The following is a 115,343-nucleotide window of genomic DNA, read 5'->3' as shown; positions in this document are numbered from 1 at the left end:
CTACGATCCAGACAGCCAATCCAGAGCTGAAATTTGGTTATTTCCCGATTCCGGGCAGTAACGATCCAGCCAAAAATAAAAACCTTGCAGGCAAGTACGATATGACCTGGATGGTATTAGAAAAATCGCCAAACAAGGATTATGCGATCAAATGGCTTGAAATGCTCTCCGAGAAGCAGAACTATACCGATTTCGTGAACGCTGCTGGATTTTTGCCAACACAGTCTGATGTGAAGATAAGCAGCGACTTTGTTAATGAAATCCAGCCTTCACTGGAAAACTTCAAGCTCTCTTGGGATCAGCTGTTTATCAATCGTAAGAATGTTGGACAGTACATTAAGGAAGCCAGCGTACATGCAGAATTTTTGGCGCCTGCCGGTCCGTTAAAGACGCCTTTGGAGCTTGCCCAGAAATCTCAGGCAGACTGGGATGCGGCAGCCCCTAAATAAATCTATAGATTTTACAGGAAAACAAATGGGCAACTGCAAAGCTCCCATAATAATGTAAAAAGGTGTGAGACCCATGTATCCCTTCGGAAAGGGTGCGGCCCGGATAATGCCCTATCTTTTGCTGAGTATTCCGGTGCTGCTCTATTTGCTTCTTGGTTTTGGACCCTCTATGGTAACCGTGCTTTTTTCCTTTACAGATGCTACCGGGGTTCCGGGGCAGACGTGGCATTTTATCGGATTCGAGAATTACACGACCTTTTTCACCTCCTCCGATTCTGGAGATCGCATCGCTTCCATTGGCCGTTCCCTATACTTTGCCGTAGCGGTGGTTGTGATTCAAAATGCAGTGGGGCTGTTCATGGCCATCCTTATTAATAAGAAGCTCAAAGGGGATGTGTTATATCGCTCTGTATTTTTCCTACCCGTTGTGCTCGGGGTAACGGTATCCGGCCTGATCTGGCAGCTGCTTGCCAATCCGCTTGGGGGCCCTGCGCAAGCCTTGATGAACTTTTTTGGAACCAGCTCCAACTTCTTCGGGGATTACGATATTGCATTTGAGTTGATTATTTTTGTGCAAATTTGGATGTACATGGGTTACTCGATGACTATTTTCTTAGCCGGACTCCAATCTATCCCCAGTGACTTATATGAAGCAGGGTATATGGACGGTGCCTCTGGATGGAAAGCGTTCAAAAATATTACCTTTCCGATGATTGCACCGTCCTTTACCGTCAATATGCTGCTGTCCATTATCGGCGCATTGCAGACCTTTGACATTATTTATGTGCTGACAGGTGGTAAATTCAACACGACGACACTTGCGTTTGATGTATATGCCACAGCCTTTGGCTCTGGGACATCAGATTACGGCCTTGCTTCCGCAGTTGCTATGATCCAGTTCGTGTTCGTGTTTACGGTATCGATGATTGCCCTGTATTACTTACGTAGAAGAGAGGTGGAAATGTAATGAGCAGTACCAAAGGAGCCAAAATACTGAGCTACATTATCGTACTGCTCATGCTTTCGTTGTATGTGTTCCCTCTTTTCTACCTTTTTAATGTATCGATGAAGACTCAAAGTGAGTATCTGATGGACCCTGTAGCTCTAGCCAAGAGTATACGCTTGGAGAATTTCATGGATGCTTGGGAAAAAGGAAACTTCTCTCAATACATGTGGAACAGCATTTTGTATACAGGCGTATCTACGTTATTAACGCTGATTATATCCGTGTTTGCAGCTTTTCCACTGGCGCGGGGATATGTTAAGTTCAGCACCTTCTTTTATGTGTTTTTTCTGATATCCATGTATCTCCCGAATCCGCTGATTCCGCAATTTGCTCTCATTAATAGCCTGGGACTTTACAATACCCAGCTTGGTTTCATTTTGCTGAAAACAACAGGTACTGGCATCGCTTTCCTGATGTTTGTGGGATATACCAAGTCTGTCTCCCGAGAGCTGGATGAAGCGGCTGCAATGGACGGGTGCGGATATTCACGATATTTGTTTACAATTCTTGTCCCGCTGATGAAGCCGGTGTTGGCGACAGGCATTATTTTGACAGCTATTGGGGCGTGGAACGACATTATAGGTCCTACTATTTATTTGTCTGATCCTGCTTATCAGCCAGTGACCAAGGGATTGTTCTCCTTCTACGGACAATACATGAACAACTGGCCGCTGCTCGCTTGCGGCATTCTGATTGTTACACTACCGCTCGTTATTTTGTATATTTTCCTCCAACGCTTTATTGTCGGCGGTGCAATGGCCGGAGCTGTGAAGTCTTGATTCCTGAAAGGATGATACCGAGTATGAGTGAGAATACCTATACATTCCCCACCACGTTTATGTGGGGAACTTCGACCTCTTCTTATCAAATTGAAGGTGGCGTGGATGAGGAAGGGAGAACGCCTTCTATTTGGGATACTTTCTGTCGAGCACCCGGGAAGGTGATAGGAGGGGACTGCGGAGATGTGGCTTGTGACCATTTTCACCGCTTTAAGGAAGACGTGCAATTAATGAAGCAACTTGGCTTTTTACATTACCGTTTTTCCGTGGCCTGGCCGCGCATTATTCCCGCACCCGGCGTGGTTAACGAACAGGGGCTACTTTTCTATGAGCGTCTGCTGGATGAGATTGAGTCGGCCGGGCTAATTCCAATGCTGACGCTGTATCATTGGGATTTACCGCAGTGGATTGAGGACGAGGGCGGTTGGACGCAGCGAGAGATTATCCAACATTTTAAAACGTATGCCTCTGTAATCATGGATCGATTTGGACAGCGTATAAGCTGGTGGAATACGATAAATGAGCCCTATTGCGCCTCTATTTTGGGCTATGGCACAGGCGAGCATGCCCCCGGCCATGAGAACTGGAGGGAAGCCTTTACTGCCGCTCACCATATTCTGATGTGTCACGGGATAGCCATGAATTTACACAAGGAAAAGGGCCTGACGGGCAACATCGGTATTACGCTGAACATGGAGCATGTCGATGCAGCCTCTGCACACCCCGAAGATGTAGCCGCTGCTGTCCGGCGGGATGGCTTTATTAATCGTTGGTTTGCCGAACCATTGTTTAACGGGAAATACCCTGAGGATATGGTGGAATGGTACGGGGCGCGCTTGAACGGATTGGATTTTGTACAGCCTGGTGATATGGAGCTGATTCAGCAGCCAGGGGATTTTTTGGGCATCAACTACTACGCCCGCAGCATCATTCGAGCGATTACAGACGCTTCGTTGCTTCAGGTCGAGCAGGTTTCCATAGAGGAACCGGTAACGGATATGGGATGGGAGATTCACCCTGAATCCTTTTATAAGCTGCTAACGCGGATTGAGAAGGATTTTACCAAGGGATTACCTATCCTGATTACGGAAAACGGAGCAGCGATGAAGGACGAACTGGTGAATGGAAAGATTGAGGACATTGAGCGTCAGCATTACATTGAGGAACATTTAAAGGCATGCCATCGCTTTATTGGGGAGGGAGGTCAGCTTAAGGGCTATTTTGTCTGGTCGTTCCTCGATAACTTTGAATGGGCCTGGGGATACAGCAAACGTTTCGGTATTATACACATCAATTACGACACACAGGAACGGACTCCCAAACAAAGTGCGCTGTGGTTCAAACAAGTGATGGCGAATAACGGGTTTTAAATAGAAAAGGGGGATACGATGCAGCAGTATTATTTTGACGATCAAGGACGTTTTGTGATTGAGAATTATGCGCAGGTCAAGCCCTTTTCCAGTTTTCTACCCGGTATTGCTGGGGTTCATGGGATTCCTCTGTGGGCATATTATGTTAATCGTGGACAAGGAATTGCGAGCTTTGGTGTGGAGGATAAGAATGGAGCAATCATGGAGTTTTTCCCGGCCAACCGCAGCTATAGTCTCGTGCCGATACATGGCTTTCGAACGTTTTTAAAGGTGAAGATGCAGGGGGAGTGGAACTATGTGGAGCCATTTTCGGCTGTGCATCCTATGAAGCGTGAACAGCAAAAAATGCTGATATCCCGCCACATGCTGGAAATACATAGCTCCAATCCAGACGCAGGTCTTGAGGTACGTGTGCAATATTTCACGCTTCCTCATGAAAGTTACGCTGCTTTGGTGCGCAAGGTGGAGATTGTCAATCATTCCGCTCAAGAGCTTGAACTGGAGGTGCTGGACGGCATGCCTGCCGTGTTGCCCTTCGGTATTGATAATGGGGCATACAAGGAGCTTGGACATACACTGAAAAGCTGGATGGATGTGTATAATCTCAACAACAGCATTCCTTACTATAAGGTACGTGGAAGTACAGCGGATACAAGTGAGATTCATCAAATTGAAGCGGGACATTTTATGTACAGCTTTGTGGAGGAGGAGGGCAAGACCAGGCTATTGAGTCCAATTGTCGATCCGTCCGTAATATTTGGTGAAAATACGGCACTGACCTTCCCGGATCGCTTTATCCATTCACGCGTCGAAGACTTGGTTTCACAGCAGCCTGTGACGACGAATAAAGTGCCTTGTGGGTTTAGCGGCTACACAGCACGACTAGCGGCAGGTACTGCCGTCAATCACTGTACGATCATCGGGCATGTGAATGATATTCACTCTATTAATGAACGGATTACGGAAATTGCAACCATGTCTTATATTGAGCGGAAGGCGGAGGAAGCCAAAGCGTTGATCGAAGAGTTGACGGATGAAATGGCAACGCGGACATCCATTCCGTTATTTGACGAATACTGCCGTCAGAACTATCTGGATAACCTGTTACGCGGTGGTTATCCATTGCTGCTGGATAACGGCACCGAGCAACCATTTGTATATCATGTATTTTCGCGCAAGCATGGGGATCTGGAACGGGACTATAATTTCTTTAAGCTCCAGGCGGGATATTATTCTCAAGGAAATGGTAATTTTCGCGATGCAAACCAGAACCGGAGAAATGATGTGTGGTTTAACCCCGGCGTAGGAGATTTCAATATCCGTTTGTTTATGAGCCTGATTCAGCCAGACGGCTATAATCCGCTTGTTGTAAAGGGGTGTAGCTTTCAAATACGAGAGCTGGAACCGTTGCTAGGACAGGTGGAGGTGGCAGATCATTCGTCTTTGCGTGCTTTTTTCCAATCGTCGTTCACCCCGGGTGAGCTGATTCAACATATCATTCATGACAACATCGCGCTAAAGCAAACGGTTGAGACGTTTGTAACCGAAGCTCTCAAGCATTCCGAACAATGCTATGAGGCTGATTTTGGTGAAGGTTTCTGGATCGACCATTGGACTTATAACATGGATCTCATCGAAAGTTATCTAAGTATCTATCCAGACAAACAAGAGGAACTCTTGCTCGCGACCCGAGAGTACATGTATTACGACAGTCCTGCATGGGTACAGCCACGTCGAAACAAATACGTGCAGATGAAGGACGGACGTATCCGTCAGTACGGGGCGGTCGTAGAGAGCAAGGAGAAAGAAGCTCAGCTGCACGCCCGGGATCGCGATGTTCATTGGGTTCGAACCGAACATGGAAGCGGAGAGATTTATAAGTCCAATTTATATGAAAAGCTGCTGTCATTGGCAGCCATCAAGCTGTCCACGCTGGACCCGGAGGGCTTGGGAATTGAGATGGAGGCGGGCAAGCCGGGATGGAATGATTCCATGAACGGACTTCCGGGGCTGTTTGCTTCTGGATTCAGTGAACTGTGTGAATTACAGCGACTCGTAAGATTTTTAATAAATGCACAGGTGAAGCTTTCGGGCGATTCTGTGCTACGGTTGCCGCGAGAAGTTGCTAAGTTAATCCAACAGCTGAGGCTCACAATGGAGGAATACTACCACGCTTCTGATGAGGCTGATTACAGGAATGAAAGCAAGGATTACAGCTTCTGGTCACGAATTTCGGATGCTAGAGAAGCGTATCGAGAAACAGTTCGTTTTGGATTTGAAGGGGTAGAAACACCACTAGCGTTTGATGATGTGCTGGTGTTTTTGCGCCAGGCTGAACGTAAGCTCCAACAGGGGATGGATAAGGCTCTGCTTATCGGTGAGGGGATATACCCAACCTTCTTTTATTATGAAGCCAGAGAATTCGAGGTACAGGAGGATGACTGCGAAGACAAGCTCGTAAACATACATTCCTTCGAACGTAAGGATACACCATATTTTCTGGAGGGACCGACCCGGGCTATGAAAGTGGTTGGTGACATTGTAAATGGGCAGAAGCTGTATCGGCAAATCAGGCAGAGTGGACTTTACGACGGGAAGCTGGGCATGTATAAGGTGAATGAAAGTCTGGCGGGGCAGCCATTCGAACTCGGTCGTTCCAGAGCTTTTACACCGGGTTGGCTGGAAAATGAATCTATATTTATGCATATGGAATATAAATATTTACTTGAATGCTTAAGGGCGGGTCTATACACTGAATTTTTTTCAGACATTAAAAAAGCGTTACCGCCTTTTATGGACCCAGAGGTCTACGGAAGAAGCACGCTGGAGAACAGCTCCTTTATTGCTAGTATTGCTAATCCTGATGCAAGTTTGCATGGAACGGGATATATTGCGAGGCTGAGCGGATCTACGGCAGAATTTATTCATATGTGGATATGGATGATGACCGGCGGGCAACCGTTTGGCTATGATCATAGGGGCCTATCCTTGAGACTGGAGCCCAAGCTGCCAGGCTGGCTGTTCACAGCTACAGGTGAGCTATCTTTCTGTTTTCTCGGAAGCTGCCAGGTGACTTATTTAAATAAGGATCGCAAGGATACTTATGCACCGGAATGCATAGTGACCCAGTATGTACTGCATTACGCCAGTGGCGAAAAGAAGACGATAAGCCAGGCTGTATTAGATCAAAAAGAGGCGCAAGATGTGAGAGAGCGGTTGATTTCCCGTATCGAGGTATATTTGGGGAAATAGCTCCATTAATTAAAGCCGTCATGCTGTAATAACAGAGCATGACGGCTTTTTAAGACTTCATAAATCCTTGTGCCAGGCAGGGGGGGCCTATGCTGAAATATCTTGCAATTCCAATATCACAGGGCAGTGGTCACTGCCTGTAATATGACAATCAATGCTCGCATCCATCAATAGCGGACGAAGTCTCTCCGAGACGAGGAAGTAATCAATCCGCCAGCCGATATTCCTTTCTCTCACCTTTGGCATGTAGGACCACCAGGAATAAACATCCGTCCGGTCAGGATAAAAGTATCTAAAGGTATCTATAAATCCGGCGTCTAGTAGCTGTGACATGCGTTCCCGTTCCTCAGGCGTAAATCCGGCATTTCCGTAGTTAGCTTTGGCATTTTTGAGGTCGATCTCCTGATGAGCTACGTTCAAGTCTCCACAAACGATGACAGGCTTCAAAGCATCCAGTTGTTGCAGGTAGCTGCGAAAACGGTCTTCCCATTCCAGTCTGTAGGGCAGTCGGGATAAGTCCCGTTTGGTATTTGGTGTGTACACATTGACGAGATAAAATTTTTCGAATTCCAGAGTAATGGTTCGGCCCTCCGGTTCTTCATTTTCTTCAAGTCCATAATGCACAGAGAGCGGCTTGATTTTGGTGAAAATAGCCGTGCCGGAATATCCTTTTTTCTCAGCATAATTCCAGTATTGTGTATATTCCTCCATGTTCTCCATGAGGATTTGACCTTCTTGAAGCTTCGTTTCCTGTACGCAAAAAATATCGGCATTTGTTTCTTTTAGATAAGTATAAAACCCTTTGGTCACACAGGCTCTTAAGCCATTTACATTCCAAGATATTAATTTCATTTGATTAATCTCCTTGCTAATTCACGCGGTCAAGCGATGTGATTTGTATATCCTTTGTTGACATAAGTTTATAAATGTCTTCTATCTGGACTTCATAGGTCTTTTCATCAAAATGGTCCTGACCAAACATATAATCGTTTATTTCTATTGCCTTAAGGTTTCGTTTGGTATTCATAGTCGAAGGGAAGTATTCGATATCTAATGAGGCTTTATTTCCGGCCAACACTGTCTCGAGAACTTTCGCGGTTTGTAATACTCGTTCTTTTTCCAAGGGCAATCCTGAGTCAGTTAGATCCTCGAATACAATTATACGAATATACTGATCGCCGAACGCTTTGGGATTCAGTTTAAAATCGTCGTATTCTTTGATCATTTTATCCGTGTTACCTCTCCCAAAGGGCGTTAAGATAATTTTCTCTAAATGGGACATCATCATAAGGACGCTTGGTCATGTTAAAGAGGACGGAAGGATGACGATTAGAGATCGCCTCCATGGTATATTCAGTGAAGGGAATACTATGATAGCTAATATTTTGAATTTGAAAGTCCTCTCCGTATTTCTGCTCCAGATATTGCTCTGATTCTGCGGCTCCGTTGCGTTTATTTTCACCTGTTTGTGTAAAAGGCTCGATAATATCTACGTATTTCATTGTGACTGCAAGAAGTAGAAGTGTAGCTCCCAAAGCGAGACTGAGTAAAGCGCGCCATTTGGATGGCAAGGATACACCTGTCGGTGCTCTCTCCGCATGGTGTGGAATTTGAAAAGATCGTACTGTAAAAACAATGCCTAAAATGTGAAAAAAAATGGCCAACGGTCCCGAGATAATAAGCAGGTATCCGAGTGAAAACATTGTAAAATAGATCAGAATTACCTGTGTGATGATAAGAGCCGCTCCTCCAATCATATAGGAAGGAATGGCGAGATAAAACATACCCAATCCAGTACCTAATATAGAAAGCAAAGTGGCAAGAAAACGATGAATTTCCCGCGACTTTTGGAGGTTATTCGTAGTCAAGGGAGTCAGTCTACCTCCTTTACTTAAAAATGGTGCAACATGATAGATGATAGCAATTTCTGCGTTTTTTTGAAAGAGTAGAGACTTGAAACTAGCGCCTAAAGTAGCGTTGGGCAGACTACTCTTTCTACATTATTTATAATGAAAAAAAGCTCCCTTGCGGAAGCTTTTTTTTGTGTAATATATCAGGAGAGAACTCTCCTATGGTCGACTGCGAAGTATAGGCTAACGATGCCGATGGCCCGACGTTCCCCCGTGGTTTATCTCATGAGAACAAAAAAAAGCCTCCATTATGGAAGCTTCTTGTTATGACGTCCCAGGAGGGATTCGAACCCCCGACCGACGGCTTAGAAGGCCGTTGCTCTATCCAGCTGAGCTACTGGGACATAAAATTCAAGCGAATATTAATATATCATATGGATAAAAGAAATTCAAGTCTTATTTTGCATATATCGCTTATTTAAGCTTTATACAGCATAAATTCTGAGTAGACGTAGTTTTTTTTGCCTTATAAAAGGGTATGTTAGAATACAGGTGAATATGTGTAAGACGAGTGGTTGGACTTCGGCTACTGTTTCTCATATAATCTACAAATACTTGAGCTTGCGAAGGAGAGGGGGTGCCTTGAATAAAGGACTCCAAGGTGACGACAAAAGAAAATAATATTGTATTGTTTCCGAAGACACTGGACTATTATCAAATTCAACTTACTGTGATGCTTGAAAACGAACGTTACGGAGAGGCGATGGCGATGCTGCGTTTTTTAATGCAGTGTCAGGGACAGGAGCAGAAGCAGTACGATGAATGGAACGCTCTATTACAATGGCTGGAAGCTGCATTTCCACAGTACGCTGACAGTGGGGCGGTAACGGACGCTGTGGAAGAAGAAGTCAGTGAAGTAGAGTTAGCTCGCCGTCATGCACGCTTTAAGCAGGAGCAGGATGCAGGCTACGGCAACAAGCTGTTGCGGATGGCTATGGATGAACCCTTATCCGAACAGACGATTTTAGCATTGGAGCAGTTGTCCTATCTGGAACTCCCAGAAATCGACGATGCCTTGCTTCGCTGGATTACGGAACGGGAAATCCATCCTTTACTTCAATTCCGTGTTCTACAGACAATGCGACGACGCGGAACGGAAGGGACGATAGAAATCAGACGGGGTGATGAACAAGCGGAAATCGACATTGAAACGGTTCCGTTACAGCCAGGTGATTTTCCAGAGTCGATTATGCGTATTTTGGAACGGGTGGCCGATCAGACTGAGGTGCACGAGCCTACACTATTCTATTTTGCACAGGAGCTGTGGTCACAGTTTGTGATGGCAGTATACGGTACGAAAGATTATAGATCAATGTTGGTGGAAGAGGACGGAATGCCGGATATTTGGGCTGCAGCACTCCACCAGACAGTTTCGGAAAGTTTGAACGGAAATAATAATGAGGAAGAAACCCGTGCTATATATGGCATTACAGATGCGTTGCGTTTCCGTTTTGAGCAGGCGTATCGCTCGATGCGACTATTCGTAGCGGCGGGAATGAACACTCCTTAATGACCGGAAACGTTTACCTGTGAAGCATTCAAAGGGCTGCTCTTGAAAAAGACAGTAATGTTAGATATACTATAGTGGTTATTTTGTGTGCGTTGATTGTAATGAAAACTAAGTGAAGATTTTGTTGGAGGGGAAAGCATAAAATGAAAGCAACTTGGGAGAAAATAGAGAAGAACCTTGGGGTTCTTGAAGTTGAGGTTGACGCGGATCGTGTAGCCGCTGCACTCGACAAAGCTTTTAATAAAGTGGCAAAACAAGTAAGTGTACCAGGATTCCGTAAAGGTAAAGTACCACGTCCTATCTTTGAAAAACGCTATGGTATTGAAAGTCTGTACCAGGATGCAATTGACATCCTGTTGCCAGAAGCTTACAGCCAAGCTGTAGAGCAAACGGACATCTTCCCGGTTGACAGCCCTGACGTTGAAATTGATCAATTTGCTAAAGGCGAATCTTTCAAGTTCAAAGCGAAAGTTACTGTTAAACCTGAAGTGACTTTGGGCGATTACAAAGGCGTAGAAGTGCCTGTAAGCAAACTCGAAGTAAGCGACGAAGAATTGGCTCAAGAACTGGAGCGCCTGCAACAACGTCATGCTGAATTGGTTGTCGTTGATGAAGATGCTGCTCAATCCGGTGATACAGCTATTATTGACTTCGACGGTTCCGTGGACGGTGTGCCGTTCGAAGGCGGACAAGCTGAGAAGTATTCTTTGGAACTGGGCTCTAACACATTTATCCCTGGTTTTGAAGAGCAAGTGGTTGGTTTGCACACTGGCGATTCCAAGGACGTTGAAGTAACGTTCCCTGAGAACTACCATTCTGCTGACCTCGCTGGCAAACAAGCGGTATTCAAAGTGAAAGTTCACGAACTGAAACGCAAAGTTCTTCCTGAACTGGACGATGAATTTGCTAAAGATGTAAGCGAATTTGACACACTGGCTGAATTCAAGGAAGACTTGAAAAAGCAATTGTTGGATCGTAAGGAAAACGAAGCTAAAGCAGCCCGTGAGGGTGCTGTAGTGGAGAAAGTTGCTGAGAATGCAACAATCGACATTCCTGAAGCAATGGTGAAGAGCGAAGTGCAAAACATGGTTCGCGATTTCGACAACCGTTTGCGTAGCCAAGGTATGAACCTTGAAATGTTCCTCGGATTCTCTGGTCAAAGCAAGGAAGACCTGGAAGAGCAAATGAAAGCTGATGCTGAGAAGCGCGTACGTAACAACCTCGTGCTGGAGCAAGTGGCTAAAGCAGAAAACATCGAAGTTTCCGAAGCGGAAATTGATGAAGAACTGAAAAACATGGCTGAAGCTTACAAACGTTCAGTTGAGGAAATCCGCAGCATTCTGGAAGGTAACGGCTCGTTCGCTAACCTGAAAGAAGAAATTTCACTGCGCAAAACAATTGCTTTGTTGGTGGAAAACAGCAAAGAAGTAGAAGCGCCAGTTGAAGTTGCTGAATAATTCAGACGATAAATATACGGAGTATGCTGTAACAAGCTGCAACGTAGCAATTAGATAGGGATAAGGCACGTAGTGAAAGTTACGTGCCTTATTTTTACCTTTGGTAACCCAAATTTTAGTCGTTTATGGAAAGTGCTGTGAGTCGTGTTTTCTTGTTTTACATAAGTCACTACCGTATATTTGCACATACATACGAAACATGGTTAAATATGAGAAGGTCTCGGCAGAGTGTACTTTAAACAGCCCGCACTGCATATATGAGCGCATGCAAATATGACACGAGACTCTGAACATGTTAAAATATTTTGTAAGGTGTTCACGTTTCATGCTTGCTGCTTCCGTTTTAATGGGACATAAGGAAGCGGATGAATACAGGTGTTCATTTTAATAAAGAAAAGAGGTTGGTCGTGATGAGTCTCGTCCCTATGGTTGTGGAACAAACGAATCGAGGAGAACGATCTTACGATATTTACTCGCGGTTGCTTAAGGATCGTATTATTTTCCTAAGTGGCCCGATTGATGACGATGTCGCCAATCTCGTCATTGCACAGCTATTGTTCCTTTCTGCGGAAGATCCAGAGAAGGATATTAATTTGTACATTAACTCGCCAGGCGGTTCTGTAACTGCGGGCATGGGTATATATGATACAATGCAATTCATTAAGCCGGACGTATCGACGATCTGTGTAGGCATGGCTGCAAGTATGGGTTCGTTGCTGCTAACAGCGGGTGCACCAGGCAAGAGATACGCACTTACCAACAGTGAAGTCATGATCCATCAGCCGCTCGGTGGCATTCAGGGGCAAGCCTCCGATATGCTGATTCATGCGGACTGGATTATCAAAACACGTGCTAAGCTGAATCAAATCTATGTAGAGCGTACGGGTCAGCCCCTCGAAAAAATCGAACGTGATACTGACCGGGATTTCTTCATGGAAGCGGAAGAGGCAAAAGCATACGGTATCATTGACCAGGTGCTGTCTAAACCGATTAATCTGTAAAGGGGTGGCTCTATGTTTAAATTTAATGATGAAAAAGGACAATTGAAATGTTCTTTCTGCGGTAAATCTCAGGATCAGGTTCGCAAGCTTGTTGCTGGACCGGGCGTATATATATGTGACGAATGCATTGAGTTATGCACGGAGATTGTAGAAGAGGAATTGGGTCATGAAGAAGAAGTAGATCTGAAAGACATTCCGAAACCAATGCAAATCCGTGACATTCTGGACCAATATGTCATTGGTCAGGATCAAGCGAAAAAATCGTTGTCTGTAGCGGTATATAATCACTACAAACGTATTAATACTCAAAACAAAATTGATGATGTGGAACTGCAAAAAAGTAACATTTTGATGCTTGGACCTACAGGTTCGGGTAAAACGTTGCTTGCGCAAACCATGGCTAAAATTTTGAACGTTCCTTTTGCTATCGCAGATGCCACTTCCCTTACGGAAGCAGGTTATGTGGGTGAAGACGTTGAAAATATTTTGCTGAAACTGATTCAAGCTGCCGATTATGATGTGGAAAAAGCCGAACGCGGCATTATCTACATTGACGAAATTGATAAAGTAGCCCGCAAATCCGAAAACCCGTCCATTACGCGTGACGTATCGGGTGAAGGTGTACAGCAGGCGTTGCTTAAAATTTTGGAAGGCACGGTTGCTTCTGTACCTCCGCAAGGCGGTCGCAAGCATCCACATCAAGAGTTCATTCAAATTGACACCACGAATATCCTGTTCATTTGCGGTGGTGCCTTTGATGGTTTGGAGCAAATGATTAAACGCCGTATCGGTAAAAAGGTCATCGGCTTTAACGCTACTAGCGAACAAAAAGATCTGAAACCAGGCGAATATACTTCAATGGTATTGCCTGAGGATCTTTTGAAATTCGGTCTGATTCCGGAGTTTGTAGGACGTTTGCCGGTTATTTCTACGCTGGAGCCGCTTGATGAGAACACATTGGTTCGTATTTTGTCTGAGCCGAAAAATGCGTTAGTCAAGCAGTATCAGAAGATGCTTGAACTGGATAATGTTACTTTGGAGTTTAAGCAAGATGCTCTGGAAGCCATTGCCCGTGAAGCCATCAAGCGTAACACGGGTGCCCGTGGTCTTCGTGCGATCATTGAAGGCATTATGCTGGATGTGATGTATGAGGTTCCTTCCCGTGATGATATCACTACTTGCGTCATCAATGAGCAGGTTGTAAAAGATAAAATCGCACCGGAACTCGGTGGTACAGATAAGGATAAAAAACAAGAAGAGAGCGCCTAAGGATTGATACTTCGCGATCTCTAAAACATGAGAAGCCGGATCTCCACTTCACTAAACCTGTATGAGGTTTTAAGGGGTGGAGGTTTGGCGTTAATGGGAGAGAAAAGTACATGTTCTTAAGACAAGACACACGTCCCGTTAAAGTCGGGAATCTGACGATTGGCGGCAGCAATGAAGTCATCATCCAAAGCATGTGTACAACCAAAACAGCAGATGTGGAAGCAACTGTAGCCGAGATTCTTCGCTTGGAAGAAGCCGGATGTCAACTGGTGCGGGTTACCGTCAACAATGAGGAAGCTGCCGCAGCCATTAAGGAAATTAAAAAACGGATTCATATTCCGCTGGTTGCAGATATTCACTTTAATCACAAGCTGGCTCTACTGGCAATTGAAAATGGAATTGATAAGGTTCGCATTAATCCAGGTAACATTGGACGACGTGAAAAAGTGGAAGCTGTCGTTAAGGCATGTAAGGAAAAAGGGATTCCAATTCGGATTGGTGTGAACGCCGGGTCGTTGGAACAGCATTTACTTGATAAGTATGGCTACCCTACGCCAGAAGCGATGGTAGAAAGCGCACTGTATCATATCGGGATACTGGAAGAGCTTGATTTCCATGACATTATCGTGTCATTGAAGGCGTCTGATGTTCCTATGGCGATTGCCGCTTACACGAAGGCAGCTGAAATTATTAAATATCCGCTCCATCTGGGTATTACCGAAGCTGGGACGCTCTTTACGGGTACGGTTAAAAGCGCGGCAGGTATGGGCGCTTTGCTGGCATCAGGCATCGGCTCCACAATGCGTATTTCGCTCAGCGCCGATCCGGTGGAAGAAGTGAAGGTAGCACGTGAGTTGCTCAAGACGTTTGGATTGATCACAAACGCAGCTACACTGATTTCTTGTCCGACTTGCGGACGTCTGGATATTGATCTGTTCTCTATTGCTAACGAGGTAGAAGACTACATTGCAAAACTCAAGGTACCGATTAAAGTATCAGTACTGGGTTGTGCAGTGAATGGCCCGGGTGAAGCGAAGGAAGCTGATATCGGAATTGCCGGAGCGCGCGGTGAAGGCCTTTTGTTCCGTTATGGAAAAATGATTCGCAAAGTACCTGAGGCTGATATGGTCGAGGAATTGAAAAAAGAAATTGATATCATCGTCAAGGCATATGAGGAAACAGGGAAAATCCCTGGACGTGAAGAACGTCATACCGCCGAGAAGGTGTAGGCAAAAGCAGTTATTATAAAGAGGCATAGTCATAATCTATTGTCATCATTTATACGCCGTGGAGAGCAGCTCTGCTACAGAACTGTTCTTCGCGGTGTTTTTGTATTTCTCTCTGATCTTTTGAAAGACCGCCGTTTAGCTATCGCGGAAAAGGAAATACTGTTTTTCATAGAGCGGCATTTTTCAAATTGCTGAGATGAGAAACGGAGGAAATACGATGGACTTGACTATGATTTTGTTATTGGTGCAAATGTTTTTCGGGATTGTTATTGGTCTGTATTTCTGGAACCTCCTGCGGAGCCAGAAAACGAACCGTAGTGCGGTGGATCGAGAATCCCGGAAGGAATTAGATAAGCTACGCAAATTGCGTTCAATTTCACTTACCAAACCATTGGCTGAACGCACACGTCCTGCCACATTACAGGATATCGTGGGTCAGAAGGACGGATTGCGCGCGCTCAAGGCGGCGTTATGTAGTGCGAATCCGCAGCATGTCATTATTTATGGCCCGCCGGGTGTAGGGAAGACGGCTGCTGCACGCGTGGTGTTGGAAGAGGCGAAGAAGAATCTGTCATCCCCGTTCAAGGGAGATGCCAAATTCACGGAGATTGATGCCACGACGGCCCGCTTTGACGAGCGCGGTATTGCGGACCCGCTGATAGGTTCAGTACATGATCCAATCTATCAAGGGGCAGGAGCGATGGGGGTGGCGGGTATCCCGCAGCCTAAGCCTGGAGCTGTAACGAAGGCACATGGGGGTATGCTGTTCATTGATGAGATTGGTGAGCTGCATCCAACGCAGATGAATAAACTGTTGAAAGTGCTGGAGGATCGCAAGGTATTTTTGGAAAGTGCGTATTACAACTCGGAAGATTCGCATACTCCTGCTTATATCCACGATATATTCCAAAACGGTTTGCCAGCGGATTTTCGTTTGGTAGGTGCGACGACCCGTTCGCCGCATGAGTTGCCACCTGCGATTCGCTCCCGGTGCATGGAAATTTATTTCCGTGCCTTGCAGCCACAGGAGATTGCCCGTATTGCTGAGGATGCTGTCCACAAGCTAGGCTTTGGTCCTTGTCCTGAGGCGGTAGAAGTTGTACAGCGTTACGCAACGAACGGTCGGGAGGCGGTCAATATGATCCAGCTTGCTGCTGGTTTGGCACTTACCGAGAAAAGGGAACGTCTCAATGCTTCCGACGTGGAATGGGTAGCGGGCAGCAGTCAAATTCAGCCGCGTCCTGACCGAAAAATACCGGGCTTGCCGCAAATCGGATTTGTTAATGGTTTAGCTGTATACGGTCCGAACATGGGAATGCTGCTGGAAATTGAAGTTACCGCGGTTCCGGTTCCTGAGGGAAAGGGAAACTATAATATTACAGGAGTCGTGGATGAGGAAGAAATCGGAGGTGGGTCCCGCACACTGCGCCGTAAGAGCATGGCTAAAGGTTCTGTGGAAAATGTTCTGACCGTTTTGCGTACGCTCGGATTGGCTCCGTCGAATTACGACCTGCATATCAATTTCCCCGGGGGTACGCCGGTAGATGGCCCGTCCGCAGGAATTGCGATGGCAACAGCTATTGCTTCCGCGATGCGGGGAATTCCGGTGGATCATGAAATTGCTATGACCGGCGAAGTTAGCATCCATGGTCGTGTCAAACCGATTGGTGGTGTATTAGCCAAAGTTGAAGCCGCTTTTCAGGCGGGAGCCAAAAAAGTGATCATTCCGCAGGATAACTGGCAAGCTCTTTTTGACAGCATTGAGGGTCTAAAAGTCATCCCCGTACAGTCGGTTACAGAAGTGTTCCGACATGTGTTTGGGGAAGAGATGACGTCGGATTTGCCTGTACATGCGCCAATTGAGACTTTTCGCCCATCCCAATCTTCCTTGTTACAGGCTGATGGAACGCATAACGGGACGATATCAGATACAGGATCTTGCTGATAAACCACCCTTTCATTGGTTTTTTCATAAAACATTTGATAAAATATGAAAGATAGCAACGTGAGGATTGTAAAATCCGGAACCTGAGAATCACTGGAGGTGCGAAAGCGATGGGACCCACCAAGACAAAAGGTCGTCGTTTTCCTTTGTTGCCTTTAAGAGGGCTTCTGGTCTACCCGAGCATGGTTCTGCATCTCGATGTGGGCCGGGAAAAATCGGTCAAGGCTTTGGAAAAAGCGATGGTTGAAGACAATTTGATTCTCCTGTGTTCTCAATCAGAAGTAAATATTGAAGAACCCACACAAGAGGACATCTTTCGAGTCGGCACGGTAGCCAAGGTACGTCAGATGCTCAAGCTTCCTAATGGAACCATTCGAGTATTGGTGGAAGGGCTGGAACGCGCCGAGATTATTCAATATACGGACAATGAAGAATATTACGAGGTAATGGCGAAGGAGCTGCACGAGGCAGAAAACGTACAGCCTGAGACGGATGCGCTTATGCGCACTGTATTAACTCAGTTCGAGCATTATATCAACTTGTCCAAAAAGGTAACACCGGAGACTCTCGCTGCGGTATCCGATATTGAGGAGCCAGGACGGCTTGCAGACGTGATCACAAGTCACCTGACGCTCAAAATTAAGGAAAAGCAGGATATACTGGAGACGATCGACGTTACTCAGCGTCTGGAGAAGCTTCTGGATATTTTGAACAATGAGCGTGAAGTACTGGAGCTGGAACGTAAAATCAACCAGCGTGTGAAGAAGCAGATGGAAAAGACGCAGAAGGAGTATTATCTGCGTGAACAAATGAAGGCAATTCAGAAGGAACTTGGTGAGAAGGAAGGTCGCGCAGGAGAAGTTGAAGAACTACGCAACCAGCTAAGTGAACTGGAGTTGCCTGTTCCGGTGAAGGAGAAGGTTGAAAAGGAAATCGACCGTCTGGAAAAAATGCCAGCAAGCTCTGCCGAGGGTGGCGTCATCCGTAATTATGTTGATTGGTTGTTAAGCTTGCCATGGAACAAGTTTACCGATGATGATCTGGATATCGTCAAAGCTGAAGAGGTACTCAATAACGACCACTACGGACTGGATAAACCCAAGGAGCGTGTATTGGAGTATTTGGCTGTACGTAAGCTGGTGAAGACCATTAAGGGACCGATTCTGTGTCTTGTAGGTCCGCCAGGGGTCGGCAAGACCTCGTTGGCTCGTTCGATTGCCAAATCCATGGGTCGGGAATTTGTCCGCATCTCTCTCGGAGGTGTGCGGGATGAAGCGGAAATCCGTGGTCACCGCCGGACTTATGTTGGCGCGATGCCAGGGCGGATCATTCAAGGGATGAAGACCGCAGGAACGTCTAATCCGGTATTTTTGCTGGATGAGATTGATAAAATGGCTTCCGATTTTCGAGGGGATCCATCGGCGGCATTGCTTGAAGTGCTTGATCCTGAACAAAACAATACGTTCAGTGACCATTTTGTCGAGCTGCCGTTTGATCTGTCCAATGTGATGTTTGTAACGACAGCCAATGCTGCACACAACATCCCGCGTCCGCTAATGGACCGCATGGAGACACTCTATATTCCTGGCTACACCGAACTGGAGAAGCTGGAAATTGCCAATCGGTACCTATTGCCCAAGCAGAAGAGAGAGCATGGCTTGGACGAGGAACAACTGGTTATAGGGGAGGATACGTTATTGCGTGTCATTCGCGAATATACCCGTGAATCTGGTGTACGGAATCTTGAGCAGCAAATGGCTTCTCTGTGCCGCAAGGCGGCGAAGTCCGTTGTATCTGGTGGCGAAGGCCCGATTCAAATCACACCGGATAATCTGAAGGATTATCTAGGTATCGCTAAATTCCGTTACGGTGTTGCAGAACTGGAGGATCAGATCGGTACGGTTACAGGTTTGGCATGGACAGAAGTCGGTGGTGAAACATTGATGATTGAAGTGACGGTCGTACCTGGTAGCGGTAAACTGATTCTTACGGGTAAACTGGGAGACGTTATGAAGGAATCTGCACAGGCGGCATTCAGCTACACTCGTTCGAAAGCAGTTGATCTGGGCATTGAACTGGACTTTTATGAGAAAAATGATATCCACATTCATATTCCTGAGGGTGCGATTCCGAAGGATGGCCCATCTGCAGGAATTACTATTGCTACCGCATTAATTTCAGCTTTGACCAACCGTCATGTATCCAAAGATGTGGCTATGACGGGCGAAATTACTCTGCGTGGTCGTGTATTGCCGATTGGTGGTTTGAAAGAGAAGTCGCTGGCTGCCCATCGGGCAGGCTACAAAAAAATTCTGCTTCCCAAAGATAATGAACGGGATTTGAAGGATATTCCCGACAGTATCCGGCAGGATGTTGAATTTGTCCCCGTTGCCCATATGGATCAGGTGCTAAAGCATGCTTTGGTTGAGCAGGCAAGGGTACATTAGAGAGGAATTAAGGACACAATGAAAGTAACAAAAGCAGAATTTATAATAAGTGCGGTTGGTCCCGATCAGTTTCCTGTGGACGCTTTGCCAGAGATTGCTCTGGCGGGGCGCTCCAATGTAGGAAAGTCTTCACTGATTAATCGGTTGATTAACCGTAAAAATTTGGCGCGTACCAGTTCTACGCCAGGTAAAACCCAGCAACTCAATTATTACCGGATTAATGATGATCTCTATTTTGTCGATTTTCCCGGTTACGGTTACGCCAAAGTATCCAAAACGTCCCGCAAGGCTTGGGGGCAGATGATTGAGTCTTATTTGCTGGAGCGTGAGCCACTCAAACTGGTGCTTCAAATGGTAGATTTACGCCATCCGCCCTCCAAGGATGATATCATGATGTATGATTGGCTGCGTCATAATGGGCTTCCCGTATGTGTTGTAGGCACGAAGGCAGATAAGATCCCTAAAACGCGACGAGAAAAGCATTATAAAGTAATCAAGCAGGAACTCGGAATACTTCCCGGGGGATTGTTTATCCCCTTTTCATCCGAAGAAGGTATGGGCAAGGAAGAGCTGTGGTCTGTCATCTCCAGCTATATAGAGAATGACGACGAAGAGCAGGCGGAATTGTAAGGCTAGGGACGTCCTTAAGGGCGTCCTTTTTTCATGATTCGGGCTTCGGGAAAATAAACTTACTAAAACGGTAGGAATAATATATAATAACTAAAGGAACTCGTGGACTTTAAGCAGAAAAGTGAGTGTATATGGAGGATAATGCAGTCTCAACCTCATTATTTTCTGTTTTTTTCGATGTATGGCGGAAATTTATGATTGATGTGCAAGAAAAGCACTGTAGGTCTGATGTATAATAAAGCATAAAGCTTAAACTTATAGGTTCAGGAAAGAATTGAGGAGATTGGTATGGCTCAGCGGTTAGCCACAGAGTATGTTAAAACCACATTGACCTTGTCGGAAACTCAAATGGACGAATTTTTGCGGGCAGTGGATGATCCGCAGGTGCATTACCACATTAAAGTTCTGGATAACGGAAGTCAGGAAATCGTTCTGGAGCATAGTGCGGGTGAGGAAGTTCATTTGTTTTTTGAAGCCAAAGAGGGAGCATTAGTGTGTGAATTGACTTGCCGCTTAATTCATCCGCAACTAACCCTATTTATACGCAAACTTTTTGTTCGTTTTAAGGGTGAAGGCATCGTTTACCGAATGTATCAAGGATTCACTATGGTGTATTTTTATAATGAAGGTACGGTTCGTAAAATTATGGAGAAGAATGCCGCAGGCTCTAAGCTGGTATTTGAATATAAAAATACGGTACAGGAACTGCAACAGCTTTTTCAGCATCAGAACGTCGAAAATGAAATATCAGACGTATATCATCTCATTAATTCGTTGCTTGACCAGCGGAATTTGGCGCGCACTTTCTCGGAGTTGGAACAGATTGACCACAAGCTTCGAATGAGTTGCTCGAAATTATTTGCACTTGAAGCTTAATAAGGCATGAATATATGGAATGAATCGTTATGCAGTGTAGTCCCTTTCTTTACCGAAAGGGGCTTTTTTATTCCAAAAAAATGATTGCATTTGCTGCACATAGATGTTATTTTTAATCTCGTTGAAAATGAATATAGGAACCAGGATTCACTCAGGACATTGAATGTTGCGAGAGGTTATTCCCTCGGGAAGTGAATGACGTAGGTCCTAGCGGATGAAATTTTTTCAAACATTTTATTCCTAGGAAGGGGGAACCGAAAGATGGAATTGGAGTACTCAACTTTCGGAAGACACGTTGCCGTAGATACTTGGGGTGTTGAGTTTGAATTGCTGAATGATGCGCAGCTTTTGGAGGCTCAATTAGTTGAAGCAGCTGAAGCTTGCGGAGCAACGGTGATGTCCGTTCAATCCAAGCAATTCGAACCACAGGGAGCTACCGTGCTTGTACTGTTGTCGGAGAGTCATCTCTCTATTCATACGTATCCTGAGAGAGGATTTGCCGCTATTGATTGTTATACTTGCGGTGAGACTGTCGATCCGCAGCTGGCTATTGATTACCTGGTATCCGTTCTAAAACCGAAAAAAACATATGCGAAGAAGCTGATTCGCGGCTTGGGAGAACTTCAGGTGGAATCACCGGAGTGCAAGCTGGCCGAGTTAGTGTAAATCGTTCTTTATGGAGCCATTTGTGCGTCCTATATTATAACCATGGAACATTTCCATGGTTATTTGTTTTAAAAGTGGTTTACACTAAATCAAATCATACAGAACGTGCTAGATGTTCATGAAAGCCATCCAATTTTCATAAACAATTCATAAAACAGCCGGAGGAGATTCGGACTTCTGTGATATAATTAACATAGTTTATGATAACAGTGGTTATTCTTATTACAGTTTAGGCAGGTGAATTTGCAATGCACATCGTCGTTGTTGGGTTGAATTATCGTACGGCGCCTGTGGAAGTCAGAGAGCGTTTTACATTTGCAGAACAAGATTTGCCAAAAGCGCTGGAACAACTCAAACTTACCAAAAGTGTGTTGGAAGGCGTAGTTGTCGCAACCTGCAATCGGACTGAAATATATGTTGTGGTGGACCGCCTTCACATGTGCGGTTATTTTATACGCAGTTTTATGGAGCAATGGTTTGGCATTCCGCGTGATCAATTTACACAACATTTATATATATATGAGGACGAGCAGGCGATTCGGCATTTGTTCCGTGTGACTTGTGGTCTTGATTCTATGGTAATCGGAGAAACACAAATTTTGGGACAGGTAAAGAACGCTTTTCTTCAGGCTCAATCCCAGAAAATTACGGCAACGTGGTTTAATATGTTGTTTAAGCAGGCCGTCACATTGGGCAAGCGTGCCCATTCGGAGACGTCTATTGGAGAAAGTGCCGTATCTGTCAGCTATGCAGCAGTTGAGCTGGGCAAACGGATTTTCGGGATGTTTACCGATAAAAAGGTACTGATTCTCGGTGCTGGTAAAATGAGCGAGCTTACTGTTAAGCATTTGTACAGCGGCGGAGCAGCCGAGGTTATTGTAGCAAACCGAACCTTGTCCCGTGCGGAAGACCTTGCCTCCAAGTTTCATGGAACGCCGGTTACGATGGAGGAAGGCATGAATCGGTTGGCGGATGTGGATATTGTTATTAGCTCGACAGGTGCCCAGGGTTATATTCTGGATCGGACTCGGGTTGAAGCAAGTATGAAACGTCGACAGTCCCGTCCTTTGTTTATGATTGATATTGCGGTTCCGCGTGATCTCGACCCGGCTATTGGTGAATTACAGAATGTTTTCCTGTACGATATTGATGATCTGGAAGGGATCGTGGAGAGCAATTTGGAAATGCGCCGTACCGAAGCTACAAAAATCGAGCATATGATCGAAGATGAGCTTAGCGAGTTTTATCAATGGTTGAAAACGATGGGAGTGCGTCCGGTGATTCGTGCATTACAGGAAAAAGCGGAGTCTGTACATCAGGATACGTTGGAAAGCTTGTTCAATAAGCTTCCCGAGCTGGATGAACGGCAACGCAAAGTGATTAGCCGCTTGACGAAGAGTATGCTGAATCAGATGATGCATGATCCGATCAATCGGGTAAAGGAACTGGCTGTCCAAAAGCAGGGAAATGAGGCCCTAGACATGTTTAGCCACATTTTTGCTCTGGAGGATCGTTTGGATGACGCCGCTCAGAAAGTAGATAAAAGCGATGCATCTGCGTTAATGAAACCGGAAGCCGGTGTTCATGAAAAGACCGTTCAGGCTCAGGCTTTGCCAGCGTCGTTTGCGCCGGCCAGCCTGTAAAGGTGGGTGAACAGACGTGGCTTCAGGCATGCTTATATATGATTCAATGATTTATGTTTTTGCCCTGAGCCTTCTGTTTGTATTCTCGGATGGGATTCGTCGCAATGCGAATGCTAAACGGACAGGTACAGGGCTTCTTGTTGTCGTTCTGGTGCTCCAGCTTGCTTATATGGGGATAAGAACCTGGAATGAAGGGCATCTTCCTATTTTCGTGACCTATGATTTTCTATTTCTGTTCTCAGTTATTTTGGTACTGATTTCTTTGATTCTGACACGTTATCAGCGATCCGAATTTGCGGTATTGCTGCTTAATATTATTAGTTTTGCAGTGCTAGTGCTCAACAATATATGGATGAAGCCTCTCGACAACCCGCTTGGAAATTGGCATACAGTGCATGGGCTGCTCCTGATTCATATTGCGCTGGCTAATCTTGGTTTTGTAGCAATGACGGTAGCGGCTGTATTTTCGGGGTTATATCTGTTTTTGCATCGTAAATTGAAAGTAAAGAAATGGAATGACACGATCAGGCGCCTGCCGAGTCTGGAAATGATGGATCGGTATACGCATATGGCGCTGTTGATTGGTACTCCTTTGCTGGGAGTCTCTATTGTAGTTGCCGTTATTTCTATTATTGCCGAGGAACGCTGGCGTCTCTTGCTCGATACCAAGGTGCTGATGACAGCGATTGCCTTGTGCGTGTATATTGTATTTTTAGTGAGCAAAAGATTGAATCAGCGTTCAGGGCTTGTGATGGCAAAGTGGGCATTGGTGGGCTACACGCTATTGATTCTTAATTTTTTGCTGAATTCCTGGTCTGTATTTCATCAGTGGACGGGAGAGTGAAAAGCCTTTTGCAGCATTTTGTCCCGATTTCGTTGAATTGTAAGAATAGGATCTGTTGTGTTGTAGGTGGCGGTAGGATTGCGGAACGAAAGGTAAAGGGGATGATGGAAAGTGGGGCATTCATTACCGTCATTAGCCCGAATATAACGCCGGATTTACAGGTTCTGGCGGATCACAAGCAGCTCCACTGGGTAAATCGCGTATATCGCGAGGGTGACCTCCAGGGAGCCTTTCTTGTATATGCGGCGACGAACCAGAGAGAAGTGAATTATGAGGTTGCGCATGAGGCCAGACAAAGGGGTATACTGGTAAATGTGGCGGATCGATCGGAAGATGGAGACTTTATAACGCCGGGTATCATTCGACGAGGAAGATTGACGATTAGTATTTCCACAGAAGGGGCTGGCCCTGCTGTGACCGCTGATATTACATCAGCTTTGGATACGTTGTTTGGTAGCGAATACGAGCCATATCTGGATTTCATGCACGATATGCGACAGATCATCAAACATAAGATAAGTTCTCCACAGCAAAGGACCAAACTACTGAGGCGCTTGGCGAGTAGCGGAATTTTGGATCAAATACGCCGTCATGAATTTATGGCTTGGACCGAAAAAGAAATAGACCTATGGATTGCGCAAAATCAGGAGGAATAACATGCGAACAATTGTGGTAGGCAGCAGACAGAGTGCGCTGGCGTTAACTCAGACCGGGCATGTCATTGAAGATTTGAACGCGCTGTGCGCGGAGCATGGAATGGATTTGCAATTTGTCGTGAAGAAAATCCTGACCAAGGGTGATCGAATATTGGATGTAACCTTGTCCAAAGTGGGTGGCAAAGGGCTTTTTGTCAAAGAAATTGAACAGGCCATGCTGGCTGGTGAGATTGATATGGCAGTACATAGTATGAAGGATATGCCTTCCGAATTACCGGAAGGGCTTGTCAACGGCGCTGTGCCGCGCCGTGAGGATCCACGTGATTGCCTGATCACATTGGGCGCCAAGAGCCTGGAGGATTTGCCTCAAGGGGCAAAGGTGGGCACGAGCAGCCTGCGCAGAGCCAGTCAAATCAAGTCCATGCGACCTGATCTACAATTGGAGCCTGTGCGTGGTAATATTGATTCCCGTCTGAAAAAGCTGGAGACGGAAGGTTTTGACGCTATCATTTTGGCGGCAGCAGGCTTGCATCGGATGGGCTGGAAAGAGCGAATTACGTCCTATATACCGGAAGAAGACTGTTTGCCGGCGGTTGGGCAGGGAGCGCTGGGTATTGAATGTCGTGCGAGCGACGAAGAGCTATTGGCCTTGCTGCGCCTTTACAACGACCGGGATACCTCGGCTACCGTTGCGGCAGAACGAACCTTTCTGGGCGTGTTAAATGGGGGATGTCAAGTGCCGATCGGGGCTCATGCGGTCTGGGCTGGTCAAGAAATCAGCCTCACGGGCATGGTAGGATCGCCAGATGGCGAGTTTATTTTGAAGGAAACGCTCCAGGGAAATGATCCGCAAAAGCTGGGAGAAGCGGTGGCGGCCAGTTTGATAGCCAAAGGAGCGGAACAGATTCTGGCGCAGGTGAGGGGATGATAGCATGGCAGGAAAAGTATATTTGGTAGGTGCAGGACCCGGAGACGCAAGATTAATTACGGTCAAGGGTTGGGAATGCATTCAATTGGGCGATGTCATTGTGTACGACAGGCTGGCAAGCCCACGCCTCTTGGGACTGATGAAGCCAGGTGCCCAAAAAATATATGTCGGCAAGTTGCCAGATCGTCACACCATGAAGCAAGAGGAAATTAATCAGCTGCTGGTGGATTTGGCCTTGGAGGGCAAAACAGTTGTTCGTCTTAAAGGGGGAGACCCCACTATATTTGGACGAGTCGGCGAGGAAGCCGGGCTATTGCGTAAACACGGTATTTCCTATGAAATTATACCCGGCATCACATCAGCGATCAGTGTGCCCGCCTATGCGGGCATTCCAGTCACACACCGAGATATGGCCTCATCGCTTTCTATCATTACAGGTCATGAAAGTCCGGATAAACTCGACAAAAGTATTCATTGGGATAAAGTGACGAACGCAACGGGCACACTGATCTTTATGATGGGTGTAGCAAAGATCGGCTATATCAGTGAACAGCTCATAAAACACGGCAAGCCGTCAGATACTCCTGTTGCCTTGATCCGTTGGGGGACCCGCGCCGAGCAGGATACGCTGGTGGGTACGCTGGCGGATATTGAAGCTAAGGTGAAAGCCGCGAATTTTCAGCCTCCCGCCGTCATCGTTGTCGGAGAAGTGGTCAATCAACGTGAACAGTTAAAATGGGCTGAGGACATGCCTTTGTTTGGCAAGCGGATTTTAGTTACTCGCGCGCGTGCGCAGGCCAGCAGTCTGGTTCACCGGATTGAAGAGCTTGGTGGCGAGCCTTATGAATTTCCAGTTATTCAGACTGTCGCCCCTTCGGACGAGCCAACCAAACAGGAAATTAAAGAGGCATTTGCACGACTGCCTGAATATGATTGGGTGTTTTTTACCAGCGTTAATGGAGTGGAATACTTTTTCACGCACTTAAAGGAACAGGGCAAGGACGTACGCGCGTTGTTCAAAGCGCGTATTGCCGCAGTCGGACCGGCTACAGCAGCCGCGCTTCGGACGCACGGAATTGCGGCAGAACAGATCGAAGGCCCTTTTCAGGCAGAGGGCTTGCTCGAAGGGTTTGAGCAGGATTTGCAGGCAGGGCAGAATGTATTTCTCCCAAGGGGTGATCTAGCTCGGTCGTGGCTGCCAGAAAAGCTGAGGGAGATGGGCCTTCATGTGACCGAGGCTGATTTGTATCAAACGGTGCTGGCAGCCAAAACACAGGATGACGAGCTCCTCAAGCTGCTTGAGGAACGTGCCATTCACGCGATTACGTTTACGAGTTCCTCAACTGTCACCTTTTTTCTGGAAGCGCTCAGGCAAATGGGGATCCATGATCCGTTGTCGCTGCTGGAGGGAGTTACGATTGCTGTGATCGGTCCTTTGACCGGTGAGACAGCTACCCAAGCCGGTTTGACTGTGAGTTTTATGTCAGAGAAGGCAACCATTGAAAGTCTGATTCAATCGTTATGTGACTGGAAACGATCAAGTACTCTTATGACATTATAATTTTTTGTTTTTGCTAATGAATGTATAAAAAATGGAGGTTTGTATTCATGAGTGTTCCTTTTACTAGACATCGTCGTTTGCGCCAGTCAGCTGCAATCCGCAGTATGGTGCGTGAGACGGTATTGAATCCCGCTGATTTTATCCAACCGATTTACGTAACATTTGGCACTGGGGTGAAACAGGAAATTAGCTCTATGCCAGGTGTATACCGTTTTTCTCTGGATCGGCTGGAGGAAGAACTGAAAGAGATTAGTGAGCTAGGCATTCCCGCCGTGCTCCTGTTTGGCATACCGGAAACAAAAGACAGTGTAGGGACTTCGGCTTTTGTGGACGATGGTATTGTTCAGGAAGCAACTCGTTTGATCAAGTCTCGTTATCCCGAACTGCTGGTTGTGGCTGATACTTGTTTGTGTGAGTTTACGGACCATGGACACTGCGGTATGGTACACATGCATGAGCATGATGGTGAGGTATGCGGTGAAGTATTGAATGATGAATCTCTGGAGGTGCTGGTACGTACAGCCGTTTCTCAGGCCAGAGCTGGTGCGGATATTATCGCGCCATCTAATATGATGGACGGTTTTGTACAGGCGATTCGGCAGGGGCTGGATCTAGAAGGCTTTTCACATATTCCGATTATGTCGTATTCCGTCAAATATGCGTCTGCTTTTTATGGTCCTTTCCGGGAAGCTGCTGATTCTGCACCGCAGTTTGGTGACCGTAAATCCTATCAGATGGATCCTGCTAATGCACGTGAAGCATTGCGAGAAGCGGAATCTGATGTGCTGGAGGGTGCGGATATGCTGATGGTGAAGCCTTCTCTTTCTTACCTGGACGTGATGCGCACGATTAAGGATCAATTTGATCTGCCTATGGTGGCTTACAACGTTAGTGGTGAATATGCCATGGTCAAGGCAGCAGCTCTTCAAGGCTGGATTGATGAAAAAGCAATGGTGCTAGAGATTTTGACAAGCATGAAGCGTGCGGGTGCAGATATGATTATTACCTATTCGGCCAAGGATGCGGCAAGATGGTTGAAGCAATAAGTCTATTTTCAGAAGATAGGAGTGGTCAGATTGATCGATGAACAACGAACAGTGCGCAAGGATACGAACTCCAAAGTAGCCTTCGATGAGGCAAAACAATACATTCCGGGTGGCGTAAACAGCCCGGTACGGGCTTTTAAATCTGTTGGGATTACACCTGTATATATCGACCATGGCGAAGGATCGCACGTATATGATATTGATGGTCAATCCTATTTAGACTATGTATGTTCATGGGGACCGCTTATTATGGGGCATGCACATCCCGAAGTGGTTAAAGCTTTACAGGCTGCTGTTGTAAAAGGAACCAGCTTCGGCGCACCAACGTTGGCAGAAACTGAAATGGCCAAGCTCGTTTGTGAACGTGTTCCTTCCATGGATATTGTACGTATGGTTAACTCCGGAACTGAGGCGACTATGAGTGCGATTCGACTCGCACGCGGATTTACGAGCCGTAGTAAAATTCTTAAATTTGAGGGATCATATCACGGTCATGCGGACAGCTTGCTGATTAAAGCAGGCTCTGGTGTTGCGACCTTAGGCTTGCCCGATAGTCCGGGTGTACCTGAAGTCGTGGCCACCCATACAATCACCGTCCCTTATAATGATTTGGCTTCGGTGAAGCTAGCTTTTGAGAAATTTGGCGAAGAGATTGCCGCAATTATTGTCGAGCCAGTAGCAGGCAATATGGGCGTTGTACCGCCACAGCCTGGATTTTTGGAAGGTTTGCGTGAGGTAACCCAGCAGTACGGAAGTCTGCTGATTTTTGATGAAGTAATGACTGGATTCCGGGTTGGACTTCATTCGGCTCAAGGTCGCTTTGGTGTGACGCCGGATCTTACCTGTCTGGGTAAAGTGATTGGTGGTGGACTCCCTGTAGGTGCTTACGGCGGACGTCGCGATATTCTGGAGCAGATTGCTCCATCGGGACCAATATATCAAGCGGGTACGCTTAGCGGAAATCCGCTGGCTATGGCAGCAGGTTATTCGACACTTAAATTGCTGACGCCAGAAGTATACGATCGTCTGGAAGAGCGGGCAGCAAGGCTTCAAGCCGGATTCGAACGTAATGCGAGCGAGCTGGGTATCCCTGTCACGATCAATCGCGTGGGTTCTATGGTTTGTCCATTTTTTACAGAAGAAAAGGTTGTCAATTTTGACACAGCTAAAACGAGTAATCAGGACCACTTCCGCCGTTACTTTACTGAAATGGTGAATGAGGGAGTTAGTGTGGCACCATCTCAATTTGAGGGTATGTTTGTGTCGGGCGTGCATACGGTAGAGGATATTGATGCTACCATTGAGGCGAACTATCGCGCGCTCAAACGTCTATGAGCTGGCAAGGTGGCTGGAAAAGAAGAGGACCGTGGCTGGAAGTCACGCCAGGACGGGAAGTCACAGACGGGGAAAAAAACAGCGCTGATGCTGTAGAGCAGTGGTTGCTGAATCGTTTGGAATTACCGGAAAAGCTGTGGCGCAGACTGCGTCATGAAAAAGAGATTGAACTTACAGGGGACCGGCTGCGGCTGGCCCTTTTTCCTGTAATGAACTTTGGCATCACCCCTCGTTGGTATGATTTGAAGGTACTGTATGAAGATGATTTTTGCCTGGTAGTGCATAAACCAGCAGGTATGGCAGTACATCCGGACGGCGCTGTGCAGGATGGTCCGCTGACGTTGGATCATGCTGTCGCATCCTACTATGAGATGAATGGCATACATGCGGCGGTACGGCATGTACATCGTCTGGATGTGGATACGACGGGCCCAGTGCTGTATGCCAAAAATGAATTTGCATTGCTCAAGCTGGACGAGCAAATGAGAGCTAAGGATATCGGCCGCAGGTATGTAGCTTTGGTACGAGGGAAAGTACCTCCATCGCTGCGAACGTTGGATTGGCCTATTGGCAAGGACAGGCATCATAAGCAGCGCCGCCGTGTATCTCCGACTGGGCAGAAGGCGGTTACCCATATTGAACTTGGGGAAGTATGGGGAAGCGGTTCAAGTGCAGTGAGTCTCGTATATCTGACGCTGGAGACAGGCCGGACGCACCAGATTCGCGTACATCTTAGTCATGCTGGCTACCCGTTGCTTGGGGATGTATTATACGGGGGGCGGGCTACTGATTTTGGCAGGCAGGCGCTGCACGGAGAGCGTCTTATCTTCTGTCATCCGCTGAGTGGCGAAACGATTACCGTGGAGGATGCTTGGCCGGATGATTTTCAAAAGCTGCACAAACAGCTATAAAAGATGGCATGCCTTCTATTTTGGCGCATATACTTGAACCTAGAAACGGTTTGCAATATGGAGTTTCCGTGCGCCTGACCAGAAGTCAGAGGATGTGCGGAGACTGCCCAAAGGAGGATGCCATCCTTGAACAAACAACAGAATGATCAGCCGCAAGGCTTGCGTTTTGATATTTATGAACGCATTCATTTGACGGAGGAAGCTGCCGGGATTGCTGAGTTGGAGGAAATTGAGCTTCTGCCACGCATTCAGGTTGTAACCCACGGCGACCATGCCGCTTTGCGAGGGCATTTGCTGCTGGAGGGCGTGTACCGCACACCTGAACAGATCACGAGCGAGCTTCATCATTTGATCCCTGTGGAAATTACCATTCCGCTAAACCGCGTAGGGAGATTGGAAGATATCTCTGTCGAGATTGAAAATTTTGATGTGGACCTGCTCTCTTTACGTAGTCTAAACATTACAGGTGTTCTTTCTTTGCATGGCGTGGAAAGCTCGCACGCGGAGGAGACGGCGGTCTGGCTGGATGAGGAATTTACCGTAGTGCATGCACCTGAGCATCCGGTTCAATCCCTTCCCGCCGATGGAGAGCATCGCCATGCAGAGGCCTATTCTACCAATGACTCGACCTCCAATTTTACAGACCCTGAAACTTCCTACAGAGTGCCAGCACAACAGGAGTCCGTTTCATGGGAACAGCTGTCTGAGGGCCATGGAGAACAGAAGGCATCGTCGGAACAGCAAGCTTATGAGTCGGCAGTAGATTCTAACCGGTTCTATGAGCCTTGGACGGGTAAAGCAGTTGAAGACAGCTCTCCCGAGGTCAAGCATGAGCATGGGTCTCCGGAAGTGTGGGGATTTCAGCAAGAGGAAGCATGGACAAGGGGGAATGAACCTAAAGTATCTTCCGCATCTCCCAATGTAGTATATGACCCTTTGTTGAATGAACCGCATCCTGCCACGGAGTCCGAGGTCTATCTGGAGCCACAGTTGGAGGCGAGTCAAGTAGATAACTCCGACTTCAGGCCTGAAGCGTCAGAACAGGTGAACCACGAGGCCCATGACACCTTTACTGAGGATAAGCCAGAGATGCGTGTGGCGCTTAACAGTAAAAAGGATGAAGGGGCAGACGAGCCAGACCCGGTTGTCTACTCATCATTGCTCCAATCCAGCCGTTCGGTGAAGGAAGCCGAATACCAGCAGCAATTGGAGCAGGAGCCGCAGGATCAGGATCAGAAAGCCGAAGAAGAGCGGGAGAATGCCAAGTGGAAGAACCTTTTTTTTCATACACAAGATGAAACACCTTTTCGCAAGGTGCGCTTATGCATTGTACAGCGCGAGGATACACTGGAAACCATAGCTGACCGTTATCAGCTCAGCACACGTGAGCTTCAACTGTATAACAGATTGGCGGAGCATCATGTGGAAGAAGGACAGGTATTGTACATCCCTTGATCCGGTTGCTGAAAAATGCACAGCGGGTGTTGACTATAGTCAATGGGAAATGTATGATGTGGTATAGTTATTGAAAGACTGAGATCGGGAAGAGTAGGCAGCAAGCCCTTCAGAGAGTGGAATTGCAGCGCTGTGAGGTTCCGCAGGAAGCTACTGGCCGAAGTCACCCGGGAGTCGCCTGTTTGAACGGTTCCTCATTTAATTCCTACGGAAGATAAGAGGTTCACGGTAGAATAAGGCCGGTCCGCAACCGTTATCTGCATAAAGTGTCACACCATGTGTAATGGATCAGTGGATACATACACTAGGGGTGAAACAAAGGTGGTACCGCGAGAGAACAGCCTTTCGTCCTTTGAGGATGAAGGGCTTTTTTTATTTGCCAATTGAAAAATCATGGAGGTATCCTGATATGTCAGAACAAGACAACAAGACAACCTTGGAAATGCCAACAACGTACGATCCAAAATCAGCAGAACAAAAATGGTACAAAACGTGGATGGAGAAGGGCTATTTCCGCGCCGGGCAACATCCAGAGGCAGAGCCTTTTACAATCGTTATTCCACCACCGAATGTTACAGGTATGTTGCATATTGGACATGCTCTTGACTTTACTTTGCAGGATATTATTATTCGCGCCAAGCGGATGCAGGGTTATGATGCCTTGTGGCTGCCAGGGGCAGACCATGCGGGTATTGCTACCCAAACAAAGGTAGAGCAAAAGCTGCGTGAAGAAGGCCTGACACGTTATGATTTGGGCCGCGAGAAGTTTTTGGAGAAAGTGTGGGAGTGGAAGGAACTTTATCTGGATAATATCCATAATCAATGGGAAAAGATGGGTTTCTCTCTCGATTATTCTCGTGAGCGTTTTACGTTGGATGAGGGACTGTCCCAAGCGGTACGCGAGGTATTCGTTACACTGTACAAGAAGGGTCTGATTTATCGCGGTAAACGCATCATTAACTGGGACCCCGCTGCACGTACTGCATTATCGGACATTGAGGTGGAATACAAAGAGGTGAACGGAAATCTGTATCACCTGCAATATCCACTGAAAGACGGTAGCGGATTTATTACGGTAGCTACTACACGTCCTGAAACGATGCTGGGCGATACAGCAGTAGCTGTACACCCGGAAGATGAACGCTACAAGCAAATGATTGGCAAAACGCTTGTGCTCCCAATCATCGGACGGGAAATTCCGGTCATTGCGGATGACTACGTTGATAAAGATTTCGGTAGCGGCGCGGTTAAAATTACACCGGCTCACGACCCGAATGACTTTGAAATGGGACAACGTCACCAGCTGCCACAAATTACGGTGATGGACGAAACGGGAACGATGAATGCCGAAGCAGGCAAATATCAGGGCCTTGATCGTAGCGATTGCCGTAAGCAAATCGTCGCTGATCTGAAAGAGCAAGGCGTACTGATTCGTATTGAAGAGCACGTACACCAAGTAGGCCACAGTGAGCGTACAGGTGTAGTTGTAGAACCTTATCTGTCCACACAATGGTTTGTGGAAATGAAGCCTCTGGCAGCTAAAGCGATTGAAGTGCAGAAGGCTGGCAACGGGGTAAACTTTGTACCGGATCGCTTTGAACGTACTTATCTGCATTGGATTGAAAATGTGCGTGACTGGTGTATTTCCCGTCAATTATGGTGGGGGCACCGTATTCCGGCTTGGTACGATGAGGAAACCGGAGAAGTTATTGTATCGGCGGAGGACCCTACAACTTTGCCTGAGTACGCTGGCAGAAAGCTAAAACAGGATGAGGATGTGCTGGATACTTGGTTCAGCTCGGCTTTGTGGCCGTTTTCGACACTGGGCTGGCCTGAGCAGACAGAGGACCTCAAACGCTACTATCCGACTAATGTCTTGGTTACAGGCTATGACATTATTTATTTCTGGGTATCGCGTATGATTTTTACCGCGTTGGAGTTTACGGAAGAGATTCCGTTCAAGGACGTACTTATGCACGGGTTGGTTCGTGATGCGGACGGTAGAAAAATGTCCAAATCCCTCGGCAACGGTGTTGATCCGCTCGATGTGATTGACCAATATGGTACCGATGCCATGCGTTATATGATTTCCACCAGTAGCACGCCTGGGCAAGACCTTCGTTTCCGCTGGGAGCGGGTGGAGCAGGCCCGTAACTTTGCCAATAAAATCTGGAATGCGTCACGCTTTGCGCTGATGAATCTGGAAGGCGTCACTTCGGCAGATATAGACATTACTGGTGACTTGAGCACCGCTGATCGTTGGATCCTGCATCGTCTAAACGAAACTTCACGCGACATCACGCGTCTAATAGATGCTTATGAATTTGGCGAGACAGGCCGCCTTCTGTATAACTTTATTTGGGATGATTTGTGCGACTGGTACATTGAGTTTGCGAAGCTTTCCCTATATGGCGACAATGCAGAGGCGAAAAAGAAAACGCAATCCGTACTTGCATATGTATTGGATCGGACGCTGCGCATGATTCATCCGTTCATGCCGTTTATCTCTGAGGAAATATGGCAGCATCTCCCGCATGAGGGAGAAACGATTACACTGGCCGCTTGGCCTGTTTATGATCCGGCTTTTGAGGATAAGGATGCAGTCGCTGAAATGAATTTGCTGATCGACGTAATTCGCGCTGTACGCAATATCCGCGCTGAAGTCAACGTGCCGATGAGTAAGAAAATTGAATTACTCATAAAACCCGGCGATCAAGCCGTTCTCGATATCATTAACCGCAATGGGGAATATGTACGTAGATTCTGTAATACGTCTGAATTCGACGCAGGATTAGAATTCACCGTTCCAGATAAAGCGATGACATCTATAGTTAGCGGCGCAGAGCTATACCTGCCGCTGGCCGGACTGCTTGATATTGCCCAGGAAATTAGCAGACTGGAAAAAGAACTTCAGCATTTGAACAGTGAAGTGGAGCGCGTGGAGAAAAAGTTATCTAACCAAGGCTTTGTGGCGAAGGCACCAGCTAAAGTCATCGAGGAAGAAAAGGCCAAGCAAGCCGATTACTCAGATAAGCGCGCTAAAGTTATCGCACGTATTGAAGAACTCAAGGGATAATTTCACTCACAATAAAATGACCTGAAGGTGAAGAGGATGTCAGATACGATCAGGGGCGGAGATACGGCTCCTTTACAAAGCTATGATGAAGCAGTGGAATGGATTAACGGCTTGATTCCGTTTGGCATCAGACCCGGATTGGAACGAATTGAACAGCTAATGAGTAAGTTGGGTGATCCGCAACGACATCTGAAGTTTGTGCATATTGCGGGAACCAACGGTAAAGGCTCGACTTGTGCCTTTCTGACCTCTGTGCTACTGAAATGTGGGTACGATGTCGGAACTTTTACATCTCCGTACATCACCCGATTTACGAACCGTTTTCAATTCAATGGGACCGATATTCCCGATGAAACGCTGGTTTTGCTTGCCAATCGCTTGTATCCGTTGGTGAAAGAAATCGCAGATAGTGAATTGGGATCACCTACGATGTTTGAGGTATCGACAGCGTTGGCTATTTTATACTATGCTACGGTATCTTTCCCAGATGTTGTGGTATGGGAGACAGGTCTCGGGGGAAGGATGGATGTAACTAATATCGTGAGTCCAATCGTCTCGGTTATTACGAATGTCGGCTATGATCATACGGATATTTTGGGAGATACGCTCGAACAGATTGCAAGGGAAAAGGCTGGTATCATCAAACCAGGTGTACCTGTCGTCAGCTGTGTTTCCCAACCCGAGGCTATTCAGGTCATACGTGAAACGGCGGCAAAGCAAGGAGCTACCTTGTACCTGGCAGGAGAACAGTTTACGTATGAACGGCTAAATGGGGATGAAACAGCTCAGACCTTTTCATTCGCGGGGCCCTTCCGACATATGGAAATTGACATCACGTTGTTAGGCGAGCACCAATGTTCTAATGCGGCAGGAGCTATGATGGCACTTGAGGTCCTACGTCAGTATATGGCTTTTGTGTTGGATGATGCAGAACTGCTGGAGGGCTTTAGGCAAACTGCCTGGGCAGGGCGTCTCGAACAAGTCAGTACCTCGCCGAGGATTGTCCTTGATGGAGCTCATAATCCAGAAGGAGCACAGACGCTGGCCAAGAGTCTTCCTCAAGTGTATTCGTACAAAAAATTGGTTTTAATGATGGGGATGCTGTCAAACAAGCATCATGAAGCATACTTGCAGCATATACTGCCACTAGTGGATACGCTTATCCTGACCGAGCCCGATTTTCGCCGCAAAATGAATGCCGCTGAATTGGCTCATCTCGTGGAGAAGCTGCGGCCGTCTTATGCCAAAACGGATTTAAAAATAATTGTAGAAGGTGACTGGAAAAAGGCTCTTGGCCTGCTTCAGTCACATACGGAAGCGGAAGATCTGGGGGTGGTGTCCGGCACGCTGTACCTTATTGCGGATGTACGGGCTACCCTTATGTATCAAACCGATTCGGAAAAAGGTTGGTGAAATTTGTTGATTACTTCGGAACATGTTCATTTTATCGGTATCGGCGGCTACGGGATGAGCGCGATTGCTCGGGTCATGCTGGAGATGGGTTATACCGTGACTGGCTCAGATGTGGCATCACAAGAGCTGACAGAAAAACTGGCGGCAAAAGGCGCAAAAATATATATTGGACACACGCCTGAGCATATTGCAGGCGCGGATATCGTCGTCTATTCAACAGCATTGTCACGTGACAATGTGGAGCGGGTGGCAGCGGAGGAATTGAATATTCCAACTCTGCACCGTTCGCAGATGCTGGCTCGCTTGCTTAACGAACGTAAGGGAATAGCTGTTGCGGGTGCGCACGGTAAAACGACAACCTCTTCCATGATCGCTCTGGTTATGGAGAGATGTAACGTTGATCCAACGTATATTATTGGCGGCGAAATCACGAATTTGGGAACGAATGCCAAAGCAGGTAAAAGCGAGTTTGTCGTTGCTGAGGCGGATGAGAGTGATGGTTCTTTCCTGCAATATCATCCTTGGCAAGGCATCGTAACCAATATTGAAGCGGATCATTTGGAAAATTACGATGGCGACTTTAATCGTCTGAAAAGTGCCTATGTACAGTTTTTGAGTCAAATTCGACCGGATGGGGCGGCTATTGTATGCGCAGATGATCAGAACATCCGGGAAATGCTGCCTCAACTCCAGACTCGGGTCATTACTTATGGAGTGGAGCATGAAGCGGATTATATGGCGACAGATATCCAATTAGGTGACCGTCGATTAAGCTTCACTATGAGCCGCAAGGGAACAGCACTCGGAACGATCGAACTATCAGTGCCGGGTAAACATAACATGTATAATGCGATGGCGACTGTGATTTCATGTTTGGAAGCAGGGATTCCATTCGATCAAATCGCTGCGACAATTGTGGAATTTCACGGCGCGAAGCGTCGTTTTCAAGTACTAGGTGAAAGCAATGACATACTGATTATTGATGACTATGCGCATCACCCAACAGAGATTGAGGCTACGATTAGCGCAGCGAGAGCGACTGGCAAACGTATTATTGCTGTATTCCAGCCGCAACGCTATAGCCGCACCTTTTTCCTGCTCGATGCGTTCAGCCGCGCGTTTAGCGAGGCTAGTGAAGTCATAATTACCGATATTTATTCACCAGCGGGAGAAAAACAGATTGAAGGCGTGCATTCTTCCAAGCTCGTGGATTTAATCGTCCAAAACAGCAATGCGAATGCAATCTATTTGCCGACCAAAGAAGCTGTGATCGAAGAGTTGAAAGATCGCTTACAGCCGGGTGATCTTGTGCTGACGATGGGAGCGGGAGATATCTGGAAAGCAGGTGACGCGTTAGCGCGCCATCTTCGCGGACAGCAAGTGTAATACGTATAAAAATGAGCTGTTACGCCAATGAATTACATTTATTCGAGGGTATTCCGAACACGACTGTGTTTCGGGATACCCTTTTTTTGTAATGCTGGGGCATATATTCTTAGCTTGACTCATACAACAGACTATGAGGAAGTATGGGACAAGGAGGGAGTGCATCCATGAACAAGACCAAGATGACATTCCGGTTCGACCAACAGTTGCCGGAGACAAGCCGGGAGGATAAGCTACAGGTGCTTCCGTACAAAAATGAGTCGATTACGAACGAACAGCGTGAAACTGATAACTCGCATAAAGGAACGGAACGGAACAGAGGAATGAAGAAAAATACTGTAGCTACGCAAGAATCAGAGATCAACGAGCCTGAGGATCTGAACAAACGCATTTCAAGTCGGCGTTTTGCTCCAACATTAAGAGTACAAGAGGGATGGGATGACCCCTTTGGTCGTTCGGCGGCTTCCTGGTCAGATGCGGAAGTTCTACCAGATAGCCTGGAAGAGGATGAGGAAGCTTATCATTCTGTCCAAGAGTACAGAAAGCGTCCGCCCCACCCTTCAAGATGGAAACTGGTTGGCTCTGTAGCCAGCGCGCTGGTGACCGGAGGCATGTTTGGATATATTATGTTGTTACTGTTTAACGGAGGAGGCATGGTCCCGGGATCAGATCCTTCAGTAGAGGAGGCAGTACCGGTCTTTAAAGAATCTGTTGGTGTGGATGCAATATCTGCAAAAGAGAATTCTGTCCCTGTCACTGTCATAGAGGCTCAGGTACCTCCACAAATCTACTATTTGCTGCAATATGGGGTTTTCAGCACTCCAGAACGGGCCTTACAAGCAAAAGAAGAACTGTTGAAGGCAGGCATTGCAGCAGGAGGGGATACCGAGGACCAAAACCGGGTATATGCAGGAATATCGCCGGATAGGGAGCAAGCCAAGTTGCTCAGCAATCAGTTGAAAACACAAGGAGTCGATTTGTATGTTCGTGAGCTTGAATTACCTGGATTCGAAAAAGCAGCTTACGGAGGCGAAGGTGATAAACTCACTAGCTTTTTTCAGTTAAGCAGTTCATTGGTGGGTAAGTTGAGCGGACTTTCCTCAACCTTGCTCGGAGAAGGAGGTCCGAATACGGTGCCAGCCTCCGACATGAAGGAGCTGAACGACCTGCATCAGCAGTGGACACAAAATATCACTGCACTTCCCACTGGGCTTTCGAAGGAAGCGGCTGTCTCCGCAACCTCACTTGAAAAGGCGATGAACAGTGCGATCTCTGCAATTGGGGAATATAACAAGAACACAGCCAAGGAACACATTTGGGAGATTCAATCCTCCATGATGGAATATGTTTTGCGTGAGAGGGAATTTATCCAATTCATAAAACAATAAGCTAACCATATTTTCCGGCAAGGAACTGGAAATAGTTCCCCATGCCGGATTTCTGTTTGTATTGCAGTACAAATCACCGTATAATAATGAAGGTGTCAAAAAATGGCGAGGGAAGATCAGGATGAAAAAAAATGTAGGAATGCTTATACTGTTTTTGTTGCTCGGTTGGCTCTTGGGTGCATGGATTGCCAAAGCCCTTCAATCGATCAAGTTCCTTTCCTTTCTGACCCACCCCACTAGGATATCTTGGTCGCCGAGAGCGGACCTGGATATTATCAGCTACAACATAACGATAAATTTTGAATTGAGCCTGCTTAGTCTGATCGGCATCATTGCCGCGTTCTGGCTGTACCGCAGGCTCTAACTGATGAAAAGGAGCTTCCCTTATGGACGGGAAAATTACGCCCCGCATTATTCTGGCATCGACTTCACCAAGAAGGAAGGAATTGCTCGCATTTTTGAGATTCCCCTTTGAGGTGGTGCCGAGTCATGCGGATGAGAGCACGCCTGAGAGCTGGACGCCTCAGCAAATCGTGGAGACCCTTGCGGCACGCAAAGCCGAAGCGGTCGTGAACACTGCCGCTCAGTCGAAGGAAGCCGGACTGGTGATTGGCAGTGATACCATTGTCGTGCTGGATGGTTCGGTATTGGGCAAGCCTGCCGACCATGCGGACGCGGTTCGCATGCTGACTGCATTGCAGGGAAGGACACACCGTGTGTACACCGGGGTAGCCTGCATACATACCGGAACCGGCGAAATGCTTGTCAGACATCGCCAAACGGAGGTTACAATGAAGCCTCTGAGTCAAGAGCAAATTGTGGCATACGTGAATACTGGTGAACCGTCTGACAAAGCAGGAGCGTATGGCATTCAAGGCATGGGTGCTACGCTGGTGGAATCTATTCAGGGTTGTTATTTTAACGTCGTAGGATTGCCGCTTTCCTTGCTGTCGGACATGCTGTCCGATTTTGGAGTGAATGTGTTGCGTCCATAAAGGGGATAAACATATGCTGGAGTCGCCAATACTGATGCTTCGCGACCTCCCCCATGAAGAACGACCAAGAGAGCGCATGATGACATATGGGGCGGATGCCTTAAGCAACGCGGAGTTGCTGGCAATATTGCTGCGTACAGGAACGCAAAATGAGTCTTCGGTGCATTTAGCGCAGCGTATTTTGCAGCAGGCAGGAAATTTGCGTCAACTGGTGGATATGAGCTTGAGCGAGTTGACCCAGATTAAGGGCATTGGGGATGCTAAAGCGATACAGCTAAAAGCGGGTATCGAACTGGGGCGTCGATTAGCATTGTCTCGCCATTTGGAGACCCCGGTGATTAGTTGCCCGCGGGATGTGGCTGATCTGCTGTTTGAGCAGCTTCGTTATTTGCAGAAAGAGCATTTTGTATGCTTGTTCCTTAACACTAAAAATCATGTCATTGCTCAGGAAACACTATCTATGGGTAGCCTGAATTCTGCCATCGTGCATCCTCGTGAAGTATTTCGGGCAGCAATCAAATGCAGCAGTGCTTCAATCATTTGCGCTCATAACCATCCGAGCGGTGATCCGAAGCCAAGCCCGGAGGATGTTCAGTTGACTCGCCGCCTGATGGAAGCGGGCAACATCGTGGGTATCGACGTGCTTGATCATATTGTGATCGGGGACGGGACCTTTGTAAGTTTGAAGGAACAAGGTCTAATATAATATAATATTTAAATCAAACATTTAAACACGACCGGATAATCCGGCCTGAATAAACCGTTTATACATGGATAACAGATTTCAGGGAAGAGAAAAGGAGATTACATCATGCTGGGTGGCTTTACAAAAGATTTGGGAATAGACTTGGGGACGGCAAACACGCTTGTATACGTAAGAGGTAAAGGAATTGTGGTTCGTGAACCATCTGTAGTCGCTTTGCGTACAGATACAAAAACCATTGAGGCTGTTGGTGAATCTGCGAAAAAAATGATCGGTCGCACACCGGGAAATATACGTGCGATTCGTCCGATGAAGGACGGTGTCATTGCTGATTTTGATACGACAGCAACGATGATCAAATATTTTATCCGTCAGGCGCAAGCACAACGCTCTTTGTTTCCGCGCCATCCGAACGTGATGGTTTGTGTGCCTTCAGGCATTACTGCGGTGGAGCAGCGTGCTGTTGAAGATGCGACGAAGCAAGCAGGCGCAAGAGAGGCATATACGATAGAGGAGCCGTTTGCAGCAGCAATTGGCGCTGATCTTCCTGTATGGGAGCCTACAGGCAGTATGGTTGTCGATATCGGTGGAGGTACAACCGAAGTGGCAGTCATTTCCCTGGGCGGGATTGTAACAAGCCGCTCCGTGCGTGTGGCTGGCGATGAAATGGACGAGTCCATCATCCAATACGTGAAGCGCCAATACAATCTGATGATTGGTGAACGGACTTCAGAGCAACTGAAAATGGAAGTTGGTTCAGCTATGCCATTAGAGCAAGTGGAAACCTCAGAAATCCGCGGACGTGATCTGGTAACAGGTTTGCCGAAGACGATCACGATTACTTCTGATGAAATTAGCGAAGCGTTATCGGATACAGTCAATGCAATCGTGGATGCGGTCAAAGTAACACTGGAAAAATGCCCTCCCGAGTTGGCAGCGGACATCATGGATAGAGGAATCGTACTTACTGGTGGTGGAGCACTTCTGCGTAATCTGGACAAGCTGTTGGCAGGTGAAACCGGAATGCCGGTGATCGTAGCGGAAAATCCTCTGGATTGTGTGGCAATCGGTACAGGCAGAGCGCTGGAAAATATTCATTTGTTCAAATCGCGCAGCAGTTCTGCCGTCCGTTCCAAACGTTGAATCGGGGGTGTAGGAACTGTTTAAGCTGTTTGGCAATAAAAGACTATTTGTTCTATTGATCGGAATCGTTCTGTTTATTGCCCTTATGGGGATTACACTTGGACAGAGAAATTCCTTAACCTGGCCCGAGAAGTTCGCCAGAGATTCAATTGGCTTTGTGCAAGGTATCTTTTACAGGCCCGCTTCAGCAATAGCGGGCTTCTTTGAAGATATCGGAAATATGCGCAGCATCTACGAAGAAAATGAACGGTTAAAAATTGCTGTAGCAAAGCTGACTCGTGACCAGATTCAGACCCATAATTATGTTGAAACAAATGCCAGACTGCAGAATGAACTGAAGTTCACCCAAACGCAAAAGGCGAAGAATAATTATGATTATCGTGTTGCTCAAGTGAACAGTGTCAGCAATGATTCCAAAACGCTTGTGATCGATATTGGTGAGAAGGACGGAGCGAAGGTTGGTCAGGAAGTCAGTTCGCTTGAAGGATTTGTAGGAGTCATTAGTCAAACGGGGAATTTTACGTCCACCGTTACACTGTTGACTACATTGGATCCTAAAAATCCGAATTCTTATGCCATTGCAGCGACAGTCTTGGGCAAGGAAAATCAATCGTTTGGTATGATTGAAAGCTATGATCCGGGTACGAACAGATTTCAAATGACTCGCATTGAGGAAAAAGATCCAATCGCAAAGGGTGATCAGATTATTACGTCTGGCGCAGGCGGGAAATTCCGCAAAAACCTAATGATTGGAACGGTAGAGAAGATTCAGGTTGGAGAGTTTGGCAAAACACGGACAGCGATTATTAAACCGGCAGCCAGCTTTGTGGATTGGAAAGAATTGCTCATCCTCTACACTCCTGAGGTACCGGAATAATGAAGATGCGCGGTCAGGTTCTAATACTGCTGCTGTTTGTACTGTTTATAGCTGAAGGGACGATTCTTCCATGGCTTCTTCCGGATAGTTGGCATTCAAGAATGGTTCCGAATTTTGTGTATGTCGTGATCTTGTTTGTGTCTGTGTATTACAGCCGTCATACAGCATTGGTGCTAGGTATTGTTTTTGGACTTATTCATGATGTAGTGTTCTACGGGTTTATCATTGGACCTTATTCTTTTGCAATGGGGTTGTCTGCATACTTATTGGGGCTTGTTTTTACAGCTCGACGTGCGCAGATGCCCATTATGATGGCAGCCGTGTTGATTGGTAGTTTCCTGCTGGATTCTATGCTATTTGCTATTGATCAGTTGTTCCAGCTGAATCATCAGACTTTCAATTGGGCACTTGCTCAGTATATGATTCCTGATTTATTTATCCATTTTCTGTTCGCCCTCATCATTTATGTCCCAGTTCGCAAGCAATTGCAGCGTTTGGGTACCCGTGTGAAAAAGGAAGAGGCTGTCTAGGTCTTTTTACACACATTTTGTCCGGGTTAGCAGGGATTTGACGTCCCGGGGACGAAATGATTGAGATAGGAGGGACAGGCTAATGGCGGTGAAATCGAATCATGTCACGATTAAAGGCATCAAAGATGGCCTGGTATTCCTGCTGGACGATCAATGCGAGTTTGAGGATTTGCTGGGTGAGCTGCGTTTTAAGCTGGAGCACAGTCATCAAAATATTTTAACAGGCCCGATCATTCATGTGGATATTAAGCTGGGAAGCCGAGAAGTGACAGAGGAACAGAAGGAAAGTATTCTGGAGATTTTGAAGCAGAAGGGGAATCTGCTCATCAGGTCTGTAGAATCACCTGGACTGCCTGTGGAAGTGCAGGGAAAGCCCCCTATTCACACGGTGACAGGGATTATCCGTTCTGGTCAAGTGCTTCATCACAATGGGAACCTACTCTTTTTGGGAGATGTAAACCCGGGTGGAATTATAACATGTACTGGTGATATTTATGTCCTCGGCGCTTTGCGAGGCATGGCGCATGCAGGGATGGAGGGAAATAGTGAAGCGATTATTGCGGCTTCCTATTTTGCACCGACACAGCTGCGAATTTCCGAAATGATCAGCCGTCCACCAGACGAATGGGAGACACGTGAATCCGGTATGGAATTTGCGTATCTCAAGGATGGCGCTATGCAAATAGATAAAATGAGCAATATTGTGCGTCTGGGCCGCGATTTTAACGTGTTCAAAGGGGTGTAGCACATGGGAGAGGCTATCGTCGTCACTTCAGGAAAAGGCGGCGTCGGCAAAACGACGACGTCAGCCAATATAGGAACAGCGCTTGCACTGCTCGGCAAAAAGGTATGTTTGGTGGATACGGATATCGGTTTGCGTAATCTAGACGTTGTGATGGGTCTGGAAAACCGGATTATTTACGACCTTGTTGATGTAGCGGAAGGTCGTTGCCGTTTAAATCAGGCACTGGTTAAGGACAAGCGTTTTGAGGAGCTGTATATGCTGCCAGCCGCTCAAACCAAGGACAAGAGTGCTGTTACGCCGGAGCAGGTTAAGGATATTATTTTGGAGCTTAAAAAGGATTTTGAATATATATTGATCGACTGCCCTGCGGGTATTGAACAAGGCTTTAAAAATGCCATTGCCGGAGCGGATCAGGCCATTGTTGTGACCACTCCGGAAAATGCAGCCGTACGCGATGCAGACCGGGTAATTGGTTTACTGGAAAGCTCACATGTGATATCACCCAAGTTGGTGGTTAACCGCATTCGCAATAGCATGGTTAAATCCGGAGATATGCTGGATATTGACGGGATTTTACAAGTGCTTAGCATAGACCTTATTGGGATTGTGCCGGATGATGAAATGGTAATTAAAGCAGCTAATACAGGGGAGCCTACCGTTATGAATCCAGATTCACAGGCCGCGATTGCTTACCGTAACATTGCGAGACGGATTTTGGGCGATACAGTGCCCCTCATGCAGCTAGACCAGAAGAAAAGCGTGATGACACGCTTTAAGAAGTTTTTTGGTATGGGTGGATGAGGAAAACAGGAAGTTATGGCTGGTAAATTGCTTCCACACTTCCTACGTGATTTTCCATTGGTTCTAAGGTAGGCGCTGTAGTAGTATTCATTTGTAATACTAGACACTTAAATAAGTAGTAATCTTATTTAAGTGTTTTTGGTTTGTTTTTTAAATTTCCATAATACAGTTTCTCAAAATTTAGGGTCACTACATAAATATCATAAATACAAAACATAACCGGTGCGCTAGCGCCGGTTTTTTTTGATTTTTAGGTGCGTATTCCCGAACCAGACAACATAAGTTGAAGCCCGTCCTCATAAGATGTATCAAACATACCTCGCTGAGGGAGCTGAACAGGATGAATAAAAATTCCGGAATCAAGCAGCGCAGAGAAGAACGTATACAGCAGCTAATCGCGGGAAGCAAAGCGGAGACGTATCCCTCTGGCATATATCAGAACAGGCACGGGGATAAAGATATGAAGTCGATGCCTATAGTCAGTGCCAACTCGCCCAGAGACCCAGAAACTGAGTGGAAAAATGAGCGGCAACGCTGGCAGCAATCTTTTGGGACGAATCGTGGTCCGTCTTTTTGGACTTCCTTTTGGCGAAGATCAGTCATAGCAACGGTGTTATTTGGAATGGTATGGGGAATGTTTCGTTGGGATATTCCCTATGCAGTGAATTTGAGAATGTTTATTGCGGATGCCTTGAATAAGGATATGGATTTTGCAGCCGTCGGACAATGGTATGAAACTTATTTTGACGGAGCTCCTTCCTTTTTGCCGATTTTTGGCGAGGAGCATGAAACGCACAAGGTTGATGCAAGTCGAAAGGGATCTCCACCGATCGAAGGCAACATAACACAGCCTTTTGTACTGAGCCTTAAAGGAGTAGAAATTACGCCGAATGTTACCGACAACGGGGCAATCGCTGTTAAAAGTATAGATGCAGGACGAGTATTAGACATATTAAATCATCCCAAAAGCGGGATTTCGGTTACAGTTCGACACACTGGCGGTATCACAGCAACTTACGGAAGGCTTTCCCGCTCTACCTTAAAAGTGAACGACTGGGTTCAGGAGGGAGATGAGATCGGTGTACTGCCAGCAAGTCACAGTGGCAGCGAGGCGGCAACTTTGTTTTTGGCAGTTCAGAGAGGGGATCAATACATTGACCCGTCGGAAGTGGTAGCCCTTGATTAATGTCCGAGGGGTGACCTTATCATTACATCCACTGTTTGTATTGGTTATGCTGACCTCTATATTAACTGGACATTTTATCGAGATCATAACTTTATTTACATTGGTGTTTATTCATGAGCTAGGTCATGCGACAGCTGCTTCGTTGTTGGGCGCGCGGGTGCTTTCCATACAGATGTTACCCTTTGGAGGAGTGGCGGTCATTGAGGATCAGGGGAAGCTCAATGCGTGGAAGGAGATTGTCATTGCGCTAGCGGGGCCCCTGCAAAACGGAATCATGATCATCATCCTTTTGTGGTTCAGAAATGTGAGTGGGCTGGAGTATGATTATGTAAATTATATAATTCAGGGGAATGCAGTTATTGCACTGTTTAATTTGCTGCCCATTTTACCACTTGATGGTGGAAAAATATTACAGTCATTGATTAGCTTATCTTGTTCTTATCACCGCACATTAGTGTGGACTTTTAGAGCCAGTATCGTAACGAGTCTGCTATTTTGTATGTATGGTATTTCACCGTTGTTAAGGCAAAATGGACCTATGCATTTAAATCTGCTGGCGGTAGGGATTTTTTTGCTTTATTCTAATATTGTGGATTATCGGAATATCCCTTACCGTTTTATACGGTTTTTGCTGGGGAGGGACGAGCTTTTTTACCGCGAAGTAGCTAAGGGGAGTATTGCCTTACCTATTGTATCCCTGCCAGTGAAACATTTGGAGCCTATTTTGCGTCTTTTCAGAAGAGATCGGTATCATATGGTTTATGTTATGAATGAACAGGGACGGATTGTAGCCGTACTGCCGGAGCAACGTCTTATTCGCTCTTATTTTGCGACACGCCCGCCAGATGGTGGAGAACCCAAGCCCAAATAATGTTTTATGAGTTAAGGAAGAGGCTGTATCCAGAGAGGTTGAAAAACCATGAAGCAAATGATTGTACAATGCCAGCAGCAGATGACCCAAATGGCGCTGTTGGAAGAGGGACGATTGGTTGAATATGCGGCTGAATTACCGCGAAAACGGGGAATTCTAGGTTCTTTTTTCAAAGCGAGGGTGGTCAATGTGCTACCAGGTATGCAAGCCGCCTTTGTTGACATTGGACAGCGAAAGAATGCCTTTTTGTATGTAGATGACGTACTTCATGCTCATTTGGACAAGCAGCCGGAGGTAAAGCCATCCATTTCAGAAGTGTTAAAGGTGGGGCAGGAAATTGTAGTGCAGGTATTAAAAGAGGCTGTTGGTAGCAAGGGAGCCAGGGTCACCACTCATTTTTCACTTCCGGGTCGCTGGATCGTATATATGCCCCGTGCTGATTATGTGGCCGTATCCAAGAAGATCGAACGTGAGGGCGAACGTACCCGTTTGAAAGCAATGGGAGAGCAGCTACGCACAAGTGAGGAAGGACTCATAATCCGTACCGTTTCGGAAGACATGAGTATAGAGGCGATTGAAAATGATTTAAATCAACTGCGTAAGCAGTGGGCGGCTATTCAGCGTAAAGCTGGTGAACACTCGGCTCCGTGCGAATTACATCGGGATTTAAGTATCGTTCAGCGATTGATTAGGGATGTGTTTACACCTGAACAGGATGAACTGGTTATTGACAGTGAAGAGCAAGCAAAGGACGCAGAAATAATGCTGCAACAGATTGGTCCTGCGAAAGCTCATGTAAGTATATTTCGTGGTGCAGAAGAAACAATTTTTAAAGCTTATGGCATTCATGAGCAGCTGGAACGCGATTTTGCGCGAAAGATATGGTTGCAGGGCGGCGGTTATATTGTCATTGATCATACGGAGGCATTAACCGTCATTGATGTGAATACGGGGAAGTTTACGGGAGGCAGTAATCTGGAAGAGACGGTGACCCAGACTAACATTGAAGCAGCCGAAGAGATTGCCCGCCTGGTACGTGTGCGTGATATTGGTGGTATCATCATCATTGATTTTATTGACATGGAACAAGAGGAGAATCGTCGGGAAGTATCCTCTGTGCTGGAAGCAAGATTGAAGAAGGATCGGACCAAATCTTATGTTGTCGGTTGGACGCGGTTAGGTTTGCTGGAAATGACCCGTAAAAAAGTGCGTGAGGAAAAGACGCTCGTGTAGAGCGGTGCGAAACCAAAAATCATTTTAAAACTAAAGGTTGAATGTGTACAAAGCTTGTGCTACAATCATTTAGTATGTGTGATGCGTAAGATTGGCTGCACATGCTGTAACCGCTCCAATCAGGTACTGAAGTACAGTATCCTAAGGGAATCTGTCACCTGCTATTAGGCGAGTCTGAGACATAAGGAGGTGCAAGCAAATGTACGCAATTATCGAAACAGGTGGTAAGCAATACAAAGTTCAAGAGGGCGACGTATTGTTCATCGAGAAGTTGGAAGCTAATGATGGTGAAACTGTAACGTTCGATCGTGTTCTGGCAGTGTCCGGCGACAATGGCTTGACAGCAGGTACACCGCTTCTTTCTGGAGCTTCTGTAACAGCTAAAGTTGAGAAGCATGGTCAAGGTCAAAAGGTCATCGTATACAAATACAAACCTAAAAAGAACTACCATGTGAAGCAAGGTCATCGTCAACCGTACACGAAAGTGACGATTGAAAAAATCCAAGCGTAAGAGGGTGCGATAAGTGATTATCGTGCGTATTACACGACTGGAGGATGGCAGCATACAGGGGTTTTCCGTTAAAGGGCATGCGAATTTCGCTAAATCTGGCGAGGATATCGTATGTGCTGGCGTTTCAGCGGTAACGGTAGGAACTGTCAATTCGATTGGAGCTCTTACGGACGTTGAGATGGAAACGGAAATGGAAAACGGCTTTTTAAGCGCGTATCTTTCTCCTGAAAGTTATCATGATGCGAACGCACAGGTTCAACTGTTGCTGGAGTCCATGGTGATTATGCTGACAAGTATTGCTGAATCATACGGTAAGTATATTCAAATAGAAAATAATCAAAGAAGGAGGTAGACATCATGTTGAAATTGACATTGGATCTTCAATTATTCGCATCGAAAAAAGGTGTAGGTTCCACAAAAAACGGACGTGACAGTAGATCGAAACGTCTTGGAGTGAAACGTGCTGACGGTCAAGCAGTTACCGGCGGTAGCATCCTGGTTCGTCAACGCGGAACGAAAATTCACCCGGGCACGAACGTGGGCATCGGTAAGGACGACACTCTGTTCGCGAAAGTGGACGGCGTTGTGAAGTTCGAACGTTGGGGCCGTGATCGCAAAAAGGTGAGCATCTACCCGATCGACGTTGCTCCAGTAGCAGCTACTGTAGAAGCTTAATAGCGGCTTAGACACGCTGAAAAGCCTCCGGCACTTTTGTCGGAGGCTTTTTTGCATGATGGTAATGAACTGGAAAGTTAGTCTGTGCTATACTGGATTAAGGTTCTTTAATAATCCATTTAATTTCGCAGAACGGAGAGAAGCCATGTTCCAGCGGATAAGAGCGCCTTATCTGGCGTTGGGTTCCATTCTGATTCCTTTGGTTTTTTCACTGCTCTATCCTGAAGTATTAACGATTATCTTATTAGCAGTATGGTCTGTAGTTGCTGCATGCTTTGGTATGTGGTATACGCAAAGACAGGTCGAGTATGAGCGGAAAGCTGCTTTGCGTTCTTTTGAGCGTACAGCGATTTCAATGCTTAACCATCATCGGCATGACTGGATGAATGACTTGCAAGTGCTTTATGGATATATTCGTATGAATAAGCATGATAAATCTGTTGCTTATGTGGAAACAATAAAAGGGCGCGTGGCGGAAGACAGTAAAATATCTAAGTTGGGTATTCCCTCACTGGTGTTTTATTTGCAGTCTTTTCGCGTGAACGCCGGTAATTTACAGTTGTCGGTACAGGTTGAGGAGCAGTTAAAGTTAGACGCTGTCATGTCTCCCGAAGACGGCGAGTCGCTTGCCTCGGCCGTCATAGAAACGGTGCGTGCGTATCAATATGGCGGGGGCCGGTCGTCCTGGGGAGAAGTGCGCAGATTGACACTTTTTTTCGGTATGGATCAGAATGATGTTATCGTCCGTTTTGAAGGAAGTGACATACCTGCGGATTTGAATATCCTGAAGCGGGTCAGATCCGTACTCGGAAGTGAACGCATTCGAACAGAGAAGCTCCCTACGGGCGAAATGTTTCAAATTCGGATGCAGTGCCAGACATAAGGAAGGTGTAACCATGTTTGTAGATAAAGCGAAGATTTTTGTTAAAGGCGGTGACGGTGGGGACGGATTAATTGCGTTTCGCCGTGAGAAATACGTTCCTGAAGGTGGCCCAGGTGGTGGTGACGGAGGGAACGGTGGAGACGTAATTTTCCGTGTAGATGAGGGTTTGCGTACCTTGATGGATTTTCGGTACCAACGTCATTTTAAAGCCCAACGTGGAGTGAAAGGTCGTAACAAAAGCCAACACGGAGCCAATGCGGAGCACATGATCGTACGTATACCACCGGGAACGGTCATCATAGATGATGATACTGGTGAAGTAGTAGCAGATATGACACGTCATGGTCAACAAGTCGTCGTAGCTAAAGGAGGACGCGGAGGACGCGGGAACATCCGTTTTGCTACACCGAATAATCCAGCGCCTGAGTTGGCTGAGAACGGCGCAGAGGGACAAGAACGTTATATCACGCTTGAGTTAAAAGTAATGGCTGACGTAGGTTTGGTCGGGTTCCCTAGTGTAGGGAAGTCTACCTTGTTGTCGGTTGTATCTTCCGCAAAACCGAAAATTGGGGCATACCACTTTACAACGATTACTCCGAATTTGGGCGTTGTGGATGTGGGGGATCATCGTAACTTTGTGATGGCGGATTTGCCTGGTTTGATTGAAGGAGCTCATGAAGGTATTGGGCTGGGACATGAATTTCTGCGGCACATTGAGCGGACGCGTATTATTATCCATGTCGTGGATATGGCGGGCTCCGAAGGACGTGATCCGTTTGAAGATTGGACTAAAATTAACGACGAATTGAAGCAATATAATGCAACATTGGCTGAGCGTCCACAAATTGTGGCGGCCAATAAAATGGATATGCCGGAGGCGGAAGAAAACCTGACTCACTTTAAAGAGCAGATTGCTTCTATACGTCCTGATCTTGAAATCATGCCTATTTCCTCACTGACACGTCAAGGTGTGAAGGAACTGCTCTACCGGGCTGCTGATTTGCTGGATCAAATACCGGACGAGCCGGTTGTTGAGGAAGTAGCAGAAGTCAATGAACGTAAGGTATTTAAGCTGGATACAGCAGAAGACGATGGCTTTACAATTGTGCGTGAAAACGACACATTCGTGGTGCAGAGCCCTAAAATTGAGCGCATGATGAAGCGCATGCAGTTGAACTCGCATGATGCCATTTTGAAATTAGCAAGAACGTTACGCCATATGGGTGTGGATGCTGAGTTACGCAAGCGCGGCGCCAAAGATGGTACATCTGTACGCATTGCTGATTTCGAGTTCGAATTTGTTGAAGGCAGCAGCTACTACTAAATTTCAAATAAAGGTCTAAAACCTGAACGGTTACTGTACTATAGGAAACTCTATAGAAGGCAGTAGCCGTTTTTTGCATTGTTTGCTTGCCGATTTTCAAGAGTTTCGATATAATGTCCTCTATACAAAAACATAAGTCTTTGAGGAGAGGACGTTCTTGAAAGAGCGCTATTACTTGGTACGGGAAGATATTTTGCCTGAAGCTATTGTTAAGACCATACAGGTGAAACTGCTGCTGGCTTCAGGAGATGTTAAAACCGTGCATGATGCCGTGGAGCAAGTTGGGCTAAGCCGGAGCGCCTTTTATAAATATAAGGATGGCATACATTTGGTTAACCAGCTGGAGCGTGAGCGAATTGTCAATATCTCTATTGATTTAGAGCATCAATCCGGAATGTTGTCCAGGGTGCTTGGCAGAGTGGCTGATTTCGGAGGCAATGTGTTGACGATCCAGCAAAGTATTCCACTGCAAGGCAGAGCCAACGTAGTCATCTCGGTAGAAATGTCCAGACTCAGTGAAGAGTTGGGTGTTCTACTTGAGGGCTTGGAAGATATCTCTGGAGTTAAACGTGTTCGCCTGATTGGGCAGGGTTAAGGCAGTACAGTTCATTAGACATAAGTTCGCGGGAGGGGAATGGATGAAACCGGTCAAAGTAGGATTGTTAGGTTTGGGGACGGTTGGAACGGGAGTCGTTCGAATCGTAGAAGGCAATCAGGAAGACTTGAGCAGACAAGTCGGTTCACCGATCATCATTGAAAAAATAGCTGTAAAAAACATAGAAAAATATCGTTCTATTGAAGTGGAGACAGCCAAGCTTACTGAGGACCCATGGGAAGTTATTCGGGACCCTGAAATTGATGTAATTATTGAAGTCATGGGCGGCGTTGATCAGACGAAGGAGTACATTCTTGAAGCGCTGGAGCGGGGGAAACACATCGTAACAGCAAATAAGGACTTAATGGCTTTGCACGGTTCTGAAGTATTAGCAAAGGCGCAGGAAAAGCAGTGTGATATTTTTTATGAAGCTAGTGTAGCAGGTGGTATCCCGATCATTCGTACATTAATTGAAGGCTTCTCCTCCGATCGCATTACCCGCATTATGGGGATTGTGAACGGTACGACAAACTTTATTTTAACAAAAATGAGTCAGGAAGGGGCCTCGTACGAGGAAGTTCTCAAGGAAGCGCAGGAGCTTGGGTATGCTGAATCGGATCCGACCTCAGACGTGGAAGGACTGGATGCAGCTCGTAAAATGGCAATTCTCGGCACGCTTGGTTTCCGCTCTAATGTAGAGCTCAAGGATGTAAGTGTCAGCGGCATTTCAAAGGTAACCAGTGAAGATATTGCTTTTGCTAAAAAACTAGGATATGAAATGAAATTGCTCGGGATTGCAGAGCGCCAAGGTGATGAATTTACGATTAACGTTCAGCCGACTATGGTACGCAAGCAGCATCCATTGGCTTCGGTGAACGGGGTATTCAATGCGGTGTATGTGCATGGTGAAGCAGTGGGTGAAACCATGTTTTATGGTGCGGGTGCAGGTGAAATGCCGACGGCAACATCGGTTGTAGCCGATTTAGTAGCTGTAGTGAAAAATCTCAAACTTGGTGTCAATGGGCTTAAAGCCATCGTTCCTTACAATCCCAAAAAAATTAGTAACGATGAAGATGTGTATTTCAAAAACTTCGTGCTTCTGCATGTGGATGATAAAGCAGGGGTGTTGGCACGGATTACGCAAGTATTTGCTGAATTTGATGTCAGTCTGGCATCTGTTGTGCAGCAACCGAATGAGGTTAACCCCGATGCTGAAATTATTATCGTGACTCATTTAGCCAGTAAAGCGAGTATGAAAAAGGTTTTGGAGCATTTTGAAACTTTGGACGTCATCCGTCGCATCAAGAGCGTATATCGAGTAGAGGGATAGTCAATAAAAGCAGGAGGAATTGTCTGTATGACCGTTTTAAAAACAGCAAGAGTGCGTGTGCCTGCGAGTACGGCCAACTTGGGTCCCGGCTTTGATACATTGGGCATGGCATTGTCCTTATATGCATGGATTGAAATGAAGGAGGCCGAACAGACGGCTTTTCATTTATACGGAAATGAAATGAATGGTGTTCCCCAAGATAAAACTAATCTGATTTTCAAGGTAGCACAAATGGTTTTTCGGGAAGCAGGTGTATCTGTTCCTGAGCTCGATATTTCGATGTACTCGGATATTCCACTTACTCGTGGTTTGGGCAGTAGTGCTTCTGCCATTGTGGGCGCCTTGGTCGCTGCCAATACGTTGATTGGCTCACCTCTGCCGGATTCCAAACTGTTCGATATGGCAAGCGCCATTGAAAAACATCCGGATAATGTTGGAGCTTCCCTGTTTGGTGGTATTATTACAGCGATGTGGGATGGCGAGAATGCTAGGCATTTACGACTTGAACCGGATGCTAATCTGGAGGTTATGGTAGTTATTCCAGATTTTCAGCTATCCACGTCGAAAGCCAGAGAGGTTCTACCCGCGCATGTATCATTGAAGGATGCCGTATATAATATAAGTCATGCTTCCATGCTAGTAGCAGCATTGGCGTCGGGAAGAACCGATTTAATTGCCGAAGCGATGCGTGATCAGCTTCATCAGCCTTACCGTGCGGCGCTTGTGCCGGGTATGACAGAGATCCTGCAGGATGCGCACCATTATGGTGCCTTGGGTGTGGCTCTCAGTGGGGCTGGACCGACGCTGCTGGCATTGACGGATCAACGGGTGAATCGGAAAGCGGAGCTGGAGCAGTATTTAACGGATACCATGAACAAAGAGGGGATCACTGCTTCTGTTTTAAAATTGCGCCCTGAGAGTGAAGGAGTTAAAGTATATACAGAAGGGAATACACTCCCTTTTATGGATATGATTAAAGGGGAACTTATGATATGAAACGAATTGCACTTCTTCCTGAGGGGACCGTTTCTCATGAAGCGATTAAGTATTTGTTAGGAGATACGCCCCATGAATTACTGTTTTACAAGCATATTGCGGACGTATTTCAGGCAGTAGACAAGGGACAGGCAGACTATAGTGTAATTCCCATTGAAAATACGATTGATGGCTCTGTAAGTCTGCATATGGACTGGCTTGTACATGAAGTAGACATTCAAATGCAGGCGGAATGGGTATATCCTTCAATTCAAAATCTTATTGGACATCGTAGTGAGTTTACGAAGGATTTGGACAAGCTGGATTTGAGCAAAGTGGTCAAAATTATGTCTCATCCTGTAGCGCTTCCCCAGTGTAAAGAATTCATACAGGCTTCCGCTCCTCAGGCCGAGCTGGAGGGTGCAGGAAGTACGGCAGAAGCCGTCGAAATTGTTAAACATAACCCCGGTAAAGGCTGGACCGCTCTCGGAACCAAGCTCGCGGCTGCCAAACACGGATTGGATATTTTGGCCAGCAAAGTAACGGATCACGATAACAACTTTACCCGCTTTGTCTTGATCGGCCATCAACCTATAAGTCTCCCGGGTACACCTGAAGGTCAGCGAACCAGTATTTTGGTCACGCCACCGCAGGATTTCCCGGGAGCGCTGCATCAGGTTTTATCCGCATTTGCATGGCGCAGGTTAAATCTGTCCCGTATTGAATCGCGTCCGACCAAAAAGCAATTGGGGAATTATTATTTTTACATTGAAGTTTTGGAATCTCTGCATTCCGTTCTGCTTCCGGCAGCCTTTGCAGAGATTGAGGCTTTGGGATGCCATGTACGTATTCTTGGCTCTTATCCAAGTTACAAGTATGTTGAAGCAGCGATCGAACCTATTTTAAAGGAACATTAATCGGAGGTGTGGTTTTAATGGCAGAACAATGGATCTATCTGGATGGGCAGCATGTGACTAAGGAAAACGCAAAGGTTTCCGTATATGATCATGGATTCTTGTACGGAGACGGTATATTTGAGGGCATTCGTATCTATAACGGGAATATTTTTAAATGTAAGGAGCACTTGGAGCGTCTGTATGATTCTGCGAAATCCATTCAGTTAAACATTCCGTTGTCTCCTGATGAGTTGTTGGAAGCAATGGCTGAAACGATTCGTCTTAACGAAATGCGTAACGGATATATCCGTCTGATTGTATCCCGAGGTGCAGGAAATCTAGGTTTAGATCCTCTTCGTTGTGCGAAGGCGAGTGTCATCATTATCGTGGAACAGCTCGCCATTTACCCGGAAGAAGCTTACTTGACTGGCCTGAAGACAATTTCTGTCTCTCAGCGTCGCAACATCCCAGATGCTTTGAATCCGAAGATTAAATCATTGAACTATCTCAACAATATCCTCGTGAAGATCCAGTCTAACTATGCTGGTGTAGGTGAGGCTATTATGCTCAATTCCCAAGGGTATGTGACAGAAGGCTCTGCGGACAACATTTTCATTGTCAAAAATGGAGTGTTATATACACCTCCTTGCTATTTGGGAGCGCTTGAAGGGATTACTCGTAATGCTATTATCGATTTGTGTACTAAGCTTGGATACCCCCTTAAGGAACAACCTTTTACACTGCATGATGTATATGTTGCGGACGAGGTGTTTTTTACAGGAACTGCGGCAGAAGTTATTGCAGCTTATGAAGTGGATGGTCGTACGATCGGCTCCGGTGTTGCTGGCCCAGTGACTTTGGAGCTCCTGGCTGAGTTCCGGAAGATCGTGGATAAGGATGGCTACAAAGTGTGGCAGGACTAAAATAAAACCGAATCCTTTTAGCTGAATGCTCGTGAGAGTATTCGGTTGAGAGGATTTTTTTGTTTGTATGGGGTCATTCGCCCGGGAGGTGCATAGGATGTAATAACAGAAGCCGGGCGTTTATCCCGCCCGAACGAAAGTCTAGGAGGTTTGTGACCTGTGAAAATACACATCGTCAAAAAAGGTGACACTCTGTACTTGCTGGCACAGAAGTATAATGTGACGCTGGAGAAAGTTATTGCCGCCAATCCCCAATTGGCAGACCCTAATCAGTTGAGCATCGGCGAGAAAATTAAAATTCCAACAGACCCTGTTACGATGGAAACACAGCCGTCAACGGTATATCAACACAAGGTTAAGCAAGGAGATTCATTGTGGAAGTTGTCCAAGGCGTGGAATGTACCGCTTAAGCTAATTATTGATGCCAATTCCCAGCTTAAAAACCCGAACGCACTTCTGGTTGGAGAAACAGTTAATATTCCACACTACAAAGAAGAGGCGTCTGATTTTACTGAGAATAAAAAAAATACCGCAGTCAAAGAAGAGATGACACAGCCTAAACCTGAATCCCCAACCAAGCAAGAAATTACCCAGCCCAAGGCGGAGTTGACGCAGCCTAAGCAGGAGAATATGCCTAGCCCTAAAGAAGAGATGACACAGCCAAAAGAAACAGTGAATCCTCCTAAGCTTCCTGAATTAAAACTGCCTGAAGTTCCTATGGCACCCGTAAATCCTGCTCCACCTCAAATGCAGCCCATAGTTACCCAACCGATTGCATCTAAGCCACAGCTTCCTACAACTGTTGTGAAGCAACCTGTAGCTGAAAAATTTTGCGGCTGCACAAAATCGGAGCCGATGGTAAATTCCGAGTGGTCGATACAACAGCCGACATTTGATTATAGCCCACAAATAAATGCAATGCCGAACTCGTGGTATCCGGGGATTGGGTCTCCACAAACTTTGGGGAATGCGCCTATAAATACCTCCTTAGCAGAATATGCCTCTCCTACTGTAGTTTCTGATCAGGGCTATCATCATGAATGTGAGCATCCATGGTGCTGGGGGCCTGTGCAGACATCACCCATAAATGCCTATCCAACACCTTATCCTGCCTATTCAGATTGCTGCGCCCCCGGATATTATCCGAGTCATGAGGCGTCTGAAAATGCATCCTACCCTGTCTATCCTCCCTTTATCCATCAAGGGCATCCGCAGCAGTATCCAGAGAGTACAGTCCAGGGCAGTCAATGGAGCCAGGCATGGGGAGGACCTCAATATGGTTTGCCTGCGGGTGGAAACGTGTCCGACTATAGCCAGCTACAAGGACAACAATCTGCGAATTCCCCTTATCATCCGTTTGCGCATGGGAATGCACCTATGTATCCATTAGAGGGATATACAACCCCCTATATGTTTATGCCAGACTGTGGATGCCGGGAAGATAACGTCCAGTCGGCACCAGCAATTCCAGGAACGCAGGAGATGGGTAACAATCTGACTATTGCATCCCAAAATGAAGTTGTTTCTTCTTCTAAACCAAAGGAACGTAGCGTGCGTAAAGGTAAATCAAAAGACGGTTCTGGCGGTACATCCAAAGAAGAGACGTCCAAAGCCAAGGTTTCCAGTAAAAATGCTAGCAATAAGAAGCAAAAATCCCATAATTCAAGTGGAGGAGAACCCCGTTCCTCATCCTATAATGCTCGTTCGCGTAAAAATCCATGGATTAAGGACTGACGTGGCTAAATGTAAAAAGAGAGGGACCTCCTAGTAGTGCCCGGTTTTACTATTCATTAAGAGAAAGAAATGAATGTTAAAGAGACTGTTATTCTGCTTGTGGGAATAATGGTCTCTTTATTTAAATGCAGTGATTTAAAGATGAAAAAAGAATTCAAAAAAAGGTGTTGCTATTTAGCGTATTTATGTGGTATATTCTTATAGCTGTCTTTTACAAGATAGTTAGCAACACGAAAACAAAGCAGAATTGATTAAAAAATTCTCTTGAAAAAAAAGTGTTGCAAAGACGTAGAAAACATGATATATTATTTAAGTCGCCGCTGAGATGCGGTGGTGAAACAAAGTGAGACATTATGCAGGTTTGATCTTTGAAAACTGAACAACGAGTGAGTAAAATGATTTTGTTCGCAAAATCAAACAAGAGATATTTTATCTCGTCAGTTTCAAAATGAGCTTATCGCTCTTTCTATAAACCAACTTCGGTTGGTCTTTAATGGAGAGTTTGATCCTGGCTCAGGACGAACGCTGGCGGCGTGCCTAATACATGCAAGTCGAGCGGGGTTGATTAGAAGCTTGCTTCTAATCAACCTAGCGGCGGACGGGTGAGTAACACGTAGGCAACCTGCCCACAAGACAGGGATAACTACCGGAAACGGTAGCTAATACCCGATACATCCTTTTCCTGCATGGGAGAAGGAGGAAAGACGGAGCAATCTGTCACTTGTGGATGGGCCTGCGGCGCATTAGCTAGTTGGTGGGGTAAAGGCCTACCAAGGCGACGATGCGTAGCCGACCTGAGAGGGTGATCGGCCACACTGGGACTGAGACACGGCCCAGACTCCTACGGGAGGCAGCAGTAGGGAATCTTCCGCAATGGGCGAAAGCCTGACGGAGCAACGCCGCGTGAGTGATGAAGGTTTTCGGATCGTAAAGCTCTGTTGCCAGGGAAGAACGTCTTGTAGAGTAACTGCTACAAGAGTGACGGTACCTGAGAAGAAAGCCCCGGCTAACTACGTGCCAGCAGCCGCGGTAATACGTAGGGGGCAAGCGTTGTCCGGAATTATTGGGCGTAAAGCGCGCGCAGGCGGCTCTTTAAGTCTGGTGTTTAATCCCGAGGCTCAACTTCGGGTCGCACTGGAAACTGGGGAGCTTGAGTGCAGAAGAGGAGAGTGGAATTCCACGTGTAGCGGTGAAATGCGTAGATATGTGGAGGAACACCAGTGGCGAAGGCGACTCTCTGGGCTGTAACTGACGCTGAGGCGCGAAAGCGTGGGGAGCAAACAGGATTAGATACCCTGGTAGTCCACGCCGTAAACGATGAATGCTAGGTGTTAGGGGTTTCGATACCCTTGGTGCCGAAGTTAACACATTAAGCATTCCGCCTGGGGAGTACGGTCGCAAGACTGAAACTCAAAGGAATTGACGGGGACCCGCACAAGCAGTGGAGTATGTGGTTTAATTCGAAGCAACGCGAAGAACCTTACCAGGTCTTGACATCCCTCTGATCGGTCTAGAGATAGATCTTTCCTTCGGGACAGAGGAGACAGGTGGTGCATGGTTGTCGTCAGCTCGTGTCGTGAGATGTTGGGTTAAGTCCCGCAACGAGCGCAACCCTTATGCTTAGTTGCCAGCAGGTCAAGCTGGGCACTCTAAGCAGACTGCCGGTGACAAACCGGAGGAAGGTGGGGATGACGTCAAATCATCATGCCCCTTATGACCTGGGCTACACACGTACTACAATGGCCGGTACAACGGGAAGCGAAATCGCGAGGTGGAGCCAATCCTAGAAAAGCCGGTCTCAGTTCGGATTGTAGGCTGCAACTCGCCTACATGAAGTCGGAATTGCTAGTAATCGCGGATCAGCATGCCGCGGTGAATACGTTCCCGGGTCTTGTACACACCGCCCGTCACACCACGAGAGTTTACAACACCCGAAGTCGGTGGGGTAACCCGCAAGGGAGCCAGCCGCCGAAGGTGGGGTAGATGATTGGGGTGAAGTCGTAACAAGGTAGCCGTATCGGAAGGTGCGGCTGGATCACCTCCTTTCTATGGAGAATCGTTTCCTGCAACGGAAATATTCAAATAAGCAAGTACAATGTACCTGCGACCGGATATTCAATTCGGTTCATCACGTTCGTGTGAATGAAATGAATATCCTTAACTTACTCACTCGTTGTTCAGTTTTGAGAGCTCAAACTCTCAAGCTTCGACGAATGTTTCATTCACACATCCGTGTGGAACCGAAATATTCATCGGGTTTCGCTTCGAAGAAGCGAATTGCACCTTGAAAACTGGATACCGAAACGAAATTGCGTTTTAGAATATTCCTTTAAGCTGATCTTGTGTAAACAAGTGAAATAAAGGTAGCAGGTAAGGAAAGATCTTTTGCCTTTGGCAAAAATCATTCTTTATCGAACATCGACATTTTCTTTCTTTGAAAGAAAAGTCTAGGTTAAGCTACAAAGAGCACACGGAGGATGCCTAGGCGCCAGGAGCCGACGAAGGACGTGGCGAACAACGATAAAGCCTCGGGGAGCTGTAAGCAAGCTTTGATCCGGGGATGTCCGAATGGGGAAACCCGGCTGTCTTCATCGACAGTCACTTTCTGCTGAATACATAGGCAGAATAGAGGCAGACCAGGGGAACTGAAACATCTAAGTACCCTGAGGAAGAGAAAACAATAGTGATTCCGTCAGTAGCGGCGAGCGAACGCGGATTAGCCCAAACCAAGGAGCTTGCTCCTTGGGGTTGTGGGACGTCTCACATGGAGTTACAAAGGAACCGGTTAGATGAAGAGGTCTGGAAAGGCCCGCCAGAGAAGGTAAAAGCCCTGTAGTTCAAAACTTGTTCTCTCCGAGACGGATCCCGAGTAGTGCGGGGCACGTGAAACCCCGTATGAATCCGGCAGGACCATCTGCCAAGGCTAAATACTCCCTGGCGACCGATAGTGAAGCAGTACCGTGAGGGAAAGGTGAAAAGCACCCCGGAAGGGGAGTGAAATAGATCCTGAAACCGTGTGCTTACAAGAAGTCAGAGCCCGATCTATGGGTGATGGCGTGCCTTTTGTAGAATGAACCGGCGAGTTACGTTCCCGTGCAAGGTTAAGGTGAAGAGCTGAAGCCGCAGCGAAAGCGAGTCTGAATAGGGCGAATGAGTACGTGGACGTAGACCCGAAACCGGGTGATCTACCCCTGTCCAGGGTGAAGGTGCGGTAACACGCACTGGAGGCCCGAACCCACGCATGTTGAAAAATGCGGGGATGAGGTGGGGGTAGCGGAGAAATTCCAATCGAACCCGGAGATAGCTGGTTCTCCCCGAAATAGCTTTAGGGCTAGCCTCGGAAAAAAGAATCGTGGAGGTAGAGCACTGATTGGGTGCGGGGCCCGCAAGGGTTACCAAGCTCAGTCAAACTCCGAATGCCATAGATTTAGTTCCGGGAGTCAGACAGTGAGTGCTAAGATCCATTGTCGAAAGGGAAACAGCCCAGACCATCAGCTAAGGTCCCCAAGTGTGTGTTAAGTGGGAAAGGATGTGGAGTTGCACAGACAACCAGGATGTTGGCTTAGAAGCAGCCACCATTGAAAGAGTGCGTAATAGCTCACTGGTCGAGTGACTCTGCGCCGAAAATGTAACGGGGCTAAACACACCACCGAAGCTATGGCTTGATGCTTGCATCAGGGGTAGGGGAGCGTTGAATGCGGGTTGAAGGTGTACCGTAAGGAGCGCTGGACTGCATTCAAGTGAGAATGCCGGTATGAGTAACGAAAAGATCTGTGAGAATCAGATCCGCCGAAAGCCTAAGGGTTCCTGAGGAAGGTTCGTCCGCTCAGGGTAAGTCGGGACCTAAGGCGAGGCCGATAGGCGTAGTCGAAGGACAACAGGTCGAAATTCCTGTACCACCGTAATCCGTTATGAGCGATGGGGTGACGCAGTAGGGTAGTGACGCGGACTGATGGATGTCCGTCTAAGCAGTGAGGCTGGTGTGTAGGCAAATCCGCACATCGTTAAGGCTGGGCTGTGATGGGGAGCGAAAATTGTAGTAGCGAAGGTCATGATCTCAGACTGCCAAGAAAAGCCTCTAGCCAGGAGAAGGTGCCCGTACCGCAAACCGACACAGGTAGGCGAGAAGAGAATTCTAAGGCGCGCGGAAGAACTCTCGTTAAGGAACTCGGCAAAATGACCCCGTAACTTCGGGAGAAGGGGTGCCTCGGTAGGGTGAATAGCCCGAGGGGGCCGCAGTGAAAAGGCCCAAGCGACTGTTTAGCAAAAACACAGGTCTGTGCGAAGCCGCAAGGCGAAGTATACGGGCTGACGCCTGCCCGGTGCTGGAAGGTTAAGGGGAGTGGTAAGCCTTCGGGCGAAGCTATGAACCGAAGCCCCAGTAAACGGCGGCCGTAACTATAACGGTCCTAAGGTAGCGAAATTCCTTGTCAGGTAAATTCTGACCCGCACGAATGGCGTAACGACTTGGGCGCTGTCTCAACGAGAGATCCGGTGAAATTTTAATACCTGTGAAGATGCAGGTTACCCGCGACAAGACGGAAAGACCCCATGGAGCTTTACTGCAGCTTGATATTGAATTTGGGTACGATCTGTACAGGATAGGTGGGAGCCGTTGAATCTTGAGCGCCAGCTTGAGAGGAGGCATCCTTGGGATACCACCCTGATCGTATCTAGGTTCTAACTTGGTACCGTGATCCGGTGCGAGGACAGTGTCAGGTGGGCAGTTTGACTGGGGCGGTCGCCTCCTAAAGAGTAACGGAGGCGCCCCAAGGTTCCCTCAGAATGGTTGGAAATCATTCGAAGAGTGCAAAGGCAGAAGGGAGCTTGACTGCGAGACCTACAAGTCGAGCAGGGACGAAAGTCGGGCTTAGTGATCCGGTGGTACCGCATGGAAGGGCCATCGCTCAACGGATAAAAGCTACCCTGGGGATAACAGGCTTATCTCCCCCAAGAGTCCACATCGACGGGGAGGTTTGGCACCTCGATGTCGGCTCATCGCATCCTGGGGCTGAAGTAGGTCCCAAGGGTTGGGCTGTTCGCCCATTAAAGCGGTACGCGAGCTGGGTTCAGAACGTCGTGAGACAGTTCGGTCCCTATCTGTCGTGGGCGTAGGAAATTTGAGAGGAGCTGTCCTTAGTACGAGAGGACCGGGATGGACGTACCGCTGGTGTACCAGTTGTTCCGCCAGGAGCACCGCTGGGTAGCTATGTACGGAAGGGATAAGCGCTGAAAGCATCTAAGCGTGAAGCCCCCCTCAAGATGAGATTTCCCAATTAGTAAGACCCCTTGAAGACGACGAGGTAGATAGGTTGGGGGTGGAAGTGCAGTAATGCATGGAGCTGACCAATACTAATCGGTCGAGGGCTTATCCTAAATAAAACGCAAATGAGTTTCGGATCCAGTTTTCAGGGTGTAACCTTGAAGGTATGTACAAGTGACATACGACAAGCGCATGGCTATTCATTCACACGATATGTGATGAAGCGAATAACCGTACGATAGAATTTACGATGTAAATTCATGTTTGGTGGCGATAGCGGAGGGGTTCCACACGTACCCATCCCGAACACGACCGTTAAGCCCTCCAGCGCCGATGGTACTTGGACCGCAGGGTCCTGGGAGAGTAGGACGTCGCCAAGCAGAGCTTTATGATTAATATTCCCTGATAGCTCAGTTGGTAGAGCACTCGACTGTTAATCGAGTTGTCACAGGTTCGAGTCCTGTTCGGGGAGCCATATGGAGAGGTGTCCGAGTTGGCCGAAGGAGCACGATTGGAAATCGTGTAGGCGCCAAAAGCGTCTCGAGGGTTCGAATCCCTCTCTCTCCGCCATAATTATTTTATTGTATGGCCCGTTGGTCAAGGGGTTAAGACACCTCCCTTTCACGGAGGTAACAGGGGTTCGAATCCCCTACGGGTCATAAGTAGTATGGAGGCTTAGCTCAGCTGGGAGAGCATCTGCCTTACAAGCAGAGGGTCGGGGGTTCGAGCCCCTCAGCCTCCACCATTTATTTAAATAGCAGTCCCTAATATTATCGCGGGGTGGAGCAGTTCGGTAGCTCGTCGGGCTCATAACCCGAAGGTCGCAGGTTCAAATCCTGCCCCCGCAACCAATTAACTTTTGAATGTAAACTGCTATGGAACTGTGGTGTAGAGGCCTAACATGCCTGCCTGTCACGCAGGAGATCGCGGGTTCGAATCCCGTCAGTTCCGCCATTTTTACAAAGTTATATTACCCTGTTGGGAGCCATTAGCTCAGTTGGTAGAGCACCTGACTTTTAATCAGGGTGTCGAAGGTTCGAGTCCTTCATGGCTCACCATTCATGAACTTATATGTCATGGATATAATGATATTGCGGACGTGGCTCAGCGGTAGAGCATCGCCTTGCCAAGGCGAGGGTCGCGGGTTCGATTCCCGTCGTCCGCTCCATATTTGCGCCCTTAGCTCAGCTGGATAGAGCGTTTGACTACGAATCAAAAGGCCGGGAGTTCGAATCTCTCAGGGCGCGCCATTAACTTCATAAGCCGGTGTGGCGGAATTGGCAGACGCGCGCGACTCAAAATCGTGAGGGAAACCGTGGAGGTTCGAGTCCTCTCACCGGCATCTATTTCGGGATGTAGCTCAGCTTGGTAGAGCACCTGGTTTGGGACCAGGGGGTCGCATGTTCAAATCGTGTCATCCCGATTCAAAAGGAAAGTCGCTGGAAGCAGCGGCTTTTTTGTTATATTCATATCTTTTTGTATAAATCAGTAATCGTCAGGTCACACTAACACAAAAAGTGGGACGGAAGGGATTACTGTGAAGCGATTAAGTTGGAAAAAACAGATGAAACGGCGCTGGAAACAGTGGAGAAGAACAGTGTGGGCTTTTAGCATTTTTGGTGCGGCTTGTTTGCTGGCAGGGTTGGGTATTCTGTTTTCGAATTATTTGCAGGCTATGTTGTCACAGCCACTCGCTACTACCGTCATGGCAGAGGAGAGCGTGGAGGAGGCTTCACATCTGAGTCCAACTGAAGATCACTCCTCACAGACGCAACTATTGCAAAGTATTCGTGCTTCCGGTATAAGCAGGAAGACCCGTCTATTAACCACCTACGTGTGTGGTACGGAAACACTTTCCTTGGGAACACTAAGTTCACAGCAGCTAGAGACCTTACTGAAGCAACATCCCGATTGGAAGGGGCGACTTAATACCAAAGGAGAGGTGTGGCTGGAGCGCAGGGTGGAAGACTTGTCAGAGTCATGCAAAGAGCGTGGATACATGGGTTTGAGCACTGACGGCCAGCTTACATTGTATGAAGGGCTACCTAAAAGAGAAAAAGTTATCCGCACTTTTTTTCAATTGGATGTGGGTTCCATGGAGACGGCCTTGCCAGAAGGGGTGTATAAACAACTTCAGCAGGGGATCCGTGTACAGGATATAAATGAGTATAACAGTGTAATCTCCACTTTTAGTGACTTTGCCGTGGAGCGAACACAAAGGGTATTAAAGCAGCACTATTGATTACAACTACGGAGACGTTAGGCATTGCCCATGAGGTGAGGCTTGAAGCGTCTCTTTTTATGTTTTTACTCACGTTTAAATTTTTTCCTCTATTAGATACAAAGTTTTGTTATAATGAAAAGAACGACACATATGTTCGCTTTATATGGTATTTGGCCATGATTATATTAAGGATAACGTCTGGCTATTGTTTAGTTACGCCATGTTTGAGCGATAGGGGAGAGATTTTTTTGCGTTTTTTAGGAATTGATCCGGGCATTGCCATTGTGGGCTTCGGATTTGTAGACAAGATTGGCAGCAAGGTGGTTCCTGTACAGTATGGCTGCATCCAGACGGAGGCCCATACACCGGAAGAAGAAAGGCTGCTTCATGTGTATGAAGGCATGTTGCAATTAATAGATAAATATAAGCCTGATGCGGTAGCACTGGAAAAGCTCTTTTTTAATCGCAACGTTACAACCGCTATGTCTGTAAGTCAGGCACGTGGGGTGCTGGTACTAGCTGCAAAACAACGTAATTTGCCTATAGGTGAATACACGCCGATGCAGGTAAAGCAGGCTATTGTAGGGTATGGTAAGGCTGAGAAGAAACAGGTACAAGAAATGGTTAGAATGTTTCTAAAGCTTCAAGTTGTGCCCAAACCGGACGATGTAGCGGATGCTTTGGCGGTGGCTATTTGTCATGCGCATTCTTATGGACTAAATTCAAAATTAAATGAGGTATTGCGAAAATGATAGATTTCTTGCGTGGTTCTGTGGCCCATTTGGAAAATGAATATGTCGTTTTAGATGTGCAGGGTGTAGGGTACCGGGTATTTTGTCCGAATCCTTACGCGTTCGCCAAAACTGAAGGTTCAGTGGTCATTTACATTCACCATCATGTAAGGGAAGATGCTATTTTACTGTTCGGTTTTGCGACTCGTGAGGAGCAGCAGCTGTTCCGTAAACTGATTGATGTATCTGGTATTGGACCGCGTGTTGCGCTTGGTATTTTAGGAGGCGGTACGCCTGCTCATGTGGTAACGGCGATTTATCAGGAGAATATCACATTTCTCACCAAGTTACCGGGGATCGGTAAAAAGACGGCACAACGTATGATTCTGGATTTGAAAGATAAGCTCGACGGTATTGGCTCGTTGGGGATGGCAACCGGATTGTTTGCTGAGCCTGTCGTAGAAGAAGGCGAAGGTTCATATTGGGGCGAGGCCCGTGAGGCGCTCAAGGCGCTGGGTTACACTGATGCTGAGTTGGATAAGGTATGGAGCAGAATGAAGAAAGATGCGAAACCTGATGAATCTGCTGATATTTTGATGAAGCGGGCTTTGCAACTGTTGTTTGCCGGATAGGACGCTGATGTCCGTTAACAAATGTCTGGTGAAAAGAGGAGCGATGGAATATGGATGACCGGATTATTTCCGCCAATTTGATGATGGAAGACCAGACGGCGGAGCTGAGCCTTCGCCCCCGTTATCTAAATGAATATATCGGGCAAAATCAGGTTAAGGAAAATCTGAAAGTATATATTGAAGCGGCCAAAATGCGTAAAGAAGCGTTGGACCATGTACTGTTGTACGGACCGCCGGGGTTGGGTAAAACAACTCTTGCTAACATTATCGCCAATGAGTTGGGGGTTAATCTGCGTACGACTTCAGGTCCTGCAATTGAAAGACCGGGAGATTTGGCAGCATTGCTGACCAATCTTCAAGAGGGTGATGTTTTGTTCATTGATGAGATTCATCGCCTTCATCGTACGGTGGAAGAAGTCATGTATCCTGCAATGGAGGATTTTGCGCTGGACATTATGATTGGTAAAGGCCCGAGTGCACGCTCGGTCCGTCTGGATTTGCCACCCTTTACCCTTATAGGGGCCACTACGCGCGCTGGGCTGCTCTCTGCGCCATTGCGTGATCGGTTTGGTGTTATTAGTCGATTAGAGTTTTATACGACAGACGAGCTGGCTTACATCGTGTCCAGGAACGCGGATATTATGGAGATTGAAATTGTCGGGGATGCGGCAGAGGAAATCGCATTGCGTTCACGGGGGACACCGCGTATTGCCAACCGACTGTTAAAAAGGGTGCGTGATTTTGCCCAGGTTGCCGGAGACGGTATTATTCATTCTGAGTTAGCTGCAGAGGCGCTAAAGAGGCTTCAAATAGATCCACTCGGACTTGATGAAATTGATCATAAAATGCTTAAGGCCATGATTCATTCATTCCGGGGCGGGCCTGTAGGATTGGACACAATTGCTGCAACCATTGGGGAGGAGAGCCAGACAATTGAGGATGTGTACGAGCCCTATTTGTTACAAATTGGCCTTTTACAAAGAACACCTCGGGGACGAACAGTGACTCCGGCGGCATATGCCCACCTTGGAATCCCAATGCCAACGGATCCACGGTGATTAGGAAACATGATGCACTTTTAAAAAAATCATTGCATGGTTATACGCAAGTATGGTGAATACGATATCGGCTGACGGATGATTAAGGGAAGTGAGAGTGTAAGTAAGATTCGAGCGGGTTCATATTTTGGTTTATTCCGCCGATGTATTTAAAGGGACAGACAAGGGTCGAGATCCCGATAAATTACGCAATATAAGTGCTAGACAGCTAGATTGGGGGAGCCAGAAATGAGTGGAGAAGCATTTAACCGAAAAAGTATTTTCGGTGCATGGATGGGCCGGGCCAAACGAGCAGCAGCGATTATGGTATTAGCTACAGTGTGCATACCTTGGTCTTCGGGCGTTCATGCTGCTGCCGCCCAAGAGGATATTCGTGTAGTGATTTTTGCGGATCTAGGTAGCAAATATAAAGCGACAGTCCCCGCTGTAACCTTGAAATCATCAGGAGGTCTGAGCGTTGGACAGAACAGTGGAGGCAGTTTTCAAACTTGGATGGGACTGCCAGACAGTACGGTTCGTTTTAGTGTAGACAGCTATCGGGTGAAGGTACTTGAAGGAAATGAAGCAGCGGCGATAAAAGCGGCCCAAGCCCTGCAAAAGACTAATGATAAACCTACGGTTTTTATCGGTTCAAAAAATGGTAGCTCTGTGTATCAAGTGTACGCGGGAATATATGCTAGTGAACAGTCTGCGCAGGCTGCTGTACAGCGGATTTCCTCCGCAACCGGAGCGCAGCCCGAGGTTAAGGGAAACAAGCATTGGTCCACAGGAAGCTACGGAAGCGAGCAGGAAGCTAATCTCGTTCGAACGACAATTGCTGCGGCAGGCTTTGATGCTTTTACTGTGATTCAATCAAGAGGCCAGTATGCTGTATGGGTTGGAGAAGAAAGTAATGACAGCAAGCTGTCGGCTTTGAAAACAGAGCTGGAGAGCAAGCAACCAAGACTCACGCTGTCTAAAGTTAATGCTACTCAAACTGGCCTCATTATAAGACAGGAAGCAGGAGTCACGACTGGCTCGCAGGTGATGTCTCATTACATTCTAAGTGGTTCTGATAATAGCAAGGTAATTGTTAACGGCGGTAATAATGGAATACAAGTGGTCGAAAGATCCCAGCGTACATATCGCGGCGAGATGGAGATCGGCATGACGTCAGGCCAGCTGGCGCTTGTGAACGAAGTTCCTTTGGAGCAGTATTTGTATTCCGTGGTAGGAGCAGAGGTCTATTCCTCATGGCCAGATGAAGCGCTCAAGGCTCAAGCGGTAGCGGCTCGTAGCTACGCGCTTGCCCAAGGCAATCGGTTTCAGATCGGCAATGTAGTAGATGGTACGTTAAGCCAGGCTTACAACGGTAAGAGCTCGGAACATGCCAATGTCAATGAGGCTGTAGATGCAACAGCTGGTGAAGTCATTAAAAGTGGCGGCAAAGTGGTCGAAGCTGTATTTTCATCTAATGCGGGCGGTGTGACAGCAGATGCTTCCGAAGTGTGGAACAGTGGTGGCGAAGCCTTTGCCAGCGTAGACAGCTCGGGGGATACTTCGGCACAAAAAGGAGCACAGGAATGGTATCATGTACTTCTCTCCAGTGGCAAGACAGGTTATATTCGTGAGGATAATGCTAAGGAACTGGAGGGTGTCACAGAAGCGGGGTTAGACAAAATCACCGTCACTGCGGAAAATACAAATGTGCGTCCTATTCCCCAAATCCAATCGACAGTTACACCAATAGCCAAGGCGCAGCCGGGCGAAGAGATAATTGTATTAGAAAAGGTGCCTCAGTCCGGAGACTATGCATGGGTGCGGGGGCCCTTTACGTCAGCTCAGCTTGCTAAATCCCTGCAAGGGAAAGTCACGGGCACAGTGCCTTCCTCTATTAATCACCTTGATGTCACCAAACGTGGTCCATCAGGGCGAGTGTTGGAGGTTGAAGCGGACGGATCCCCTTTGAAAGTGAAATATCCGGATATGTTTCGCTCAGCGATGGGCGGACTCCCAAGCACACTGTTTGATATTGCGAGTACCGGAAGTTATACTGTATTAGGCGCTGATGGGGCTACTTCTCATGTAAGTGGTACACAAGGCACTCAAATCCTATCCGCATCTGGCAGTAGTACTTCAAGTGGTAACGGGGTGATCGTCATGAATGAAGATCGTCATGCACGGGTCATTGACAAAACACAAAGCTTTATTTTTACAGGTAAAGGAAATGGTCATGGTTTGGGCTTATCCCAATGGGGTGCCAACGGTTTGGCCGAGCAGGGGTATGATTACAAGAAAATTTTGCAACACTATTACAAAAATGTGGATATAGTTAAGGACTGACCAATATATGAATGTAAACGACTACGATTTTGAACTGCCTGAAACATTAATTGCACAGACACCTTTGCTTGATCGGAGTGCTTCCAGATTACTGACGTTAAACAAAAATAATGGTGAAGTGGGTCATCATACGTTTTCGGATATTGTGCAGTATCTTCAACCAGGGGATACGCTGGTGTTAAACGATACGAGAGTGATTCCTGCACGCTTGTTTGGCATCAAGGAAGACACGGGAGCTAAGGCTGAGGTTTTGCTGCTTAAGCAACTGCAAGGGGATCGATGGGAAGCACTGGTGAAACCCGGTAAAAAGCTGAAAAAGGGTGCTGTTATCGTTTTCGGTGATGAGCTGAAAGCAGTAATTGAGGAAGAAGGAGATATGGGCGGAAGGGTACTTTCATTTTCATATGACGGTATTTTCCAGGAGATCTTGGACCGTCTGGGGCAGATGCCGCTTCCGCCGTATATCAAGGAACAACTGGATGACCGCGAGCGTTATCAGACAGTTTATGCTCGGCATGAAGGTTCTGCTGCGGCTCCAACGGCAGGGCTGCACTTTACAGAAGAATTGCTGGACCAGATTAAAAAGAAGGGCGTTACCGTTGCCTTTATCACACTTCATGTTGGCTTAGGGACGTTCAGACCGATGTCTGTGGATACGATTGAAGAACATGTGATGCATGAAGAATACTATTCATTGTCACAGGAAACAGCGGATGTACTCAATGAAACCAAGGCGCGCGGCGGAAGAGTCGTGGCGGTGGGGACGACCAGTTGCCGAACGCTGGAAACGGTGGGCAATAAATTCCTAGATGGAGTATTAGAGGCCAGTAGTGGCTGGACACAGATTTTTATTTATCCAGGCTATGAATTCCGTGTGGTGGATGCGATGATTACGAATTTTCATTTGCCTAAATCCACCTTGGTTATGCTGGTCAGCGCACTGGCGGGCAGGGAGAATATTATGCATGCTTACCAGGAGGCGATTGACCGACAATATCGGTTTTTCAGCTTCGGGGACGCAATGTTCATTTATTAATTAAGGATGGTAGAGAAAATATGGCACCAGCAATAAGATACGAACATATTAAAACCTGCAAGCAATCGGGAGCCCGTCTTGGGCGTGTACACACACCTCATGGAGTTATTGAGACACCAACCTTTATGCCTGTGGGAACTCAAGCTACTGTTAAAACGATGAGTCCTGAGGAACTGAAAGCGATGGATGCTCAAATTATTTTGAGTAACACGTACCATTTGTTTCTTCGTCCTGGCCACGATATTATTCGTGAAGCAGGTGGACTGCACAAGTTTATGAATTGGGATCGCCCTATTTTAACGGACAGCGGTGGATTCCAGGTGTTTTCCTTAAGTGAAATGCGCAAGATTTCAGAGGAGGGTGTTCATTTTCGCTCTCATTTAAATGGAGATAAGAAGTTTCTTTCGCCTGAAGTGGCGATGGAAATACAAAACTCGCTTGGCTCAGATATTATGATGGCCTTCGATGAATGCCCGCCATTTCCGGCTGAATATGAGTATGTGAAAAAGTCACTGGAACGTACCAGCCGTTGGGCTGAGCGTTGTTTGGAGGCACACGCGCGTCCTCATGATCAAGGGCTGTTTGCCATTGTTCAAGGAGGCATGCATGAAGATCTGCGTAAGCAAAGCGCTGCGGATTTGACTTCCATGGATTTCCCGGGGTATGCTATTGGTGGACTGAGCGTAGGTGAACCGAAGCATTTGATGTATGAAGTGCTAGATTACACGCTGCCTCTGCTTCCCACCAACAAGCCAAGATATTTGATGGGTGTAGGTTCTCCAGATGCCTTGATTGAAGGCGCTATCCGTGGTGTGGATATGTTTGATTGTGTACTTCCAACGCGAATTGCTCGCAACGGGACAACGATGACCAGCCAAGGTCGTCTTGTCGTTCGCAATGCCCAATATGCAAGTGATTTTGGCCCGCTCGATCCCGCTTGTGATTGTTATACCTGTCGCAATTATTCACGTGCTTACTTGCGGCATTTGATTAAAGCGGATGAAACCTTCGGGCTCCGACTGACAACGTATCATAACTTGCATTTCTTAATACAATTGATGCGTAATGTCAGACAAGCGATTATGGATGACAGGCTGCTTGATTTCCGAGATGAATTTTTTGAGCAGTACGGTCTTCATGATAATGACAAAGGCTTTTAAGTTTTAGGGAGAGTATACGAAAGGGGGATTTAACATGTTTCATTTTGCTACAGCTGCTACTGCACCCGGTGGAACTGGCGGACTTTTTCAAATGATCTGGCCACTGGCTCTGATGTTTGTAATCTTCTATTTCTTGCTGATTCGCCCGAATCAGAAAAAACAAAAGCAGCGTCAAACGATGCTTCAAGCTTTGAAAAAGGGAGATAAAGTAATTACGATCGGAGGTCTTCACGGTACAATTGTGGAGATTACGGATGATGTAGTAGTTTTGCGTGTGAATGATGTCACGAAGCTGACCTTTGACCGCAGTGCAATTAGTAATGCGATTGCAAAAGACACGGCATCTGAGGAAGTTGTTTCCAAATCGTAAAATGCTTCTGACCGTTATGCAAAAACCGAGCCTTTGAGGAGGCTCGGTTTTTTTGTGTTGTTTTATTACATGGATACAAACATTTTGATTACTTGCTGAGATTAATGCCAAACATCCCACCACCTGCACCTATGACAAACGCGAAAGCTAAGTGTAACAGGTCCTTGCCGTTCATGCCCGCATCCAATGCCAGAAAACCGACCAGAAGAACGATTAGTCCATACAGGATGCCTGTAATACCGCCTTGATACCAGCCTTTGTTTGTGGATCTTTTACCGGCGACGAAGCCGCCAGATAGCATGGCGAATGCGTGGACGATGTACGTATACAATGATAAGTCCTGTTCCTGCATCTGTGTCAGCCACAAGAGTAGTGAAAGAATCAATGCGCCAAGCAGCATCCATGCAAAAGCATAAAATAAGCCGGATAAAATGGGATGGGCCAGACGAAACGAACACCAGCGGCGAATGAGCTCCATTGATAATTCCTCCTGTACCAAGGTTTGAACTATTATCATTCTATGGCCAAGCCTCTCGGCTTAGTACCAAGTCGCAAGCAGTCTTTCTCTTTATTTCAATAATTTAGCCTTTGGTTTTTTGTATGAGCCAAGTGAGGAACGGTCAGAATACGTGTACAATGAACGACTAATGTCTTATTGCAAGTACAGGGGAGGAGGCGAACATATTGAGTCACGATATTTTTGCTCATATTTTTCGGACGCTGCTCATGTATTTTATTGTATATCTGGTGATGCGCTTGATGGGTAAAAGGGAGATCGGCAAATTGTCTGTTTTCGATCTCGTCATATCGATTATGATTGCAGAAATTGCTGTATTCAGCCTGGAGGATATAAAACGTCCACTTTATGAAGGGCTGATTCCTTTAGGAGTGCTGTTAATTTTGCAAATCGGGATTTCATTTTTTAGTCTGAAAAGTCGGCGACTGCGCTTACTATTTGATGGTAGGCCCAGTGTATTGTACTCCAATGGACAATTAAACAAGGACGAAATGGTGAAACAACGTTACAATTTAGATGACTTGCTGTTACAACTTCGTGAACAAAATATAGAAAGTCTGGACGAAGTCGAATATGTTATTTTGGAAACGACAGGTAAGCTAACGGTTATAGGTAAGGATGATAACGATGGAGTGGAACACGGAAAAATGAAGCAAGAATTAAACGGAACAGATTTGATAAACAAAGAGCAACAGGTGAATAAGGTCCATCCTTCTCCACAAATCGGTGGAAAGTTTAGATATGAGGGACTGCCTATTCCATTAATCATGGATGGCAAGGTGCTGGATCGAAATTTGGAACGGATGGATATGAACCGTTTTTGGCTTAAAAATCAGATTCAAGCAAAGGGACACAAAGATTTTAAGGATGTTTTTTTATGCTCGGTTAACCATAGAGGTGATGTGTATATTACACCACCGGCCTATGGAAAATCTTCGGATTAGATTTCCTATGCTTTAAACCATCTTCTCAGGATTGGAATGCGTGTAAGGTTGTCCCAATCAATCATTTTGATCAAGGTCATTAGGAAAAGGTACAGTATAATTCCCAAACCTGCGGCAAAAATAAACTGAAGCCACATTTGGTTGAACATCGTTAGATGTCTGTAGGTATATAATACTGCTGCTGCCATGATGATCATACCTATCCCGGTCTTCCAGAAATCGAGCAAACGTACGCGGAAGCGAAGCAGTCTGCTGACACTGAAGCCATGAAGGAGTGTAACAATGGCACTGTTAATACAAATGGCGATGACAGCTCCGTAGATACCGTACTGAGGTTGGGAAGCAAGCCAGACGATTAGCGCAATTTTGATAACGGCTCCGATAAAGGTATTTAATAAGGCACTTCCAGGACGGTCTAATGCCTGAAGTGCTGCCTGAAGCGGGGCCTGAATGTACATAAAAAGAGCAAAAGGTGCCATGAGCTTAAGCATGCCTGCAATATCGCCATTATTATAGAGTAGCAGACACAGAGGTTCTGCCAAAACATACATGATTACGGCAAAGGGGGCTCCTGCAACCAAAGCGAGCCGAAGCGATTGATGTAGACGTTTGTGAATGGCTGTAATATGCCCCTTGGCTGCTGCTTCGGATAACGAAGGAACGAGTGAAACTGCTAGCGAACTGGTAAGAACCCCAGGTAGTAATAATACAGGAATGACCATGCCCTGCATGGCTCCATATTGTGCGGTTGCCACGCCAGTTGCAATGCCTGCTACGGCGAGGCTACGCATGCACAAGATAGATTCGAGCAAATAGGATAAGGAACCAACAAGCCTTCCAGCAGTAACGGGAACGGATATAGACATAAGACGTGACAAAACGGATGATTGCTCGGGTTGAACCTCAGAGGAGGGGATAGGCGACTTCGGCTGAAGGATGCGATCTTTTCGATGGTTACACACGTATTGCCATAGCAGCACAATCATGCCAATGAATTCGCCCGCCAGAGCACCGAGCATGGCACCTGCAGCAGCGTAGGCTACCCCATGAGGAAGTAACAAGTAAGCAAACCAAATGACACAAAAAATGCGCATAACGGTCTCCGCAATGGAGGAGGTGGCAGAAGGAATCATATTTTGCTTTCCCTGAAAATAGCCCCTATAAGCTGAGGAAACAGCTACAATGACTATCATTGGGCTCATGCTCACGAATGTATAATACACGCGGCTGTCGGTCAGGAGATGGCTTGTGATCCAAGGCGCGAACACAAGACAGAGCACCATGGCGATCAGACTGAGTGTAATGGTGAAGCGCAGGCTGGTGTGCAAAATACGCCGCGACATTTCGGGCTGTCCCGCCGTTTCGGCTTCGGCTACTAGCTTGGCTACCGCAAGAGGGATTCCCCCTGTAATAAGCGTCACCAGAACGATAAAAAAGGGATACCCCTGTTGGTACAAGCCAACTCCTTCGGGGCCGATGATACGCGGGAGTGCGATTCGGGGAATAAAACCTAGTATCCGGTTGATAATTCCTGCTGCCAATAAAATAATTGCTCCATGGATGAATGTCTGCTTTTTCAATCGCAACTCCCTCTTCCCCAAAATGTAATTCTGCGTCTATACATTACTTTAGAAGATATGCTGGACCTGTCCATCTTCATGACAAGCTTTTCCGTTCAGAAACAAAGTGATTTAGACAACAAGAGGGAGAGTGGTGAATTCTGCTATTGACGAGCGAAATGAATGCATATATTGTTGATTTAAGGCTATTTTCAACGAAAAGAAGGGTTTTCCAGGATCAGGACAGAAATGTTCTACAAAGCAGTCAATAACCCCGCTAATTGCTGATCTGCGGAACCGGTAGTCGCTGGGAGGAGGAACGGCCATCGTGGGTATGGAAGAGCTGGATGAGCAGGATTGGGATGACGCAATTGAGATGCTCTGTCAAAGTAAGGCGGACGAGTTGATTCTCGTAGGTTATGAGCATGTCACAAGTAAGGACGTGTGGAATTGCGTCAGCCATAAATATGAAAAGGAGGGTATCCCTCCGCTGCACAAGCTCGTTAACGATATACTTTCCCTTAAAGCGACGAGCTTTATGAACTATTTGACTATGTCCGCATTACGGGGCTCCACTTTCGAATAGAAGGGGGTCTTTTTTTGCGTTCAAATTGACTGCTTTTTGAGGGGTAGCTATAATAGGAATATTGAGAATGAAAGGGGAACATGGGACGGAATGAAGAGAATTCTAAGTTTCATCGTGGTCGTGCTCATAACTACTGGTGTTATGATCGGGACAAGCCCGGGCCTACTGAACAGTTTAAAATTAGGCCTCGATTTAAAGGGAGGCTTTGAGATTTTATATGAAGCCCAGCCTTTGGAAGCCGGGCAGAGTGTAACCAGACAGTCTCTTATACAAACAGCTCAAAGTCTGGAGAGACGGATTAATGCGCTCGGTACGACTGAGCCGGAAGTAACAACAGAGGGAAGCAACCGAATTCGCGTGCGGCTTGCTGGTGTCACTAATGAGGCAGAAGTCCGCTCCATGCTGAAAAAGCCTGCAGAATTAACGTTCCGCAGTGCAACGGCAGCAGATGCTAAAAAGCCAGGCCAATACAGCAAAATTGAGCTCCGCGGTAATGATTTTGTGGAGAATGGCGCTGTTGTAGGCTATGACCAGCTGAATCAACCTGAGATTAGTATCAAAGTGAAGGACAAAGCTAAATTTGCAGAAATCACAAAGCGACTTCTGAATAAAGAATTAGCTATTTTCCTGGATCAGGAATTGCTGTCTGCACCTACAGTACGTGGGGAATTAACGGACGGTAGCGCGTCAATCACAGGTAGCTACACTCGTGATGAAGCGAATAAACTGGCGGATACGATTAATCTGGGTGCCCTTCCGCTCAAACTGACGGAAAAATATTCTCAGAGTGTAGGTGCTACGCTGGGTCAATTGTCACTGGATCAGACGATTCGTGCTGGGTTGATCGGCTCAATCATTATTCTGGTATTTATGATTGCGATGTTCCGTATACCAGGATTAGTGGCCAGTTTTTGTCTCATCGTTCATACTTGGCTGGTGCTTGCGATCTTCTACTTGGGTGGATTCGTGCTCACGCTCCCAGGTATCGCCGCCTTCGTGCTCGGGATCGGGATGGCAGTCGATGCCAATATTATTACGTATGAACGGATTAAAGAAGAAATCAAGACGGGCAAAACGATTCGTTCTTCCGTTATCGCAGGTAGTAAGGCTTCGTTCCGTACCGTTATGGATGCCAATATTACGACAATTATAGCGGCAGCGGTTATGTTTGGTCTCGGAACAGGCTCCGTTAGAGGTTTCGCTCTGGTGCTTATCGTTGATATTGTCACCAGTATCTTGACGAATATCTTCTTCTCCCGCTTCTTGCTCAATCTGCTGGTTAAAGCGGATGCTGTGAAGAAGCCCAAGTATTTTGGTGTGAAGGAGAGTGATATTAGTGCGCTTTAATTGGGACTATAAATATATCAAGATGAGCAAGTGGTTTTACACGTTCTCGATTATTATCACACTGCTTGGTATTCTGAGCTTGTCGATATTCGGCTTGAATTACGGGGTAGACTTTCGTTCCGGTTCCAATGTGGATGTCAATTTGACTAAAGTCGTTACGCAGGAACAGATTCAAACTTTGCTGGACAAGCAGAAGATCGGTAAAGAGGTGGATTATACACCGGGGAAAGAGCGTTTCGGCATTCGCTTCTCACAGGTTTTGACGGATCAGCAAGTGAATGACTTTAAGACTTCCTTTAATAAAGAGCTTGATCCAAAGGCTTCCTTTGAGGTCAATACAGTAGATACGGAAATGGCACAAGAACTGGAGCGGAATGCAATATGGGCGATTTTGCTAGCATGTGTAGCCATCGCGGTCTATATTTCGATCCGGTTTGAATGGCGGTTTGCCATTGCAGCCATCGTTTCGTTGTTGCATGATGCCTTCCTCGTTATCAGTATTTTCTCGATTTTCCGGCTTGAGGTGGATTTGACCTTTATTACGGCAATTCTAACGATTGTTGGTTTCTCCATTAATGACACCGTCGTTATTTTTGACCGTATTCGGGAAAATCTACGATTTGCGAAGAAGAAGTCCAGAGACGACTTAGAGCAGGTAGTTGATCACAGTATTGCGCAGACAATGACTCGTTCACTTGCAACCGTGTTTACGGTGTTTATTGCCTCCGTATGTTTGTTCATATTTGGCGGCGAATCGATCCGTATGTTCTCACTTGCAATGGTCATTGGTTTGTTGTTTGGTGCTTATTCCTCCATTTTCATTGCCAGCCCGCTGTGGGTGGCATTGAAAGGAAAACAAAAATCCCCGACAGCTGGCGGGGGCGCGGTCAAAACTGCAAAGTCTTAAGTTACGCAAATACCAGTAGTATAAATTAAAGAGAAAGCCGCGTCTGCTTGGGCGCGGTTTTCTAAGGTTTTGAGATTTACCTTGAGTAAGGCACAGTAGTGGCACTTAAATGTGAATGGTTTTTGGTTTTGAGAAATTCGGTTATTTTAGAATGAGCTTTATTGGGAAAGGGTTAGTTCAGGATTGAGGGGGAAACGTTGTGAATAGCGAACGCAGCCGATCATTGGAAACTGCGGCGTTGAGCGGGATTGTAGGTAATCTCGCGCTGGCTGTTCTAAAGGGAACCGTCGGTTATGCTGCAAACAGCAAGGCGTTGTTGGGGGATGCACTGCACACGGCTGCGGATAGTGCTTCCCGTTTGCAGGAGCTTCTGTTTTCCAAGGGTGCTACAGGGCACGGAATGCTGGCACGGTTGCGGAACGGTGAAAAGGTTCGGACGGTCATATCTGTGGTGCTGGCTATTTTAGTGCTGATGAGCGGTCTTCAGCTAGCTATCTCGGCGGTTCGTTCATTAAGCAGTTCGGAACCGGAGGCTCCCGGTCTGTATGCATTAATTACCGTATTTATTGCGTTGGTGTTGAGAGAGGCGCTATTTCAGTTTCAATATCGCTACTCGATTAAACATGGTCATAAAGCGGAAGCAGATCGGTACGCTAACCATGAACGTTACTCGCTGTATGCATCGTTGATTGCATTGATCGGCATGATCGGTGCAATGACTGGCGAAGCAATGGAATGGCCTGCATTATTATATCTTGATCCAACCGCAGCTTTGCTGGTAGCCTGTCTGGTGCTGCGTAAAGGATATTTGATGGTAATGAATACCGCTTACCAGGTTCCTGCACAGCCCTTGCAGGAGGAAGACTCCCGACGCTTTATGGAGACGATTCAACGGGTGTATGGTATTGTAACGGTTGAACACTTACATGCCCAGGAAACAGGCCATTTCATAACAGTGGATGTAACGATAAGTGTGAACCCGCGGATTACGGTACAGGAAGCGCAGGAAATTGCCGATCGAGCAAAAAATTTACTGTTAGCCCGTTTTCCACAGGTGACCCATGTACAAATGCAGTTCATTTCTTATCAAGCCGGGTATCCTTACAAATCCAATCATGAACTGCCAGATAATGATGTGTCGTCTTTGCTTCAATAGGGCAGGACGACTATGAAAGAAAGGTGAATAGGATTGCTTCATTCGCAGTACAGATGGAAGACCCCAGAGGCTAACCTGGAAGCGGCTCAGCTGTTGACAGAAGAACTGGGGATTTCACCATTGTTGTCCCGGCTTTTAGTGAACCGGGGCGTCACTACCGCCGGGGAAGCAAACCGCTTTTTGTACGGAAGTGTGGACGATGTACACGACCCTTTTCTGCTTCTTGGTATGAAAGAAGCCGTGCCGAGAATTCGCCAGGCTCTGGAACGTGGCGAGCATATATTAATCTATGGCGATTATGATGCGGACGGCGTATCCAGTACATCATTGATGATTCAGCTCATGCGTTTTCTGAAGGCTTCTTATGATATTTATATTCCCCATCGTTCTAATGAGGGATATGGTCTGCATAATCATGCCCTTGATTGGGCTCATCAGCAGGGAGTTACGCTGGTCATTACGGTAGATACGGGAATTAGTGCAGTAGAGCAAATTATTTATGCAACTTCCTTGGGGATAGATGTTATTGTGACGGATCATCATGAGCCGCCTGCTGTACTTCCCGAGGCATATACTTTGATTAATCCGAAGCTACCCGGTTGCCCATACCCATTTAAAGGTCTTGCAGGTGTTGGTGTTGCCCTGAAGCTCGCCCAGGCGCTGTTGGGTGAGGTGCCGGAGGAATGGTTTGAAATCGCCGCTATCGGCACGGTAGCCGATCTGATGCCACTACATGGTGAAAATCGGACGATGGTACGCAGAGGGATTCAATCCATGAGAAACTCTGCATTTCCGGGTATTCGTGCGTTGCTCCATGTAGCGGGCGTGGATATATCTACAGTGACTTCAGTCAACATCGCATTTGCATTGGCTCCGCGGATTAATGCCAGCGGGCGCTTGGATCATGCGGGACGAGCAGTTTCTCTGCTGACGACAGAAAAAGAGGAAGAAGCAGATCAACTTGCGCATGCGCTGGACCTGCTCAATCGTGAGCGTCAACAGGTGGTCGAACGTATTGTGGAGCAAGCCGAGCAACAATTGGCATCCAAACTGAATGGAGGCAAGCTTCCGTCAGTTATTGTGTTAGCTGGTGAAGGCTGGAATGTCGGCGTTGTCGGAATTGTGGCATCCAAGCTATTGGATCGTTATTATCGACCGACCATTATTCTTGGTATAGATGCTGAGACAGGCATGTGCAAAGGTTCTGCCCGTTCTATTCCTGCATTGGATATTTACAGTGCTCTTACGGACAGCCATGAGCTTATGGAGCATTTTGGGGGTCATCCTTCGGCTGCGGGTATGACGCTGTCCCGTGACAATCTGGAATTGTTTGAAGAGCAGCTGAACCGCTATGCGGGTTCCATTCTGACACCAGAAGATCTCATTCCTGTAGCTGAAGCTGATATGGTCTGTCGTTTGGACGAGGTATCTTTGCAAGTGGTTGAAGAACTGGAGTTGCTTCAGCCTTTTGGTATGGGGAATCCTTCTCCACGATTCGTATTACAGGGACTGCAATTGCGTGAAGCTCGTAAAATGGGACGTGAGAAAAATCATGTGAAGCTCTTGCTGGAGCAGAACGGTTTATCGCTGGACGCGATTGCCTTCCGTCGTGGCGATTTGGCTGATTTTTTACAGCAACAAACGGAGATAGATCTGCTGGGTGAATTGTCAATTAACGAATGGAACGGTAAAAGGTCTCTCCAGCTAATGATGCAGGACATTCGAGTGCAGGAGCCGCAAATTTTTGATTATCGTGGAGTGTCGGACCCTTTTGCCGAATTAGAGCGGGGACTCAAGATCTTTCATCCACGCATAGAGGAAAGAAAGAAAGACGTTGCGGTGTTGATCCACCCGTCATCTAGGCTTCGTCCCTCGGGCTCCGTGGATGCTGAATCCTTATGGTTGTACGATAAAGATGGCAGCGTTATTCCCAGTGATGGTCAAAGAGATGCACAGCACTCTGTAAAGTCGCTGTTCGTACTAGAGCCGCCGGATACACCGGATCAGTTTCAGGCATTATGGTCTACCTTTGAGAATGTAGAGAACGTATTTCTCCTTCATTCGGTCAGTGAGCGTGGCGGTCGACTCGTAAGCCCCGACAGAGAGCTGTTCAAGCGTATTTACGTTGTGCTTTCCCGAATGGGGACACAGCCTGTTGATGAAAAAGCAATGCTGCCTGCTCTTAGCCGACAGTGCTCCTGTTCAGTACGCATGTTATCCAAAGTGTTGGACATCTTCGAAGAACTTGAGTTTATGACGCGTACAGATGGTCAATTCTGTTTTGTATCCAATCCGCCTAAGCGGGATTTAACAGCTTCTCCACGATATCAGGAATTGTATAATATGGCTGAGATGGAGAAGTACTTGTTGGATGCGGACACTACCCAGATGACGAGCTGGATTATGTCGCTTATGAAGGGTGCGTCTTGAGATACTATTTCGCAATTTATGTTGTAAAATGTATATACTAATTTGAAGTTTACAGTAGGAGGAACTAAGTTGGACTACAAAGAATATATTCGGGTGATTTCCGATTTTCCACAACCAGGGATTAGTTTTAAGGACATTACGACCCTGATGAAAAATGGTGAACTATACCGCAAGGCTATCAACGATATGAAGGAACTGGTATCGGATTTGAAAATTGATTTGATTGCAGGGCCAGAAGCACGTGGGTTCGTTGTTGGTGCTCCTTTGGCTTATGCGCTTGGTGTTGGTTTTATTCCCATCCGTAAAAGTGGCAAGCTCCCTGGGGAAACCATTGAGGAAGCATACGGTTTGGAGTATGGTAAAGATACGCTGGCGATGCATAAGGATGCTATAGAGCCAGGCCAAAATGTTCTGATTGCTGATGACCTGCTTGCTACAGGTGGAACTATTGCTACATCCGTGAACTTGGTACGCCAGCTTGGTGGTAATGTGGCAGGGGCTGCTTTTCTTATCGAGCTGTCTGACTTAAACGGTCGGGCGAAACTGACTGATGTAGATGTATTCACCCTGATTACGTATTAAGTATTTTGAAACCCGGGTTTCCCGGGAAATAATTATGTGCGGATCGCCTAAATAGTCCGATGGAACATCTCTTTATCTAAAGAGTTGCTCCATCGGACTATTTTGTTTCTTTGTTGGAAAATAGGCATGAAAAAATTTCGTAAATGTCTATGAACAATAAAAAAAGGAGCAGAGGTGGTCATAAGGAGCATAGTGGTCATACTGATTTCAATCAGTTTTTGTTTTATTTTTTGCTAAGCAGAAGCTAGATACGGAAATAAGTCAAAAATGCTGCTCGTTGCTTATCGAGGGTTAAAGCAGTTATTGCAACTGACTTGGATGGGGTGCTCTGAAGATGGATGAAGGAGTATCTATTTTAAAAAGGCCGTGCATAAAAAAACGCCGCTCCATGAGATATGGATCTTTACACGCTTGTCTATACATTCTGAGCGTGTTGACCCATAACTAACATGGAGCGGCGTTTCAAAGTTTAAAAACAGATATCAATCTGGTATTTTCTCGGTTAAAGGTTCCTGCGATTTATCGTTGGACCAGCCGAGCACGTCAATCAGCTTGAAGAACAAGCTGAGGATGATGCCGATGATTGTAGCCAATGCCATACCTTTCAAGGTTACAGCACCCCAAGTGAGCGTAGTACCACTGATTCCGACAACAAGCACGATGGTCGCAAGCAGCATGTTGGTTGGCTTGGCGAAATCCACCTTTTGCTCAACGAAGATTCTTAGACCGGAGGCAGCGATGACACCGAATAATAGTAAGGATACGCCGCCCATAACTGGAGCTGGAATATTAGAAACAATCGCTGAGAACGTGCCTGAGAAGGACAGCAAGATGGCAATGACAGCCGCTCCGCCAATGACCCATACAGAGTACACTTTAGTTAATGCCATGACACCAATATTTTCACCATAAGTCGTATTAGGTGTAGAACCGACAAAACCGGAAATGACGGTGGAAATACCGTTACCCAGCAGTGAGCGATGGAGACCAGGATCTTTGGACAACTCGCGCCCGACAATGTTGCTAGTCACAAGTAAGTGACCAATATGCTCTACGATGACAACCAGAGCAACAGGAAGAATCGTCAGCATAGCAGAGGTATTAAAAACTGGAGTGGTAATTGCAGGATGTCCGAAAAAAGGAGCGTCTGCAATGGCCTGTGTATTGACCATGCCCATAAAATAAGCAAGCACATAGCCCACTACGATACCGATCAGAATATGAATGATTTTGGCAAACCCGCGAAACAACACTGCACCCAGAACAGTGACCCCGAGTGTAACGAGCGAAAGAGTAATCGTTTTGGGATCTGGAGTCCAGGCTTTAGTAGGATCGGCATTGATAATGCCTGCCATGCCTGCTGCAACCGGAACCAGTTCTAGACCGATTAAGGCTACGATGGAGCCCATAACAGCTGGAGGAAAAACGACGTCCAGCCAACGGGTTCCGGCATATTTGATTACCAGTGCGACGAGGCAGAAAATAATACCTGTAACGATGAAAGCACCGAGAGCCATAGCATAGCCGTTGCCGCCGGGATTGTTTTTAAGCACAAGACTGACGGGAGCGATAAAAGCGAAGCTGGAGCCGAGATAGGCGGGAATTTTGCCGCGGCAGATCCATATGTACAACAATGTGCCAATACCGTTCATTAGCAAAATCATGCCGGGATCGACGCCGAAAATATTCGGCACCAGCACAGTGCTGCCAAACATGGCAAACAAATGCTGTACGCTGAGCAGGAACCCGGGTCCTGCCGATAGCTTTTCATTAACTTGAATTTCGCGTTGCAACGCAGTTCACTCCTTAGTTCTTTCAATTATTCTTATATACATTAATTACTTTTCGTAATTTTTTCAATATAATTCGTTTCATTTCGTCAACAATCCTCATTTTACTTATCCATGTGTGACAGAATAATGCGACAATGCCAAACCTGTAATAGTTGACGTGCGACGTGCTAACCGTCATAATTGTAGGAAATCACTTTTAAAAGGGAACCTTTGCGCGACATTGATCGGCGGGTTCCATTTTGCATAGAAAGGACACGGAATAGAGCAGAATGGGGATAGAGCAATTACTTAAAAAGGCCGGGGCCTATACCAGAGAAGCAGATCTTATCCGCATCAGGGACGCCTATGATTTTGCCGAGCAGGCCCATTCCGGCCAGACTCGTAAGTCCGGTGAACCTTATATTCTGCATCCGCTTGCGGTTGCTGATATCGTCGTTAATATGCAGATGGATACCATCTCCATTATCGCCGCTCTTTTACATGACGTTGTGGAGGATACGACGGTGTCTTTGGCGCAGATTCGCGAGCATTTTGGCGATACATGTGCGATGCTTGTCGATGGTCTGACGAAGCTGGAGCGTATCCAGTTCCGTTCCAAGGAAGAACAACAGAACGAAAATTATCGAAAAATGTTTATTGCTATGGCGCAGGACATTCGTGTCATCGTCATTAAGTTAGCAGATCGTCTGCATAACATGCGTACTTTGAAATATCAGTCAGAGGAAAGCCAGCGTCGGATTGCTTATGAAACGTTGGAGATTTTCTGTCCGGTTGCGAATCGACTGGGTATTTCAGCTATTAAATGGGAAATGGAAGATATTGCTCTACGCTATCTGAATCCTCAGCAGTATTATCGCATCGCTAATTTGATGCATAAGAAGCGGGCCGAGCGGGAGCAGTTTATTGATAATGTCATACAGCGTATCAGAGAGAAGCTAGAAGAGATGGGCATTCAGGCTGATCTGTCTGGACGCCCTAAACATATTTACAGTGTGTTTAAAAAAATGACGACGAAGAACAAGCAATTCAATGAAATATATGATTTGCTGGCGATTCGAATTATTGTGGATAACATTAAAGACTGTTACGCCACACTGGGGATTATCCATACGTTGTGGAAGCCAATGCCGGGGCGGTTTAAGGATTATATCGCTATGCCTAAGGCCAATATGTATCAGTCCCTTCATACGACAGTAGTAGGTCCCAACGGGGAGCCTACCGAGGTACAAATTCGCACAGTGGATATGCACCGTACTGCTGAATTCGGGATTGCGGCCCATTGGGCCTATAAAGAAGGCAACGGAGCAAACAACACTAACTTTGAGGATAAAATCACCTTTTTTCGAGAAATCCTGGAGCTGCAAAATGAGGCGAAGGATGCGTCGGAATTTGTGGAATCGCTCAAAATGGACTTTTTCTCAGACCTTGTGTTTGTGTTTACTCCTAAGGGAGAGGTCATTGAGTTGCCGGCCGGATCCGTTCCGCTGGACTTTGCTTTCCGTATTCATACCGAAGTTGGCAATCGAACGATTGGCTCTAAGGTAAATGGAAGAATCGTACCTTTGGATTATCGACTTAAAACCGGTGATATTGTCGAAATTATGACGTCCAAGCATTCTTATGGACCTAGTCAGGACTGGCTCAAAATTGCTCAGTCCTCTCACGCGCGCAGTAAAATCAAACAATGGTTCAAGAAAGAAAAGCGTGAGGAGAATGTTGAAAAAGGCCGCGAAAATCTGGAACGTGAGCTAAGAAAACGTGATATCGAGCCATCGGTGTGGATGAGCGACGACAAGCTTCAGGAAGTGGCACAGAAGTTCTCCTTTAACGATTCCGAAGATATGCTGTCTGCGATTGGTTTTGGTGGTATAACCGCAGCGCAGGTCTGTACACGTTTGACAGAGAAGCTGCGTAAGGAACAAGAAGAGGCACGGTTGATCGAATTGACGACTGAGGTCAAGGAGTACAAGCCGCAGGGCGAACGGAAAAAAACACCGACTAACGGTGTCAGCGTCAGAGGCGTCGATAATTTACTCGTTCGTTTTGCACGATGTTGTAATCCCGTACCGGGAGATGACATCATCGGCTATGTAACACGTGGACGCGGCGTATCCGTTCACCGGACGGATTGCCCGAATATTCCTTCGGGTACGGGCGAAGATCAGGCGCGCGTGATTGAAGTGGAGTGGGAAGAAGCAGCGGAAGTCAATTACAGCGTCGATATTGAGATTACGGGGCATGATCGCAACGGTTTGCTGAATGAAGTGCTTCAGGCCATTTCTGAGAACAAAACCAGCTTCTCGGCCGTTACAGGTCGTACAGATAAAAATAAAATGGCGATGATTCACATCACAATTCTCATTCGCAACACGGATCATTTGCATTCTGTTGTCGAACGGATTAAACGGGTGAAGGATGTATACACTGTGCATCGGATTATGCAATAACCTTATTAAGCGTACAGATAGGTTTATAGCCTTTGTAACACATCTTGGGTAGAAAGACCCATAGGCTGCTAAAAGAGCCGTAATACGGCTGTGAGACCTTTTAAAAGGGAAGGTTAAAGGAGATATCGGATAGGCGATGAAGATCATTATTCAGCGCTGTAAAGACGCTCAGGTAACGGTGAATCAAAAGGTGGTCGGCAAGATTGGAACCGGATTAATGCTGCTGGTTGGTATTGGTCAGGGAGATACAGCAGCCGATGCCGTTTATTTGGCGGATAAAACAGCGGGATTACGTATATTTGAGGATGCTGAAGGTAAAATGAATGACAGCGTTCTGGATGTCGGTGGAGCCATTTTGTCTGTCTCTCAATTTACGTTGTATGGTGACTGCCGTAAAGGAAGAAGGCCTAACTTTATGGGGGCGGCCAAACCAGAGGAAGCGGAGAAGCTGTATGATTTCTTCAACAGTCAGCTTCGAGCCAAGGGCCTGGAGGTAGAAACGGGAATTTTTGGGGCTATGATGGATGTTTCATTGACGAACTGGGGCCCAGTGACACTGATTTTGGATACCGAACGTTCGTAACTATGTCATTCATGGCGTGATCTGAGTAGAATAAAATAGCTGTTCAGAGGGACCATAATGTCATCCTGATTGGTGATTAGCCAGGCGGATAGCCTAAGGGTGACAGGAGAGACGAAGCTATGCGTCAAACCCCAAAAATGGACGGGCATCGAAGCACTGTGCTGCTTTTTCCCGGTAGTATGCAGGAGGCGATCAGCCTTACTCGTAATGCTGATACGTTATTGCAGCATGTTGCAACAGCCATCGACAAGCCGGGACGCGGTGCTTTGCCGCGCAGGTAACATCGGGTTAAATGGAGCGTTAATGAGGTTCTACCCGAAAACAGCACAAAGAGGTCAAAAACAAAATATGTAGCATTGAATTAGTGCAGGAGCCGAAAGGCTCCTTTTTCTTTTCCACCGCTGCGAATTGTTATAAAAACTGATCAAGCGGGTAATAACAAAGTGTGGTAGACAAACAAACTTAATTTTAAACTTGTTTTGAGGATAACCGGAAAGGAGATCTGAACATTAATGAGTAAAATTGCATTTTTATTGGCTGACCAATTTGAAGATTCCGAAATGAAGGTACCTTATGATGAATTAAAAAAGGCTGGACATGAGGCAGATATTGTTGGGCTGAAGCAAGGTGAGAAAGTGAGCGGTAAGCAAGGTAAAGCAAGCTACACTATTGAAAAAGCCATTGCAGATGTGAAATCAAGTGACTATGATGCAGTTGTTATTCCCGGCGGATCCTCCCCGGAAAATCTACGACTGGATGCAAATGTTCTGAAATTTGTGACTGAAATTAATGAGTCCAAAAAAACGATAGGCGCTATCTGTCACGGGCCGCAAATTTTGGCGAGTGCTGATTTGTTACAGGGCCGGACGATTACAGCTTATCCTCCATTGAAAGATGACTTGATTAATGCGGGTGCTCATTTTGAGGATCGAGAGGCGGTTGTGGACGGTAACTTTATTACGTCTCGGACCCCTAAGGATGAGCCTGCCTTTGTGCGTGAGTTATTAAAAGTATTGTAATTTGAACACGAATATTTTCTTAGATTAATGCCAGTACAATTCCCAAACGAGGAGGATTTGAAATGGCAAAACAGATTCAGGCTTATTTTCGCACAGAAGATGAAGCTGAGGGTGCCAGAGCTTCGCTTCAAGCTTATAGAACCGAACATTTGGAAGTAGGTGCTTTGGGTGATACGCTCGGCCGGGAGACGAGAGTTTTAATTCCGCTGGTCCCCTATAACAATACAGGCTCTGTGAGCACAGGAGGCTCTGCGGGTGCGGCAATCCCTGCGGCGGGTGCTTATGGCGAGAATATTCTACCAGATGCGAAGGATGACCAGATTAACTCTGGCTCAGCCCAAAGGGATCTGGATGAAGATCGGAACGGAACAACGAATCATGATGGAGGGTTGCTCCGTGCGACAGATGTGTATATTAACGGTGATCAAGATGAATTGCGGTATGTATTATCAGCAAAGGTGAATGACGCCGATTATGATGAGGTCATTTATAAGCTACGTTCCAATCGTGGATATGTATCGCAGTTGGATTAAAGCTGAGAGCGCGACACAAGAGATTGTCGATACTTGAGAAATTTAGCTACAAAAGAGTGACTGTAATACAATTGTAATATTCGAAACATCATTCCTTAATATTCGTTGTTTATAATAACAGCATGACCCCCTTTTGATATATCTTTTTGAACCTGCGGACCGTTTCCGCAGGTTATTTTCTTTTTATAAGCCTTATTTGTCCGATTATAGGGAGAATGTCTTGACTTTGTCGAGGCGGTTCATTAAAATCATAAAATAATGAAAAATGATTTGATGACGGGACCAAGTACTCCGAACCCACAAGCGCAGAGAGGAATTTCCAGGCTGTAAAAATTCCCTTGATGAGCGGATGAATGACCTCCCCGAGAACAGGCGGCGAACAATTGAGGAAACCCTACTGAAAGTGCATTGCAACTGTGCCTACAGTGGATGGTCCTGCATAATAGCCGTACTGCGCGTTACGGGCGTTATACGTATGAGCGGAGTCAGCATAATGCTGACGGGCAATGAGTGATTCTTATGCTGGTTGTCTGGGCAAACTCCGGAATGTGGGTGGTACCACGGGTGATTGTAAACGACAATCCCTCGTCCCTGTTAATGTTAACAGGACGAGGGATTTTTTGTTTTATATTGAAAGTGGAGCAAGAAGAAAGTGCACAATACGAAATACAACGATGGGGGGATACGTTAATGGCCTTTCAAAAACCGACAGGAACACAGGATTTGCTGCCGGGCAGTGTAGAAAAGTGGCAAGTTGTCGAGGAAAAAGCCCGTGAGATTAGCCGCCGCTTTAATTACCGAGAGATTCGTACGCCAATGTTCGAACAAACGAATTTGTTCGTTCGAGGTGTGGGTGAAACGACGGATGTGGTGGAAAAAGAAATGTATACTTTTGAGGATAAAGGGAAGCGCAGCATGACTTTGCGTCCGGAAGGAACAGCAGGGGTTGTCCGCTCCTATGTGGAGAACAAACTATACGGGGAGCCGGATGTAACTAAGCTGTATTATATCGGCCCGATGTTCCGGTATGAGCGTCCACAGGCTGGGCGTCAGCGTCAGTTTCACCAATTTGGAATTGAAGCATTTGGTGCGGTCGATCCGGCGTTGGATGCAGAAGTTATTGCTTTCGGGTATCAATTCTGCCGTGAGCTGGGCTTGAAAGGAGTACAGGTGGAGATTAACTCCGTCGGTAATGCAGCCAGCCGGGCAGCTTATCGTCAGCATCTGGTGGACTTCTTGATGCCAATTAAGGATACGTTGACCAAGGAGAGCCAAGCACGCATTGAGCGTAATCCGCTGCGAGTGCTGGATAGCAAAGATGACCAGGACAAATTTGGAGGTGCACCTTCGATTTTGGATAGCTTGGACGAGGAATCTCGCACACACTTTGAGAAAGTGAAGCAAAATTTGGATGCCATGGGCGTGGAATATACAGTTAACCCGCGTTTGGTACGGGGGCTGGATTATTATACGTTGACAGCGTTCGAATTCAAAGCTGAAGGAATTGGTGCCATAGATACGATCGGTGGAGGCGGCCGCTACAACGGATTGGTTGGAGATTTGGGCGGACCGGATCAGCCGGGCATTGGTTTTGGCATTGGACTGGAGCGAATTCAGCTGATCCTGGAACATCAAGGTGTCAAACTGAACGAAGCCAAGCCGTTAGATATCTATATGGTAGCATTGGGAGAAGCAGCAGAAACAGAAGTGACCAAACAACTATTCAAGTTGCGTCAAGCCGGATTTTCCGCGGAGCGAGATTATCTGGGACGTAAAATGAAGGCGCAGATGAAATCAGCCGATCGCTTTAAAGCAAGGTATACTGCGATTCTGGGTGAGGATGAGCTGGTTCAAGGTGAAATCGCACTGAAAAACATGGAAACTGGCGAGCAGCGTACCGTTAAACTGGATCAGCTGGTGGAAGAATTAGGCTAAAGAAAATGGTGTAACATCAATCGGTGGAGCTTCCTCTGGTTGTCATATAGCATTAACTACTAAACATAAACAGGAGTGTGTATTATGAAAAGGAGTCATGAATGCGGCGCATTGACTCATGCGCATATCGGAGAAACAGTTACATTGAACGGTTGGGTACAAACCCGTCGTGATTTGGGGGGCGTACTTTTTATTGACCTGCGCGACCGTAGCGGAATTGTACAAATTGTGTTTAATCCGGCATATTCCGGTGACGCACTGCAAATTGCGGATCGTGTTCGTAGTGAATACGTGCTTGAGGTTACCGGTACTATTGTTAAGCGTGATGCAGAAACGATTAACCCGAACCTGCCAACAGGTGAAATTGAAGTGCGTGTCACTGAAATTGAAGTATTGAATGCGTCCAAAACACCTCCGTTCTTCATTGAAAATGGTGTAGAAGTGGACGAGTCTCTGCGTTTGAAATACCGTTATTTGGACCTGCGTCGTCCGGAAATGTACCAGACGTTGAAACTGCGCTCCAAAGCAGCAAAAATATTCCGTGACTTCCTGGACGGAGAAGAGTTCGTCGAGGTGGAAACACCAATTTTGACGAAAAGCTCCCCAGAGGGCGCACGTGATTATCTGGTACCTAGCCGGGTGCATGAAGGTGAGTTTTTCGCCTTGCCGCAATCGCCACAACTGTACAAGCAATTGCTGATGGTGGGTGGCCTGGAGCGCTACTACCAAATTGCACGTTGTTTCCGTGATGAAGATTTGCGTGCTGACCGTCAGCCTGAATTTACGCAGGTCGACATCGAGACCTCCTTCATGCAACAGGATGACTTGCTGCCAATGATGGAGCGTCTTATGGTGAAATTGTTCAAAGAAACCGTTGGGGTAGAACTGGAAACACCGTTCCAACGGATTACACATGCTGATGCGATGGACAAATACGGCTCGGACAAGCCGGACCTGCGTTTTGGCCTTGAGTTGATTAAAGTCAATGATATCGTGGCAACTAGTGGTGTAAAAGTATTCGCTTCCGTAATTGAAAAGGGTGGCGAAGTAAAAGTCCTCAATGCCAAAGGATGTGGCACTTGGAGTCGTAAGGAGATTGATGACCTGGGTCCTTACGCTGCACGCTATGGAGCTAAAGGCTTGGCTTGGATTCAAGTGAAGGAAGGCGAATTCAAGGGGCCTATCGTTAAATTCTTCACACCGGAAGAAATCGAAGCATTGAAGGAGCGCACAGGAGCCGAAGAAGGCGATCTGTTACTCTTCTCTGCGGATAATAAAAAGGTAGTTGCTGATGTATTGGGCGCACTTCGTCTGAAAATTGGCCGTCATTTGGGACTGATCGACGATAACAAATTCAAATTTGCCTGGGTTGTAGACTTCCCGCTTCTCGGCTATGACGAAGAACAAAAACGTTATGTGGCGGAACACCATCCGTTCACCCGTCCGAAGGACGAAGACCTTGGCCTCTTGGATACCGATCCAGGTCAAGTTCGTGCTCAAGCCTATGATATCGTACTGAACGGCTACGAAGTGGGCGGCGGCTCGATGCGGATTTACAAACGTGATGTTCAGGAGAAAATGTTCAAAGCTCTCAACCTGGCGCCGGAAGAAGTTACTGATAAATTCGGCTATCTGTTGGATGCGTTCGAATATGGTACGCCTCCACATGGTGGTATTGCCTTCGGTTTTGACCGCCTCGTGATGTTGCTTGCAGGTCGTACAAACCTGCGTGAAACGATTGCATTCCCGAAAACAGCTAGTGCGACAGACCTGCTTATGGATGCACCAGCCGAAGTAGATCAAGCTCAATTGGAACAGCTTCATATCCGTATTGCTCCGAAGCCTGTTGCTCCTAAAGCTTAAGACGTTTGCAAGTGCCATCCATTGGCATGAGATAGCTTATAGAATGCCATGAACCCGTTACCCTCATATGGATAATGGGTTCGTGGTTTGTATGCTGGAGTTCAGGCATAGAGTTTAAATCAGTGAGGGAGGATATACCATATTGTTGCATCAATTTTCACGAACGGAATTGGCCATCGGAACTGAAGGTCTAGAGGTTATGAAAAATAGCACGGTGGCCGTGCTGGGTATCGGCGGTGTCGGTTCGATTGCAGTGGAAGCGCTGGCGCGCACGGGTGTTGGACGTATCATTTTGATTGATAAAGATGTTGTAGATATCACCAATATTAATCGCCAGATACATGCGTTGACAACGACGGTAGGCCAAAAAAAGGCTGATCTGATGGTAGAGCGTGTGAAGCTGATTAATCCTGAATGTGAAGCGATTGCACTGAACATGTTTTATACGGAAGAAACATATGAGGAGCTGTTCAAGTACGAACTGGATTATGTGCTGGATGCTTCGGATACGATTATTTACAAAATTCATTTGATTAAGGAATGCCTGAAACGGGGGATTCCGATGATCTCCAGTATGGGGGCTGCGAACAAAATGGATCCGAGTCGTTTTCAAGTTGCAGATATTTCCCAGACGAGAATGGACCCGATTGCCCGTGTCATCCGCACCAAGTTGCGCAAGGAAGGTATTACCAAAGGCGTCAAGGTTGTATTCTCCGATGAAGAACCAATGAAGCCACGTGAAGAAATTACAAAAAAAATTGTACCTGCAAACGCACCTGAAATCCGGAAGGCGAAGCAGCCGCCTGCAAGCAATGCATTTGTACCTCCGGTAGCAGGACTGATCATGGTTAGTGTAGCCGTGAAGGATTTGTTAGAACATGCTGGTGTGTAAGTTGCAAAAATAGCATGGCAGTTCATTCGTAGATTTACATCAGTATGTATTCACTTTAAGACCTGTAGTTCTGTGCATCACATCCTTTGTGTCACAGTTGCTACAGCTCTTTTTTGTTTTGAAAAAGCGCAGCTTACTGCAAACAGATTGAACAACTTGCTGGAGGGTTTTGGTATGAAGGATGGACTGTGGTCCAGAAGTCTCGGTTTCAAGCCCGAGCATCATTGGAAAAAGGAATTAGCCGCTGGGGCCATTTCTTATTTTTCCGTTGTATACATTGTTATGGTTAATGCAACTATTTTGGCAGATGCCGGGATTCCTCTCCAAGGGGCGATGCTCGGGACACTGCTGACATCAATGATTGGCTGCCTGCTTATGGCTTTTGGTGGGAAATCTCCAATGGTCGTTGTACCAGGGATGGGGATTAATGCCTTTTTCACTTATACGCTCGTACATTCTATGAAGCTGAGTTGGCAGGAAGCGTTGATGGTGGTTGCCATCACAGGGATCTTATTCGCCATTGTGGCCTTTACATCATTGTACAAGCTGATTAGCCAAGCGATTCCCCATAATTTGCAGCACGGAATTACGGTAGGCATTGGTTTGTTTTTAACCTTTATCGGATTGCAAAAAAGCGGCATCGTGATTGCTCATCAGACGACTTTTGTGGCTATTGGCCATTTTAATGATCCCAAGGTAATTACGGCTTGTGTAACGTTGCTGCTCGCTATTGTATTGTTTGTGCGTAACGTTCAGGGAGGTTTACTAATTAGCATTTTGGCGGGAACTGGGCTTGCTTATATACTGGGAGCTGTAGAGCCTACAAGCACGGTACGAACCTCTGAAACGGTGCGACAGTATGGGCAATTGTTTGGAGAGCTTTCCTTTTCAGGCATTGTCTCGGTAGCTTTTTGGATCGCTGTCTTTTTGCTCCTACTCATTGTACTATTCGAGAATATTGGTATGATTACTGCACAAACCAACATGATCGGAAGACCGGATTTATTTAAAAACAGCTTGCGTGTGTTGGCTGTAACCAATATCTTTGCCGGTATTTTGGGCAGCAGTCCGGCGGTAGCCGCTGCGGAATCGACGGCTGGTATTGCAGCGGGGGGACGCTCGGGAATGACACCGCTGGTAACTGCTATTTTATTCGGGGCGACGTTTTTCTTTATTCCACTGTTGGCTTATATTCCTGACAGTGCCATTGCGCCCGTGTTGATCATCATTGGGGGTCTAATGGTGCAAAATGTGCGAGAGATGGATTTCAGTGATTTTACTGAAGCGTTTCCTGCATTTCTGATCATGGTAATGATGCCCTTTACTTACAGTATTGTAGACGGGATGGCATTTGGTTTTATTGCATACCCCGTAGCCAAGCTGGCAGCAGGACGGGGCAAGGAAGTGCCTGTCGCATTATATATCATTTCTGTACTGTTTGTGGCTAACTTTGTGCTTCATTCTCTGGTGTAGTAAACTCGAAGATAGATTGTACTGTTCATACCCGCGCAGAGCGCGGGTGTTGTTGTTTGAACAAGAATGGTCAGACAGGAAGCGAGGTTGATGGTATATGGAAAAAGAACATCATATACACCGAGATGAGCAGGAGGACCGGATGAAGGAAAAGCCGGGTAAAAGACCCGATAAGGCTGGCATGGGGCGGTTTATCAAATTGATTGCGAGTGCGCATCCGCCCAAGGCCATTCTGATCATCGCCCTGATTCTGACGCTGATTCAGACCACTGCTGGTTTAATCGTACCCATGATGACCAAAGGGTTGATTGATGGCTTGACCTTTTCTTCATTAAACCGTATGGTCATTGTTGGTCTGCTTGGCGCTTTTGTGCTTCAAGCGGTGGCTTCGGCGGTTTCTATCTATATGTTGAACTATGCTGGGCATAAGATTGTGGCTAATTTGCGCAAACGCTTATGGCATAAAATCTTATCTCTACCTATCCCTTACTTTGATCGAAATCGGTCAGGAGATACGATGAGTCGCGTCACCAATGATACAAGCCTGATTATGAACTTAATTACGGAGTATCTAGTCAATCTGATTTCTAATGTGATTGCAATTATTGGTGGTATTGCATTGTTATTTTATCTGGATTGGGTGATGACGCTCATTATTATGGCTATTGTTCCGCTAACAGCCCTGATTTTATTTCCTGTAGGCAGAAAAATGTACCGTATCTCCAAAAAACAGCAGGATGAGATGGCAGATCTGACCTCAGTGTTGAGTCAGGTTATCGGCGAAATCAGACTGGTGAAGGCCTACGGAACCGAAAGCAGAGAGGCTCAGGCCGGTGAGGATCGTATTTACCGGATGTTCCGCTTCGGTTTGCAAGAGTCACGCATCCTAGCTCTTGTAGGTCCCATTTCTACCTTCTTGTTGACTGCAGTGCTGGTCATTATATTGGGTGTTGGTGGTGTTCGTGTCGCATCGGGTGTGCTGACCGCTGGGGATTTGGTGGCTTTTATTTTGCTGCTGTTTCAGGTGATCACACCGATGGCACAATTCACGACCCTGTATTCACGTCTACAAAAGGTGGTTGGGGCTACTGAACGGATTCAGACGATTTTAGATCATGAAGAGGAACCGCTCGAGTTGAAGCAGGAAGCGGCAAAAGAGAGCAGAGATATTATACTTCGTGATGTTGCCTTTTCCTATACTGAAGGTGAAGAGGTCCTTCATAATGCGAACTTGGTCATCCCGGCTAACCGGACGACAGCATTCGTGGGACCGAGTGGAAGTGGGAAGTCCACCTTGTTTTCATTGTTGGAACGCTTTTATGTGCCGGATACAGGGGAAATTCGTTATGGAGACGAACCGATATCGTCATATACACTTTCCTCCTGGCGCTCCAAAATTGGTTATGTATCGCAGGAAAGCTCAATGATGACCGGAACGGTCAGAGATAACATTACATATGGCTTGGGGCGCGAAGCTGACTTGGAAGAAGTGAGACGAGCAGCCACGATGGCGTATGCGGATACATTTATTATGGATCTACCTCAAGGCTACAACACTGAGGTGGGAGAACGGGGAATGAAGCTGTCTGGAGGGCAGCGTCAACGGATCGCTATTGCGCGTGCGCTTCTTCGTAGCCCTGACATTCTCATGCTGGATGAGGCTACATCTAGTCTGGACAGCTCATCTGAGCATGAGGTACAGAAGGCCCTAGCGAACTTGATGGAGGGACGCACGACGATTGTCATTGCTCATCGTTTGTCTACAGTGGTTCACTCCGATCAGATTATCGTGTTGGACAAGGGCAAGGTGACCGGTGCAGGAACTCATACTGAGTTATTAGAGTCCCATCAGGTGTACCGTGAGCTGGCTCAAAAGCAGTTTGTGGAGATGGGGGAAAGAAGTATGGAGTATTAGAGGCCGCTTCGCGGGTGCCGCAAAGCTTCATACTTTTGTGAAAGAATAGGGAAAAAGGCGTATTAGGAAATAAGGTTGGATTTTTATGGTTAAATGTGTTACGCTTACTTTCCTTTTTTTGTGTCGGAGCAAGTGAATGCGATGCAGAAATCGAGACTTGATATTCTTAGGAGGTAACTGAAATGGAGAATGAGTTTCAAAGTGCCTATCAAGAAGAACAGCATAGGCTGTCGCTTGCTATGGAGGAAATTGATCGGAGATTGGAACGGCTTCGCAATACGCCGGTGTACACCGGGCATGATTTTACGGAGCAAGTGCTGGAATCGGCACGGGAGGAAAAACGTCAGGCTTTGGCCAAAAGCTCACAGGAGCCTTATTTTGGTCGTATGGATTTTGACGAGCGTGGCAGAGGGCAGCGGAAGCCACTTTATATCGGTAAAATTGGAGTGGAGCGTGAAGAAACGTCAGCGTATCCGCTGGTGATTGATTGGCGTGCACCGATTGCCAGCTTGTTTTATTCGTTTACAGGTGGTGAAGAAACCGCGTCTTACGAAGCTCCTGAGGGAACCATTGAGGGCTTGGTCTATCTGAAGCGTAATGTTGTCATTCGCAAAAAAATCCTGGAACGGGTAGCCGATACATATAATCGTGAAAGCGACGAGCCTGCCGTTTCTGATGAGTTTCTCGTTTATCGTTTGGGAGAAAACAAGGATAACCGTTTACGGGATATCGTGTCTACCATTCAGGCGGAGCAGGATCAGATCATCCGCGCGGCCAAAAATACAGCCCTCGTTATTCAGGGGGTAGCGGGTAGTGGCAAGACGACGGTAGCGCTGCATCGTCTCGCATTTTTGCTGTATCAATACAAGGATCAGGTATCAGCGGACAAAATGGTAATTTTCGCACCAAACCATATGTTCCTTGACTATATTTCAGATGTACTTCCAGAGCTGGGGGTCGGGAATATTCAGCAAAGTACATTTGCAGACTGGGCACTGGACTTATTGGGTTTGGATTTACCTTTGGCTGATCCTGCCGAAACATTATCTTATTGGTTTGAGAGTGGCAGTCTGAGAAAGGAATCCATGGATGAGGCGCCGGGAAGATTCAAGGGCTCGGTTCACTTTATGGAGTTGCTTCAAGCTTTTGTTGAACGACTGGAGCCCATCTCCGTGCCCGAGGGGGATTTTTCACCATGGGATGGAGCGGTGCTGCCACAAGCTGAGATTTTGAATTGGTTTAATGAGGAATATAAGCCTTATCCGCTCGCGAAGCGGAAGGAGCGTGTGCTGGCAAGAGTGCACCGCTGGATTGAAATGGAACTGAAAAAGTCGCCTTCGGCGGCAGCGCTCAAGGAACGCAAGAAAAAGGCAGGGACACGGGAAAAGGCATATGCTAAAAAATGGCCACAATATGACGCACTGACGCTCTATAAGCAGCTTTTTCAGGCAGCTAAAGGGTTACCCGCAGATACGGCTGCGGAGATGAAGGCTTCTCTGCCGACTGCTATTTTTAAGACCACACAGTCGGACCTGCGAAAACAGATTATCCGTGAAGAAGATCTGACTGCGTTAGTGTATCTTCACGTGCTGATTCATGAGGTAGAGTCATCTCAACGTTTTGACCATGTGGTCATTGATGAAGCGCAGGATTTTTCACCTTTTCATATCGCATTGCTGGATTTGTTCGTGAAAGGGCATTCCTTCACTATACTGGGCGATTTATCGCAGGGCATTCATGAATATCGTGGCGTACATGCGTGGGAGGAAATGAGTTCTCTTTTTGCGCCCGAACATACAGGGTATTTTGCACTTACGCGGAGCTATAGATCAACCTTGGAAATTATAGAATTTGCAAACACGATTTTGGAGCAGGGAGTTCGCGGCGGTATTACGGCAGTTCCGGTATTTCGTAGTGGCGATCCGGTGCGTACGATGTCTTACGACTCATCGGTGCGTGAGCAGAGTTTGCTCACCGCTCTAAAAGAGCTGTCCTCCAAGGAGTATCGTACTGTTTCTGTGCTGACCCGTACCTTAAAAGAGGCTGTGGAGCTACATGAGGTTTTCACAAGCGCGGGGTTGGATGTGAATTTGATTGACGGTGGTAAAAAGCAATATGAAGGCGGATTGTCGGTACTGCCTGTGTACCTATCCAAAGGTCTGGAGTTCGATGCAGTTATTGTGGCGGATGCCGACCATGAGCATTATGGAGAACGGGCATGGGATGCCAAGCTGCTGTATGTAGGATGTACCCGTGCGCTGCATGAGCTGTGGCTATTGCATGATGGCTCACTTCCTAGTTACGTACAGGCACAGACGGAGTAAACAGAAAAGCGTTGTAAAGCATCGCCTGAGTTGTTGTATTCCTTTTTGTTTACTGTTTATCTTAGTGATGGAAATTAGGAAGTCATGTCAGTCGAAGAACAGCGACGAAATTCATCTTTCGTCTAAAGCTGTTCTTTCTTTTTTTGTGGGCGACTGACTTGGAGATCTACAGCTGTGCCGTGACCATGCTATCTGCAACTTGTTAACGGATATGGTAGAATAAGAGGCGGTTTACACTCTATCAGGATTATAGATGACTTGAATTTTCATGATTTTTAACCGTATGAGCGAACATAATATAGTAGGTTTTCGAAGAAAAAGAGAAAGTGTTCGTTCATAAACCATAAGGAAGTGAATGAAATGGACTTATTTTCATATTCCCAAGAGTCAACGCCAAGCAATCGGTTGCTTGCGGATCGCTTGCGTCCGACTTCGCTGGATGAATATATTGGACAGGAGCATGTTGTGGGTCCGGGTAAGCTGCTGCGAAGAGCTATAGAGGCAGATCAGGTCTCTTCTATTTTGTTGTACGGACCACCGGGGTGCGGCAAAACAACGCTGGCACATATCATCTCGCAACACACGCAAGGCGATTTTGTACGTCTGAATGCTGTAGAAGCATCTGTGAAAGACGTAAGAGAAGTCATTGACCGTGCACAGACGAATAAATCGATGTATGGCAAAAAAACTATTTTGTTTCTCGACGAGGTACATCGGTTTAACAGTTCACGTCAGGATGCACTGCTGCCTGCGGTGGAAAAGGGCACGATCGTGTTTATTGGCGCCACGACTGAAAATCCCTTTCACTACGTCAACGGCGCTTTAATGAGCCGTTCTACGCTGTTCCAGCTTGAAGCGCTAACGCAGGAGCATTCGCTGGCTGCTATGCGCCGCGCCTTGAGTGATGCGGACAAAGGGCTCGGCTACATGCAGCTTCAGGTAGATGAAGCTGCACTGGCTCACATCGCGTCCATGGCGAACGGTGATATCCGCCGCGCTTTGAACGCGCTAGAACTGGCGGCGCTCACGACGCCTCCGCTGGCAGACGGCACGATTCACGTGACACTGGAAGTCGCAGAGGAATCCATTCGCCGCCCGATTGTCAAAGCAGATGAATCCACGCAGTATGACGTGCTGTCGGCCTTTCACAAAAGCATTCGCGGCTCTAGCGACGCCGCGCTGTTCTGGTTCCTGTACGCCGTAGAAAAGCTCGGCATGGACCCGATGACCTTTATCCGCCGCCTCATCGCGGCGAGCAGTGAGGACATTGGCCTGGCGAACCCGCAGGCAATGGTGCAAGCGGTGAGTGCGCTTGAAGCCTATCGCAATAACGGCTGGCCCGAGGCCAAACTGAACATTGCACAGGCCATTTTGTTTGCCGTGGAAAGCCCCAAATCGAATGCCGTATATACAGCGATTTCACGGGCCATGTCGGCTATGGACGATATCAAATCAGCCGAGGTGCCACTCCATTTGCGTGACGCACACTACAAAGGCTCGGAAAAGCTCGGGCATGTTGGCTATCAATATCCACATAATTATCCGAATCATTATGTGAAGCAGCAATATTTGCCCGATTCGATAGCAGACCAAACCTTCTATCAGGCTACTGAGCAGGGGAATGAGTCCAAAATCAGGCAAAACCAGCGGTGGCGGGATTCACAGTCTTAATATATGTGCGACTTCATATACAGAGTGTGTACGATATCGTCACGTTACACCATGATCGTGCAAGAGCGAAGAAGGGGATAAAAAGATGAAAGACGTGCTATTCGTTGCTGCGGGCGGAGCGCTTGGAACCTCTACCCGTTATGGCCTGCAATCGCTGTTGCCTGCGGCGGGTGCGGATTTTCCACTTGGTGTGCTGCTAATCAATTGGATCGGCTGCCTGTTTCTGGGTTGGTTCTTTACGGTAACCTTGCGATCATGGCGGATCAAGCCGCGATTGCGACTTGCCATCGGAACAGGCTTTACAGGGGGCTTTACCACCTTTTCCACCTTTGCAGTGGATGCTGTCCGCCTCACGGTTCACGATCGTATGCTGACGGCTGTGTTGTACCTGCTGCTTAGCGTAGGCGGAGGGCTGTTTTTGACATGGACAGGTATCCGCCTAGGTACAAAAATGACGCAGGCTGCTCCCAAGGAGGAACGCTTATGATCTGGTGGGCGGCGGCAGGCGGGATTATGGGTACACTGGCGAGATACGGGCTTGGCATGTGGGCCGGAAAGAGGTTCGGTACCGTATTCCCGTGGGGGACGTGGATCATTAACATCAGCGGTTCATTGCTGCTGGGCTGGCTCTATGGCGAGTTTACGCAAAACCATTTGTCTCCTGCACTCTGGATGCTGCTAGGAACAGGTTTTTGTGGCGGCTACACCACCTTTTCCACATTTGGCTATGAATCTCTTCAACTGATGGAGCGTAAAGAATACCGACGCATGGCTACGTATGTACTGTCCTCTGTCGTGATAGGAGTTGTAGCTGCGGCTATCGGGTACAGAGTCAGTTAAACTCTATACATTTTCGAAATAACACGTAAAAATGCAATAAAAAGCTTCCAATCCCGACTCAAGGCATTCTCAGCCGTGATAAGGTTTCGGAAGCTTAGTGCTGTACCTATACAGCTATTTTTTATCTCGTTCTTTGTACAATTCAGGTAATAGGGATTCAAGTTCAGGTCTTGGATCAGGATCAGACAACTTCATTTCCTCCAGCGTTTGGACGGCAATCCGTAGCACAGTATAATCCCTATACCAACGGTTGTCTGAAGGAACGACATACCAAGGAGCTTGTTTGGTTGCGCTTAGCTCTAATACATCCTCATAATACTGGGTATATTGCTTCCAAAATTTTCGTTCCTGCAAGTCACTTGGATCGAGTTTCCAGTTTTTGTGAGGCTTTTCAATCCGGTCGATCAGCTTTTCTAACTGAAATTGCTTTGAAATATGTAAAAAGATTTTAACCACCTTTACACCATTATCCAGCAACAACTGTTCAAAATGCTTGATATGCTTAATATTCCGTTTGGCCTGCTTATCGGATATCTGTCCGTGAACACGTGTAATCAGCACATCCTCGTAATAAGAACGGTTAAATGCTGCAATATATCCACGTCCTGGGGTAACGCTATGAGCACGCCACAAGAAATCATGACTTAATTCCTCAGCCGTAGGTGATTTAAAGCTGTGGACAGTCACCCCCGCAGGGTTAAGGTTGGAAAATACCTGTTTGATGACGCCATCTTTGCCGCTGCAATCCATACCCTGAAATACAAACAAAACGGATTGTTTTTTCTCTGTAAATAATTTGCTTTGTAATTCCGTGAAGCGTTCCTTCAATTGATCTGTTTCCAGTCGGATTTCTTCTTTATTTTTGATATTCTTTGTATCCTTGGGGTCCCATTCTTTCAAAGAAACTTTTTTACCCGGTGTCAGCATTCCTAATGAATCAGACATAAAGGCACGCTCCTTTTCAATTGAAGTATGATCTTGTCTACATCATATACCCAAATGAGGATGTTATCAAAAGTTCCTTATGTATTAATGGTCTTTCAAGTTAATTCGAAAAGGATTACATAGGGAAGAAGTTAGAAGTCCCTTGTAGCGATCTTATTTAAATATGACGGTTCCTATTTTAAATGGGAGCATACCAATGGATTAAAAAAGGGACGTGCATACACCATGGAAAATTTTTTGCAAGGAATGTTTGTCCAGCATGACAGACATCATAAAGAGCAGATTATCAATTCTTTACAAGCCATTACTAAAAACATCTTTCATTAAAAAAGTCGCCTCCCAAATCTGGAGAGACGACTTTTTTAATTCCCTGCTATATCAATGCAAAATGGTCATTTTATTTAAACTGTTTCAGGCTGAAGTTTTTCAACCTTATCAATGGTTCCGCCACCCAGACAGCGTTCCCCGTCGTAAAATACAACAGCTTGTCCAGGCGTAATGGCCTTTTGATGTACATCGAATATGACATGCACGGTTCCATCCGCAAGCCATTGTAAAGTTACTTGCTGATCAGGTTGGCGATAACGGAACTTGGCTGTGCAACGGAATTCGCTGGTCGGACGAGTATCTGCGCCTTCAATCCAGTTCACGTCCGTTGCAATCAGGCTGGTAGAATACAGACTGTGGTGACGATCACCTTGTACCACATACAGAATATTCTTCTCCAGATCCTTATCCGCTACAAACCACGGTTCGCCTGAACCCGATCCGCCAATGCCCAAGCCTTGTCGTTGACCCAGTGTATAGTACATCAGACCATCGTGACGTCCTTTGACTTCACCAGTAGCGATATCCACCATGTCTCCACCTTTTGCAGGCAGATATCCACTCAGAAACTCCTTGAAATTACGCTCGCCGATAAAGCATACGCCTGTGCTGTCTTTCTTCTTGGCCGTATACAGTCCCGCAGCTTCCGCAATTTTACGTACTTCTGGTTTCGGCAGATGACCGATGGGAAACATCGCTCGGGACAACTGTGTTTGGCTTAATGCATTTAGGAAATAAGTCTGATCCTTGTTGCTATCCACACCTCGCAGCAAAGTAAAGTGGCCGTCTTCTTCCACAACCCGTGCATAATGTCCAGTAGCAACATAATCTGCTCCCAAATCCAGCGCTTTATTTAGAAACTCGCCGAATTTAATTTCACGGTTACACATGACATCCGGGTTGGGTGTGCGTCCAGCTTTATATTCATCAAGAAAATAGGAGAATACTTTATCGAAGTATTCTTTCTCAAAATTGACGGTATAGTAAGGAATGTCGATCTGTTCACAGACGCGGCGCACATCCTCCGCATCCTCCTCAGCCGTACAACGGCCAAATTCATCCGTGTCATCCCAGTTTTTCATGAAGATGCCGATTACGTCATAGCCCTGCTCCTTCAGCAGCAGCGCGGTAACGGATGAGTCGACGCCACCGGACATCCCGACGACGACACGGGTTTCATGATTGGCTTTAGCCATGGTCATCACCCAATTCTTTCAATATTGTTGTAGAACCCACCTATTGTAACATAAACGATAATAAGATACGATGTTTGGACGATCAAACGACACGGCGAACGATGGAAGAAAGCTATATAAAATGGGCTAAAGCTGTTCCAAATCGCTCGAAAGCAACTTTTTTTAAGATTGTTACCGTAATGTTTCCCTTTACCTGCCCTAATATGTTAACATAAGCTGAGGGTTAGGATCGGAATAGAGAGGTTTACAACACCAGTTATTCCGCGTGTTTAACGGAATTGTTACTATAAGTGAGGTGGCACAATTGAAAATATCAACGAAGGGCCGTTATGGCCTGACCATTATGATGGAACTTGCAGCCAGGTTTGGCGAAGGTCCAACTTCTTTGAAAAGTATTGCCGAAAAAAATCAGTTGTCAGAGCATTATCTGGAACAGCTCATCGCGCCTTTGCGTAATGCAGGTTTGGTAAAAAGTATCCGTGGTGCTTACGGCGGTTATATTTTGGCGAATGAACCGGCAGGAGTAACAGCGGGAGACATCATTCGTGTACTGGAAGGTCCGATATCTCCGGTAGATTTCACGGAAGAAGACGATCCGGCAAAACGTCAGCTGTGGCTGCGGATTCGTGACAGCATCGCTGAAGTGTTGGATTCTACTACACTTAAGGACTTGATCACATACCAAGAACATGATGAATTGGACAATTACATGTTCTATATTTGAGGTGGATTAACATGAACAGAATTTATCTGGATCATGCCGCATCGACTCCTATGCATCCTGAGGTTGCGCAGACTATGATGGACATCATGACCGGCCAATATGGCAACGCTTCGAGCGTTCATGCCTTTGGCCGCGATGCCAAGCGCACCGTCAGCGCTGCTCGGGATGCCGTTGCGGCCTCTTTGGGCTGCAAGCCTGAAGAAATTATATTTACGAGCGGAGGGACAGAAAGCGATAATCTGGCCCTGTTTGGGACGGCTACGGCAGACGGCCGTACTTCCGGGCATATGATTACAACCGCGGTTGAACATCACGCAGTGCTTCATGCTTGTGATGAGCTGGAAAAAGCGGGGTATGAGGTGACTTATGTCCCGGTCAACGGTTTTGGACGCGTGAACCCTGCGGATATCGAGGCTGCCATTCGTCCGGACACTTTTTTGATCAGCATGATGTATGCCAACAATGAGGTGGGCGTCATTCAGCCGATCTCAGAAGTAGGGCAGATTGCGAGAGAACATGGCATTGTATTCCATGTAGATGCGGTTCAAGCTTACGGTCATATATCCATCGACTGCCGAAATCTCCCAATTGACTTACTGAGTGTGTCGGGTCATAAGATTAACGGACCACAAGGGGTGGGTGCATTATATATCCGCCAAGGTACACGCATTCAGCCGCTAATGCATGGGGGACTTCAGGAAAAGAAACGCCGTGCCGGGACAGAAAACATCGCCGGTATTGCGGGTCTGGCTAAAGCCGCAACTCTAGCTAATGCTTCCATTGAGGAGCGTGGGGTGCACGATACGGTTCTTCGCCAGACACTGCTTAAAGGGTTGGAAGACACTCTGGGTAGCCAAAATTTTGTAATTAACGGTGATCCTGATCATTCTTTACCTAATGTCCTTAATGTTAGCTTTCCGGCCATTGGTACAGAGACCATGCTGATGAACCTTGACATGGAAGGAATCGCAGTAGCAAGCGGATCAGCCTGTACTTCCGGATCTCTAGAGCTATCGCATGTATTGCAGGCGATGGATCTTCCTGAAGATGTTTTACATTCAGCGATTCGGTTTAGCTTCGGTTTGGGTAATACTACGGAAGAAATGGAATACACGGCCAAGAAAATTGAAACCATATGGAAGCGGCTGCGTACTAGGTACTAGGGATTTCTCCGCATTTTAATAAGAAGGGAGGGGCGGTTTTCCATTTCATTGCATGAACGGAAGCAAGGTCTGACAGGCATGTAGGAAAAGGACCGCACCTTCGTTCGGATTGCAGAATGAGGAGGTACCCTATATATGAAGCTTCAAGATATGATCGGACTTGCCGTTTTCGATGTGGAGGACGGGAAGCAGATTGGTAAAATACATGACTTTATGGTGACAGCTGATTGGCGGATCACAGGGATCGAGTTGGAAGGAAAAGGGCTTTTTTCTTCTCACGTGAAAATGGTTGCTTGGGATGACATCGTTGCTTACGGTGAGGATGCGATCATGATTCGCAATCAGCAGGCTGTCCGTAAAACGGAGGCCCATGATATACAACATACGTACTTGCTTGGACCCGGTAAACTGAAGGATCTATCCGTGCTAACAGAGGAAGGGCTTATGCTCGGGCACATCTCGGATGTTTATTTTGACCAGGAAATGGGCAATAACATAATAGGCTTGGAAATCAGCGATGGTTTTGTATCGGATATTATAGAGGGGCGGAAATGGCTGCCCTGCACCGAAGATATGTCCATCGGGGAAAATGCTGTTATGGTTCCCCCGTTAAGCGAGCAGCGTCTGGAAAAAGCCATATATTCTGTTAATGGATAGGGTGAGTTTATTGAGATGTCCGAATTGTAATTCCAAAGATATCGGCAAAATCGGCTCCCATCAATTTTATTGCTGGGGATGCTTTATCGAACTTCAGGTGAATGGTGAAAAAATGTCTGTCTACCAAGTGGAAGAGGATGGAACGCTCAGTTCGCTGGACGACCTATTCTTTGGAGATGAGATGGCACAACAGGACTTGCCGCAAATTCATGCTTCTTCCTAAGCTTGACACCGAAAGTGGACAGGCTGCTTGCTAAGAGGTGTGATCTACATACGCTTAGTAGGTTGGATAATGCTTGATAAAAACAACGAAGAGGGTGCCCCGAACGGCCATATTGGCTGGGGCACCCTCTTTTGTATACCGTTTTTGTGAAGATGGTTAGTTCTACAATTTAAAGCGTTTGACCTCTTCCAATAAAAGATCTGCATGAGAATCGAGTTTGGCAGAAAGGTCGGCAATATTGTTCATGGCATGACCTTGTTCTTGCACAGAGGAAGCCACTTCCTCTGTAGATGCTGCACTTTGTTCAGAAACAGCGACAACGCTGGAAATGACATCGGAAATATGTCCAGCATTCACACGGAGATGATCTGTGGCGGAGGTAACGTCCTCAATTTGGGCAAGCATATGCTGAGAAGCCCCACGAATGGATTCAAACGCCTGTCTCGTTGCAATGGCAGCATGCTCCTGTTCTACAGTTACAGCAAGAGCCTTCTTCATTTCCTCCGCGCTTTGTACTCCTGCAATTTTAATTTCTTCCAGCTTACTCATGATACTGTCACTGGAAGTGCCCGCTTGTTCAGCCAGCTTTCTCACTTCTCCCGCGACGACGGCAAAACCTCGTCCGTGTTCTCCGGCCCGTGCCGCTTCGATGGATGCATTGAGGGCTAGCAGGTTTGTTTGTGCGGCGATATCGTGGATGGCCCCGGCCAACCGCTCAATATCCTGAGTTTTCAGCGCGAGCGAATCTACAGCTTCTCCTGCCGCAGTCGTCGTTTGTCTGGACTCGGCGGCCAGTTTCGCTTGACGTTCTGCTGTTTCATACCCTGCAAGCACGGCAGAATCTGTTTCGAATACGGCAGTTTGGGTCCGTTTAACACTTTCGCCAATCTGGTCGATGGAGCCTGTCATGTGAGTCAGCTTCTCAGAGCCGGAATATACAGCCTCAGCTTGATCGCTCGCTCCTTGGGCAAGCTCCTGAACTGCACTGGAGATTTGTGACGCGATGGTTCCAGTATCCTTAGCGTGCTGATGCATATCATGGGAAGCTGAACTGACATCGCCCGCCGTATCTGATACCTTGCGCAACAGGTGAGAGAGATTATCAGACATGATATTAAAATCTGTCCCCAGGCTGGCAATTTCATCTTTACCTTTAACATCAACACGAGCGGTCATATCGCCTTCAGCTATACGTTTGACATTCGCTTGGAGTCTGCGAATCGGCTTAATAAAGTTGTTTGCCGCCCAGATCGCCAGCAGCATAGCGACAATCAAGATGATAGCAACCGTTATAATCAACATATTACGAGTGGAGTAATACTCCTGAAAAGCAATATCTTTGGAAATGGACAACCCTACAATCCAGCCTGTGCTAGGCATCTTTTTAAAATAAAGCTGACGGTCACTACCATTATAGCTATAGTCTGTTTCTCCCGAAGCTGCGCTCAGCAGGGCCGCGGTTGATGAACCCAACTCGGGATTGTCCTTGAGGTTTTTGCCAGCCAGCTTGTTGTCTGGGTGCGCGATCACGGCTCCATTTTGGTCAATCAAAAATGCGTAGCCCAATCCGTTCAGGTCTATGCTTTTAATTATTTTTGTCATATCGTTGAGCATTATATCCTCGCTGACCACACCAGTGACGGAGCCATTCGAATTTTTGAGAGGCTTCGCAATAGAAATGGTGAAATTCGTACTATTTGCATCAATGTACGGGGACGAGTAATACATTTCTCCCTTGGTTTTGGCATCCTTGTACCACGGTCGAGCGCGAGGATCATAACCTGCTTCAAACCAGCCAGATCCATCCCAGTAGGCTCCATCTTCAAAGCCTGCGTAAATATTGGAAATATTTTGATCTTTATAGTTTTGAAAAGCTGCCTTCAGAGATACGGCTTTGGCATCTGATGAAATATCGCTGGATTCCAGACCTGCAGCCAATGTTTCAATAATTTTGGCATTACCACCTATCCATCCGTCGAGCTGATTGACGGTTTCGGAGGTTTTGCTGTTCATAAGCTCTTGGATATCATGATTGGCCTGATTTTTAACGCTTGTCATGCTAATGATCGACAATGGCCCAGCTGCAACGATAACAATGCAAGTGAAAAGGAGAATAAGCTTGATTTTTAAGTTCATGTAACGACCCCCGATGTTTCAGAAATGTGAAAACTTAAAGTAGTGCTTTGTACTTATATCGTCAGATGGAATGACTTTGTTAATTGTTTTCATCCGTTTTCATCATTTTTTTACAATGGTAATCTATGGGGCATTCCAGACTCGCGGGAAGGATTAAAGTAGAGGTACAGGCATATACTTAAAGGAGGCTAGTCCAGTAAGGGGGCACGAAATGGAGCAATTAACGAAAAGTAGACTGTTCCGGTACGGAATATGGACGCTGCTGGGACTTGTCATTCTATATTTTATCTGGCTGCTGCGACCTTTGTTTTTGCATTTGTATGAATTTCTGAAAACAATCATTGCTCCGTTTGCGGTAGCGATGATCATCTCCTATGTACTTAATCCGGTTGTCAGTATGCTGGGCGGTCGCAAGGTGCCTCGAAGCGTAGCTGTGCTGCTCATCTATGCTGTGTTTTTAGCCAGTCTCGTTGTGATTCTGATGAACCTGATTCCGATGTTCATTGAACAACTGGATGAGCTGAATGAGCATCTGCCTGAGCTGACCATGCATGCACAAGGATTAATGACGAATATGGATAGCGGCATTTTGCCCCAAGGGGTGCGAACGGGTATGAATCAATGGTTTTTCCAACTAGAGAATCGGATGGCAACAGGGATTTCTAACTTTATGGATAACATCGGCGGGATGATCAATATGCTGTTCAATGTGTTCATTGTACCGTTTCTCATTTTTTATATTTTGAAGGATTTTGATGTGTTCGAGCGGACGATTGTGTCTTACCTCCCGCGTTCTCGTCGCAAGGCGATTGTAACGGTACTTAAGGAAATTGATCAGGCGCTTGGCAACTATGTCAGGGGACAATTACTGGTATGCGTCATTATTGGAGTGATGGCTTATCTTGGATATATGCTCATTGGCATGCCTTATGCGCTGTTGCTGGCAGGAGTGGTTGCGATTTTTAACATCGTTCCGTATTTGGGCCCCTTTTTGGGAGCCGCTCCGGCAGTAGTCATGGCTTCTACGGTCTCCTTAAAAATGGTGCTTTTGGTCGTGGTCGTTAACACCTGTATTCAAGTGTTGGAGAGCAATGTCATTTCTCCCCAGGTGGTGGGACGAACGTTGCATCTGCATCCGATAGCCATTATTTTCGCTCTGCTAGTGGGTGGGGAAATTGCGGGAATTACCGGCTTGATTTTAGCGGTTCCCGTGATGGCAGTTTTAAAGGTAGGACTTCAGCATTTTTTTGCTTATTACGTGAAGCGGAAAACAATCTGATTTTGTCCATACACCGTATGTATCTTGTCTGAAATCGCGTTGACACGGCTAAATGACATGGATATACTGAGTTGAGTATGTTTAAATGTGTTTATCCAGTAGGGAAAGCTCATTTCGAAGTGCGGGCTGAACCCGCCGGGATGCTCCCGTTACCAGTGAAAACAAGGCGATCGATCGTCCGTTAAGCAAATGTTGGTGTGCAGCTTGCGCATGGGCATTTCGTACAGAGGGGACGGCGTTAACCAGGGTGGTACCGCGATACAATCGTCCCTGATCCGTTCAGGGGCGTTTTTCTGTTTTTTTATGGCCTGTGCCAGGAACCAGTGACACCATAATTAGGAGGCTACTTATATGAAAGCTAGTGAAATCCGCTCCAAATGGCTGGAGTTTTTTGAAAGCAAGGGACATGTGATTGAACCAAGCGCGCCGCTTGTTCCACATAAAGATCCTTCCCTGCTGTGGATTAATGCGGGTATGGCACCGCTTAAGCCTTATTTTGACGGACGTGTGAAGCCAGAAAATCCACGTATTGCCAATTCGCAAAAATGTATCCGGACGAACGACATTGAGAATGTCGGCAAAACGCGCCGTCATCACACTTTTTTCGAAATGCTCGGCAACTTTTCCATTGGTGACTATTTTAAGGAAGAAGTCATTACATGGGCATGGGAGTTTCTGACGGATCCAAAATGGATTGGTTTTGATCCGGAACGTCTGGCTGTAACTGTGTATCCTGAGGATGAGGAAGCGTACAAGCTGTGGAACGAAAAAGTTGGACTTCCTGCCGAGCGTATCATCAAACTGGAAGATAACTTCTGGGATATCGGTGAAGGCCCTTGTGGACCTTGTACGGAAATCTTTTATGATCGTGGCGAAGCCTACGGCAGCGACATGACGGACCCTGAAATGTATCCGGGGGGAGAAAATGAGCGTTATCTGGAAGTGTGGAACCTCGTATTCTCACAATTCAACCATAACAAAGACGGTAGCTATACGCCGCTTCCAAACAAAAATATTGATACAGGGGCTGGATTAGAGCGTTTTGCATCCATTTTGCAAAATGTGGATTCCAACTTTGATACGGATATCTTCCAGCCACTAATCCAAAAAACAGCGGCGATGGCAGGAGTAAAATATAACGAAAATGTGGACAGTGATGTGGCTCTTAAGGTTATTGCTGACCATGTCCGCACCGTAGCTTTTGCAATTGGTGACGGTGTGCTGCCTTCTAATGAAGGACGGGGTTACGTGATTCGCCGTTTGCTGCGCCGGGCTGTGCGCTATGGAAAAATGCTGGGCATGAACCGTCCATTTATGTTTGAGCTGGTGGAAACCGTTGGGGATGTCATGGGTGTGTATTACCCTGAGGTAGTGGACAAGCGTGATTTCATCATCAAAGTGATCAAAACGGAAGAGGAACGCTTCCATGAAACACTGACAGATGGATTGGCAATTTTGTCCGATATCAGTGCTCAGGCGAAGGCCGAAGGTCGCAATGTCATTAGCGGAGCAGATGCTTTCAAACTGTATGATACGTACGGGTTCCCATTCGATCTCACAGAGGATTATGCGGACGAGCAGGGCTTGAAAGTAGACCGTGAAGGTTTTGATGAAGCGATGCAGGAGCAACGCAAACGTGCCCGTGATGCTCATCAGGACAGCGCGAGCATGAAGATTCAGGGCGGAGCTTTGTCCGATCTGGCGGTTAAAAGTGAATTTGTTGGATATAATGACCTCGTAACTGAGTCTAAAATAGTGGCGATTGTATATGAAGATGTACTGGTGGACAGTGTTAGTGAAGGGCAGTCTTGTCAGGTCGTGCTGGATGTGACTCCTTTCTATGCCGAAAGCGGAGGACAAGTCAGTGACCAAGGCTTGCTGCGTGGAGGTACGGTAACTGCGAAGGTCGAAGGGCTGTTTAAGGCGCCACAAGGTCAGCATGTGCATCAGGTTGTTGTAGAAGCCGGTGAGCTGAACGTTGGCGATACGGTGAAAGCAGAAGTAGATCAAGCTTCACGTGGAGAAATTGAGAAAAACCATACGGCTACACATTTGCTTCACAAAGCGCTTAAAGAAGTGCTGGGTGACCATGTCAATCAAGCGGGTTCTTTGGTAGAGCCTGGGCGTCTGCGTTTTGACTTCTCCCATTTTGGAAGCATTACACCAGAAGAGCTGGCGGATATTGAACTGCGTGTAAACCGTGCCATCTGGAGCCAACTGGATGTTAGTATTGAACTGAAACCGATTGATGAAGCCAAGGCTCTCGGAGCAATGGCGCTGTTCGGTGAAAAGTATGGAGATATCGTACGGGTCGTTAAGGTAGGCGATTACAGCATTGAACTATGCGGTGGCTGTCATGTCAGCAATACTTCGCAAATTGGCTTGTTCAAGCTTGTCAGCGAGAGCGGCATTGGATCAGGTGTACGTCGTATCGAAGCGGTGACTGGACGTTTTGGCTTTGAATATATGGAAGGTCAATTAGAGCTGTTAAAGGTTTCGGCTGGGCTTGTAAAATCCAAGCTGTCTGAGGTGCCAAAGCGTATCGAATCTTTGCAGCAACAAATTAAAGACCTCAGTCGTGAAAATGAATCGCTGCAAAGCAAGCTGAGCGTTATTGAGGCGGGCCAGCTGACCGATCAGGTCGTGCAAGTAGGCGGGGTGCAGCTGTTGGCTGCACGCGTGCAGGCTTCCAGCATGGATGCGTTGCGTGCGATTGCTGATGAACTGAAAGGGAAACTTCCGGCTGCTGTGCTGGTGCTCGGCGCTGCAATGGACGACAAAGTTAATTTTGTCGTAGCAGTTCCGGCAGAGCATACCAAGGCTGGACTTCATGCAGGCAAGCTCGTGAAAGAAATTGCTGCCGTATGCGGTGGCGGTGGTGGCGGACGACCTGACATGGCGCAAGCCGGTGGTAAGGATGCCAGCAAGCTGGACGAAGCACTTCAACGTGCGCATGAACTGGTGTCGGCAGCCTCACAAGGATAAAGTTCGATAATTTTTGCGGATTTTTGGGAAAAAACGGGCTTAGATATTTCCTTGTAGGGCTTTGCTTATGGTATGATGTAAAAGAATAAGCTGGCATAAACATGTACACATGTTTTGTGGAAGCGAGGTGTCAACAATGGATTCCATGGACAAAACGGTCAAATTTAATGTCAAGGCAGATGAGAAGGAAGCTTCTGCTCAGGAAATTTTGTTGACCGTATATGATGCGTTGGTAGAAAAAGAATACAATCCGATCAATCAAATCGTCGGCTATTTGCTATCCGGTGATCCGGCTTATGTGCCACGGCATAATAATGCCAGAAGCCTGGTACGTAAAAAAGAGCGCGATGAGTTGATTGAAGAGTTGGTTCGTTTCTATCTCGCCAAGCACCGTTAGGAGACAGGCATGAAAGTAATGGGATTGGATTACGGGGATCGCCGAATTGGGGTCGCCGTAAGTGATGCCTTCGGCTGGACCGCCCAAGGATTGGAAGTCATAGAACGACGCGGTGACGACAGCGAGTTCGGTAAAATTGCAAATTTAGTTCGTGACAATGAGGTGGGCGAGGTTGTTGTAGGTTTGCCAAAAAACATGAACGGAACCGTGGGTCCACGCGGTGAGATTTGCATCGAGTTTGCGAACCGACTCAAGGAGTTACTGGGTTTACCCGTTCACCTTTGGGATGAACGGCTGACGACGCGTTCGGCGGAGCGTACGCTTCTGGAGGCCGACGTCAGCCGAAAAAAACGCAAGCAGGTGGTAGATAAACTGGCCGCAAGCCTGATCTTGCAAAACTATTTGGACGCACACAGTACAAGGTGAGGGGGATTTCGTAATGGCTGAAAATCAAGTGGGTATGGAAGAAGAGCCGGAAATTATTTATATTGCCGATGACGAGGGCAACGAGGAAGAGTTCGAGGTCATTATGAAGTTTGAGGTAGATGGTTCCGAAGCGAAGTACATGATGGTTGCGCCAGTGGACCCTGAAGCTGATGAGTCCGATGTGTACGCCTTCCGTTACGAGGAAGAAGGCGATGATATTAAATTGTTTGTGATCCAAGACGATGCCGAATGGGAAATCGTCGAAGAGACCTTTAATACATTTGTAGAAGAAGATGAAGAGGAAGACGGGAAATGACGAGCTATTCACGTGAAGACCTGAGTTGGACCTCTGATTTGAAGGAAACGTTCGACGGCGATGTAGAGCTGCAGGATGAACAGGGCCAT

Annotated in this window: 98 protein-coding genes, 12 tRNA genes, 3 rRNA genes and 1 other annotated feature (2 of these 114 running past the window's edge); of the genes, 103 read left to right on the top strand and 10 right to left on the bottom strand. The window is 46.8% G+C overall.

All coding sequences use genetic code 11. The features are described 5' to 3' along the window. From MKX30_RS08365 to MKX30_RS08345, 5 genes are all read left to right on the top strand, one after another. On the top strand, positions 1-449 hold the 3' end of the coding sequence (locus tag MKX30_RS08365) for an ABC transporter substrate-binding protein (RefSeq protein WP_071558347.1). Its footprint begins 880 nt before the window's first position; the window shows 449 of its 1,329 coding nt (coding positions 881-1,329); its start codon lies beyond the left edge, outside the window; the stop codon is at positions 447-449. 73 nt (positions 450-522) lie between these two features. Next, entirely contained in the window at positions 523-1,416 is an 894-nt protein-coding gene (locus MKX30_RS08360; protein WP_034095085.1) for a carbohydrate ABC transporter permease, read from the top strand. Next, entirely contained in the window at positions 1,416-2,234 is an 819-nt protein-coding gene (locus MKX30_RS08355) for a carbohydrate ABC transporter permease (protein ID WP_341062716.1), read from the top strand. The genes MKX30_RS08360 and MKX30_RS08355 overlap by 1 nt, the downstream gene beginning before the upstream one ends. Before the next feature lie 23 nt (positions 2,235-2,257). Then, complete coding sequence (locus tag MKX30_RS08350) at positions 2,258-3,604, top strand: GH1 family beta-glucosidase (protein WP_341062715.1); 1,347 nt, start codon at positions 2,258-2,260, stop codon at positions 3,602-3,604. An 18-nt stretch (positions 3,605-3,622) separates the two neighbouring features. Further along, a complete protein-coding gene (locus MKX30_RS08345) occupies positions 3,623-6,856 on the top strand; it encodes a cellobiose phosphorylase (RefSeq protein WP_341062714.1) in 3,234 nt (1,077 codons plus the stop codon). An 87-nt stretch (positions 6,857-6,943) separates the two neighbouring features. Here MKX30_RS08345 and MKX30_RS08340 read toward each other — a convergent pair whose 3' ends face one another. The 4 genes from MKX30_RS08340 to MKX30_RS08325 form a co-directional block, all read right to left on the bottom strand. After that, on the bottom strand, positions 6,944-7,708 hold the full coding sequence (locus MKX30_RS08340) for an exodeoxyribonuclease III (protein WP_075154650.1): 765 nt from the start codon (positions 7,706-7,708) through the stop codon (positions 6,944-6,946). A 16-nt stretch (positions 7,709-7,724) separates the two neighbouring features. Further along, complete coding sequence (locus tag MKX30_RS08335) at positions 7,725-8,081, bottom strand: hypothetical protein (protein ID WP_076295615.1); 357 nt, start codon at positions 8,079-8,081, stop codon at positions 7,725-7,727. A 10-nt stretch (positions 8,082-8,091) separates the two neighbouring features. After that, positions 8,092-8,724 carry a hypothetical protein gene (locus tag MKX30_RS08330; RefSeq protein WP_341062713.1) on the bottom strand — a complete coding sequence of 211 codons (633 nt, stop codon included), beginning with the start codon at positions 8,722-8,724 and terminating at the stop codon, positions 8,092-8,094. A 312-nt stretch (positions 8,725-9,036) separates the two neighbouring features. Beyond that, positions 9,037-9,110 (bottom strand) — tRNA-Arg (locus MKX30_RS08325). Positions 9,111-9,367: 257 nt separating this feature from the next. On the opposite strand from MKX30_RS08325, the gene MKX30_RS08320 reads away from it, so the two are divergent. The 67 genes from MKX30_RS08320 to yajC all read left to right on the top strand — a co-directional run bounded on the left by MKX30_RS08320 (position 9,368) and on the right by yajC (position 73,164). Further along, complete coding sequence (locus MKX30_RS08320) at positions 9,368-10,276, top strand: hypothetical protein (protein ID WP_023989974.1); 909 nt, start codon at positions 9,368-9,370, stop codon at positions 10,274-10,276. Between the two features lie 143 nt (positions 10,277-10,419). Continuing rightward, positions 10,420-11,733 (top strand): trigger factor, encoded by a 1,314-nt coding sequence (gene tig, locus MKX30_RS08315; protein ID WP_341062712.1) that lies wholly within the window; start codon positions 10,420-10,422, stop codon positions 11,731-11,733. A gap of 410 nt (positions 11,734-12,143) precedes the next feature. After that, entirely contained in the window at positions 12,144-12,734 is a 591-nt protein-coding gene (clpP, locus tag MKX30_RS08310; protein ID WP_016324659.1) for an ATP-dependent Clp endopeptidase proteolytic subunit ClpP, read from the top strand. A 12-nt stretch (positions 12,735-12,746) separates the two neighbouring features. Next, the gene (gene clpX, locus MKX30_RS08305; RefSeq protein ID WP_023989972.1) at positions 12,747-14,003 is read left to right on the top strand and encodes an ATP-dependent protease ATP-binding subunit ClpX; all 1,257 of its coding nucleotides are present in this window, start codon (positions 12,747-12,749) and stop codon (positions 14,001-14,003) included. Between the two features lie 110 nt (positions 14,004-14,113). Then, positions 14,114-15,232, top strand: a complete 1,119-nt coding sequence (gene ispG, locus MKX30_RS08300; protein WP_023989971.1) for a flavodoxin-dependent (E)-4-hydroxy-3-methylbut-2-enyl-diphosphate synthase — start codon at positions 14,114-14,116, stop codon at positions 15,230-15,232. 217 nt (positions 15,233-15,449) lie between these two features. Beyond that, positions 15,450-17,177: an ATP-dependent protease LonB gene (gene lonB / locus MKX30_RS08295; protein ID WP_076160836.1), complete on the top strand. Its 1,728-nt coding sequence runs from the start codon at positions 15,450-15,452 to the stop codon at positions 17,175-17,177. Positions 17,178-17,287: 110 nt separating this feature from the next. Next, positions 17,288-19,624, top strand: a complete 2,337-nt coding sequence (gene lon / locus MKX30_RS08290) for an endopeptidase La (protein WP_023989969.1) — start codon at positions 17,288-17,290, stop codon at positions 19,622-19,624. An 18-nt stretch (positions 19,625-19,642) separates the two neighbouring features. Continuing rightward, positions 19,643-20,254, top strand: coding sequence for a ribosome biogenesis GTP-binding protein YihA/YsxC (gene yihA / locus MKX30_RS08285; protein ID WP_053325975.1), 612 nt, complete (start codon positions 19,643-19,645; stop codon positions 20,252-20,254). 288 nt (positions 20,255-20,542) lie between these two features. After that, complete coding sequence (locus MKX30_RS08280) at positions 20,543-21,130, top strand: hypothetical protein (RefSeq protein ID WP_023989968.1); 588 nt, start codon at positions 20,543-20,545, stop codon at positions 21,128-21,130. 267 nt (positions 21,131-21,397) lie between these two features. Next, positions 21,398-21,796, top strand: a complete 399-nt coding sequence (speD, locus tag MKX30_RS08275; RefSeq protein WP_053326605.1) for an adenosylmethionine decarboxylase — start codon at positions 21,398-21,400, stop codon at positions 21,794-21,796. Between the two features lie 248 nt (positions 21,797-22,044). Then, positions 22,045-23,439 (top strand): glutamyl-tRNA reductase, encoded by a 1,395-nt coding sequence (gene hemA, locus MKX30_RS08270; protein WP_013311616.1) that lies wholly within the window; start codon positions 22,045-22,047, stop codon positions 23,437-23,439. A 16-nt stretch (positions 23,440-23,455) separates the two neighbouring features. Next, on the top strand, positions 23,456-24,283 hold the full coding sequence (gene ccsA / locus MKX30_RS08265) for a cytochrome c biogenesis protein CcsA (protein ID WP_023989966.1): 828 nt from the start codon (positions 23,456-23,458) through the stop codon (positions 24,281-24,283). Positions 24,284-24,291: 8 nt separating this feature from the next. Beyond that, complete coding sequence (locus tag MKX30_RS08260) at positions 24,292-24,939, top strand: precorrin-2 dehydrogenase/sirohydrochlorin ferrochelatase family protein (RefSeq protein ID WP_028541572.1); 648 nt, start codon at positions 24,292-24,294, stop codon at positions 24,937-24,939. Position 24,940: 1 nt separating this feature from the next. Continuing rightward, positions 24,941-25,867: a hydroxymethylbilane synthase gene (hemC, locus tag MKX30_RS08255; protein WP_023989964.1), complete on the top strand. Its 927-nt coding sequence runs from the start codon at positions 24,941-24,943 to the stop codon at positions 25,865-25,867. Between the two features lie 4 nt (positions 25,868-25,871). Next, positions 25,872-27,428, top strand: coding sequence for a uroporphyrinogen-III C-methyltransferase (gene cobA, locus MKX30_RS08250; protein WP_076264949.1), 1,557 nt, complete (start codon positions 25,872-25,874; stop codon positions 27,426-27,428). 47 nt (positions 27,429-27,475) lie between these two features. After that, on the top strand, positions 27,476-28,474 hold the full coding sequence (hemB, locus tag MKX30_RS08245) for a porphobilinogen synthase (RefSeq protein ID WP_028541574.1): 999 nt from the start codon (positions 27,476-27,478) through the stop codon (positions 28,472-28,474). A gap of 30 nt (positions 28,475-28,504) precedes the next feature. Beyond that, on the top strand, positions 28,505-29,809 hold the full coding sequence (gene hemL, locus MKX30_RS08240; RefSeq protein ID WP_076264950.1) for a glutamate-1-semialdehyde 2,1-aminomutase: 1,305 nt from the start codon (positions 28,505-28,507) through the stop codon (positions 29,807-29,809). Continuing rightward, the gene (locus MKX30_RS08235; RefSeq protein WP_076264951.1) at positions 29,806-30,720 is read left to right on the top strand and encodes an RluA family pseudouridine synthase; all 915 of its coding nucleotides are present in this window, start codon (positions 29,806-29,808) and stop codon (positions 30,718-30,720) included. The genes hemL and MKX30_RS08235 overlap by 4 nt, the downstream gene beginning before the upstream one ends. 126 nt (positions 30,721-30,846) lie before the next feature. After that, positions 30,847-32,175 (top strand): LysM peptidoglycan-binding domain-containing protein, encoded by a 1,329-nt coding sequence (locus MKX30_RS08230; RefSeq protein ID WP_076264952.1) that lies wholly within the window; start codon positions 30,847-30,849, stop codon positions 32,173-32,175. A 409-nt stretch (positions 32,176-32,584) separates the two neighbouring features. Continuing rightward, a complete protein-coding gene (locus tag MKX30_RS08225) occupies positions 32,585-35,251 on the top strand; it encodes a valine--tRNA ligase (RefSeq protein WP_023989958.1) in 2,667 nt (888 codons plus the stop codon). Positions 35,252-35,287: 36 nt separating this feature from the next. Continuing rightward, complete coding sequence (locus MKX30_RS08220) at positions 35,288-36,664, top strand: bifunctional folylpolyglutamate synthase/dihydrofolate synthase (protein ID WP_023989957.1); 1,377 nt, start codon at positions 35,288-35,290, stop codon at positions 36,662-36,664. Between the two features lie 6 nt (positions 36,665-36,670). Further along, the gene (gene murC, locus MKX30_RS08215) at positions 36,671-38,050 is read left to right on the top strand and encodes a UDP-N-acetylmuramate--L-alanine ligase (RefSeq protein ID WP_013311605.1); all 1,380 of its coding nucleotides are present in this window, start codon (positions 36,671-36,673) and stop codon (positions 38,048-38,050) included. 167 nt (positions 38,051-38,217) lie between these two features. Next, positions 38,218-39,438, top strand: coding sequence for an SPOR domain-containing protein (locus MKX30_RS08210; RefSeq protein ID WP_341062709.1), 1,221 nt, complete (start codon positions 38,218-38,220; stop codon positions 39,436-39,438). A gap of 121 nt (positions 39,439-39,559) precedes the next feature. After that, entirely contained in the window at positions 39,560-39,802 is a 243-nt protein-coding gene (locus tag MKX30_RS08205) for a DUF4321 domain-containing protein (RefSeq protein ID WP_023989955.1), read from the top strand. 22 nt (positions 39,803-39,824) lie between these two features. Beyond that, the gene (locus tag MKX30_RS08200; protein WP_053325966.1) at positions 39,825-40,433 is read left to right on the top strand and encodes a Maf family protein; all 609 of its coding nucleotides are present in this window, start codon (positions 39,825-39,827) and stop codon (positions 40,431-40,433) included. Positions 40,434-40,446: 13 nt separating this feature from the next. Then, on the top strand, positions 40,447-41,139 hold the full coding sequence (gene radC, locus MKX30_RS08195) for a RadC family protein (RefSeq protein ID WP_025722728.1): 693 nt from the start codon (positions 40,447-40,449) through the stop codon (positions 41,137-41,139). Between the two features lie 105 nt (positions 41,140-41,244). Continuing rightward, complete coding sequence (locus tag MKX30_RS08190) at positions 41,245-42,279, top strand: rod shape-determining protein (protein ID WP_013311600.1); 1,035 nt, start codon at positions 41,245-41,247, stop codon at positions 42,277-42,279. Between the two features lie 55 nt (positions 42,280-42,334). Further along, positions 42,335-43,156 (top strand): rod shape-determining protein MreC, encoded by an 822-nt coding sequence (gene mreC / locus MKX30_RS08185; protein WP_023989952.1) that lies wholly within the window; start codon positions 42,335-42,337, stop codon positions 43,154-43,156. Then, the gene (gene mreD / locus MKX30_RS08180; RefSeq protein WP_023989951.1) at positions 43,156-43,686 is read left to right on the top strand and encodes a rod shape-determining protein MreD; all 531 of its coding nucleotides are present in this window, start codon (positions 43,156-43,158) and stop codon (positions 43,684-43,686) included. Before mreC ends, mreD begins: the two co-directional genes overlap by 1 nt. An 82-nt stretch (positions 43,687-43,768) precedes the next feature. Beyond that, positions 43,769-44,431, top strand: a complete 663-nt coding sequence (gene minC, locus MKX30_RS08175) for a septum site-determining protein MinC (RefSeq protein ID WP_013311597.1) — start codon at positions 43,769-43,771, stop codon at positions 44,429-44,431. A 3-nt stretch (positions 44,432-44,434) separates the two neighbouring features. Further along, a complete protein-coding gene (minD, locus tag MKX30_RS08170; protein WP_013311596.1) occupies positions 44,435-45,232 on the top strand; it encodes a septum site-determining protein MinD in 798 nt (265 codons plus the stop codon). Between the two features lie 340 nt (positions 45,233-45,572). Next, positions 45,573-46,418, top strand: a complete 846-nt coding sequence (locus tag MKX30_RS08165; protein ID WP_023989950.1) for a peptidoglycan DD-metalloendopeptidase family protein — start codon at positions 45,573-45,575, stop codon at positions 46,416-46,418. After that, positions 46,411-47,289: a M50 family metallopeptidase gene (locus tag MKX30_RS08160; protein ID WP_023989949.1), complete on the top strand. Its 879-nt coding sequence runs from the start codon at positions 46,411-46,413 to the stop codon at positions 47,287-47,289. Before MKX30_RS08165 ends, MKX30_RS08160 begins: the two co-directional genes overlap by 8 nt. 48 nt (positions 47,290-47,337) lie before the next feature. Beyond that, complete coding sequence (locus MKX30_RS08155; protein WP_341062708.1) at positions 47,338-48,522, top strand: Rne/Rng family ribonuclease; 1,185 nt, start codon at positions 47,338-47,340, stop codon at positions 48,520-48,522. 98 nt (positions 48,523-48,620) lie between these two features. Next, positions 48,621-48,708: a sequence feature (ribosomal protein L21 leader region), on the top strand. A gap of 13 nt (positions 48,709-48,721) precedes the next feature. Next, positions 48,722-49,033, top strand: coding sequence for a 50S ribosomal protein L21 (gene rplU, locus MKX30_RS08150; RefSeq protein ID WP_013311592.1), 312 nt, complete (start codon positions 48,722-48,724; stop codon positions 49,031-49,033). A 13-nt stretch (positions 49,034-49,046) separates the two neighbouring features. Further along, the gene (locus MKX30_RS08145; RefSeq protein ID WP_013311591.1) at positions 49,047-49,385 is read left to right on the top strand and encodes a ribosomal-processing cysteine protease Prp; all 339 of its coding nucleotides are present in this window, start codon (positions 49,047-49,049) and stop codon (positions 49,383-49,385) included. A gap of 5 nt (positions 49,386-49,390) precedes the next feature. Further along, positions 49,391-49,708 (top strand): 50S ribosomal protein L27, encoded by a 318-nt coding sequence (gene rpmA, locus MKX30_RS08140; protein WP_013311590.1) that lies wholly within the window; start codon positions 49,391-49,393, stop codon positions 49,706-49,708. A 145-nt stretch (positions 49,709-49,853) separates the two neighbouring features. Then, positions 49,854-50,591, top strand: a complete 738-nt coding sequence (locus MKX30_RS08135; protein WP_053326604.1) for a Spo0B domain-containing protein — start codon at positions 49,854-49,856, stop codon at positions 50,589-50,591. A 13-nt stretch (positions 50,592-50,604) separates the two neighbouring features. Next, positions 50,605-51,915 (top strand): GTPase ObgE, encoded by a 1,311-nt coding sequence (gene obgE, locus MKX30_RS08130; RefSeq protein WP_023989945.1) that lies wholly within the window; start codon positions 50,605-50,607, stop codon positions 51,913-51,915. 157 nt (positions 51,916-52,072) lie between these two features. Then, positions 52,073-52,510 carry an ACT domain-containing protein gene (locus tag MKX30_RS08125; protein WP_013311587.1) on the top strand — a complete coding sequence of 146 codons (438 nt, stop codon included), beginning with the start codon at positions 52,073-52,075 and terminating at the stop codon, positions 52,508-52,510. 43 nt (positions 52,511-52,553) lie between these two features. Then, positions 52,554-53,840: a homoserine dehydrogenase gene (locus MKX30_RS08120; RefSeq protein ID WP_023989944.1), complete on the top strand. Its 1,287-nt coding sequence runs from the start codon at positions 52,554-52,556 to the stop codon at positions 53,838-53,840. A 27-nt stretch (positions 53,841-53,867) separates the two neighbouring features. Continuing rightward, positions 53,868-54,836 (top strand): homoserine kinase, encoded by a 969-nt coding sequence (gene thrB, locus MKX30_RS08115; RefSeq protein ID WP_053325963.1) that lies wholly within the window; start codon positions 53,868-53,870, stop codon positions 54,834-54,836. Further along, positions 54,833-55,732: a prephenate dehydratase gene (gene pheA / locus MKX30_RS08110; RefSeq protein ID WP_023989942.1), complete on the top strand. Its 900-nt coding sequence runs from the start codon at positions 54,833-54,835 to the stop codon at positions 55,730-55,732. Before thrB ends, pheA begins: the two co-directional genes overlap by 4 nt. 17 nt (positions 55,733-55,749) lie before the next feature. After that, positions 55,750-56,634, top strand: coding sequence for a branched-chain-amino-acid transaminase (gene ilvE / locus MKX30_RS08105; RefSeq protein WP_338532755.1), 885 nt, complete (start codon positions 55,750-55,752; stop codon positions 56,632-56,634). A gap of 159 nt (positions 56,635-56,793) precedes the next feature. Continuing rightward, entirely contained in the window at positions 56,794-58,368 is a 1,575-nt protein-coding gene (locus MKX30_RS08100; protein WP_341062707.1) for a LysM peptidoglycan-binding domain-containing protein, read from the top strand. A 490-nt stretch (positions 58,369-58,858) separates the two neighbouring features. Further along, positions 58,859-60,414, top strand: a 16S ribosomal RNA gene (locus tag MKX30_RS08095). A gap of 404 nt (positions 60,415-60,818) precedes the next feature. Further along, positions 60,819-63,744 (top strand): 23S ribosomal RNA (locus tag MKX30_RS08090). Positions 63,745-63,894: 150 nt separating this feature from the next. Then, positions 63,895-64,011 (top strand): 5S ribosomal RNA (gene rrf / locus MKX30_RS08085). The 16S, 23S and 5S rRNA genes sit together here with 11 tRNA genes alongside, the layout of an rRNA operon. Before the next feature lie 19 nt (positions 64,012-64,030). After that, positions 64,031-64,106 (top strand) — tRNA-Asn (locus MKX30_RS08080). 3 nt (positions 64,107-64,109) lie between these two features. After that, positions 64,110-64,201 (top strand) — tRNA-Ser (locus tag MKX30_RS08075). A gap of 17 nt (positions 64,202-64,218) precedes the next feature. Beyond that, positions 64,219-64,290 (top strand) — tRNA-Glu (locus tag MKX30_RS08070). A gap of 10 nt (positions 64,291-64,300) precedes the next feature. Continuing rightward, positions 64,301-64,376 (top strand) — tRNA-Val (locus MKX30_RS08065). A 29-nt stretch (positions 64,377-64,405) separates the two neighbouring features. After that, positions 64,406-64,482 (top strand) — tRNA-Met (locus MKX30_RS08060). Between the two features lie 26 nt (positions 64,483-64,508). Beyond that, positions 64,509-64,585 (top strand) — tRNA-Asp (locus tag MKX30_RS08055). Positions 64,586-64,613: 28 nt separating this feature from the next. Next, positions 64,614-64,689 (top strand) — tRNA-Lys (locus tag MKX30_RS08050). Between the two features lie 35 nt (positions 64,690-64,724). Beyond that, positions 64,725-64,799 (top strand) — tRNA-Gly (locus MKX30_RS08045). A 5-nt stretch (positions 64,800-64,804) separates the two neighbouring features. Next, positions 64,805-64,881: transfer RNA gene (locus MKX30_RS08040), tRNA-Arg, on the top strand. Between the two features lie 12 nt (positions 64,882-64,893). After that, positions 64,894-64,973: transfer RNA gene (locus MKX30_RS08035), tRNA-Leu, on the top strand. 7 nt (positions 64,974-64,980) lie between these two features. Continuing rightward, a tRNA-Pro gene (locus tag MKX30_RS08030) sits at positions 64,981-65,054 on the top strand. Positions 65,055-65,168: 114 nt separating this feature from the next. Next, positions 65,169-65,873: a BofC C-terminal domain-containing protein gene (locus tag MKX30_RS08025; protein ID WP_341062706.1), complete on the top strand. Its 705-nt coding sequence runs from the start codon at positions 65,169-65,171 to the stop codon at positions 65,871-65,873. A 230-nt stretch (positions 65,874-66,103) separates the two neighbouring features. Continuing rightward, a complete protein-coding gene (gene ruvC, locus MKX30_RS08020; protein WP_013311580.1) occupies positions 66,104-66,607 on the top strand; it encodes a crossover junction endodeoxyribonuclease RuvC in 504 nt (167 codons plus the stop codon). Then, positions 66,604-67,218, top strand: coding sequence for a Holliday junction branch migration protein RuvA (gene ruvA / locus MKX30_RS08015; protein WP_023989938.1), 615 nt, complete (start codon positions 66,604-66,606; stop codon positions 67,216-67,218). The genes ruvC and ruvA overlap by 4 nt, the downstream gene beginning before the upstream one ends. Positions 67,219-67,268: 50 nt before the next feature. Then, the gene (gene ruvB, locus MKX30_RS08010) at positions 67,269-68,276 is read left to right on the top strand and encodes a Holliday junction branch migration DNA helicase RuvB (RefSeq protein ID WP_013372650.1); all 1,008 of its coding nucleotides are present in this window, start codon (positions 67,269-67,271) and stop codon (positions 68,274-68,276) included. Positions 68,277-68,504: 228 nt separating this feature from the next. Then, the gene (locus tag MKX30_RS08005) at positions 68,505-70,598 is read left to right on the top strand and encodes a SpoIID/LytB domain-containing protein (RefSeq protein ID WP_023989936.1); all 2,094 of its coding nucleotides are present in this window, start codon (positions 68,505-68,507) and stop codon (positions 70,596-70,598) included. A gap of 7 nt (positions 70,599-70,605) precedes the next feature. After that, positions 70,606-71,634 carry a tRNA preQ1(34) S-adenosylmethionine ribosyltransferase-isomerase QueA gene (queA, locus tag MKX30_RS08000; RefSeq protein ID WP_028542424.1) on the top strand — a complete coding sequence of 343 codons (1,029 nt, stop codon included), beginning with the start codon at positions 70,606-70,608 and terminating at the stop codon, positions 71,632-71,634. 20 nt (positions 71,635-71,654) lie between these two features. After that, the gene (tgt, locus tag MKX30_RS07995; protein ID WP_013311575.1) at positions 71,655-72,794 is read left to right on the top strand and encodes a tRNA guanosine(34) transglycosylase Tgt; all 1,140 of its coding nucleotides are present in this window, start codon (positions 71,655-71,657) and stop codon (positions 72,792-72,794) included. Positions 72,795-72,828: 34 nt separating this feature from the next. Further along, positions 72,829-73,164: a preprotein translocase subunit YajC gene (gene yajC / locus MKX30_RS07990; protein ID WP_023989934.1), complete on the top strand. Its 336-nt coding sequence runs from the start codon at positions 72,829-72,831 to the stop codon at positions 73,162-73,164. An 88-nt stretch (positions 73,165-73,252) separates the two neighbouring features. Here the strand turns inward: yajC and MKX30_RS07985 are convergent, their stop codons facing one another. After that, on the bottom strand, positions 73,253-73,642 hold the full coding sequence (locus tag MKX30_RS07985) for a TIGR04086 family membrane protein (RefSeq protein WP_023989933.1): 390 nt from the start codon (positions 73,640-73,642) through the stop codon (positions 73,253-73,255). Between the two features lie 206 nt (positions 73,643-73,848). Between MKX30_RS07985 and MKX30_RS07980 the strand changes: the two genes are divergently transcribed. Beyond that, a complete protein-coding gene (locus MKX30_RS07980; protein ID WP_025720234.1) occupies positions 73,849-74,625 on the top strand; it encodes a DUF421 domain-containing protein in 777 nt (258 codons plus the stop codon). Positions 74,626-74,630: 5 nt separating this feature from the next. On the opposite strand, the gene spoVB is transcribed toward MKX30_RS07980, so the two are convergent. Next, on the bottom strand, positions 74,631-76,205 hold the full coding sequence (spoVB, locus tag MKX30_RS07975) for a stage V sporulation protein B (RefSeq protein WP_023989931.1): 1,575 nt from the start codon (positions 76,203-76,205) through the stop codon (positions 74,631-74,633). A gap of 307 nt (positions 76,206-76,512) precedes the next feature. On the opposite strand from spoVB, the gene MKX30_RS07970 reads away from it, so the two are divergent. The 6 genes from MKX30_RS07970 to MKX30_RS07945 all read left to right on the top strand — a co-directional run bounded on the left by MKX30_RS07970 (position 76,513) and on the right by MKX30_RS07945 (position 83,192). Further along, the gene (locus tag MKX30_RS07970) at positions 76,513-76,770 is read left to right on the top strand and encodes a post-transcriptional regulator (protein ID WP_013311570.1); all 258 of its coding nucleotides are present in this window, start codon (positions 76,513-76,515) and stop codon (positions 76,768-76,770) included. Between the two features lie 90 nt (positions 76,771-76,860). After that, positions 76,861-78,117: a protein translocase subunit SecD gene (secD, locus tag MKX30_RS07965; protein WP_023989930.1), complete on the top strand. Its 1,257-nt coding sequence runs from the start codon at positions 76,861-76,863 to the stop codon at positions 78,115-78,117. Continuing rightward, positions 78,107-79,024 carry a protein translocase subunit SecF gene (gene secF, locus MKX30_RS07960; RefSeq protein WP_023989929.1) on the top strand — a complete coding sequence of 306 codons (918 nt, stop codon included), beginning with the start codon at positions 78,107-78,109 and terminating at the stop codon, positions 79,022-79,024. The genes secD and secF overlap by 11 nt, the downstream gene beginning before the upstream one ends. A 199-nt stretch (positions 79,025-79,223) precedes the next feature. After that, entirely contained in the window at positions 79,224-80,180 is a 957-nt protein-coding gene (locus MKX30_RS07955; RefSeq protein WP_028542426.1) for a cation diffusion facilitator family transporter, read from the top strand. A 33-nt stretch (positions 80,181-80,213) separates the two neighbouring features. Then, complete coding sequence (gene recJ / locus MKX30_RS07950) at positions 80,214-82,610, top strand: single-stranded-DNA-specific exonuclease RecJ (protein ID WP_076157653.1); 2,397 nt, start codon at positions 80,214-80,216, stop codon at positions 82,608-82,610. Between the two features lie 69 nt (positions 82,611-82,679). Beyond that, complete coding sequence (locus MKX30_RS07945; protein WP_028542428.1) at positions 82,680-83,192, top strand: adenine phosphoribosyltransferase; 513 nt, start codon at positions 82,680-82,682, stop codon at positions 83,190-83,192. Between the two features lie 482 nt (positions 83,193-83,674). On the opposite strand, the gene uraA is transcribed toward MKX30_RS07945, so the two are convergent. Further along, positions 83,675-84,985, bottom strand: a complete 1,311-nt coding sequence (uraA, locus tag MKX30_RS07940) for a uracil permease (protein WP_209943391.1) — start codon at positions 84,983-84,985, stop codon at positions 83,675-83,677. 269 nt (positions 84,986-85,254) lie between these two features. Between uraA and MKX30_RS07935 the strand changes: the two genes are divergently transcribed. From MKX30_RS07935 to crcB (MKX30_RS07870), 14 genes are all read left to right on the top strand, one after another. Continuing rightward, positions 85,255-87,432, top strand: coding sequence for a RelA/SpoT family protein (locus tag MKX30_RS07935; RefSeq protein WP_025720225.1), 2,178 nt, complete (start codon positions 85,255-85,257; stop codon positions 87,430-87,432). 136 nt (positions 87,433-87,568) lie between these two features. Continuing rightward, complete coding sequence (gene dtd / locus MKX30_RS07930) at positions 87,569-88,015, top strand: D-aminoacyl-tRNA deacylase (protein ID WP_023989923.1); 447 nt, start codon at positions 87,569-87,571, stop codon at positions 88,013-88,015. A 119-nt stretch (positions 88,016-88,134) separates the two neighbouring features. Beyond that, complete coding sequence (locus tag MKX30_RS07925; protein ID WP_023989922.1) at positions 88,135-88,296, top strand: hypothetical protein; 162 nt, start codon at positions 88,135-88,137, stop codon at positions 88,294-88,296. Between the two features lie 231 nt (positions 88,297-88,527). After that, entirely contained in the window at positions 88,528-89,034 is a 507-nt protein-coding gene (locus MKX30_RS07920) for a type 1 glutamine amidotransferase domain-containing protein (RefSeq protein ID WP_013311559.1), read from the top strand. Between the two features lie 62 nt (positions 89,035-89,096). After that, positions 89,097-89,567 (top strand): hypothetical protein, encoded by a 471-nt coding sequence (locus MKX30_RS07915; RefSeq protein ID WP_028542430.1) that lies wholly within the window; start codon positions 89,097-89,099, stop codon positions 89,565-89,567. A 690-nt stretch (positions 89,568-90,257) separates the two neighbouring features. Next, entirely contained in the window at positions 90,258-91,502 is a 1,245-nt protein-coding gene (gene hisS / locus MKX30_RS07910; RefSeq protein ID WP_023989920.1) for a histidine--tRNA ligase, read from the top strand. Positions 91,503-91,586: 84 nt separating this feature from the next. Beyond that, positions 91,587-93,365 (top strand): aspartate--tRNA ligase, encoded by a 1,779-nt coding sequence (aspS, locus tag MKX30_RS07905; RefSeq protein WP_023989919.1) that lies wholly within the window; start codon positions 91,587-91,589, stop codon positions 93,363-93,365. A gap of 142 nt (positions 93,366-93,507) precedes the next feature. Continuing rightward, entirely contained in the window at positions 93,508-94,257 is a 750-nt protein-coding gene (locus tag MKX30_RS07900; RefSeq protein ID WP_013311554.1) for a tRNA threonylcarbamoyladenosine dehydratase, read from the top strand. Positions 94,258-94,431: 174 nt separating this feature from the next. Then, positions 94,432-95,730 (top strand): NCS2 family permease, encoded by a 1,299-nt coding sequence (locus MKX30_RS07895; protein ID WP_023989918.1) that lies wholly within the window; start codon positions 94,432-94,434, stop codon positions 95,728-95,730. 97 nt (positions 95,731-95,827) lie between these two features. Next, entirely contained in the window at positions 95,828-97,645 is a 1,818-nt protein-coding gene (locus MKX30_RS07890; protein WP_023989917.1) for an ABC transporter ATP-binding protein, read from the top strand. Positions 97,646-97,827: 182 nt separating this feature from the next. Beyond that, positions 97,828-99,969, top strand: coding sequence for a HelD family protein (locus MKX30_RS07885; protein WP_023989916.1), 2,142 nt, complete (start codon positions 97,828-97,830; stop codon positions 99,967-99,969). A gap of 360 nt (positions 99,970-100,329) precedes the next feature. After that, positions 100,330-101,640 (top strand): replication-associated recombination protein A, encoded by a 1,311-nt coding sequence (locus MKX30_RS07880; protein WP_023989915.1) that lies wholly within the window; start codon positions 100,330-100,332, stop codon positions 101,638-101,640. 85 nt (positions 101,641-101,725) lie between these two features. Beyond that, the gene (gene crcB, locus MKX30_RS07875; protein WP_023989914.1) at positions 101,726-102,127 is read left to right on the top strand and encodes a fluoride efflux transporter CrcB; all 402 of its coding nucleotides are present in this window, start codon (positions 101,726-101,728) and stop codon (positions 102,125-102,127) included. After that, on the top strand, positions 102,124-102,480 hold the full coding sequence (gene crcB, locus MKX30_RS07870) for a fluoride efflux transporter CrcB (RefSeq protein ID WP_209943363.1): 357 nt from the start codon (positions 102,124-102,126) through the stop codon (positions 102,478-102,480). Before crcB (MKX30_RS07875) ends, crcB (MKX30_RS07870) begins: the two co-directional genes overlap by 4 nt. Positions 102,481-102,594: 114 nt before the next feature. Here crcB (MKX30_RS07870) and MKX30_RS07865 read toward each other — a convergent pair whose 3' ends face one another. Continuing rightward, on the bottom strand, positions 102,595-103,425 hold the full coding sequence (locus MKX30_RS07865) for a PPK2 family polyphosphate kinase (protein WP_023989912.1): 831 nt from the start codon (positions 103,423-103,425) through the stop codon (positions 102,595-102,597). Between the two features lie 401 nt (positions 103,426-103,826). Continuing rightward, on the bottom strand, positions 103,827-104,948 hold the full coding sequence (mnmA, locus tag MKX30_RS07860; RefSeq protein ID WP_023989910.1) for a tRNA 2-thiouridine(34) synthase MnmA: 1,122 nt from the start codon (positions 104,946-104,948) through the stop codon (positions 103,827-103,829). A 304-nt stretch (positions 104,949-105,252) separates the two neighbouring features. Here mnmA and cymR point away from each other — a divergent pair, with 304 nt between their 5' ends. From cymR to MKX30_RS07840, 4 genes are all read left to right on the top strand, one after another. Beyond that, positions 105,253-105,672 (top strand): cysteine metabolism transcriptional regulator CymR, encoded by a 420-nt coding sequence (cymR, locus tag MKX30_RS07855; RefSeq protein ID WP_013311532.1) that lies wholly within the window; start codon positions 105,253-105,255, stop codon positions 105,670-105,672. Positions 105,673-105,683: 11 nt separating this feature from the next. Next, positions 105,684-106,835 (top strand): cysteine desulfurase family protein, encoded by a 1,152-nt coding sequence (locus MKX30_RS07850; protein WP_053325958.1) that lies wholly within the window; start codon positions 105,684-105,686, stop codon positions 106,833-106,835. Positions 106,836-106,970: 135 nt separating this feature from the next. After that, positions 106,971-107,492 carry a PRC-barrel domain-containing protein gene (locus MKX30_RS07845; protein WP_013311530.1) on the top strand — a complete coding sequence of 174 codons (522 nt, stop codon included), beginning with the start codon at positions 106,971-106,973 and terminating at the stop codon, positions 107,490-107,492. A 10-nt stretch (positions 107,493-107,502) separates the two neighbouring features. Further along, positions 107,503-107,715, top strand: a complete 213-nt coding sequence (locus MKX30_RS07840; protein WP_013311529.1) for a hypothetical protein — start codon at positions 107,503-107,505, stop codon at positions 107,713-107,715. Between the two features lie 162 nt (positions 107,716-107,877). Here MKX30_RS07840 and MKX30_RS07835 read toward each other — a convergent pair whose 3' ends face one another. Continuing rightward, the gene (locus MKX30_RS07835) at positions 107,878-109,851 is read right to left on the bottom strand and encodes a methyl-accepting chemotaxis protein (protein ID WP_053325957.1); all 1,974 of its coding nucleotides are present in this window, start codon (positions 109,849-109,851) and stop codon (positions 107,878-107,880) included. Between the two features lie 211 nt (positions 109,852-110,062). On the opposite strand from MKX30_RS07835, the gene MKX30_RS07830 reads away from it, so the two are divergent. The 6 genes from MKX30_RS07830 to MKX30_RS07805 form a co-directional block, all read left to right on the top strand. Then, a complete protein-coding gene (locus tag MKX30_RS07830) occupies positions 110,063-111,130 on the top strand; it encodes an AI-2E family transporter (protein WP_023989907.1) in 1,068 nt (355 codons plus the stop codon). Between the two features lie 351 nt (positions 111,131-111,481). Next, the gene (gene alaS, locus MKX30_RS07825) at positions 111,482-114,115 is read left to right on the top strand and encodes an alanine--tRNA ligase (protein WP_053325956.1); all 2,634 of its coding nucleotides are present in this window, start codon (positions 111,482-111,484) and stop codon (positions 114,113-114,115) included. A gap of 136 nt (positions 114,116-114,251) precedes the next feature. After that, positions 114,252-114,512, top strand: coding sequence for an IreB family regulatory phosphoprotein (locus MKX30_RS07820; RefSeq protein ID WP_007431624.1), 261 nt, complete (start codon positions 114,252-114,254; stop codon positions 114,510-114,512). Between the two features lie 9 nt (positions 114,513-114,521). Continuing rightward, the gene (gene ruvX, locus MKX30_RS07815; protein ID WP_014282932.1) at positions 114,522-114,938 is read left to right on the top strand and encodes a Holliday junction resolvase RuvX; all 417 of its coding nucleotides are present in this window, start codon (positions 114,522-114,524) and stop codon (positions 114,936-114,938) included. A 13-nt stretch (positions 114,939-114,951) separates the two neighbouring features. Next, positions 114,952-115,254, top strand: coding sequence for a DUF1292 domain-containing protein (locus tag MKX30_RS07810; RefSeq protein ID WP_023989904.1), 303 nt, complete (start codon positions 114,952-114,954; stop codon positions 115,252-115,254). Then, positions 115,251-115,343 carry the 5' portion of a DUF1292 domain-containing protein gene (locus tag MKX30_RS07805; protein WP_013311522.1) on the top strand. 213 nt of this gene lie beyond the right edge of the window, so only the first 93 of its 306 coding nucleotides appear in the window; it begins with the start codon at positions 115,251-115,253; the stop codon falls past the right edge of the window. Before MKX30_RS07810 ends, MKX30_RS07805 begins: the two co-directional genes overlap by 4 nt.

Source organism: Paenibacillus sp. FSL P2-0173, assembly GCF_038008045.1.
Classification (GTDB): domain Bacteria; phylum Bacillota; class Bacilli; order Paenibacillales; family Paenibacillaceae; genus Paenibacillus; species Paenibacillus polymyxa_B.
This window is presented reverse-complemented; position numbering and strand designations above follow the sequence as displayed.

Excerpts from the sequence above, each read along its gene's own strand:
- MKX30_RS08345 (WP_341062714.1), top strand. The coding sequence starts at position 3,623 with ATGCAGCAGTATTATTTTGACGATCAAGGACGTTTTGTGATTGAGAAT.
- minC (WP_013311597.1), top strand. The coding sequence starts at position 43,769 with ATGGCGGTGAAATCGAATCATGTCACGATTAAAGGCATCAAAGATGGC.
- mreD (WP_023989951.1), top strand. The coding sequence starts at position 43,156 with ATGAAGATGCGCGGTCAGGTTCTAATACTGCTGCTGTTTGTACTGTTT.
- MKX30_RS08220 (WP_023989957.1), top strand. The coding sequence starts at position 35,288 with ATGTCAGATACGATCAGGGGCGGAGATACGGCTCCTTTACAAAGCTAT.
- hisS (WP_023989920.1), top strand. The coding sequence starts at position 90,258 with ATGGCCTTTCAAAAACCGACAGGAACACAGGATTTGCTGCCGGGCAGT.
- obgE (WP_023989945.1), top strand. The coding sequence starts at position 50,605 with ATGTTTGTAGATAAAGCGAAGATTTTTGTTAAAGGCGGTGACGGTGGG.
- MKX30_RS08135 (WP_053326604.1), top strand. The coding sequence starts at position 49,854 with ATGTTCCAGCGGATAAGAGCGCCTTATCTGGCGTTGGGTTCCATTCTG.
- yihA (WP_053325975.1), top strand. The coding sequence starts at position 19,643 with ATGAAAGTAACAAAAGCAGAATTTATAATAAGTGCGGTTGGTCCCGAT.
- tig (WP_341062712.1), top strand. The coding sequence starts at position 10,420 with ATGAAAGCAACTTGGGAGAAAATAGAGAAGAACCTTGGGGTTCTTGAA.
- MKX30_RS08165 (WP_023989950.1), top strand. The coding sequence starts at position 45,573 with ATGAATAAAAATTCCGGAATCAAGCAGCGCAGAGAAGAACGTATACAG.
- lonB (WP_076160836.1), top strand. The coding sequence starts at position 15,450 with ATGGACTTGACTATGATTTTGTTATTGGTGCAAATGTTTTTCGGGATT.
- MKX30_RS07880 (WP_023989915.1), top strand. The coding sequence starts at position 100,330 with ATGGACTTATTTTCATATTCCCAAGAGTCAACGCCAAGCAATCGGTTG.
- MKX30_RS07925 (WP_023989922.1), top strand. The coding sequence starts at position 88,135 with ATGCGTCAAACCCCAAAAATGGACGGGCATCGAAGCACTGTGCTGCTT.
- MKX30_RS08190 (WP_013311600.1), top strand. The coding sequence starts at position 41,245 with ATGCTGGGTGGCTTTACAAAAGATTTGGGAATAGACTTGGGGACGGCA.
- MKX30_RS08200 (WP_053325966.1), top strand. The coding sequence starts at position 39,825 with ATGGACGGGAAAATTACGCCCCGCATTATTCTGGCATCGACTTCACCA.
- hemB (WP_028541574.1), top strand. The coding sequence starts at position 27,476 with ATGAGTGTTCCTTTTACTAGACATCGTCGTTTGCGCCAGTCAGCTGCA.
- MKX30_RS08280 (WP_023989968.1), top strand. The coding sequence starts at position 20,543 with ATGGCTCAGCGGTTAGCCACAGAGTATGTTAAAACCACATTGACCTTG.
- MKX30_RS08210 (WP_341062709.1), top strand. The coding sequence starts at position 38,218 with ATGAACAAGACCAAGATGACATTCCGGTTCGACCAACAGTTGCCGGAG.
- MKX30_RS08360 (WP_034095085.1), top strand. The coding sequence starts at position 523 with ATGTATCCCTTCGGAAAGGGTGCGGCCCGGATAATGCCCTATCTTTTG.
- MKX30_RS07865 (WP_023989912.1), bottom strand. The coding sequence starts at position 103,425 with ATGTCTGATTCATTAGGAATGCTGACACCGGGTAAAAAAGTTTCTTTG.
- MKX30_RS08005 (WP_023989936.1), top strand. The coding sequence starts at position 68,505 with ATGAGTGGAGAAGCATTTAACCGAAAAAGTATTTTCGGTGCATGGATG.
- MKX30_RS08355 (WP_341062716.1), top strand. The coding sequence starts at position 1,416 with ATGAGCAGTACCAAAGGAGCCAAAATACTGAGCTACATTATCGTACTG.
- MKX30_RS07850 (WP_053325958.1), top strand. The coding sequence starts at position 105,684 with ATGAACAGAATTTATCTGGATCATGCCGCATCGACTCCTATGCATCCT.
- MKX30_RS07845 (WP_013311530.1), top strand. The coding sequence starts at position 106,971 with ATGAAGCTTCAAGATATGATCGGACTTGCCGTTTTCGATGTGGAGGAC.
- secD (WP_023989930.1), top strand. The coding sequence starts at position 76,861 with ATGAAGAGAATTCTAAGTTTCATCGTGGTCGTGCTCATAACTACTGGT.
- MKX30_RS08235 (WP_076264951.1), top strand. The coding sequence starts at position 29,806 with ATGAGCTGGCAAGGTGGCTGGAAAAGAAGAGGACCGTGGCTGGAAGTC.
- ruvX (WP_014282932.1), top strand. The coding sequence starts at position 114,522 with ATGAAAGTAATGGGATTGGATTACGGGGATCGCCGAATTGGGGTCGCC.
- aspS (WP_023989919.1), top strand. The coding sequence starts at position 91,587 with ATGAAAAGGAGTCATGAATGCGGCGCATTGACTCATGCGCATATCGGA.
- ruvA (WP_023989938.1), top strand. The coding sequence starts at position 66,604 with ATGATAGATTTCTTGCGTGGTTCTGTGGCCCATTTGGAAAATGAATAT.
- MKX30_RS08120 (WP_023989944.1), top strand. The coding sequence starts at position 52,554 with ATGAAACCGGTCAAAGTAGGATTGTTAGGTTTGGGGACGGTTGGAACG.
- ilvE (WP_338532755.1), top strand. The coding sequence starts at position 55,750 with ATGGCAGAACAATGGATCTATCTGGATGGGCAGCATGTGACTAAGGAA.
- cobA (WP_076264949.1), top strand. The coding sequence starts at position 25,872 with ATGGCAGGAAAAGTATATTTGGTAGGTGCAGGACCCGGAGACGCAAGA.
- pheA (WP_023989942.1), top strand. The coding sequence starts at position 54,833 with ATGAAACGAATTGCACTTCTTCCTGAGGGGACCGTTTCTCATGAAGCG.
- clpP (WP_016324659.1), top strand. The coding sequence starts at position 12,144 with ATGAGTCTCGTCCCTATGGTTGTGGAACAAACGAATCGAGGAGAACGA.
- tgt (WP_013311575.1), top strand. The coding sequence starts at position 71,655 with ATGGCACCAGCAATAAGATACGAACATATTAAAACCTGCAAGCAATCG.
- MKX30_RS08340 (WP_075154650.1), bottom strand. The coding sequence starts at position 7,708 with ATGAAATTAATATCTTGGAATGTAAATGGCTTAAGAGCCTGTGTGACC.
- MKX30_RS08350 (WP_341062715.1), top strand. The coding sequence starts at position 2,258 with ATGAGTGAGAATACCTATACATTCCCCACCACGTTTATGTGGGGAACT.
- rplU (WP_013311592.1), top strand. The coding sequence starts at position 48,722 with ATGTACGCAATTATCGAAACAGGTGGTAAGCAATACAAAGTTCAAGAG.
- yajC (WP_023989934.1), top strand. The coding sequence starts at position 72,829 with ATGTTTCATTTTGCTACAGCTGCTACTGCACCCGGTGGAACTGGCGGA.
- MKX30_RS07890 (WP_023989917.1), top strand. The coding sequence starts at position 95,828 with ATGGAAAAAGAACATCATATACACCGAGATGAGCAGGAGGACCGGATG.
- lon (WP_023989969.1), top strand. The coding sequence starts at position 17,288 with ATGGGACCCACCAAGACAAAAGGTCGTCGTTTTCCTTTGTTGCCTTTA.
- MKX30_RS07985 (WP_023989933.1), bottom strand. The coding sequence starts at position 73,642 with ATGGAGCTCATTCGCCGCTGGTGTTCGTTTCGTCTGGCCCATCCCATT.
- crcB (WP_023989914.1), top strand. The coding sequence starts at position 101,726 with ATGAAAGACGTGCTATTCGTTGCTGCGGGCGGAGCGCTTGGAACCTCT.
- clpX (WP_023989972.1), top strand. The coding sequence starts at position 12,747 with ATGTTTAAATTTAATGATGAAAAAGGACAATTGAAATGTTCTTTCTGC.
- MKX30_RS07820 (WP_007431624.1), top strand. The coding sequence starts at position 114,252 with ATGGATTCCATGGACAAAACGGTCAAATTTAATGTCAAGGCAGATGAG.
- mnmA (WP_023989910.1), bottom strand. The coding sequence starts at position 104,948 with ATGGCTAAAGCCAATCATGAAACCCGTGTCGTCGTCGGGATGTCCGGT.
- thrB (WP_053325963.1), top strand. The coding sequence starts at position 53,868 with ATGACCGTTTTAAAAACAGCAAGAGTGCGTGTGCCTGCGAGTACGGCC.
- MKX30_RS07935 (WP_025720225.1), top strand. The coding sequence starts at position 85,255 with ATGGGGATAGAGCAATTACTTAAAAAGGCCGGGGCCTATACCAGAGAA.
- MKX30_RS08205 (WP_023989955.1), top strand. The coding sequence starts at position 39,560 with ATGAAAAAAAATGTAGGAATGCTTATACTGTTTTTGTTGCTCGGTTGG.
- rpmA (WP_013311590.1), top strand. The coding sequence starts at position 49,391 with ATGTTGAAATTGACATTGGATCTTCAATTATTCGCATCGAAAAAAGGT.
- MKX30_RS07810 (WP_023989904.1), top strand. The coding sequence starts at position 114,952 with ATGGCTGAAAATCAAGTGGGTATGGAAGAAGAGCCGGAAATTATTTAT.
- MKX30_RS08335 (WP_076295615.1), bottom strand. The coding sequence starts at position 8,081 with ATGATCAAAGAATACGACGATTTTAAACTGAATCCCAAAGCGTTCGGC.
- MKX30_RS07885 (WP_023989916.1), top strand. The coding sequence starts at position 97,828 with ATGGAGAATGAGTTTCAAAGTGCCTATCAAGAAGAACAGCATAGGCTG.
- minD (WP_013311596.1), top strand. The coding sequence starts at position 44,435 with ATGGGAGAGGCTATCGTCGTCACTTCAGGAAAAGGCGGCGTCGGCAAA.
- MKX30_RS07835 (WP_053325957.1), bottom strand. The coding sequence starts at position 109,851 with ATGAACTTAAAAATCAAGCTTATTCTCCTTTTCACTTGCATTGTTATC.
- hemC (WP_023989964.1), top strand. The coding sequence starts at position 24,941 with ATGCGAACAATTGTGGTAGGCAGCAGACAGAGTGCGCTGGCGTTAACT.
- hemA (WP_013311616.1), top strand. The coding sequence starts at position 22,045 with ATGCACATCGTCGTTGTTGGGTTGAATTATCGTACGGCGCCTGTGGAA.
- MKX30_RS08225 (WP_023989958.1), top strand. The coding sequence starts at position 32,585 with ATGTCAGAACAAGACAACAAGACAACCTTGGAAATGCCAACAACGTAC.
- MKX30_RS07920 (WP_013311559.1), top strand. The coding sequence starts at position 88,528 with ATGAGTAAAATTGCATTTTTATTGGCTGACCAATTTGAAGATTCCGAA.
- ruvB (WP_013372650.1), top strand. The coding sequence starts at position 67,269 with ATGGATGACCGGATTATTTCCGCCAATTTGATGATGGAAGACCAGACG.
- crcB (WP_209943363.1), top strand. The coding sequence starts at position 102,124 with ATGATCTGGTGGGCGGCGGCAGGCGGGATTATGGGTACACTGGCGAGA.
- radC (WP_025722728.1), top strand. The coding sequence starts at position 40,447 with ATGCTGGAGTCGCCAATACTGATGCTTCGCGACCTCCCCCATGAAGAA.
- dtd (WP_023989923.1), top strand. The coding sequence starts at position 87,569 with ATGAAGATCATTATTCAGCGCTGTAAAGACGCTCAGGTAACGGTGAAT.
- queA (WP_028542424.1), top strand. The coding sequence starts at position 70,606 with ATGAATGTAAACGACTACGATTTTGAACTGCCTGAAACATTAATTGCA.
- MKX30_RS07830 (WP_023989907.1), top strand. The coding sequence starts at position 110,063 with ATGGAGCAATTAACGAAAAGTAGACTGTTCCGGTACGGAATATGGACG.
- MKX30_RS07895 (WP_023989918.1), top strand. The coding sequence starts at position 94,432 with ATGAAGGATGGACTGTGGTCCAGAAGTCTCGGTTTCAAGCCCGAGCAT.
- ispG (WP_023989971.1), top strand. The coding sequence starts at position 14,114 with ATGTTCTTAAGACAAGACACACGTCCCGTTAAAGTCGGGAATCTGACG.
- MKX30_RS07915 (WP_028542430.1), top strand. The coding sequence starts at position 89,097 with ATGGCAAAACAGATTCAGGCTTATTTTCGCACAGAAGATGAAGCTGAG.
- MKX30_RS08155 (WP_341062708.1), top strand. The coding sequence starts at position 47,338 with ATGAAGCAAATGATTGTACAATGCCAGCAGCAGATGACCCAAATGGCG.
- alaS (WP_053325956.1), top strand. The coding sequence starts at position 111,482 with ATGAAAGCTAGTGAAATCCGCTCCAAATGGCTGGAGTTTTTTGAAAGC.